Consider the following 114,213-nt stretch of genomic DNA (forward strand, 5'->3'; position numbering starts at 1 on the left):
GGCATGGTCCGCCAATGCCGGGTCCTGTGACAGTGCCCAGATGACATGACCGGTGAACTCGGGCGTTTCGACCATCTTTTCCAGATAGGCATATTTGGCCGGGTCCGACGCGATAAGTTGCAGCAGGCGCCCCGTGCGCAGCGCGCCCATCCAGATCGACAGGGCGGTGACGCCGGTGTCGCGCAGGTCAACGGCCATGTCGGCCGCCATCTTGTCCTGGCTGACCTTGTGCGCGCCATAGCCGGGGCCATAGACATAATGGGCGGCGCCCGACCCCGATGTGAAGACGATCAGCCCCTGGCCGCGATCGACCATCATCGGCGCGGCATGATAGCTGGCGACATAGGAACTGCGGATGCCGACAGTGATGATGTCGGCCAGCTTCAGCGGCTTTTCCCAGAAGCGGCCGGGCAGGGTGAGTTCGTCATGGATGGCGGCGACATTATTGACCAATATGTCGATATGCCCCTGTTCGGCGCGCACCCGGTCGAACAGCGCGCGGGTCTGCTCGTCATCGCCATGGTCGACACGCACGGCGATGCCCTGACCACCGGCGGCCGTCACGGCGGCGGCGGTTTCGTAGATGGTGCCGGGCAGGGGGGCGTCGCCGGCCTTTTCCGAGCGCCCGGTGACATAGACGATGCAGCCATGCTGGCCGAGCGCGGTGGCAATGCCCTGGCCTGCGCCTCGGCTGGCGCCGGTGACGACCGCGACCTTGGGTGTCTGGCTCATCCATTCTCTCCTTGAGGCATCGGGCTAACCCAGGCCACCCGCACCTGACCATGCAGGGGGCGGAGATGTCGCTTTGGCGTTAGGCCGGGTTCGGCGGATTGCCGACCAGTTCCAGTTCATGGCCGTCGGGATCATGGATCATCAATATGGCCGGCCCCTTGCCCGAGGCACGGATCGCGCCGACCGGATAGCCCGCCGCCTGCATGCGCGATGCGACACCCGGCAGGTCGGGCACGCGCAGCACGATCTTGGCGATGCCACTGTCGGCCGGCGGCGCCTTCTGCGCCTTGTCGTGCAGCAGGATCAGGGTCAGCCGGCCGGCCTTGCCATCGGCGCAGAGCATGACTTCGGTCACGGGCCCATGTTGCAGTGTGGTCGCGGGGACGAGGCCGAGCGCGACCTGATAGAAACGCAGTGCCTTGTCGAGATCGGCCACGGGCAGGCCGGGCGCCATCAACGTCGCGCCGACCGGCGGTGGCGTCTGGGCATGGAGCGGGGCCGCGCCAACGGGCAGCAGGGCGAGCAGAAGGGCGATGTCGCGCATGGATCAGGCAGTTTCGCTGGCGGTGCTAACCGGGGCGTCGTCCGTCTTCCGGCGCTGCTTGATCTTGTCGAAATCGGCCTCGAACTTCGGACGCATGGTGCCGCACAGCCGGTCCCAGATCGTCGTGTAGCCACCGAAATTGCCGGTGAAATAACGATGATGCTGATCGTGGAAGGTGGCGGAGATGAACCATTTGGTCGCCCAGTTGCGGTTCCACCAGCGCGGCAGCATCTCATAGCCGGAATGGACATAGAGGCCCATGATGATGTTGGTCGGGACGATCAGCGCGAGGGTCGCGTCATGGACGGTGAAGACGGTCAGGAACAGCGGCACGAAGCCGCCATTGATCAGCGATTCCAGCGGGCTGACCGACAGGGTGGTGAGCAGGTTGGGGGAGGTCGACTTGTGATGCAGCTTGTGGACCCAGCTATAGACCGGTTCCTTGTGCATCCAGCGGTGCAGCCAATAGAAATAAGTGTCGAACAGGAAGAAATAGAGCGCATATTCGAGCGCGATCATCCACCAGGCGGCGGGCGCCGGGTTGAAGCTGATCGCGCCGATGTCGACCAACTTGGTCTTGATCGTGCCGAGCAGCAGGCCGGTGATGGCGAGGTTGATGACGGCAAAGCCGGCCTCGTTCCTGAAAATCTTCCACTTGAACCCGCGCGGCTGGATCTTGCGTGCCTTGAAATAGCCGCTGACGATGCCTGCGCCGATCCCGGTCGCGACAAACAGGCCAAGCCATAGCGAGAGAAGATGCTCGCCCTTTCCCAGATATTCCAGCACGCCGGTCCTTCCCGTTGCAGACAGAAGGGCCTGCTATCACGGGATGGGCCGGGGATTTTGTCGGCGCTGACACATAGGCTGGAAATGCGGGCGGACGCTCAGTCGCGATTGGCGTTGATCCCGTCCAGCACGAAATCGGCGATCGCTGCGTCGATGCTGGCATCGTCCGCCAGGCCCGCCGGATAGAGCCAGTCGCGAAACAGCCGATTTGCGAGCACCGCGGCAAAGGCGGCGCGGACCATCAGGCGTGGATCGACGCGCGGCGTACCCTCGATCCGGGCCGACTGGACGGCGGCGCCCTGCTCGAAATAGGCGGCCAGGCTCTCGATCGGATTGCCGCTGTCCCCCGCCGGGCCGCCGGCCAGCATCATCGCCCGCAGCAGTGCCTCATGCTCGGTGACGAAGCGTTGCAGTTCGGCGATGTAGAGGCGTGCGGTATCCGCGCGGCTGGCATCGTCCTGCGGCACCGGATGATCGGCATTGAAGCGTTCGAGATGCTGGCTGAGCGGGCGGAACACCGCTTCCTGGAACAGGGCGGCCTTGGACGCGAAGCTGCGGAACAGTTGCGCTTCGGTCGTGTCGGCAGCGCGGGCAATGGCGGCGGTCGTCGCGCCGGCATAGCCATGGCGGCGAAATTCCTCCTGCGCCGCCTGGATCAGCCGGCTGGCGACCTCCGCCGAGGATCGGCGCGGCCGCCGGACCGGCTTGCTAATGGCCTGGTCTGGGCCGCCGTCGTTCATGTGCGCAGGCGCGCTTCGGACAGGTCAAGCTCACGGGTGAGCTTGCGCCCGACCTCGCTGCCGATCTTGCGGCTGCGCAGCAGGGTGAGGAGGGCGGCGCGTTCCGCCGCGACGCCGACCATGCGGAAATCGCGGAACAGGGCGCCCTGCGTGCGCAGGCTGTCGGCTTCGGCGGCCCCCAGGGCCTCGATCCGCTCGCGATACAGATCCATCACGCGGGCCCCAGCCTCGGCATAGCGTTCGGCATGGCCATGGGTTTCGGCCAGGTCATGCTGATGCCGCTCGATCGCCTGGATCGCTGCCTCGGCGGTGACGATGCGGGCGGCGTCCTCTTCCGCGGCCTTGTTGGCTTCGGCCGGCATGTCGAGATTTTTGAGCAGCAGCGGCAGCGCGACGCTGGCCAGGATCAGCGACAGGATGATGACCCCGGCGGCCAGGAAGATGGCAAGATCGCGCGCAGGGAAGGGCGTGCCGTCGTTGAGCGCGAGCGGCAGGGTGAGCACACCGGCAAGGGTGATGGCGCCGCGCACCCCGGCGAAGGAGGTCGCCGCCACCAGCCGCCAGTTGGGCCGGCGCGGGCCATCGACGCCGCGATACTGGTTGCGCAGGATGGTGAAGCGCAGCGACAACCACACCCACAGGAAACGCAGCGCAGCCAGACCGACGACGATCGCGACCGTGTAGAGTGCCAGCCAGCCGGGTTCTGTATGGCCGGTCAGTGCGACCGTACGCTTCGCTTCGGCGAGGATGCCGGGCAATTGTTCGCCCAGCAGCACGAAGATGATGCCGTTCAGGGTGAACTGGATCGTGTCCCATACCGAATTGCGGCGCATCCGGGTTTCGGCCATCGCCTCGCGCGAGATTTCGGCGAAGGTCATGGTTACGCCGGCGGCGACGGCGGCCAGGATGCCGGAGGCATGGACATGTTCGGCCAGGATATAGGAGCCGAAGGGGATCAGCAGGCTGACCAGGATCTGCGATCCGGTTTCCTCGCCCCAGCGGCGCGTGACCCAGGCCTTGGCGCGTGACACGACCAGCGTGACGCCGACGCCGATCGCGATGCCGGCAAAGGCGAGCCAGAGGAAATTGAGCGCGGCATCGCCGGCGGAGAAGCTGCCGGTCAGTGCTGCGGCAATGGCGAAGCGCAGGCAGACCAGGCCGGATGCGTCGTTGAGCAGCGATTCCCCTTCGAGGATGTGCATCATGCGCTTGGGAATGGGCACGCGCGCGGCGATGGCGGACACGGCGATCGGATCGGTCGGCGAGACCACGGCGGCGAGCGCGAAGGCGACGGCGAGCGGCATCGCCGGGATCATCCAGTTGATGAAGAAGCCCATGCCGATGACGGTGGTCAGCACCAGCCCCAGCGCCAGCTCGACCACGGTCGAGGCGTCCTTTAGCAGTTCATCCTTGGGAATGCGCCAGCCGTCGAGGAACAGCAGAGGCGGCAGGAACAAGAGCAGGAATATTTCGGGATCGAGCGCGACCCTGTGCGATGTCGACAGGCCGATGATCGCGCCAAGGGCGATCTGGACCAGAGGTGTCGGGATCGAAATCGGCATCATGCGCGACAGGGCGCCACTGACGACGACAGCCAGCAACAGGAATAATACGACCGAAATGACGTCCAAATCTTCGCTCCAACTTATGTGTCGGGCGACCCTAGGCGGACGGATTGCCGATGGGCAAGCGCCGGGGACGAATTTTCCTTCGATTTCAGCACCGCAACGCGGCTGTCATGCAGCGGACCTAGAGGGTTGCCATTATTTGCCGTTCGGGGACGATTCGATGAATGCAAGCGTGGCAATTGGCGGGGCACGTCGGCCCGAGATGGACAAGGGGCTGGGCATGGCCGGCTCGATCGGCTTTGGCGCCGCCATCATCGCCGCGCTGATCTATGTCGTCTACAGCGTCTATAGCGATGCGACGGCGGTGGGCGTGGCACCGACCGCCTATCTGCCCTTCCTGCTGCTGTTCCTGGCCCTGCTGATCGCGCTTGGCTTTGAATTCGTGAATGGCTTCCATGACACCGCCAATGCGGTGGCGACGGTGATCTACACCAATGCGATGCCTGCCAATGTCGCCGTCGTTTGGTCGGGCTTCTTCAATTTCCTGGGCGTGCTGCTGTCGACCGGCGCGGTCGCGTTCGGCATCGTGTCGCTGCTGCCGGTCGAACTGATCCTGCAGGTTGGGTCCAGCGCGGGTTTCGCCATGGTATTCGCGCTGCTGATCGCGGCGATCCTATGGAACCTTGCCACCTGGTGGCTGGGCATCCCGTCGTCCAGCTCGCACACGCTGATCGGATCGATCATCGGCGTCGGCGTCGCCAATGCGCTGTTGCATGGCAAGAGCGGCACGTCCGGCGTCGACTGGAGCAAGGCGACCGAAATCGGCCAGGCGCTGCTCTTCTCGCCGCTGATCGGCTTTGGCCTGGCGGCGCTGCTGTTCGTGGCGATGAAAGTCCTGGTCCGCAACAAGGCGCTCTATCGCGAGCCGCAGAACGGCATGCCGCCGCCATTGTGGATCCGTGCGCTGCTGATCTTCACCTGCACCGGCGTCAGCTTCGCCCATGGCTCCAATGACGGGCAGAAGGGTATGGGCCTCATCATGCTGATCCTGATCGGCACGGTGCCGACCGCCTATGCGCTCAACCGCGCGGTGCCGGCGCGCTACACGACCGAATTCCACGCCAATTCGATTGCCGCCACAGTGGCGCTTGGCCAGCGCGCGCCCGCCATGATGCAGCCGGCCGAGGCGCGGGCGCAGGTGACGCGCTATATCGCTGACAAGCGCTTTGCCGACACGACCGTGCCGGCGCTGTCGGTGCTGATCGCCGATGTCGATCGGCAGGTGATGAATTATGGATCGCTGGCGCAGGTGCCGGCCGCTGCCGTCTCCAACATCCGCAACGACATGTATCTGGCCTCCGAAGCGATCAAGCGGCTGGGCAAGGAGAAAGCGGCAGGGCTGTCCGAAGCGAAGATGACGGCGCTGACGACCTACAAGGCCTCGCTCGATGCCGGCACCCGCTTCATCCCGACCTGGGTGAAGATTGCCGTCGCCTTTGCGCTGGGCCTGGGCACCATGGTCGGCTGGCGGCGGATCGTGGTCACGGTGGGTGAGAAGATCGGCAAGACGCATCTCACCTATGCGCAGGGTGCCTCGGCCGAACTGGTGGCGATGGCGACGATCTTTGGCGCGGACCATATGGGCCTGCCTGTTTCGACCACCCATGTCCTGTCGTCGGGCGTGGCCGGCACGATGGCGGCCAATGGATCGGGTCTGCAGATGGCGACAGTACGCAACCTGCTGATGGCCTGGGTGCTGACATTGCCCTGTTCGATCCTGCTCGCAGGGCTGCTATATATGGTCTTCGCGCAGATCTTCTGATCGACAGGAGCGGCATATCGGCGACCGGAACGACCCGCTGATCCCCATGATATTACCGGTTCCGGGCATGGGGCCGGGGCTGATCTGGGGGCTGGACTTCGCGCCTGACGCGATCAGGCCGGTGGATCATTGCGATGGCGGGACGACGGGCGGCTTTCGCTGGCTGCACCTGAACCTGGCCGATCATGGCACGCGGCAATGGATCGAGGGGGCGGCGATGCTGCCCGAGGCGGTGCGCGAACTGATCCTGTCGCCCGATACGCATCAGCGGGCGCTGGTCGATGGCGACACGGTCGGGTGCGTCCTGCATGATTTTGAGCGGGATTTCGATGTGGCGGATACCGCGCGGGTGGGTGCGCTGCGCATGGCGTTGACGCCGACATTGATGCTGACCACCCGGCTGCATCCGCTGCGCTGCGCCGACATCGCGCGCCATCGGCTGGAGCGGACGAAGGGCGTGATCGGCGGTGCGCAGGCGCTGGACCTGCTGGTCGGCGCCATTGCCGAGAATATCGCCGATATCAGCCGTACCCTGTCGGCCGACATCCAGCGCGCCGAGGATGCCTTTCTGGAGGGGCATCATCCGCCCCAGCCCCGCGATCTGGTCGGCATTCGCCGCCGGCTGGCGCAACTGCATCGGTTGCTGTCGGGCGCGCGCGGCGTGTTCCAGCGGCTGGAACGGGACGAGGAACTGCCCGACGCGCTGCTGCCCACCGTCGAGAAGTTGACCCAGCGGTTGCAGGCGCTGGACGCCGACATATTGGAAGGACAGGCGCAATTGCGATTGCTGCGCGACGAACTGGACATACAGGCGGCGCAACGCACCAACCAGAATCTCTACATCCTGTCGATCATCACCGCACTGATGCTGCCGGCGACCCTGGTCACCGGACTGTTCGGCATGAACACCGGGGGCATGCCCTTTGCCGGTGCGTCGCACGGCACGCTGACCGCGACGCTGGTCGCGTCGGGGGCTGCTGGCGTCAGCTATTTTCTGCTGCGCTGGATGGGGTTCATGCGGCGCTGAACCGCGATCCATCGCGCCGACGATCTTGGGTTGGGGCCTCTCCTAAAACTGAATGATAGTGAATACTATCTATGTGCTGCCCGCCAGTGGCAGAGGAGAGGCGTGCCATCATGATCATCGAACCCGACATCCTGGCCTATCTGACTGACCTGGAGAGCGCGGTCGCCAATCTTGGCGACACCTGGCACCCCGACGATCCGGCCTATCGCGCGGATGTCTATCGCCAGACGATGACCAGCCTGTCCTACGCCTATTTCGCCTATTTCCATGCCACGCCGGAGCATCCCGATTGGGCACCCTTGTGGAACCCGGTCTATACGCTCCAGCCCAATCCGGACGATATCTACCTCCAATCGCCGATCCGCGGGGATCTGACCTACCGCATCGCCGGCAATCGGGGCAGCTGCAAGATATTGAGCTTCACCACCCAAAGGGCCTTGTCCGGCACGGTCGATGAAATGCCTCGCCCCAATGGCCATCATGAGGTGGACGACAGCGATCTGGGGCTGGAGCCGGGGGAGCATTTCGAACTGATCCTGAGCGCCCAGCGCCCAGCAGGCTATGCTGGCAAATGGGCGCCGATCGATCCCCAGGCGGGCGGGCTGATGGTGCGCTATCGCAGCTATGACTGGCTGAACGAGGTCGATCCGCAACTGACGATCGAATGTCTGGATCCGGTGCCGCCCAAGCCGCGCCTTTCGCCGGAGGAGATTGTCGCGCGCATCCGGGAAATGGCAAAATTCCCTGGTCGCAAGACGCGGCTTTATTATCCGATGCAGAATGGCGTGAAGGAGCGGGTTGGTTTCAACCGGTTCGAGCCGGTGCGGATGCCCGGCGCGCTCGCCAAGCAGGTCTACTGGCCGGCCTGCTTCCAGTTCGACGCCGATGAGGCGCTGATCATCGAGACCGACATCCCGGCCCATGCGCCCTACTGGAATATCCAGCTCAACGACCCCTATTTCAACGCGCTGGAATATGTCTATCGCCTGTCCAGCAGCAACGGCCATTATGCCAAGCTGAGCCGTGACGGCAAATATCGGGCCGTCATCGCGCTGGAAGACCCCGGCGTGCCCAACTGGCTCGATCCGGCCGGTTATCGCGAAGGCGGCATCTATGGCCGCTGGTATGATTGCGACAGCGCGCCGGTGCCGACCATCACGCGGGTGAAGCTGAACGCGTTGCGCACCCATTTGCCCGCCGACACGCCGATCGTCACGCCGCAGCAGCGCGCCGAGGAGTTGCGGTTGCGGGTGCGTGCCTGCCAGCGTCGGCGGCGCTGGTGAAAGGGAGGGGATTGCCAATGATATCGAACGGTTATGAACCGCCGCTACGCTTCGCCGCCGCGCTCGACCAGCTGCACGATCTGGTGACGGCCGAAACCGGCCATGATGATTTTGGCCCTGACGATTATCTGCCGGGGCTTCGCGTGCTGCTCCGGTCGATGGATTATGATCCGCGCTTTACTGCGGCGGGACGGCGCACCGCCTGGGGCCATGTGGTGGGCGTTCTGCGCGGCCGGGCAAGTGCGATCGCGGCGATGAAGGCGCATCCGGGCTTCGATGCCCGGCCGATCCTGCGCCCCGTCGTCATCACCGGAGTGCCGCGCACCGGGACCACGGCGCTGCATCGACTGATGGCGGTCGATCCGCGCTTCCAGGGGCTGCAAAGCTGGCTGCTCGATACGCCGCGTCCGCGTCCACCGGTCGAAAGCTGGCAGGACGATGCCGATTTCTGCCGTTCGGTCGCCTTGCTGGAGCGGCGCTATGTCGATGCGCCAGCCAAGCGGGCCGCGCATCATGTCGCGGCCGAGGAAGTGCATGAATGCTGCATGCTGCTGCGCCAGTCCTTTGTTTCCAACCTGTGGAGCTGCGGCTGGTCGGCGGCAAGCTATGACGCGTGGTGGTGCGCGCAGAGCGAGGCGGCGGGCTATGACCATTATCGCCGCTGTGTGAAGTTGATCGGCGCCAACGACCCGGACAAGCGCTGGCTGCTCAAAAATCCTGGCCATATCGAAAATCTAGACCTGCTCTTTGCCGTCTATCCCGATGCAAGGGTGATCCAGACCCATCGCGATCCGGCCAGGGCATTGCCTTCGCTCGTGTCGCTGCTGATGGCGGGGCATGGGGCGATGGAGGACGGGCGGGCGGCCGAGCGCGGCGCGCTGATGCTGGCACGCGAAACGGCCAAATGGTCCCATGCCGTGCGCAAGGCGGAAAAGGTGGCGAAACGCCATCCGGGCCAATTGCTCGATATCGTCCATGGCGATTTCCATGCGCAGCCCATGGCCGTGCTTGAGCGCATCTATGCCTTTATCGGCATGGAGATGCCCGATGCGACGCGCATGGCCATGGCACAACGGATCGCGGACAAGCCCGAGATGCAGCATGGCGTTCATCGCTATTCGATCGCTGACTATGGCATGAGTGCGCAAGAGGTGCGTTCGGCGTTTGGCGATTATGTGGCGCGCTTCGACCTGGCGGAGACAGGGCGGTGAAGGCGGCCATCTATCCGGGCGATGGCCAGCCGATCGTCATCGCCGACCTGCCCGATCCGCGACTGGCCATGGGGGAATTGCTGATCCGCGTCCACCGCTGCGGCATCTGTGGCACCGACCTGTCGATGACCAGGGGCGGCATGTGGGATTATGGCCGCGGCGTGCAGATCGGCCATGAATATGCCGGCGAAGTGGAGGAGGTCGGCGCGGGTGTCCATCGCTTTCGCGTTGGCGACCGGGTCTCGGTCATGCCCTCGATCGGCTGTGGCCAGTGCAGTCCCTGCCAGGAACATGGCAATCCGGTATTGTGCGGGGCAAAGCCGGGCGGCGCGATGCGGGGCTTTGCCGAATTTGCGGTGGTGCCGGCCGATGCGGCGGTGCGCCTGCCCGAAACCCTGTCCCTGGCCGATGGCGCGCTGATCGAGCCGCTGGCCGTCAGCCTGTATGGCGCGCGCTTTGCCGATATCCGTCCCGGCGACCCGGTGCTGGTACTCGGCGGTGGCACGGTCGCGCTCTACGCCATCTATTGGGCGCGGCGATTGGGAGCGGGGCGGATCGTGGTCCTGTCGCGATCCGACCGGCGGCGTGATCTGGCGATCGCCATGGGTGCCGATGCCTTCTTTTCTTTCGGCGACGAGGAAAAGGGGCAGGTGATCGAAGCGCTGGGCGGCGCGCCCCGGATCGTGTTTGAGGCTGTCGGGGTGGACGGGATGCTGGGGCGGGCAGTGAACCATGTCGCGCCATTCGGGCGGATCGTGTCGCTGGGCTTCTGCACGGCGCCGGATGCGATCATTCCGGCGCTGGCATCCTATAAATGCGCCAGCCTGCAATTTGCCGTCGGCTACCGCATGGCGGAATTCCTGCACATCGCCGACCAGATGGACAAGGGGCATGTCGACCCCAAGGCGATCATCAGCAATGCGATCGCGCTGGATCAGCTGCCGGCGATGATGGTGACGCTGCGCGGGACCAATGAAGAAACCAAGGTACATGTCCGTTGCGGCTAGACCTGGACGGCCACCGCCTTTCGCCCGTCGCCGCCGAACACGCGTAGATAGCGGTCGATCTCGGCCGGATCGCCGGTCGCCTTGGCGGGATTGTCCGACAGCTTCACCGCCGGGCGGCCATTGGCGTCCACCACCTTGCACACCAGTGAGATCGGATCGAGCCCGTCGGTTTCGAACGGGGCGCAGCCGCGAAAATCATTGGTGAGATTGGTGCCCCAGCCAAAGCTCATGCGCACGCGGCCATGGAAATGGCGATAGGTCGCTTCGATACTGTCGACATCCATGCCATCGGAAAAGATCAGCAGCTTGCTGCGCGGGTCACGCCCCTTTTCCTGCCACCAGCTTATGATCTGCTCACCCGCCTCGATCGGTGGCGCGCTGTCGGGGCGGAAACCGGTCCAGTCGGCCACCCAGTCCGGCGCGTCCTTCAGGAAGGCGGCGGTGCCGAACGCGTCGGGTAGGGCGATGCGCAGATTGCCGCCATAATGGGCCTGCCATTGTTCCAGCACGGTATAGGGTGCGCGGGCCAGTGCTGCATCGTCCGGCGCCAGTGCCGCCTGGACCATCGGCAATTCATGCGCATTGGTGCCGATCGCCTCCAGGTCGGCATCCATCGCCAGCAGCACGTTGGACGAGCCGATGAAGCGGTCGCCCAGACCTTCCTTCAGCGCCTCGACGCACCAGCGCTGCCACAGGAAGCCATGGCGACGGCGCGTGCCGAAGTCGGAGATGACGAGATCGGGCAAGGCGCTCAGGCGCTCGACCTTCTCCCACAGCTTGGCCTTGGCGCGGGCATAAAGCACGTCGAGCGCGAAGCGGCCACGCCCCTTCATCGCCGCGCGCGATCGCAATTCGTTGATGATGGCGAGGGCCGGAATCTCCCACATCATCGTCTCGATCCAGAGCCCGTGGAAGCGGAGCTCATATTGGCCGTCGACCTGGCGCAGCTCATATTCCGGCAGGCGAAAGTCCGCGAGCCAGGCAATGAAATCCGGGCTGAACATCTGGGTGCGGCCATAGAAGCTGTTGCCCGCCAGCCAGATCAGTTCCTTCTTGCCGAAGCGCAGCGACCGGGCATGGTCGAGCTGGGCGCGCAGTTCGCCTTCATCGATGATGTCGGCCAAGCGTACATGGTGGGTGCGGTTGATCAGCTTGAAGGTGGTCTGGACATCGGGATGCTGCTGCCGGATCATCTGCAGCATCAGCAGCTTGTAGAAGTCGGTGTCGAGCAGGCTGCGGACGATCGGGTCGAGCCGCCAATTATGGTTGTAGGTGCGGGTGGCGATATCGGTGAAGACCATGAAGAACCTGATGGACAGCAAAATTGACAGGGGCGTGCTGCACCGTTCCCCATGGAGATCATGATGGCAAGGCTGATGAGGTGATTATCGGCCGATGAAGTTCGGGGCGCGCTTGTCCCGCGCGGCGGCCAGTCCCTCGCGATGATCGGCGGTGGTGGCGAGCAAGGGCTGGACCATGAACTCGCGGTCGAGGAACTGGTCGAAGGAAAGCGTGGTCGCCTCGAATAATTGCTTGCTCATCGCCAGCGCGACGGGGGGCCCCTGTGCAAGGCGGGTGGCCAGGTCGATCGCCGCGTCTCGGACCGGTCGTTCCGCCTCGATCGAGAGGATGAGGCCGAACTGCAAGGCTTCGTCTGCGCCGAGCGTCCGGCCGCTATAGACGATTTCCTTCGCGCGCATCGGGCCGACCAGCCGGGTCAGTTGCCAGATGGCGCCGGCGTCGGGCGCATAGCCGATCCGGCCGAAGAGTTGGGCAAAGCGGGCGTTCGGGCTGGCGAGGATAAGGTCGCAAGCGAGTGCCAGGCTCCAGCCGGCGCCGACGCAGACGCCGTCGACCGCTGCGATGACGGGCTTGGGTATGGCGGCGATGGCGCGGATCATGCGGTGGAGCGCGCGCATCCGCTTGAGAAAAGCGGCACTGTCGGCGGCGCGCATTTCGCCGGTATCGGCGCCCGAGCAGAAATGGCCGCTAGCGCCGGTCAGGACGACCGCGCGAACCCCGTCATCCTGGGCCAGATTGTCGAACAGCGTGGCGATCTCGCCGCGCATCGCCATGGTGAAGGCATTGCGCCGGTCGGGGCGATCAAGCGTCACGATCGCCACTGCGCCGTCATGCTCCAGCCGAAGGGTCATGGCGTGGGCGTCCAGCCGAAGGACTGGCTGCTTTCCCGCTGCCATTTGTCGAACCAGGGGGTGAGCTGGCGGGCGCGGAAGTCCGGGGCGGCGGCGATATGCTGGCCGATGACCAGCGGGTCGGTGCGACCGTCCTGGGTGGCAGGCCATGGCGGCAGGCCGGGGCCGTTTGGATCGCCGCTGCGCACATAGTTCAGCATCCAGCCCGACATGGTCCTGGCGAGCGCCCGGCTTTCCGTATCGGCCGAGGGAGACTGGCCGAGCCAGAACAGGCGGTCGGCGCAATGGTCCGCGCCTGGCTTCGCGCTGCGCTGGTCGGGCGGCACGAAATCGAACTGATAGGCGCGTGTAGGCAGGCCGGCGCGGGCCGCCAGTTGGGTCATGCCGAGCGCCGCCGAGGTGAACAGGAAATCGGTCTGCACCTGGCGCAGCAATTCCGCCTCGTCGGACAGGCCGTAGCTGGCGGACACGGCCGACAGATCGATGCCGAAGCGGCGCGCCATTTCGGCCCGGCCAAAGCCCATCAGGCCAAAGACGCTGGCTTCGTTGCTGGTCGATCCGCTGATCAGCGGGACATGCGCGATCTGGCCTTTTGCGAACAGGGTGGAAAGGGGAGCAGGGAGCCAGCTGCCATCGACGGTTGCGCCAAAGTCCGGCGCGCCGCTGTCGCCGGCCAGCACCTGTGCGACGCTGAGCCTGCGCAGGGCAGCGAGCGATGGCGCGCCATCGCCGGTCACGCCGGTGCGCTGGGCAAAGGCCAGTCCCTGATCCTGCGCCTGGAGCAGGGGGCGGTTGGCGTTAAACAGGCCGCCGGCCGAATGGGCGCTGGCGCGCGCGAACAGGCTCCTGGCCATCGGCGTTGCCATCAGCGCATTGATGCTGGAGCCGCCCGCCGAACAGCCGATGATGGTCACATTGTCGGGATCGCCGCCGAAGCGGGCGATATTCTGCCGGACCCAGTGCAGCGCCGCGACCTGATCCATCAGCCAGAAATTGGCGGTTGCCTTGGGCGCTTCTCTTGTTAGCGCCGGGTGCGCGAAGAAGCCGAGCCGCCCGATGCGGTAATTGGGGGCGACAAGGACGACACCCTGCTTGACCAGCGGCGGCATGCCGTTGCGGAACGGCTCCCGACCCGAGCCGACGAAATAGGCGCCGCCATGGACGACGAACAGCACCGGCAATTGGCGGGCGCCAAGGTCAGGCGAGGCGACGTTGAGGGTCAGGCAATTTTCATCCTGGGGGAAGGCGGCGTCCTCTTTACGCCGCGGCTGGGGGCAATCGGCCGCAAAGCCTGTAGCGTCACGCTCGGTCTTCCAGGAGCGGACCGGTTGCGGTGCGCGCCAGCGATTGGCGCCGACCGGGGGCGCGGCATAGGGGATGCCGCCAAAGAAGCGGACATCGTCGCGGACCACGCCGCGGATCGGCCCGGACGTGGTGGACAATCGGGGTGGTGCCGAAGAAGGGGCGGCATTTCCAAGACTTGCCCATAAAGCGACGGCCGCGGCCGCGCAGGCGACAGGACGCTGCACCATCTCCATCATCCCCTCATCAATTTTGCTCTATGGTGCATAATAATGTTGGAGACGTTTATCGCTGTCAAGCGCGCAGGCGCGTTGACAGGGTCATGAATCTGCACCAAGGTGCAATATAAGGAGGCGCGAACAGGGGCGCACGGAGAAGGATGAGAACATGAAGGGAAGAGTGTCGACGGCCGTGGCGATCCTGGCCCTGGCAAGCGGGCTGGTCGCCTGCGGCGCGGACAGCGCAGCGCCGGGCGGGCCGACCGCCAACTGGTCCAGCTTTGGCGGCGACGACAAGGAGCAGCATTACAGCGCGCTCGACCAGATCAGCGCCGACAATGTCGGCAAGCTCGGCCTTGCCTGGTCCTACGACATCGATACCTATGACAGCTATACCCAGCCGCTGGCGATAGATGGCGTCCTCTATTTTGCGGTCGGCCTGTCGGTCGTCCATGCGCTCGACGCAAAGACCGGCAAGCTGCTTTGGCAATATGACCCCGATGTGGCGAGCCAGCCCGAGGCGAAATGGCGGATGCGCGCCGGCTGGGGTACGCGCGGCATCGCCTATAAAGACGGGCTGATCTATACCGCCACGCGCGAAGGCCGGCTGATCGCGGTCGACGCCAAGACCGGCAAGCCGCGCTGGTCGGTCCAGACGCTGGACGAGGCGGAAAATGGCTATATTACCGGCCCGCCATGGGTGGCCGGCGACAAGGTCGTGGTCGGCTTTGGCGGCGCGGATTACAGCCCCACCCGCGGCTATGTGACCGCCTATGATGCCAAGACCGGCAAGAAGGCGTGGCGCTGGTTCGTAGTGCCGGGCGATCCGGCCAAGGGCTTCGAGAACAAGGCGATGGAGGCGGCGGCCAAGACCTGGACCGGTGAATGGTGGAAGTTCGGCGGGGGCGGCACGGTGTGGCACGCCATGGCCTATGACGCCAAATATGACCGCATCTACCTCGGCACCGGCAACGGCTGGCCGTGGAATCAGAAGATCCGTTCGCCCGGTGGTGGCGACAATCTCTATCTCGCCTCGATCGTGGCGATCGACGTGAAGACCGGGGAATATGCCTGGCACTATCAGGTGAACCCGGAAAACAGCCACGATTTCAACGATGCGATGGATATCGAGCTGGCCGATATCGAGATTGGCGGCAAGATGCGGTCGGTGCTGATGCACGCGCCCAAGAACGGCTTCTTCTATGCGCTGGACCGCGAGACCGGGAAGTTCATCTCGGCCGGCGAGTTCGCCAAGCAGAATTGGGCCAAGCGGATCGATCCGGTCACCGGCCGGCCCGAGATCAATCCAGAGGCGCAATATCCGAATGGCAAGCCGTTCATGATGTACCCTTTCCCCAATGGCGCGCATGGCGTCCAGGCGATGGCGTTCAGTCCCAAGACGAACCTCAGCTATATTCCGGTGATGGAGGGCGGCCGCGTGTTCGTCGATCCGGCCAATGTGAAGGACTGGACTTACAAGCCGGGGATGATGGTCAATACCGGTCTGGGCGCGCCGCCGGCCAATCTGGTGCCGCCCGCTGCGGTGAGCAAGCTGGTCGCCTTCGACGTCGCCAACAACAAGGTCGCCTGGTCGGTGCCGCAACCTGGCGTGTTCAATGGCGGCATCATGGCCACGGGTGGCGGCCTGCTGTTCCAGGGCACCAATGACGGCAATTTCAACGCCTATTCCGCGACCGACGGGCGCAAGCTCTGGTCCTTCCCGGCGCAGAACGGCATATTGTCCGCGCCGATCAGCTATACGGTCGGCGGCAAGCAATATGTGTCGGTGATCACCGGTTTCCGCAGCAGCTTCCCCAACGTCCCCAACTGGGATTATCGCCAGCAGCAGCGCCGGGTTCTGACCTTTGCGATCGGCGGCACCAAGGCACTGCCCAAGTTCGAGCCGGTGGACGAGCCGATCCAGGATGATCCGGCCTTCACCGTCGACGCCGCCAAGGCCAAGGTCGGCGGCGGCATTTACAATAGCAGCTGCGTCATCTGTCATGGTGCGGGCATGATGGCGGGCGGCGCCGCGCCCGACCTGCGCAAGTCGGCGGTGCCGCTGGACGCGAAGACATTCAAGTCGGTGGTGCATGACGGGGCGCTGATGGCGCGCGGCATGGGCGCCTTCGAGCAGTTGAGCGACGCCGATCTGGAAGGGCTGCGCCATTATATCCGCCAGCGCGCGCGGGAAACCGCGCCCAAGGCAAACTGACCTCCCATGGCATCCGTCCCCTTGTGGCGGATGCTGCTTCGCCCCGCTTCCTTTCATTGGGAGGCGGGGCTCCTTGTCTGCGCCGAGCGGGGGCTTGCACAAAGTCCAGCCGTGCGGCATCAAATTTGCACGTTCATGCAATTGCGTTATGATCGTCGGTTACGTGCCCCCGCCGGGCGCGCCTCGGGGAGGATGAGCGAATTTGACGACGGACAAGGACATGGCTGACCTCAAGGAAAATGGCGATCGGCCGCAGACCTATTCCAGTCCGGCGATCATCGAACGCCGTCGCCGGATATTGGAGGAAACGCGCAAGGTGATCGCCGAACAGGGGATCGCGGCGCTGAGCATGAACGAGATCGGCCAGCGCGCGGGGGTCGCCAAGCGGACGCTCTACAACGCCTTCCAGACCCGCGAGCGCATGATCGCCACCGCGATCCAGGAATATTTCGACGAATATGTCAGCCGCATCGTCTATTCGAGCCCGCCCGGCACGATGCAGCATAATCTGGAGCGGATGATCTCGGTCGTCCAGCGCAACCGGAAGATCCGCAACTATATCAAGGCGATCATGGCGCTCTATTTCAGTTCGGATGTCGACCGCGACATCTGGACCGCGATGCACTTGCCGGCCATCCATCATAACAAGCAGTGGATCGAGGCGCTCGACGCCACGAAGCAGTTGCAACCCTGGGTGCAGGTCGACAAGCTGGTCGATGACCTGGTGCGCTTCGAATATGCGACCATCAACGATTGGGCGCAGGGCCGCATACCCGATGACGAGGTGATCGTCCGGCTGGTCAGCAGCTATCTGTCCTGCTTGCTCGGTTCGCTGAAGGGCGCGGCGCGCAAGGAAGTCGAAGCGCTGATCAAGGATATTGCCGAGCGCGGCATGGAGGCGCTGCCGATGTCGCCCAAGACCAAGACGAAAGCGGCTTGAATTTGCACCATGATGCAAATTTTCTTGCATCATGGTGCGCGCTTCGTCTAGGCATGCCCCAGGCCCGACATGGGCACCAGCATGGGAGAGTGAGATGAGCGCGCCGAGCGAAGACCCCGAACTGTTGTTCGAGTTGCGCGCGGATGGCGTGGCCGTCATCACCCTCAACCGGCCGCGCGCGAAGAACACCGTATCCTTCACCATGTGGGAGCAGTTTTCCGCCGCGCTCGACCGGCTGGAAAATGCGACGCCGGCGCGGATGCTGCTTTTGTGCGGGGCGGAGGGCTATTTCAGCAATGGCGGCGACGTGAAACTGCCGCCGGCGCGGGGCGAGGGGGCGTTGCGGCTAGCAGCGCGGCTGGAGATGGGGCAGCGGATCATCCGCCGGCTGCGCGCGCTGCCGATCCCGACCGTAGCGGCGGTGGAGGGCGGCGCCTATGGCGTGTCCTGGAGCCTGGCGATGGCCTGCGACATGATTTTCGCTGCTGACAATGCGCGGTTCGGTGCGCCATTCCTGGATTTCGGGCTGGTACCCGATGGCGGCGCGGCCTGGTTCCTGACCCGGCAACTGGGGCGGGCACGCGCGGCCGAGATCATCTTTTCGGGGCGGACATTGGAGGCGGCCGAGGCATTGAGCCTGGGGTTGGTCAGCCGGCTGGTGCCGCCGGGCGAGGCGGTCGCGCAAGCGCTGGCGCTAGGCGCGACGATCGGTGGTGGCAATGCCCATGCGGTCGAACTGACCAAGCGGCTGCTGGATCAGGCGGAAAGCGGCGACCTGTCGGCCAATCATGCGCTGGAACTGGTCTATTGCCATACCTGCCAGGCGGGGGAGGAAGTGCCCCGCGCCCGCGAGGCGTTCAAGGCACGCGCAGCGGCGAAGGCTGCCGCGAAGGGCGCAACTGGGGCGAAGGAATAAGTCATGCAGTTCGACATGCGCAGCCTGCCGATGGCGACCCGCTACAAGATCGTCAATTCGACCATCACCCCGCGCCCGATCGCCTGGATCACCACCAAATCCGAAGCGGGCGTGATCAATGCCGCGCCCTACAGCTTCTTCAACTGCGTCGGCACCGAGCCGCCGCTGGTGGCGCTGGGTCTGCTCAAGGAGCCGGTATCGCGCGGCCTGAAGAATACGGCGACCAACATCATCGCCACCGGCGAGTTCGTTGTGAACCTGGTGTGCGAGGATGATGCCGAGAAGATGAACCATTGCAGCGTCGATGCGCCGGCCGATGTCAGCGAGATCGACTATGCCGGGATCGAGACCGCGCCGTCGGTGCTGGTCGCGCCGCCGCTGATCGCCAGCAGCCCGGTCAGCTTCGAATGCCGCAAGGTCGCGGCGATGGACATCGGCACGATGCAGACGGTGATCATCGGCGAGATCGTCATGGCGCATATTCGCGACGAGTTCATCACCGATCGTGAGCGGGTCTATTTCGACACGCCGGCGATGAAATTGATCGGCCGCACCCATGGCAGCGGCTGGTATGTGCGCAACGGCGACAGTTTCCAGATGGACCGGCCGCGTTATGATCCGGCGCGGCTGACGGGCAAGGAATGAATTTGAACCTATAGTGCAATATTACTTGCGCTGCCGGGAAAAAGCGTGTCTGTTTCAAGGGAAAGGTCGGAGGCGCGATTCCGCGCACTACCGGCCAGATCCGAACAAGAGGCGGCGCAGACCGCCAAACAGGAGTGCGTGATGCCCGGCCCTCTGGACCATCTTGTCGTTATCGAGCTGTCGACCGAAATGCCGGTCGCGATTGCGGGCATGCTGCTCGCCGACCATGGCGCCGACGTGCTGAAGGTCGAGCCCAGGGGCGGCGCCTATTTCGCCCATGAGATGACCCGCAAGAGCTGGGACCGGTCCAAGCGCAGTGTCGAACTGGACGTGGCCGATGCGGACGACCGGGCAGCGCTGCGCGGACTGCTCGGCGGAGCGGACATCTTCATCCATGCACTGGAGGAGGGAGAAGCGAAGGCGCTTGGCCTGGACGGTGAGAGCCTGGCGCGCGACTATCCGGAGCTGATCGTGTCGGCGCTGACCGCCTATGGCGCGGACACGCCCTTTGCCGACCGGCCGCGCGGCGAGGGGCTGGCGGCGGCGCTGCTGGGCACGATGATCGACAAGTCCAGCCCGTTCCGCGAAGGGCCGGTCTATCTCGGGCATCCCGCGCTTCATTATGGTCAGGCGTTTCTGGGCGTGATCGGCGCGCTGACGGCGATCCGGGCGCGGCGGTCGAGCGGCAAGGGGCAGAAGGTGGAATCCTCGCTGCTCGACGCGATGTTGGCCCAGTCGCCGATGAACAATTGGTGGCAGGAAGAGGGCATTTCCTACATCAAGGCGGGGGATTCCGGCGCGGTCGATCGCTTCGGCCGGACCCGGCTGGTGACCGGCATGTTCGAATGCGGCGACGGCCTGTTCCTGCAGATACATACCGGCGGCCAGGGCGGCTTCAAGGCGGCGATGGACCAGCTCGGCTTTGGCGACCGGGTGTCGGTGGTCAAGGGCGCGGCGGAAATGTCGGTGCCATTGAGCGACGACGAATATCATATCGCCCGCGTCGAGATTTTCGATGCGTTCAAGGCGCGCCCGCGCGCCGAATGGATCGCGCTGTTCCAGGCAGCCGATGTGGCGGCGCTGCCGGTGCTGGAGCCGGCCGAAGTGCTGCTGGACGAGCAGGTGGAATTTGTCGGCCAGCGGATCGCGCTGCCGGACGCGGAATTCGGCACCATCTATCAGGCCGCACCGGCCGTGCGGTTCGATCGCACGCCCTGCGCCGCGCCGCGCCCGGCGCCGGCGATCGGCGCCGACAATGATGCACTGGCCGATCTGATCACGCGCAAGCGGGGCGAACTGGCGGCGGCGGGCAAGCCGCTCGACCGGCCGCTAGAAGGCATCAAGGTGGTGGACTTCTCTTCCTTCTTCGCGGTGGGCTTTGGCGGGCGGCTGCTGTCGGACCTGGGCGCCGACGTCATCAAGGTGGAGACGCCCGACGGCGACCAGATGCGGCCGCTGCCCGACTGTTTCGACGCGGCGCAGCGCGGCAAGCGCGATATCGTGCTGAACCTGAAGCAGCCCGAGGCGCTGGAGGCGGCGCTGAAGCTGGTGGCTGAGGCCGATGTCGTCACCCATAATCTGCGCCCCGGCAAGGCCGACAAGCTGGGAATCGGCTATGAGGCGCTGTCGAAGATCAATCCGCGCCTGCTCTATGTCTATCTGCCCGGCTATGGCTCCAAGGGGCCAAAGTCGCTGCTCAAGAGCTTTGCGCCTTTGGTGTCGGGCTGGACCGGCCTGCTCTACGAAGGCGGCGGCGCGGGCAATCCGCCGACCCGGTCGGTGTTCGGCAATGAGGATTATAATAACGGCTTCCTGGGCGCGGCGGGCATATTGATGGGACTGGAGCGGCGCGCGATCAGCGGCGTCGGCGACTATATGGAGATACCCCAGCTCCATTCGAGCCTGTGGACCACGTCCGAGCATTTCCTGGATGCCGACAAGCAGGTCGTCTACGGCTTCCGCCTCGACAAGGATCAGGCGGGCTATAATGCGCTCGACCGGCTCTATCGCACCAGCGACGGCTGGATCTGCATAGCCTGTCGGCAGGACGGGCGCTTCGCGGCGCTGGCGCAGGCGGTCGGTCAGGCCGGGCTGATCGACGATCCGCGCTTTGCTTCGCCAAAGGAACGGTCGCTGCATGACGCGGCGCTGCTGGCGGCGCTGGAGCCCTGGTTTGCCGACAGGACGAGAGCGGAGGCCTTCGCCCTGCTCGATGCGGCGGGTGTGCCGTGCGAAATACCGGCGGCGAAGAGCTGGGTGCGCGAGGCGCTGTGGCAGGACTGGGCGGTGACCAGCAACCGGGTAATCGAGAATTTCGATTCCATGTATGGCCATGTCCGCCAGTTCGGCAGCTTCATCCATCTGAGCGACACGCCGGGCCATGCGCGCAAGTCCGCGCCGCGGCTGGGCGAGCATACGCGGCAGATATTGGCCGAGATCGGCTATGCGCCGGACGCGATCGACGCGCTGATCGACAGCGGCAAGGCGATGCAGGCGGCGGACGTGACCGGCCGCATCCAGTCGCGCGTCTCGGCCGCCTGAACCAACAGCCAATAATCGGGAAGAGGAACCCAAAGGGTGCAGTTGAACCTTCGTTACGACATGAACCGGCCGGATTTCGGTGCGCCGCATCCCGTGCTTTACCGCACCGCGATCGAGCAGGCGCAATGGGCCGACAGACTGGGCTTCACCCAGGTGTTCCTGGCCGAGCATCATGGCGCGGAGGGCGGCTATTGCCCGTCCTCCATGGTGCAGGCGGCGTCTATTCTGGGGGCGACGGACAACATCGTCGCGCATCTTTCGGCGCTGGTCGTCACCATGCATGATCCGCTGCGGCTGGCCGAGGATCTGGCGGTGCTGGACAATATTGCGCCCGGCCGGGTGTGGCTGACCGCCGGCATGGGCTATCGCCCGCATGAGTTCGAGATGTTCGGCAAAGACATCACCAAGCGGCTGGCGATCATGAACGAGGCGATGGCCACGCTGAAGCAGGCCTGGACCGGCGAGCCGTTCGAGTTTCGCGAGCGCACCGTGCGGGTGACGCCGGCCCCGGCGACGCCGGGTGGTCCCAAAATCTACATGGGCGGGTCGACCGACAAGTCGGCGATCCGCGCGGCCAAGGGCGGCTATCAATATTTCCCCGGCCATCCCGACCTGTTCACCCTCTACAAGGAAGAGCGGGAAAAGGCCGGCTTCCCGCCGCCTGAGGAACTGCGCACGCCGGCGGCGAGCTTCCTCTATGTCTCCGACGATCCCGACCGCGACTGGCCGCTGGTGGCGCCGCATGTCGCCTATGCTACCAACGCCTATGCCGAATGGGCCAAGGAGCGCGGTACCGGCCAGACACGTTACCAGCCCGCCGAGACGATCGAGGGGCTGAAGGCGATGCCGAACATCAAGGTGCTGACGCCTGACGAATGTTTCGAATATCTCAAGGGGCTGGGCCGGGGCACCGCCGTCACCTTCCACGCGCTGCTGGGCGGGCTGGACCCCGAAGTGTCGTGGCGCAGCCTGCGCCTGTTCGAGAAGGAAGTGCTGCCGCGCCTGCGCGCCGAGCCGGGCCTGCTGGAAAATCCGGGAGAATGAGCATGGAAGAACGCAATCGTCGCGGCACGCTGGCTGCCATGCTGGCGCTGCCGATCGGCATGGCCGCCGCCGCCGAGGCATCGGCCGCGGCGCCCAGGGGAAAGGCAAGCGGCATGGACATGGCCCAGCGGCTGGACATCATCGAGTCCAAGCAGGCGATCACCGAACTCCTCTATGCCTATGCGCGGGCCAATGACCGGGCGGATGAGGCGCTGCTGCGATCGCTGTTCTGGCCGGAATCGACGCACAAGCATGGCAAGTTCGAGGGCAAGTCGTCCGATTTCGTCGGTTTCGCCTTCAAGATCGTGTCGACGCTGAAATATGCCTGCCACCACATCACCAATGTCTCGGTCGATGTGAAGGGAGACAAGGCTTTTTCCGAATGCTATTATTTCGCGCAGCATCGGCGCGACCGCAAGGAAGGCGGGGGCGAGGAGGATGTCTTCTTCCAGGGCCGCTATCTCGACGATCTGGAGCGACGCAATGGCGTGTGGAAGATCATCCGTCGCCGGGGCCTGTCCGACTATACCTCGCCGCCCGAACCGGCGCTGACGCCCTATGCCGACTGGCCGGCGGGACAGCATAGCGAGAAATATCCGAGCGACGATTATTACAAGATGCGCCAGCAGTTTCTGGGTAGCTGATCCGTGCGGGCGCTGATGTGCGAGGCGCATGGCGCGCCCGAGCAACTGGCGTTTCGTGATGTGCCCGTGCCCCAACCGGGGCCGGGCGAGATCAGGCTGGCGGTGCGGGCGGCGAGCGTCAATTTCCCCGACGCGCTGATGATCCAGAATCTCTACCAGACCAAGCCGCCCTTGCCCTTCATCCCCGGCGGCGAGGCGGCCGGGGTGGTAGACGCGATCGGCGAGGGCGTCAGCGGCTTTCGGATCGGCGACCGGGTGGCGGCGATCCCGTTCCAGGGCGCCTTTGCCGAGCAGGCGGTGGCGCCGGCCTTCCGCACCAGCATCATTCCCGACGCGATGGGCTTCGACGTCGCGGCCGGTTTCACCATGGTCTATGCGACGGCGCTGCACGGACTGCGCCAGCGCGGGCGGTTGCAGGCCGGCGAGACGCTGCTGGTGCTGGGCGCGGCGGGCGGCGTGGGACTGGCGGCGGTGGAGATCGGCAAGCGCATGGGCGCGCGGGTGATCGCGGCGGCCTCCAGCGCGGAGAAGCTGGATCTGGCGCGGGCGCATGGCGCGGACGAGACGGTCAATTATGCTGAGGTCGACATCAAGCAGGCGGTGAAGGCGCTGGCCGGGGAGCGCGGTGTCGATGTGATCTTCGATCCGGTCGGTGGCGATCTGGCCGAGCCGGCCTTTCGCACCATGGGCTGGGACGGGCGCTATCTGGTGGTCGGCTTTGCCGCCGGGACCATACCGGCGATCCCGTTGAACCTGCCGCTGGTGAAGACGGCGTCGATCGTCGGCGTGACATGGGGGATGCACAGCCGGCGCGAGCCGGACATCCATGCCGCTAATATGGCGCAGCTTTATGACTGGTATGAACGGGGCGGGCTGCGGCCGGCGATCGGCGCGCGGTTCGCCTTTGACGAGAGCCGGGCGGCGATCCGCTGGATCATGGATCGCAAGGCGCAGGGCAAGATGGTGATCGAGATGGCCTGATCGCGAGAGCGGAAGGACATGAGATCACCCCATGCCGTCATTGCGAGCGCAGCGAAGCAATCCACCGGCGCGAGATGGATTGCTTCGCTGCGCTCGCAATGACGAATCTCTTTTATCCCGTCGGCCAGTTGGCGAGCGGGGCGCCGGCGATGGCGGTGTGGGCCTGGACGATCATGCCCTTGCCGCGCGAGACCACATAGAGGGTGCGGCGATCCGGCCCGCCCCAGCAGAGATTGGTCGGCATGGCGATCTTTTCGCCGGCGGGATCGTGGAGGATGTCGACCTTGCGCCCCTGCGGCGTCAGCGCGACCAGCCGGTTGGAAAAGGGCAGGGTGATCCAGAGATTGTCGGCCATGTCGAAGGCGATGCCGTCGCAATAGCCGAGCGCCGCCTTTTCCTGCGGGGGCAGAGCCAGGATCGCCTTGACCGTCTGGTCGGGAATGACGGTGCCGAGTTGCGGGCCGAAATCCTGCGGGTCGGCAAGGGTGCCGTCGGCGTTGCGGCGCCAGCGGCGGATACGGCCTTCGGCGGTCAGCGAGGCATAGAGATGGCGCTCATCGCGGTCGAGGCAGAGGCCGTTGACCCCGCGCAGGTCGCGCGCGACGATCGCGGCGCTGCCGTCGGGCCGGACCATGTAGATGAACCCGGCCGGCGTGGTGGTGCCGATATTGGCGACCGGACCCCAACTGCTGTGCGTGCAATAGATGCTGCCGTCCCGCGCGGTGGCGGGACCGTTGGAGGCGACGAACTGGCGCCCCTCCAGTTCCGAAACGAGCGTTTCGACCGTGCCGGTTTCGAGGGTGATGCGCTGGAGCGGACCAGGCTGCTGCTTGAGCAGGCCCATATTGGCGACGATGACGCGGCCCTGCGTATCCACGGCGACGCCATTGGCGGCGAGGGGCGCGCCGACCTGCCGCAGCGGCTGGCCGGGCGTCAGCACGCCGATCGCGCCGCCGCTGTTGGACAGGAACAGGCGGCCGTCGGGGGCGCTGGCAACGCCCTCGGCATGGTCGAGCCCGTCGATGACCAGGCTGAAATCGGCCGGGGTCAGGGGCGCCGGGGCAGTGGATGCGCGCGGCGTGCCGGCGCGGGTGCAGCCGGCGAGCGCGAGCGCCGCGCCGCCAAGCATGGCCGTGCGCCGGTCCACCCGCATGTCAGCGAACCGGCGCAAAGCCGGCGATGCGGTGATCGCCCGCCTCGACCGGGCGGAAGCGCAGGCGCATGTCGCAGGCCGGTTCCACGCCGTCGTCATCGACCAATATGCCCGCGATCCGCACGCCCGGCGCATCGTCGGGTTCGAACAGGATGACAGTGTAGGGGACTTCAGCCTTGTGGTCGCCGGGCAGCAGGCTGCGGATCACGGTGGTGAAGCTATAGGCCTTGCCCTCCGGCGAGACCGGGCGCCATTCCAGCACGGCATCGGGCTTTCCGGGGACGACCTCGGGCGGATACCAGACCCATTCGCCGGTTTCCGCGTCGGCGGTGATGCGCAGTTCTCCGGCGTCGAGGCCGTCGTAGAAGCCCTGAAACAGCGGATCTTCCAGATGGACGGGATAGATGGGAATGCCCATGGTCAGTCCCTCGCAAGGATGGTGGTGGAATGATTATTGCCGCCCAGGCCCGCGACCGCGCAGAGGCGGGCGTCGGGCACCTGGCGGTCGCCCTCCTGCCCGCGCAGCTGGCGCACCGCCTCGATCAGCAGGTTGATGCCGGGGACATAGCCGCCCGACATATGGCCGCCGCTGGTATTGACCGGCATCCGGCCACCCGGCTTCGCATGGCCGGCGGCGTAGAAGCGCGCGCCTTCGCCGCGATCGCACAGGCCCAGCATCTCGGTCTGGACGATCGCCGAGATGGAGAAGCCGTCATAGACCTGAGCGAGGTCCAGATCCTTGGGGTCGACGCCGGCCATGGCATAGGCCTGCGCGGCGGAGTCCCAGCCGGGATAGTCGAAGGTGCAGGGTTTCTGCGTGAACAGCACGCCATGAGGGTAATTATTGTAGCCGATGCCGACGCCCTGCACCGATATTACCGGATGGGGCAGGTCGCGGGCGGCCTCCACCGCGCTCACCACATAGGCGCCGCCGCCATCGGTGGTGAGGCAGCAGTCGGCGACCCGCAGCGGGGTCGAGATCATCGGCGTCTGGCGATAGGCGTCGAGATCCATCGGATCGCGCTTCTGCGCGCTCGGCGTCAACGCAGCCCAGGCACGGTAGGTCATCGAGACGGAGGCCAGTTCCTCCTCGCTCATGCCGAATTCATGGGCGTAGCGATTGGCCATGGTGGCGAAATAGGTGGGCTGGCCGAAGAAGCCGGCGGGCATTTCTAGCCCGGCCTTCTGCGGCTCGCGCGCGTGGAAGCCATAGACGCCGCCCGGCTTGGTCGATCGGATGGCGTAGGGGACGAGGACATGGCGGGCGAGCCCGGCCTCGATCGCGAGCTGCGCCAGCCGCAGCGCGTCGCCGGTGGTGGCGGTGCCGCCCGCCGTGTCGGCAACGGCGGTGAAGCGCCGGGTCGCGGCGCCGATCGCATGGGCGACCTCTTCCGACGGATGGCCGACATATTTGTTGCTGACATGGCCATCGATATCGGCGGGGGTAAGGCCGGCGTCAGCGATCGCGGCTAGGCTGGCGCGGGTCATCATCTGCATCACCGTTTCCTCGCCCTTGCGCAGGAAAGCGGTTTCGCCAATGCCGGTGATGGCGATTTTATTGCCCTTCATCATGCGTCCTTGAACCCCTTGCCCTGTGCCACCAGTCGTTCGATCAGCGGGGAGGGGGTGAAGGCGGCGCCATGCGCAGCCTCCAAGGCCTTCAGCCGGTCGAGGACGGTGGGAAGCCCCTGGAGATCGGCCCAGAACATCGGGCCGCCGCGATATTTCGGCCAGCCATAGCCGGTGATCCAGACGATATCGACGTCGGACGCGCGCGAGGCGATGCCTTCGTCGAGGATGCGGGCGCCCTCATTCACCATGGCGAAGAGGATGCGATCCTGGATTTCCGCATCGCTGACGTCGCGGCGGGTAATGCCCTGTTTCGCGGCGAAATCCTCGATCACCTGCATCGCGACCGGCGAGGGGGTCTGCTTGCGGTTGTCGTCATAATCGTAGAAGCCGCCCTTGGTCTTCTGTCCGTGCCGGCCCATTTCGTTGAGGATCTCGCGGACATTGGCGGAGCTGGTCGTCTTGGGATTCCAGCCGACATCGAGCCCGACCAGGTCGCGCATCTGGAAATGGCCCATGGCAAAGCCGAAGTCGTACAGCACCTTGTCGACCGCCCAAGGCGTGGCCCCTTCGAGGATCAACTGGTCGGCTTGCGTATTGCGAGCGGCGAGGATGCGGTTGCCGACGAAACCATAGCCATTGCCGACCAGCACGCCGATCTTGCCGATCGTCTTGGCGAGCTTCATGGCGGTGGCGATGATTTCCGGCTTCGTGTCTTTGGTGCGGACCACCTCCAGCAGCTTCATGACATTGGCCGGCGAGAAGAAATGGAGGCCGACGACGGCCTCGGGCCGGCTGGTGGCGGCGGCGATATCGTCAATGTCGAGATAGGAGGTGTTGGTGGCGAGGATCGCGCCCGGCTTGGCAATCTTGTCCAGTTTGCCGAAAACCTCGCGCTTGACGTCGATCTGCTCGAACACCGCTTCGATGATCAGGTCGCAATCGGCCAGATCCTCCATCGCGATCGATCCGGTGAGCAGGCCCATGCGCGTGTCGACATCCTCGGGCTTCATCTTGCCCTTCTTGGCCGTCGTCTCATAATTGCCGCGGATGATGCGCAGGCCGCGGAACAGCGCGTCCTCGTTGGTTTCGACCAGGGTGACGGGGATGCCGGCATTGGCGAAGTTCATCGCGATGCCGCCGCCCATGGTGCCAGCGCCGATGACGCCGACCTTGGCGATCGGCAGGATCGGGGTGTCGGCGGGCAGGCTGTCGACCTTGGCGGCCTGACGCTCGGCGAAGAAGACGTGGCGCTGGGCGGCGGACTGGCTGTCGGCCTGTAGCTCGTTGAACAATTGCCGCTCGAAGGTCATGCCCTCGTCAAAAGGCAGGTCCAGGGACGCCTCGACGCAGCGGATGATCGCTTCGGGGGCGTTGAAGCCACGGAATTTGCGGGCATTGGCCTTGCGGAAATCGGCGAAGATTTCGGGCTTGCCGCGCGCCTCGTCCAGCTTTTCGGTGCGGTCGCGGACCTTGAGCAGCGGGCGGCCTTCATCGAGCACGCGCTGGGCAAAGGCGATGGCGTCGGCGCGCAACTGGCCTTCGGCGGCGAGTTCGTCGATCAGGCCCATATCCTTGGCGGCTTTTGCCGAGACCGGGCTGCCGGCGGTCATGAGGTCCAGCGCCTTTTCGACGCCGACAATGCGGGGCAGGCGCTGGGTGCCGCCAGCGCCGGGCAGCAGGCCCAGATTGACTTCGGGCAGGCCGCATTTGGCCGCGGGCACGGCGATGCGATAATGGGCGACGAGGGCGAGTTCCAGGCCCCCGCCCAGCGCCGTGCCGTGGATGGCGGCTATCACCGGCTTGGTGGCATTCTCCACCACCAGCTGCAGGTTGCGCAGCGTGGGTTCGACCGGCGGCTTGCCGAATTCGGTGATGTCGGCGCCGGCAAAGAAGGTGCGCCCTTCGCAGATCAGCACCATCGCGCCGACCGCCGGATCGCCGATGGCGGTCTCGACCGCGCTGGCGACGCCCTGGCGCACGGCGTTGGAGAGGGCGTTCACCGGCGGCGAATTGACCGTGATGACCGCGATGGAGCCTTCCACCGCATAGGTGACGACGTCATTGACCTTCATTCAAGCCTCTGTGCGTTTGGGCGCCCGGCTGGCCGGCAGACTGCGCGGCCAGCACCTGACGGGCGCGTTGGCGGAAATAATGCTGGAGCCCGGCGATCTCGTCGTCGGTCAGTTCCTGGAAGCGCGGCATGCCCCGTTCGCGCAATATGCCGTTGTGCAGCACATCCTTCATGCTGGCGGTGTCGAGCGGGACGCCCGACTGGAGCAGGTCCGGCGCGGCCCCGCCCGACACGGCGTTGGCGCCATGACAGATGGAGCAGCGCTGGCCAAAGACGGTGGCGCCGATGGCGGCCTTTGCCGGATCGACGGCGAAGGCGGGATCGTCGATCACCGGCATGTCGACGGGATCGACCTTGGGCAGCGCGGCCTTGCCATCGAGGGCGAAGGTCAGGACGCGCCATTGCTGGGTGCGGTAATTCCATTCGCGCGGCAGGCCGATGGCGGTTGGGAAGCGGGAGCCGGCAATGACCGTCACATATTGTTTGCCGCGGGCGCGATAGCTGATCGGCTGGGCCATCACCGCGGTCTGGGCGTCAAACGACCAGAGCGGCTTGCCGCTGGTGGCGGCGTAGGCGACGAACTTGCCGCCGGCATTGCCCTGGAACAGCAGATTGCCGGCGGTGGTCGCGGTGCCGCCGCCGCCGCGCAGACCGGGCATGGGAATGCGCCAGGCCTCGCGCTGCGTCACCGGGTTCCAGGCGAGCAGGAAGCTGGTGGCGGGGCGATCGGGGGTGACGCCGGGCGGCGGCGCGCCGGTGCCGACGCTGAGGCGCTGGCCATCGAGATGCTTCCAGCCCTTTAGTGGTTCGGCCGGGTCGATATAGACGCGGCCCTGATCCATCGTCGGGATATAGACGAGGCCGCTGCCCGGATTGAAGGACATCGCCTCGATATTATGGGCGCCGAAGGGCGAGGGATAGACGATCGCCGCCTTGCCGCCGGGATAGCGGGCGGCGGGGTTCTCGATCGGCCGGCCGCTCTTGACGTCGATGCCGCTGGCCCAGTTGACCGGCACGATGTTGCGGGCGGAGATCAGCTTTCCTGTGGCGCGGTCGATGACGTAGAAGAAGCCGTTCTTGGGCGCATGCATCAGCACGTCGCGCTCCTGCCCGTCGATCTTCAGCCGGGCGAGTTCCATGTCCATCGCCGAGTTGAAGTCCCAGGTCTCGCCCGGATTGGTCTGATAATGCCAGACATATTCGCCGGTGTCGGCGTCGAGCGCGACAATCGAGCAGAGGAAGAGATTGTCGCCGCCGCCCGGACTGCGGATCTTCTGGTTCCAGGGCGAGCCATTGCCGACGCCGATATAGATGCGGTTATATTTGGGGTCATAGGCCATGGCATTCCAGGCGGTGCCGCCGCCGCCATATTTCCACCATTCGCCGGTCCAGGTCTTGGCGGCCATCGCCATCGCCTTGTTCTCGAAGCCGAGCTTGGGGTCACCGGGCACGGTGTGGAAGCGCCAGAGCTGCTTGCCGGTCTTCTGGTCATAGGCGGTGACATAGCCACGGATCGGCGCGAAATCGGCGCCGCCATGGCCGATCAAGACCTTGCCGTTGAACACCCAGGGGGCGCCGCTGATATAGCGTTCGTCATCCTTGCCGATGGTCTGGGTCGACCAGAGCTTGTGCCCGGTGCGAGCATTGATGGCGATCAGCCGGCCGTCGATCGTGCCGACATAGACGGCGCCATTGTCATAGGCGATGCCGCGACTGCCCCAGGCGCCGCGCATCTTCTTGTCGGCGGCCTTCCAGCTTTGCGGATCATAGGTCCAGAGTTCATGGCCGGTGACGGCGTCGACCGCATGGACGACGCTGTAGCCCGAGGCATAATAGAGAATGCCGTCGACCGCGATCGGTGCGGTCAGGCTGGAGCCGCCGCCTTCGATATCCTGATACCAGGCGAGGCCGAGCCGGCCGACATTATGGTCGTTGATGTCTTTCAGCGGGCTGTAGTGATTTTCATCGATGCCGCCATAGCCGGGCCAGTCGGTGCCATCGCGCCGGGCCTGACCGGAGGGTGCGCAGGCAGCGAGCAAGGCGAGAAACGGCAAAGTGAGGGACGCAAGACGCATGTAGATCAGCCCCCGATCGTCCGGTCGGACGGCCAGAAGCGCTGGCGCAGCGCCTTCTTGTTGACCTTGCCCATGATGGTGCGGCCGATATCGTCGACCATCTCGTAGCCGCGCGGGCATTTATAGCCGGCGAGGCTGGCGCGGCAGAAGGCGTTGAGTTCGTCGGCGGTCGGTGGATCGGCCGGATCGCGCGGGATCACCAGCGCACGGGCTTCCTCCCCCATTTCCGCATTGGGGGCGGCGACCACGGCGATGTCAGCCACCTTGGGATGGCGCAGCAGCACATGTTCGGATTCCGCCGGATAGATGTTGACGCCGCCCGACACGATCATGTCGGACACGCGATCGGTGATGAAGAGATAGCCGGCATCATCGACATAGCCCATTTCGCCCAGGGTGAAGATGCCCGGCGCGATATGGGCGGCGGCGGTCTTTTCCGGGTCACCGCGATAGACGATGCCATGGCCGCTGGCGTCGCGGAAGTAGACCTGGCCGACTTCGTTGGCGCCCAGCACCGCGCCATCGTCTCCGTAGATAACGGTTTCGAACGGCGCCAAGGCGCGGCCGACCGATCCGGGGCGCTCCAGCCATTCGGGCGAGGTGATGAAGGTGGTGGAGCCGGCTTCGGTGCCGCCATAGGCCTCCACCAGCACCGGGCCGAACCAGTCGATCATCGCCTGCTTGACGGCGCGGGGGCAGGCCGCGCCAGTATGGGCGAGGCGCTGGATGCTGGAGACGTCATATTTTGCGCGCACCTCTTCCGGCAGGGCGAGCATGCGCTGGAAATGGGTGGGAACCATGACCGATCCGGCGACCCGATATTTCTCGATCAGCGCCAGCGCCTTTTCCGCGTCGAAATGCTCGACCGTGATGAGGCTCATGCCGCCGAACACGTTGCGGGCCATGCCGAGCGGGCCGGTGTGGTAGAGCGGGCCGACGGCGATGCCGGGCGATGGCGTAATGCGGGCGCGCACGGTTTCGGCGAGCGCCTGCACCGTGGCGACGCGCGGGAAATATTGGGGTGGGGTCTCGGTCGCCTTGGGCCGGCCGGTGGTGCCGGAGGTATAATGGAGATGGGGCAGCGGCGCGACATTCGGGTCCGGCTCGGCGGTCGAGGCGGCGGCAAGCCATTCTTCCCAATGAATGGCGCCTTCGCGATCGGGGCAGCGCCAGCCGATGACGGTGGCGACGCCGGCCTCGGCCGCGGCGGCGAGGCCGGCGTCCATGGTTTCGGGGCCGACCAGCAGGGCGACGGCGCCGCTGTCCTTGAGGATATAGGCAGCTTCGGATGGGGTGAGATGGAAGCTGACCGGGACGCTGGAAATGCCGGCCTCCAGACAGGCGACATAGGCGATCACGGTTTCGGCGCTGTTGGGCGCGAAGACGGCGACGCGGCGTTCGTGCAGGTCGAGGCCGTTCAAGGCGTTGGCAGCGCGGTTCAGCAAGTCATCCAGTTGCAGCCAGTCGAGCGAGACGCGCTCGTCCGTCAGCGCCATGTCGGTGCGACGGTCGGGCGCAACAGCCTGGAGGGTGAGAGACATGCAGCGTCCTTTCAGGCGGCCGGCGCGTGGACGGCACGCGCGGCGATGGTGGGGGCGAGGTAGCGCAGGGCCATGCGGAAGGAGAGCAGGGCGACGACCGAGCAGACGGTGACGACCACCGCCAGCGACTGGCCCAGCGCAGCTTCCGACCGGAAGACATATTGGCTGAGCGCGGCGACGATCGCCGGGCCGGCGCCCAGGCCCAATATGGTGAAGACGAACAGGAAGAAGGCCAGCATCCGCGCGCGGATCGTCGCCGGCGCGATCAGCCCCATGATCGAGGAGACATAGACCATGAAGGGCACGGTGATGAACTGCGCCACGCAGTAGCAGACCAGGAAGACATAGACGTTGGTGGCGAAGAACATATAGGCGATCACCGGCAGGAAGCCGAGGATCAGCCAACTGTAGAAGCGCAGATGCGCATCCGTCATGCCGCGCGTGAACAGGCGGTCGACGATCCAGCCGTTGATCACCAGCGACACTGCCGAAACGATGTTCATCAGGCTCAACGCCACGCCATATTGCACCGGCTTCCAGCCGAAATGCCGTTCGATATAGGCGGGCACCCAGTTGGTCATCGAATAGCCGCACATGGCAAGGCAGGAGGTGCCGACCAGCATCAGCGCCAGCAGCCGCCAGTTCTGGCGCACGAAGCCGGCGATCGCGCCCTTTTCCGCGACCGGGCGCGCGGCCCTGGTCGCGCCGCGGCGGCCGGGTTCGGGAAAGGTGAAGACCAGCAGGGCGATGAGCAGGCCGGGCACGCCGACCATCATCATCACCAGCTGCCAGGGCTGGGCTGGGCCATGGAAGGGAATATGGATGCCGCTACGCGCGGCGGCGAAGGCGATGGCGACGCCGCCCAGGGCAAATGCTGTCGCTGAGCCGACCTTGCCCGCCATCTGGAAGGTGGAGGTGGCGCGGGTCAGCAGGCGCGGCGGGAAGGCGTCGGCGATCAGCGAATAGGCGGCGGGCAGCAGCGCCGCTTCCCCCACGCCGACGAAGATGCGGCCGACCAGCAGCGCCTCATAGCTTTGCGCGAAGCCGCAGGCCGTGGTGGCGACGGCCCAGAGCGCGACCCCGCCGAATATGATCCAGCGGCGCGAATAACGGTCCGCAGCCCAGCCCAGCGGCAGGCCGAAAATGGCGTAGAAGATGGCGAAGGATGTCGAGGTGATCATGCTGACCTGCACATCGCTGAGCAGCAGATGCGCCTTGATTGGCGTGACCAGCATCGACACGATCAGCCGGTCCACCCAGGACAGGACATAGAGGCCGAACAGCACGGCCACCATCCACCAAGCTGTGCCCAGTTGCTGGGTATCGCGGCCGTCCGGGGCTTTCTCCTGGCTGGTCATTAGCATGATCCTTCCCTTCGCCCTCTTGCGTCTCTCAGCGTTGCGGCAGTGCGTTGAGTTCGGCGATCTTGAGCTTGCCGAGCTGGGCCATGTGGACCTCGTCCGGCCCGTCGGCGAGGCGCAGGTAGCGCGCGTTCATGAAGGCGGCGGCAGGCGGGAAGTCGCTGGCCATGCCGATGCCGCCGAACACCTGCATCGCCCGGTCGGCGACCGTCTGGGTCATGCGCGGGGCGACGATCTTGATCGCGGCGATCAGATCCTTGGCGACCTTGTTGCCATGACGGTCCATCGCGTCGGCGGCCTTGAGCGTCAGCAGCCGTGCCTGTTCGATCTCGCAGAAGGACAAGGCGATATCCTGGCGGATGCTGCCCTGGTCGGCGAGCTTGCGGCCGAAGGCGACCCGGCTGTCGACGCGGCGGGCCATATATTCGAGCGCGCGCTGGGCCTGGCCGATGAGGCGCATGCAGTGGTGGATGCGGCCCGGCCCCAGGCGGCCCTGGGCGATCTCGAACCCGCGTCCTTCGCCCAGGATCAGATTTTCCCTGGGCACGCGTACATCCTTGAAGACCATCTCGGCATGGCCGCCTGGCGAATGGACGGCGTTCATCACGTCGAGCGGGCGGACGATCTCTATCCCCGGCGTGTCGGCCGGGATCAGGATCTGCGAATGCTGCTGGTGGCGCGGCCGGTCCGCATTGGGGGTGCGGCCGAGCAGGATATAAACTTTGGTCAGCGGATCGAGCGCGCCCGAAATCCACCATTTACGGCCGTTGATGACATAGTCGTCGCCATCGGCGACGATCGTCGTCTCGACATTGGTGGCGTCGGACGAGGCGACGCCCGGCTCGGTCATGACATAGCAGGAGCGGATATCGCCGGCGAGCAGGGGCTTGAGCCATTTTTCCTGCTGCTCGGGCGTGCCGTAGCGGGCGAGCACCTCCATATTGCCGGTGTCGGGCGCGGAGCAGTTATAATATTCGGATGATCCGATCATCCGGCCCATCAGTTCGGCCAACGGCGCATATTCGAGGTTGGTGAGGCCCGGACTCCATGCCCCATATTCATGCGGCAGGAACAGGTTCCACAGGCCCGCTTCCTTCGCCTTGGCCTTGATCGTCTCGGTGCCCGGCCAGCGCTGCCACAGATGGGCGGGATCATGGTGGAAATGATCCCGTTCCTTCTCGATCGGATAGACATGGGCGTCCATGAAATCGGTGAGTTGCGCCCGCAGCGCCTGCACCTTGTCGGAATATTCGAAATCCATGCGATCGGTCCTTTTGGGAAATGGGGCGAAGGCGGGCAGGGGGATCAGGTCAGCGTGAGGCCGCCGTCCACGATCAGCGTCTGCCCGCAGATGTAGGTGGAGAGGGGGGAGGCGAGGAACAGCGCGACGCCGGCCATCTCCTCCACCGACCCGAAGCGGCCGAGCGGGATGCGCGACAGCGCGCGGTCGCGCCGCTCGTCATTGTCCATCGTCACCTTGGTCATCTTGGTATCGACCAGGCTGGGGGCGATGCCGTTGACGCGGATGCCCTCGCCCGCCCAGGCGATGGCGAGCGCGCGGACCAGATTGACCGCGCCGGCCTTGGACGCGGCATAGGCGGGGTTGCCGAAGGTCGCCTTGAACCCGCCGATCGAGCTGACGACGATGACGGCGCCCTTGGTGGCGGCGAGCGCATCCCTGAAGCGGTTGGAGATATGAAGGATGGAGTCGAGATTGACCGCCATCACCTTGTTCCAGCCGTCGACCTCGAACTCCTGGCGGCGATAGAGGACGGCGCCCTGCGAATGAATGAGGACGTCGAGCGCATCGAAGGGGGCGGGTGCGGCGGCGATCGCGGCGGGATCGCTGACATCGACCTGGGTATAGCCGATATTGTCGAGGTCCGATCCTTCCTCGCCGGCATAGTCGGCGGCGCTGGCGCGGGTACCCCAGACATGGACGCGGGCGCCGCGTTTCAGGAAGGCCTGGGCCATGCCATTGCCGATGCCGCTCGATCCGCCGACCACCAGCACCGTCTTTCCGGTGAAGTCCAGTTCATTGCCCAAGGGGGAACATCCTTCCTGCATGTCAGCGGATCAGCGCCTGGGCGCGGTCGAAAAGGTGGATGGCGCGGCTGTGCAGCCGGTCGCCGGTGTCGCGGGGTGCCTTGCCGGCGCAGGCGCGGGCATGGGTGCCCTCCAGCAGGATGCCGAGCTTGTAGCAGGCGAGGACATGATACCAGTCGATCGCCGACAGATCGCGCGCGGAGCCGGCGCCATAGCGCGCGACCAGTTCGGCGGGCGTCGGGAACCCGTCCCATGGCGTGACCGACACGGTGCTGGCGCCGCTGCCGTCGGGCCAGGTGGCCAGCACCCAGCCCAGGTCCAGCAGCGGATCACCGATCGTCGCCAGTTCCCAGTCGATGATCGCGGCAAGATCGCCGCTGTCGGGGCGGTACATGACATTGGCGAGATGATAGTCGCCATGCATGATGCCGGGCGTGAAATCGGCCGGGCGGTGCCGTTCCAGCCAGGCGGCGATGGCATCCACCGAGGGCAGCGCCTGCGGTCCGGTCCAGTCGGCAAATTCGCCATAGCCGGCAAGCTGGCTGCGCCAGCGATCGACCTGGCGACCGAGGAAATTGTCGGGCCGGCCGAAATCGGCGAGGCCCAGCGCCTGATGATCCAGCGCGCCCAATGCGGCGATGCCGTCGACCAGGGCCAGGCCCATGGCGTGGCGCATCGTGGGCGACCCGGCATGGGGCATGGGCAGCTGGCCGACCGGATTGAAGCCATCGACCGGCTCCATCAGGTAGAAAGCGACGCCCAGCACGCTTTCATCGCCGCAATCGGCGATCAGCGCGGGATGGGGCACATTGGTGCCGGCGATGGCGCGCAGCAGCCGCGCCTCGCGCCGCATCGTTTCATTGCTGTTGGGGCGGGGGTGCGCCGGCGGGCGACGGAAGATATAGTCGCGGCCGTCGCGGGTCAGGCGCAGCAGGATATTCTGCGTCCCCCCGGCAAGCGGCGTCACGTTGTCGATCGGACCGGAGCCAAGCCCCTGATCCGTCATCCACGCCGCCAGCGACTCGATGTCGACCGCTGATTCCACTTAGGCATCCCTCGCTTTTTTCGACTGTTAGCCGTCGATTAGGTCAATTGGATAATGCACTTGACGAACCATCATTGCAATGGGAAATTGCACTCATGGTCAGACTTCAACTCGCCAAGACCGAAGATGCCACCCGCGGATCCGCTGCCGAGCAGATCAAGCAGGTGGCGTTACGCCTGTTCGCCGAAAAGGGCGTCGATGGCGTGACCGTGCGCGAGATTGCGGCGGCGGCGGGGCAGAAGAATCACGGTGCCGTCAGTTACTATTTCGGATCGAAGGAGGCGCTGGTCCGGGCGCTGGTGATGGATGGGGCGATGGCGCTGGAGCGGGAGCGCAATGCGGCGCTCGACGGGCTGGAGGCGCAGGGCGGGCCGCGCTCGATCCGCGAAGTGGTGGAGATATTGGTCCGGCCGGTGCTGGCGCTGCCCGACAGCCATTATGTCCAGTTCATCGTCATCTTTGCCATGACCCATCGCGACATGATGCTGGATGCGATCGATCCGGCCTGGAACAATGCCTATGGCCGGTGCCTGGACCATTTGCGGGGGATGATGGCGGACCTGCCGGTGGCGCTGCAGAACCAGCGCTTCGTGTTCATGGGGGCTTACCTCAGCGCCGTGCTGTCGGCCCGGCAGCGCGCGCTGGCGGACGAGAGCCGGGCGCATCCGATGTGGGGCAGCGAGGCGAGCGTCGAGCATTTCCTGCAGACGCTGGTAGCGTTGCTGGAAGCGCCAGCGGACCTGCCGGCGGCGATGCTCAGGCAATTGGGACAACGCGGCGGCGCTATTCCGGATCGACCTGGCCCTGTCGGTTGAACCGGGGCGCAATCACAATCAGAACATAGAAGACGAAACAAGCGGAGCGGGATGATGGCAGTTACGGAAAGGATCGGCGAAGCAGAGCACGCGCGCACGGCAGAGCTGCTGGCGATGCCGCTGGCCGAACTGATGGCGCAGGCGGCGGCGCTGCGCGACGAAGGCCATGGCCGGGTGCAGAGCTGGTCGCGCAAGATCTTCATCCCGCTGACCCAGCTATGCCGTAATCTCTGCCATTATTGCACCTTCTCGCAGCCGCCACGGCCGGGCGAGAACGCCTATATGACGCGCGAGGAAGTGCTGGCGGTGGCGCGGGCGGGCAAGGCGGCGGGCTGCACCGAAGCGCTGTTCACGCTGGGCGACAAGCCGGAACTGCGCTTCGCCGCCGCGCGCGAGGAACTGGCGCGGCTGGGCCATGACAGCACCTTGTCCTATCTGGCGGAGATGGCGGCGCGGGTGCGCGACGAGACCGGGCTGCTGCCGCACATCAATGCCGGGGTCATGACCCGCGAGGAAATGGCCGGTCTGCGCCCGGTGTCGGTGTCGCAGGGGCTGATGCTGGAGTCGGTGTCCGACCGGCTCTGCCGCAAGGGTGGCGCCCATTATCGATCGCCCGACAAGGAACCGGCGGCGCGGCTGGAGACGATCCGGCTGGCGGGGGAACTCGCCATCCCCTTCACCACCGGCATCCTGATCGGCATCGGCGAGACGCGCGAGGAACGGATTGAGGCGCTGGAGGCGATCCGTGACTTGCAGGACGGCTATGGCCATATCCAGGAAGTGATCGTCCAGAATTTCCGGGCCAAGGAACGCACGGTGATGGCCAATGCGCCCGAGCCGGACATGGACGATCTGCTGTGGACGATCGCGGTGGCGCGGCTGATCCTGGGGCCGGAGATGAATATCCAGGCGCCGCCCAACCTGTCGGCGGCGGACTTCCCCCGGCTGATGGCGGCGGGGATCAATGATTGGGGCGGCGTGTCGCCGGTGACGCCCGACCATGTGAACCCGGAAGCGCCCTGGCCCGCGGTCGAGCGGCTGCGCGCCGCGACCGAGGGCGAAGGGCGGATGCTGGTCGCCCGGCTGCCGGTCTATCCCGCCTATGCGCAGGATAATGACCGCTGGCAGGATCAGGCGATGGTCCGCCATGTGCTGGCCCATGCCGATGCGATGGGCTTTGCGCGCGAGGATAGCTGGTCGCCGGGCATCGCGCTGGAGCCGCGCATCACGCGCCCGTCGGCGCTGCCGGTCGATCCCGCGATCGCGGCGATCGTCGACCGGGCGATGGGCGGGGCGCTGCTGGAAGAGGCCGAGATCGAGGCGCTGTTCACCGCGCGCGAGACCGACCTGGAGCATGTCTGCGCCAGCGCGGACGCGCTGCGGATGCAGGAGATGGGCGACACGATCAGCTATGTCGTCAACCGCAACATCAACTACACCAATATCTGCGCCTATAAATGCAGCTTCTGCGCCTTTTCCAAGGGCGACAAGGCGGAGGCGCTGCGCGGCAAGCCCTATGACCTGGACCTGGAGGAAGTGGTCCGCCGCACCCGCGAGGCATGGGAACGGGGCGGCACCGAAGTCTGCCTGCAGGGTGGCATCCACCCCCATTATACCGGCGACACCTATCTGAACCTGGCCCGCGCGGTGAAGGCGGCGGTGCCCGAAATGCACATCCACGCCTTTTCCCCGCTGGAAGTGTGGCAGGGGGCGGCGACGCTGGGCCTGCCGGTCGAGGACTTCCTGCGCCGGCTGAAGGCGGTGGGCCTCGACACGCTGCCCGGCACGGCGGCCGAGATACTGGATGACGAGGTGCGGGCGATCATCTGCCCGGACAAGCTGGACACGGCGCAATGGCTGGAGGTGATCGAGACCGCGCATCGCGTCGGCTTCACCACCACCGCGACGATCATGTTCGGCCATGTCGATACGCCGCGCCACTGGGCAAGGCACCTGATCCGCATCCGCGACCTGCAGCGGCGGACCGGTGGCTTCACCGAATTCGTGCCCTTGCCCTTCGTCCATATGGAGGCGCCGATGGGCGTGCGCGGCCAGTCGCGCCATGGCCCGACCTTCCGCGAGGTGCGGTTGATGCATGCGGTCGCGCGGCTGGCGCTGCACCCGCATATCCGGTCGATCCAGACCAGCTGGGTCAAGCTGGGGCCGGAAGGGGTGAAGGCCTGTCTGGAGGGCGGCGCCAATGACCTGGGTGGCACGCTGATGAACGAGAGCATCTCGCGTGCGGCGGGCACCCAGCACGGCCAGGAAATGCCGCCCGCGGCGATGGAGGCGCTGATCCGGTCGATCGACCGAACGCCCCGGCAGCGCAGCACCGCCTATGGCGGGGTGAGCGAGGATATCCATGCACGCGGAATGACCGCGGCGGAACTGACACCCATGGTCCTGACGCCCCCGCGCAAGCGGCGGCGCGAGGCCGATACGAACCAGGAGAGGTTTGAATATGCAGAATGAGGCTTTGGCGACGATCGCCGTGCTTGGCGGGACCGGCAAGGAAGGTGGCGGCCTGGCGCTGCGCTGGGCGCACAAGGGACACAAGGTCATCATCGGCAGCCGCACGGCGGAGCGGGCGCAGGAAGCGGCCGACGCGATGAACGCGACGCTGGGTGGCGGTTCGGTCGTCGGCGCGGCCAATCCCGATGCCGCAGCGCAGGCCGACATCATCGTGCTGGCCGTGCCCTATGCTGCGCAGCAATCGACGGTGAAGGATGTCGCCGATGCGCTGGCGGGCAAGATATTGATCGACGTGACCGTGCCGCTGGTGCCGCCCAAGGTCAGCCGGGTGCAGTTGCCCGATGGCGGATCGGCGGTCGAGGCGGTGCAGAAGATGCTGGGCGAGGGCGTCCGCGTCGTCTCCGCCTTCCAGAATATCAGCGCGCATCACCTGACCAAGCTGGACGAGGAGATCGAGTGCGACGTGCTGGTCTGCGCCGACGACAGCGAGGCGGCGGACCAGGTGGTCGCACTGGCGCAGGAAATCGGCCTGCGCGCCTGGAACGCCGGGCCTTTGTGCAATTCGGTTGTTGCAGAAGGACTTACGTCAGTCTTGATTGCGCTCAATCGGCGGTACAAGGTGCCCGGATCGGGTATTCGCATCACCGGAGTGTAAGCTGCATCCATGATAGTCGCACCGGCCGCCGTCACATTATCGGCCCTGAACGGGGTTCCCATGGTTGCGCCGGGCGACGATCTGTCGGCCATGCTGCTGTCGGCCTGCCATGCCAATGGCCTGTCGCTGCAGGATGGCGACATCGTCGTGCTGGCGCAGAAGATCATATCCAAGGCGGAGGGACGCGCCGTGCCGCTGGCCAGCGTGTCGCCCTCGGCCGAGGCGATCGATCTGGCAGCGCAATGCCACAAGGATCCCCGGCTGGTCGAACTGATCCTGTCGGAGAGCGAGAAGTTGATGCGGGTCCGGCCGGGCGTGCTGATCGTGCGCCATCGGCTGGGTCTGGTGCTGGCCAATGCCGGGATCGACCAGTCCAACATCGCGCAGGATGAGGATGGTGTCGCGCTGCTGCTGCCGCTCGATCCCGATGGCAGTGCTGCGGCGCTGCGGCAGGCGGTGCGTGAGGCGCAGGGCATCGACATCGCGGTGGTCATCATCGACAGCCTGGGCCGGGCCTGGCGCAAGGGCACCTGTGGCGTGGCGATCGGGGTCGCCGGCATGAGCGGTCTGCTCGACCTGCGCGGTGAGCCGGACCTGCATGGTCGGCCGTTGCAGACCAGCGAACTGGGCCTGGCCGACGAGGTGGCGGCCGCCGCCTCGCTGATCATGGGGCAGGCCGGCGAAGGCCGGCCGATCGTCGTGGCACGGGGCATTGCGCGGGGCCGCAACGAGGGCAGCGCGGCCGAACTGATCCGCGAACCGGCGATGGACCTGTTCCCGTGAGCGTGCTTGCCCTGGCCGGGGGCGTCGGCGGCGCCAAGCTGGCCAATGGCCTGGCCGGCGTCGTGCCGCTCGGCGCACTGAGCATTGCCGTCAACACCGGTGACGATTTCGTCCATATGGGGCTGCATATCTCGCCCGACATCGACAGCGTCACCTATGCGCTGGCGGGCATGAACGATAGCGTGCGGGGCTGGGGCGTGGCCGATGAAAGCTGGGCTTTCATGGACGCGACAAGGCGGCTGGGCGGCGAAAGCTGGTTCAACCTGGGCGATCGGGATCTGGCGACCCATGTGCTGCGTACCGCCTTGCTGCGCGAGGGCACGCTGTCTTCGGTCACGGCCGACATCGCCGCGCGACTGGGCATCGGGCCGGCGATCGTGCCGATGAGCGACGATCCGGTCCGGTCGATGATCGACACCGACCAGGGCGAAATGGCCTTCCAGGATTATTTCGTGCGCCATCAATGCGGGCCGCGCTTCCAATCGATCCGGTTCGACGGGGCCGCAGCGGCGCGGCCGAGCGCCGGGCTGCTGGCGGCGCTGGATGATCCCGCGCTGGAGGCGATCATCCTCTGCCCGTCCAACCCCATCCTGTCGATCGACCCGATCCTGGCGGTGCCGGGGGTGCGCGACAGGCTGGCGGCGCGGCGCGTGCCGTGCGTGGCGCTGTCGCCCTTCATCGCGGGACAGGCGGTCAAGGGGCCGGCGGCCAAGATCATGACCGAACTGGGTCTGCCGACGACCCCGGCGACGATCGCCCGCCATTATGACGGATTGATCGATGGACTGATGGTGGATGCTGCCGATGCGCAGGGCTGGTCCGACGATGGACTGGCGGTGCGCAGTGCCGACATCTTGATGCGCAATGCCGATCAGCAGCGGGCACTGGCCGCTCAGATGATCGATTTTGCGGCGGCGTTGCGGCGCGCGGCGCCATGACCCTGTCCATCCTGATCCCGGCCAAGAGCTTCGCGCAGGGCAAGAGCCGGCTGGCGGAGGTTCTGGGGCCACGGGATCGGGCGGCGCTGTGCCGGCAATTATTGGGGCATGTGCTGGCGGTCGCGCGCGATGCTGGGCTGGATGCAATCACCTATGTCGTCAGCGCCTGCCCGGAGGTGCGCGGTTTCGCGACCGAGCGGGGCGCGAGAGTTCTGGCTGAGCGGGAGCCGGGGCATGTGCCGGCGCTGATGGCGGCGATGCAGGCGTTGCCGGCCGATCAGCCGGTGCTGATCCTGAGCGCGGACCTGCCGATGCTGGCGGCTGCGGACCTGCGCGCGATGGTGCAGGAACCCGCCGATGTGGTGATTGCTACCGACCGAGAGGGGCAGGGAACGAATGCGCTGTTGCTGAAGCGGCCCGGCCTCATCCCGCTGCGCTTCGGGCCGAAGAGTTGTGCTGCCCATGTCGGGGAAGCGGGACGAGCCGGGCATCGCGTGTCGATCCTCCGGCGGCCCGGTCTCGCCGACGATGTCGACCTGCCCGAGCATCTCCAAATATTTTCCGTTGGTGCATAATTGCCTTGGTCCTGCCGAACGGGCGGGGTAAGACAATAAAACTGCATCTAGGTATATAATTGGAGGAGTCGGATGGCGGAGGCATATATTGCGGCCGTGGCGCGCAGCGCCGGTGGCAAGCGGGGCGGCAGGCTGGCGGGGGTGCATCCCGCGGATCTGGCCGGGCGCGTGCTGGCGGGACTGGTGGGCCGCAGCGGGATCGATCCGGCCGCGATCGAGGATGTCATCATGGGCTGCGCCTGTCCCGGCGGCGAGCAGGGCGCGAACATCGCCCGCAACGCCGTGCTGGCGAGCGGCCTGCCCGAATCCGTGCCCGGCACCCATGTCGACCGCCAGTGCGGATCGTCGCAACAGGCGCTGCATTTCGCCGCCGCGACGGTGATGGCCGGGGTGCAGGACGTGGTGATCGCCGCCGGTGTCGAGAGCATGACGCGCGTGCCGATGGGCCTGCCCTGGACGCTGGCGGCCAAACATGGGTTCGGTACCTATCGCAGTCCGGGAATCGAGGCGCGCTATCCCGACACGCCGTTCAGCCAGTTTGGCGGGGCCGAGATGATGGCCCGCAAATATGGCTTCGACCGTGCGGCGCTCGACGCCTATGCGCTGGAAAGCCATCATCGCGCGGCGGCGGCGACGCAGGCCGGCAAGTTCGATGCGGAGATCGTGCCGCTGGAGGTCGAGACCGCCGAGGGCGAAACGCTGATCCACAAGGTGGATGAGGGGATCCGCTTCGACGCCAGCCTGGAGAAGATTGCCAGCGTCAAGCTGTTGCAGGAGGGCGGGGTGATTTCCGCCGCCAATGCCAGTCAGATTTGCGACGGGGCTGCGGCGCTGCTGATCGTCAATGAACGGGGCCTCAAGACCCATGGCCTGACGCCGCTGGCGCGGGTGCATGAAATGACCGTGCTGGGGCATGATCCGGTCATCATGCTGGAGGCGCCGATCCCGGCGACCGAGCGGGCGCTGGCGCGGGCAGGCATGACGCTGGGCGATATCGATCTTTATGAAGTGAATGAGGCGTTCGCGCCGGTGCCGCTGGCCTGGGCCAAGGCGCTGGGCGCCGATCCGGCGCGGCTCAACGTGCATGGCGGAGCGATTTCGCTGGGCCATCCGCTGGGCGGATCGGGCGCCAAGCTGATGGCGACGCTGGTTAGCGCGCTGCATGATCGTGGCGCGCGCTATGGCCTCCAGACCATGTGCGAGGCCGGCGGCATGGCCAATGTGACGATCGTGGAACGGCTCTGAGGGGGAAAGGATCGGCCCTTCCCCGGTGGCGGGGAAGGGCCGATCCCTTAATTGGCTTCGTCGAGCAGGCGGCGGGCGATGACCTGGGCCTGGATTTCGCCGGCGCCCTCGAAAATGTTGAGAATGCGCGCGTCGGCCAGCAGGCGGCTGACCTGATATTCGGTGGCGAAGCCGTTGCCGCCATGGATCTGCAGCGCATTGTCGGCGGCCGCCCAGGCGACCCGCGCGCCGATCAGCTTGGCCATGCCGGCCTCCAGATCGCAGCGCTTGTCCTCATCCTTGCGCCGGGCGGCGAAATAGGTGAGCTGGCGCGCGCCCATGATCTCCGCCGCCATCATCGCCAGCTTGTTGGCGACGCGCGGAAAGTCGAAGATCGGTCGGCCGAACTGCTTGCGGTCGAGCGCATAGGAAAGGCCGATGTCGAGCGCCGCCTGGGCGACGCCGATGGCGCGGGCGGCGGTCTGGATACGGGCGCTTTCGAAGGTCGCCATCAACTGCTTGAAGCCCTGGCCCTCGCACCCGCCGAGCAGATTGGCCGCAGGCACGCGGAAATCGTCGAAGCCGATCTCATATTCCTTCATGCCGCGATAGCCGATCACCTCGATCTCGCCGCCGCTCATGCCGGGCGTGGGGAAGGGGGCGTCGACGGTGCCGCGTTGCTTGGGCGCGATCAGCATCGACAGGCCGCTATAGTTGCGGGTGTCGGGATCGGTGCGGACCAGCAGGGTCATCACGTCGGCGCGGGCCGCATGGGTGATCCAGGTCTTGTTGCCGCTGACCCGATATTCGCCGTCGGCGAGCGTCGCGCGGGTGCGCAGCGCGCCAAGGTCGGACCCGGTATCAGGCTCGGTAAAGACGGCGGTCGGCAGGATCGCGGCATTGGCGATCTGCGGGAGCCAATGGGCCTTCTGCTCGGCGGTGCCGCCGGTCAGGATCAGTTCTGCCGCGATTTCCGACCGGGTGGCGAGGCTGCCGACGCCGATCCAGCCGCGCGACAATTCTTCCGACACGACGCACATCGCGGTCTTGCCCATGCCAAGGCCGCCAAACTCTTCTGGAATGGTCATGCCGAACACGCCCATCTCGCCCAGTTCCTGGACCAGCGGCAGCGGGATCAGCTCGTCCTTGAGATGCCATTCATGGGCGAAGGGCGCGACCTTCTCGTTCGACAAAGCGAAAAACTGATCGCGCACCATGTCGAACATCTCGTCGAGGCCGCAATTTTCCAGGGTCGCCCGGCCGCGTGCATCGACCAGATGGCCGGCAATGGCGCTCTTCACCGCCTGGCCGCCGCCGCTGCGGATGAGGGTACGCAGGGCCGGTGCGTCGAGCGCGGACAGATCGTCGGTAAGGTCGGTGGGGCGGATCACCTCGCCCTGGTTCATCGGGATGCCGCCCAGCATCTGCGCGCCATATTCGGCGAAGAGCAATTGGGCGAGCAGTGCCTCGATCTCGCCAAAGCCGCCCTGGGCGTCGAGACTGGCCGCCCAACTGGCGACTTCGCGCAGCATTTCGGCATAGGTGGCGAACCAGCCAAAGCCGTGGACGACATGCTGCTCGACATCGGCAAGGACGCGATCGACCTTGCCGCTTTCGTTGCAGATCCGCGCCTTCACATGCGGCCGGGCGGCGGCGACGAAGGCGTGCGCGGCATCGGCTGCGCCCGACAGCAAGGCCGGCAGATCGGGCAGGACCAGGATATTCTTGTCCATCTCCATGGTCGCGCTCATCCTTCCCCCGCCTGCTTCTTGTTCGCCGATGCCATTGCCTTAGCATCCAGTCCGCCGACCAGATTGCCGGTCATCAGCTGATTATGGGCATGGGCGAGATGGTGCATGTGGAACACGCTATCCATCACCTGCCGCTTGCCGCGCGCATCCTCGACGAAGTTGAACGCCTGCTTGGTCAGCGCCAGGCCGAACCGTTCATGCTGGGCGATCTCGGCGGCGATCTTGGCCACTTCCTCGCGCAGCGTTTCGCGCGGGAAAATCTCGTTCACCATGCCGAAATTATAGGCGCGCTGGGCCGGCATGCGGCGGCCGAGCAGCAGCAGTTCGCGCGCGACGCGGGTCGGCAGTTCGAAGGCATGGGCGAAATATTCGACGCCCGGCTGGGCCATGCGCTGCACCGGATCCTGGAAGAAGGCGTCTTCCGATGCGATGATGAGGTCGCAGACCCAGGCCAGCATCAGCCCGCCGGCGATGCAGGCGCCCTGCACCATGGCGATCATCGGCTTGGGGATGTCGGCCCAGCGCCGGCACAGGCCCAGATAGCCGTCCTGTTCCAGCACATATTGGCGTTCGGCGCCGCCCTTGTTCAGATGGTCCCACCACATGCTGGTGCGCGTGCGCGGCATGTGGCTGTCCTTGTCCGGGGTGCCGATGTCATGGCCGGCAGAGAAATGCTTGCCCTCGCCACCGAGCACGATCACCTTGACCCCGTCATCCTCGACCGCGCGCTTGAAGGCGTCGTCGAGCTGGCCGAGCAGCCGGTAATTCTGGGCATTGCCATATTGGGGGCGGTTCAGCATCACCCAGGCGACGCCGTCCACCACATTGTAGGTCACGAATTCGGGCTGCGCTTCTTCGGACATCGTCCTTCTCCCTCAGCGCGGCGGCATGCGCAGGCCACCGTCGAGCCGCACATATTCGCCGTTCCAATAGTCATTCTCGATCATCGCCAGCGCCATCGCGGCAAACTCCTCGGGCTTGCCAAAACGCTTGGGGAAGGGAACGGTGGCCGACAGCGCATCGCGCACCTTGTCGCTGGCCCGTGCCATCAGCGGCGTGTCGAAAATGCCGGGCAGGATCGCATTGACGCGGATGCCTTCGCCCATCAGGTCGCGCGCCATCGGCAGGGTCAGGCTGACGATGCCGCCCTTCGACGCGGAATAGGCCGCCTGGCCGATCTGGCCGTCGACCGCCGCCGCGCTGGAGGTGTTGATGATGACGCCGCGCGCCTTGTCCTCCAGCGGGTCGAGGCTGAGCATGCCGGCGGCCGACTTGGCACAGCAGCGGAAGGTGCCGATCAGGTTGATCTGGATGATCCGTTCGAACTGGTCGGTCGGGAAGGCCTTGATCTCGCCGGTCTCGCGGTCGCGGCTGGCGGTCTTGATGACATTGCCGGTGCCGGCGCAATTGACCAGGATCCGCTCCTGGCCATGCGCGGCGCGTGCCTTGGCAAAGCCGGCATCGACCGAGGCCTCGTCGGTGACATCGACCTTGCAGAAGGTGCCGCCGATGTCCGCCGCGACCTTCGTCCCGGTTTCCTCGTTGAAGTCGAACAGCGCCACCTTGGCGCCCTGCGCTGCAATGGCGCGGGCCGTCGCCTCACCCAGACCCGATGCCCCGCCGGTGACGATGGCGGCTACCCCCTGGTCGATCTTCATGCCTGTGTCCTCTCCTTCACGGGGCGTTGGGCGATCGCGCCGTCGCTCGTCAGCGCGTCGAGCGCGCCGTCGTCGAGGCCGAGCCATTCCCCCAATATTTCGCGGCTATGTTCGCCCACGCGCGGCGGGCAGTGACGATAATCGGCCGGCGTCGCCGACAGCTTGCCGGGATAGGCGACGGTCGGGATCTCGACCCCATCCTCTTCGCGGCGGTAGCGATGGACGGTCTGGCGGGCGTCGATGAAGGGATCCTCGAACACATCCTGGATGCTGTTGACCGGGCCGGCGGGGACACCCGCGGCCACGAAGCGCGCCATCAGGTCGTCGCGGGCGAAGGGGCGGACGATGTCCTGCACCTTCGCCTCGATCGCGTCGCGGTTGATGAGGCGCTGGGCGCTGGTGGCGTAGAGCGGATCGGTGCCCAGTTCGCCATGGCCCATTTCCGTGCAGAAGGCGCGGAACTGGCGATCATTGCCGATCGCGATGATCATCATGCCGTCGGCGACCTCGAACGTCTTGTAGGGGACGACGGTGGGATGGCGATTGCCCAGGCGTCCGGGCACGATGCCGCCGACCAGCCAGTTCATCCCCTGATTGGCGAGCATCGCGATCTGGGTATCGAGCAGCGACACGTCGATCTGCTGTCCCTCGCCCGTGCGTTCGGCATGGCGCAGGGCGGCGAGGATCGAGACGGTCGCGAACATGCCGGTCGACAGGTCAGCCATGGCGACGCCAGCGCGCAGCGGGCCGCCGTCCTCTTCGCCGGTGATGCTCATGAAGCCGCCCATGCCCTGGGCAACGAAATCATAGCCGCCCCGGTCGGCATAGGGGCCGGTCTGGCCGAAGCCGGTGATCGAGCAATAGACGAGGCGCGGGTTGATCGCCTTCAGGCTGGCATAGTCGAGACCGTATTTGCTGAGGCCCCCAACCTTGAAATTTTCGACCAATATGTCGGCTTCCGCCGCCAGCCGACGGATCAGCTCGGCGCCCTGCGGCGTCGCCAGGTTGATCGCGGCGGAGCGCTTGTTGCGGTTGCAGGACAGATAATAGGCGCTGGTGCCGATTTCCGGCTGGCCATCGGCGCCGGTCAGGAAAGGCGGCCCCCAGGCGCGGGTGTCGTCGCCATGGCCGGGCAGTTCGATCTTGATGACGTCGGCACCGAAGTCGGCGAGTATCTGGGTCGACCATGGCCCCGCGAGCACGCGCGACAGGTCGAGAACCTTGATCCCTTCAAGCGCGCGGCCGCTCATCGGCTGCCCGCCTTGTCCGTCATGACCGCTGTCATCGCCATCCGCTCCTGTCCCCGTCTATCTGCTGCATCGGTTGATGATTCTGATAGCGGGTGCAGGAATGGAGGGCAAGAATTATTGCACTATGGGATACTTTTGGTGCTATTTCTTGGTGGCGCCGGCGAGATAGGCGAGCAGGTTGGCGCGATCGGCTGGGTTGGGCAGGCCGGCAAAGACCATGCGGCTGCCGGGGACGGCGGCGCTGGGCTTGGCAAGGAAGCCGTCGAGCGACTTGGCATCCCAGCGGATCTTGGCCTTCTGCATCGCCGGAGAATAAGTGAAGCCGGGGACGGTGCCCGACGTGCGCCCGAATACGTCCGAGAGCGAAGGGCCTAGCTTCTTCACGCCCGGATCGACCGAGTGGCAGACGGCGCAGCGGGCGAAGACCGCCTTGCCCTTGGTCGCATCGCCCGTCTGGGCCAGCGCCGGGCCGGTGGCCGCGACCGCCATAGCGAACATCATCACGCGCGAAACATGCTTCATCGACATCCTCAATCCTCTTCCCTTCTTCTCTGGTCAAAATCTATACCAGTGTGCATAAATAAGCCAATAGCCGTCTGAGTCTGAACGGCGGTTGAAGCGGGAAGGATGCGGAAATGGCCGAGGGCGGACCCATGGCGAACCATCGGTTCGGGCCGGGCGGGATAGCGCTGGCGTTGCTGGTGAACATCATGTTCGCGCTCAACGTGATCGCGATGAAGGTGGTTGTGGATGCGACCGCGCCGCTATTGTCGGTGGCGCTGCGGATGGGGACGGTCTTCCTGATCTGTGCGCCGGCGCTGCGTCCGCTGCCGGGCCGGACCGGCTGGCTGATGCTCTATGGCTTCCTCAATGGCGGGCTGTTCCTGCTGCTGCTGAACCTGGCTTTGTTCATGGCGACCAATGTCGGGGCGCTGGCGATCGCCGGGCAATTGAGCGTACCCTTCTCGCTGCTGCTCGGCGCGCTGCTGCTGGGCGAGCGGCTCAACCGGCGCAAGATTGTCGGCGTGCTGCTGGCCTTTGCCGGGGTCGTGGCGCTGGTGTTCGACCCGCATATCCTGGCGGAGGTGCCCGCCGTGTTGGTGATGGCCAGCGCGGCGATGGTGTGGGGCGGCGCGACCCTGGTGCAGCGCAAGCTGACCGGGGTGAGCGTGATGAACGGCCAGGCGTGGAACGGGCTGATGGGCGCGGCGGTGCTGGCGCCCTTTGCCCTGATTTTCGAGCGGCCCGCGATCGCGGGGCTGGCCCATCTCGGTTGGGTGCCGACCGGCTGGTTCGCCTTTTCCTGTCTGGGCGCGACGGTGCTGGGCCAGGGGACGCTCGCCTGGCTGCTGCAACGCTATCCGATCTCGACCATCATGCCGTTGATGCTGGCATCGCCGGTGATGTCGACAGTCTTTGCCTCGCTTTATTTCGGCACGCCGATCACCATCGGCATGATTGGGGGCGGCACCGTGGCGCTGCTGGGCGTGACGATCATTGCCTTCTCGCCCGACCGCAGGCCGGTCGACTGACCATCAAAAGAATGAGCCGGCGTCGCATGCCTCGACGCCGGCCCAGGGGGCTTCCGAAAGGCGGTGGTCAGACCGCCCGTTCGAAGATGGCGGCCAGGCCCTGACCGCCGCCAATGCACATGGTTTCCAGGCCATAGCGGCCGTCACGCCGCTGCAGCTCGCGCAGCAGATTGGCGAGGATGCGTCCGCCCGTCGCGCCGATCGGATGGCCGAGCGAAATGCCCGATCCATTGACGTTGAGCTTGTCGCGATCGTCCCAGTTCCAGCCCTTGAGGCAGGCCAGCACCTGCGGCGCGAAGGCTTCGTTGAGTTCGACCAGATCGATGTCGTTCCAGCCAAGGCCATTGCGGGCGAACAGCTTTTCGACCGCCGGCACCGGACCGATGCCCATGCGCGAGGGATCGCAGCCCGCCGCCGCCCAGCTGTGCAGCCAGGCCATGGGTTCAAGGCCCAGTTCATCGAGCTTGTCCTCCGCGACCACCAGACAGGCGGCGGCGGCATCATTCTGCTGGCTGGCATTGCCGGCGGTGACCACGCCATCCTTCTCGATCGGTTTCAACAGGGCGAGCGATTCCGGCGTGGCGTCGGCACGAATGCCCTCATCCATGGCGAAGATCAGCGGATCGCCCTTGCGCTGCGGCACCGCGACCGGGACCAGTTCGTCGTCGAACTTGCTGGCGGCCCAGGCGGCTGCGGCGCGCTGATGGCTCATCGCGGCATATTCGTCGCAGGCCTCGCGGCTGATGTCATAATCCCTGGCGAGATTGTTCGCCGTCTCGATCATGCCACTGATGATGCCATAGCGGGCGATCGGCTGCGACATGACGCGGCCGCGGGTCAGGCGGTCATGGAACTGGGTCGATCCGGAACGGGCACCCCAGCGATGGTCCATCGAATAATATTCGACATTGGACATGCTCTCGACCCCGCCGGCGACGACGATGTCGGCGGCGCCGGTCTGGATCCGCATGGCCGCATCGATCACCGCCTGAAGCCCCGATCCGCAGCGTCGGTCGAGTTGGACGCCGGGGATGCTCTCGGGCAGGCCGGCGGCCAGCGCCGACCAGCGGCCGATGCAGGGCGCCTCGCCATTGCCATAGCCCTGGGAGAAGACGACATCGTCGATCCGTTCGGGATCGATCCTGGTCCGCTCCATCAAGGCCTTGATGATGACCGCGCCCAGATCGCCGGCGCTGAAGGATTTGAGCGAACCGCCATATTTGCCGACGGCGGTGCGGATTGGGGCGACGATGGCGGCTCTGCGCATGCGATGTCCTTTGCGGAAATGGGGAGGATCAGGCGGCCGCTTCGGCCTGGCGGATCATCTGCTTGGCGATGATGGTCTGCTGGATCTGGCTGGTGCCCTCATAGATGCGCAGCAGCCGGACATCGCGATAGAAGCGCTCGACCTTATACTCGGCCATATAGCCGGCACCGCCATAGATCTGGACGGCGCGGTCGGCGATCCGGCCGACGGCTTCGGAGGCGTAATATTTGAGCGCGGCGCATTCCAGGCTGACCGGCTCGCCGGCGTCGAACTTGGCGGCGACCGACTGCATCAGTGCTTCGGTGGTCAGCATGTCGACCTTCATGTCGGCAAGCATCGCCTGGACCAGCTGGAAATCGGCGATGCGCTGGCCGAACTGCTTGCGTTCCATCGCATATTGCAGGGCCATGTCGATCAGCCGCTGGCACATGCCGAGCGCGACGGCGGCGATATGGATGCGGCCGCGATCCAGCACCTTCATCGCGGTCTTGAAACCGCGACCGGGCACGCCACCAATGATGTTGGCGGCCGGCACGACGACATCGTCCAGGATCACGTCGGTGGTGATCGACCCCTTCTGACCCATTTTCTTGTCGGGCTTGCCGAAGCTGATGCCGGGCGTGCCGGCGGGCAGGATGAAGGCGGAAATGCCGGCCGCGCCCTTCACGTCCGGTTCGGTCCGGGCCATCAGTGTGAAGACGCTGGCGCGGGGCGCGTTGGTGATGAAGCGCTTGGTGCCGGTGATGCGGTAGGTGTCGCCGTCGCGGATGGCGACGGTGCGCAGCGAACCGGCGTCGGACCCAGCCTCCGGCTCGGTCAGGCCAAAGCTGGCGATCGCCTCACCGGTGGCGAATTTGGGCAGCCATTCGCGCTTCTGTTCCTCGGTCCCATCCATGACGATCCCCTGGCTGCCGATACCGACGGTGGTGCCGATGACCGAGCGGAAAACGACCGACGCGCGGGTGATCTCGCGGATGATCGCCGCTTCCTCCGCCATGGTGCAGCCGATGCCGCCAAATTCCTCCGGCACGGACAGGCCGAACAGGCCCATGTCGCGCATCTGCTGGATGATGGTTTCGGGAACCGCATCCGCTTCCTCGACGGCGTCCTCGGCCGGGATCAGCTTTTCACTGACGAAGCGGCGGACGGTGGTGCGGAACAGGTCGAACGTCTCGGCGTCCATGAAAAATCTCCTCTCAATATCCGATGTCGGCGACCATGGCGTCGCTGCCGTCGCAGCGGATCGCGCGGCAGCGGCCGGCTTCATCCTCGCGCAGCAATACCGGCTGGCCGGCAAAGACCGGCGCGACCGCGCGGAAGGCGAAGCGGGTCGGGCTGCGGCCCCCGCCGCGGGCATGGCCGAACAATCTGGCGGCGGTGAAGGGGCCGTGGATCACCAGGCCGGGATAGCCCTCCTCGTCGGTCGCATAGGGCAGGTCATAATGGATGCGGTGGCTGTTGAAAGTGACGGCCGAGAAGCGGAACAGGTCGACGCTGTTTGGCGCCCAGTTCACATCATCGGGGGCGCCATCGAAGGCGGCGGGGACGATCGCGGGCGTCGGTGCGCCGGTGTCGCGATAGACGATGGTCTGCACCTCGCTCACCCGTTCGCGATCGGCCTGGACGATGCTGTGGCCGACCTTCACGAGGACAAGCTCGCCGCTGCGGCCACTCTTGTGGGCGATGTCGAGCACGGTCGAGGTGCGGGTCGCTTCCCAATCGAGCATCAGGGGCGCGTGAAACTGCATCTCGGCGGCAGCGAACATGCGGCGGGGCAGGCTGATCGGCGGCAGGAAACCGCCGCGTTTGGGATGGCCGTCCGGGCCGATCTGGTCAGCGGCGGCAACCGGCAGGAAAAAGGCCCAATGGGCCAGCGAGGGCTGGACCGCCTCGACATCGAGCGGCTCGCCGATGGCGGCGGCGAAGCGGCGCAGCGCTTCCCGGTCGAGCATCTCGGTCCGGCTTTCGGTCCTGCCGACCCATGTCTGCCAACGGGCGATATCGGATGGGGAAAGGGTCATGCGACCAGTCCTTCGTCATGGAGGCGGCCGATCGCGCCGCTGTCGAGGCCCAGCAGCTCGCTCAATATCTGGTCGCTATGTTCGCCAAGGCGCGGGGCCGCACCGACGGCGCCGCGCGCCTCACCGGCCAGCGTGCCCGCCGGGCCGGATGTGGGGTAGGTGAGGCCGCTGGGATGGGCGATCGTCTCGAACAGCGGATTGGCGGTGAACAGCCGTTCGTCCTGCGTCACGGCCTGATGCAGCGACTGATATTCGCCCCAGGTGACGCCGCCCGCGTCGAAGGCGGGCTTTAGCGCGTCGCTGCTGCGCGCGGCGAAGGCGGCTTCGAACAGCGGGAAGAGCCGGGCGCGATGGGTGAAGCGGGCGCCCTCATCCCTGGCGAAGTTGGCCCCCGTTTCGCCCTCGATCGCGGCGATCGCGTCGCCAAGGTCCAGCGTCTTGAGGAGGCCGGTCCATTGGCGCGGGGTGATGGCGACGACGATCAGCCTCTTGCCGTCGGCGGTCAGGAAATCCCGGCCGAAGGCGCCGAACAGGTCATTGCCCATGCGTGGCCGGTCGCCGGCTGACAGCACTTCGGCGACGGAGCCGAGATGCGACAGGGTTGAGGCCGCGAGGTCCGACAGGGGCACGCGGATTTCCGCGCCCTGGCCGGTCGCGCGCCGGCGCAGCAGGGCGGACGTCATGGCGAAGGCGGCATAGGCGCCGCCCAGCAGATCCCAGGCCGGCAGGACATGGTTGACCGGACGGTCATCGTCGGCCGGGCCGGTCATCATCGGCACGCCAGCGGCGGCGTTGATGGTGTAATCGACCGCCGGTGATCCATCGGCCCAGCCCATGACGCGGACGCTGATGATGTCGGCACGGCGTGCGGCCAGCGCCTCATGGCTGAGGAAGCCCTTCACCGGATAATTGGTGAGGAACAGGCCGGCATTGTCGCCCTGCGCGGTGGCGATGGCGACCGCCAGTTCGCGCCCTTCGGGGCGGCCAAGATCTATCGCGATCGATTTCTTGCCCTTGTTGAGCCCCTCCCAATAGAGGCTGGCCCCGGAGGTGGCGACCGGCCAGCGACGATAGTCAGGGCCGCCACCGATGGCGTCGAAGCGGATCACCTCCGCCCCCATCTGTGCCAGGTGCAGGCCGCAGGACGGGCCGGCGATGAAGGCGGCACCTTCGACCACGCGCAGGCCCTTGAGCATGTCGTACATGGAATTCCCCCTAGCCCAGCCTGACCATGGTGCGGCCGATATTGGCGCCCGAGAACAGGCCCCAGAAAGCGTCGAGCGCCTTGTCGATGCCATCATAGACGGTTTCGGCCGAGGCCATCTGGCCGGCCTGGCTCCAGAAGGTCATGCGTTCCAGCATCTCCGCCTCCAGATCCATATGGTCGAGCGCGATATAGCCCTGCATGCGGATGCGCTTGGTCATCAGCATGGTGAGGTTGCGCGGCACGGTCGGCGCGTCGGTGACATTATATTGCGAGATCATGCCGCAGATGGCGAAGCGCGCGAAATCATTGGCAAGCGACAGGGCGGCCTGAAGATGATCGCCGCCGACATTGTCGAAATAGACATCGATGCCGCTGGCGCCGATCGCCTTGACCTCGCGGGCGAGGGCCTTGGTCAGGTTCGGCTCCGCCTTGTAATCGATCGCGGCGTCGACCTTGAGCACATCGCGCAGGAAGGCGGTCTTGTCCGGGCCGCCGGCCGATCCGATCACCTTGCATCCCATGTTGCGGGCGATCTGGCAGGCGATCGATCCGACCGCGCCGGACGCGGCCGACACGAAGACGGTGTCGCCCGGCTGCAACTCCGCAATGCGGATGAGGCCGGCATAGGCGGTGAGGCCGGTCATGCCGGCGAAGCAGAGATAGGCCTGGGGCGGCAGTGCCTGGCGATCGCGATGCTGGAGCGCGGTGCCGGGGGCATTGAACGCTTCGCGCCAGCCAAGCCGGGAAAAGACCAGTTCGCCGGGCGTGAAGGCCGGATCGTTGGAGGCGATTACTTCGCCGATCGCCGGTCCCTCCATCGCCGCGTCGAGCGCGAAGGGGGGCACATAGCTTTTGGCGTCGCTCATCCGCCCGCGCATCGCCGGGTCGACTGCCATCCAGAGATTGCGCACTTGCACCTCGCCGGGGCCGGGCGGTGGCAGAGCCTGTTCGACGGTGGCGAAATCCTCCGCCACCGGGGCGCCGATCGGGCGGCGCTTCAGCTGTATTTCGCGCGATGGCATGATCATCGGCCCCTCAATAGCCATTGAGCCGCGCCCAGCGCTCGCGGTGCCAGGCGGTGCTGCCATGGCATTGCTCCGCGACGCGGGCGCGCTTCAGGTAAAGGCCGGCATCATGTTCATGGGTCATGCCGATGCCGCCATGCAACTGGACCATCTGCGAGGATATGCGGTGCAGCGTTTCGCCGGCGGTCGCCTTGGCGAGCGAGGCGAGGGCGGGGAGCGCAGGATCATCGGCATCGATCGCCGCCAGCGCGGTTTCGACCGCCGATCGCGTCAGCTGCAATTCGCCGAACAGTTCGGCGGCGCGATGCTGCAGCGCCTGGAAGGAGCCGATGATCGCGCCGAACTGGACGCGGGTCTTGAGATAATCGAGCGTGATGTCGAACGCCTGGGTCGCACTGCCCAGCATTTCGGCGGCGATGCCGATCGCGGCCCGATCGCGGATCGCGTCGATCAGGTCGGCGGCCTTGCCGATTTCGCCGAGAACATCGTTGACAGCGATGTTGACACTATCGAAGCGATATTGGGCGGGACGGCGGGCATCGATCTGGTCGAGCGCCAGCCGCTCCAGCCCGGCGCTGTCGGTCGGTACCAGGAACAGGGTCAGGCCATCGCGATCGCCCGGCGCGCCGCTGGTGCGCGCGGCAACGATGGCGAGGTCGGCGATCATGCCGTCCTGCACCGGGCGCTTGGTGCCGGACAGCTGCCAGTCATCGCCTGAGGCTGTGGCCGCCAGCGCGGTGCGCTCGGGAGCATGATGCGGCCCTTCGTCGAGCGCCAGCGTGCCGATCAGCGATCCGTCAGCGATGCCCGGCAGCCAGCGGGCCTGCTGCTCCTGCGTGCCGGCAAGGCGCAACGCGGAGGCGGCGACCAGCGCGGAGCTGACCAGCGGCGAGGCGGCCAGGGTGCGCCCCAGTTCCTCGATCACCAGGCCAAGGCTGAGATAGCCGAAATCGGCGCCGCCATGGTCTTCCGGCACGATGATGCCGCACCAGCCCATCTGCGCCATTTCGGCCCAGGCCTCGGCATCATAGCCGTCCGATCCGCTGAGACCGCCGCCGCCATGATCGTACAGGCCGCGCAGCGCGGTCGCGGGCAGGCGGTCGCGCACCCATTCCGACGCCATGTCCTTCAGCATCGTCTGTTCTTCGTTCAGCACCGCCACGGCGCGTCCTCCCGCATCCTGTCTTTTCTCTCGTCCTCGCCCATGCTCAGCCCGGCAGGCCCAGCGTGCGCTTGGCGGTGATATTGTTTTGCACCTCGTAGCTGCCGCCGTAGATGGAGAAGGCCTTGCTGTGCAGCCAGGCGCGCGTCGCCTCCTTCTCGGCCGCACTATAGGGATCTCCGGCCCAGCCCAGGCCATCGGCGCCCATGATCTCGACCAGCAGCTCGGCCCGTTCCTGGATGATGCCGGACCACAAATTCTTGAGTGCTGACACGCCATGGCTGGGGCCGCCATTCTTCGCTTCGGCTGCGAGCCGGCGAACGGTTGCCATATAGGCTTCATGCCGCATCGCATTGCGCACCAGCCGGGCGCGCAGGTCCGGGCTGTCGATCCGCCCGAGCGCGTCCGTGCCCAGATAGTCATGGGCCAGCGGGGCGAGGGGGGTGATGTCGGCCTTCACCTCCGACAGGCTGTTGCGTTCGAACTGCAGCAGCCGCTTGGCGATGGTCCAGCCTTGGTTGACCTCGCCCACCAGATTGCCCTTGGGCACCTTCACATCGTTGAAGAAGACTTCGCAGAAATGGGTCGATCCGCTGATGAGGACGATCGGCCGGGCCTCGATCCCTTCGGATTGCATGTCGACCAGCAGGAAGCTGATGCCGCCCTGCTTGCGCTCCGTATCGGTGCGGACGAGGACGAAACACCAGTCGGCCTGGTCGGCGCCCGATGTCCAGATCTTCTGCCCGCTGACCAGCCAATGGTCGCCCATGTCGATGCATTTGGTCTGGAGCGCGGCCAGGTCCGATCCCGCGCCGGGTTCGGAAAAGCCCTGGCACCAGCGCCGTTCATGGCTGGCGATAAAGGGCAGATGTTCCAGTTTCTGCGCTTCGTCGCCATATTCCAGCAAGGTCGGGCCAAGCATCATCGTGCCATAGCTGCGGATCGGGTTGAAACCGCCGATCGCGGCCAGTTCCTCGCCGATGATCTTGCCATGGGCTTCGGTGAGGCCGGCGCCGCCATAGCGCGGCGCCCAGGTCGGCACGCCCCAGCCCTTATCGGTCATCCGCTGGCGCCAGAGCTGATAGTCGGCATTGGCGGCGGCGGCATGGGCGTCGCCCTGGAAGAGCAGGCCGGGCACATTGGTCAGCGCCGGCGGAAAATTCGCCTTCAGCCAGGCGCGCGCCTCCTGCCGAAATTCTTCTCTATCGATGGGCTCCATTTCCGCCATCCACTCACATCCCTGTTCTGCTCGAAAGGCGAGCGCGCCGTCCGGGTGTCACCCGTCGGGCTGCTCGCGGCTTTCGGATGGCCGCTTGCGATCCATGTCCGATTCCTTAGGTCAATATTGCACAGGTGGCTAGTTATATTTTGCACTCAAGGATAATTTTCATCCGCAACGGAAATCGCGAATTTTGCGTAATGTGGCGGAAAAGCGTGGAAATGCGGTGGTGCCCGTGCGCCGCGCACGGGAAAATATCGTAACGACGATTGTCCGATTGACAGCCGGCGGCGTGCTCATAAACTATACCATAATGCAAAATTGATAAGGCCGGTCCGCCGTGGCGCGAGAACTGGCTACCGCTGCAGGAGAGCGCATTATGGAAACCATGGCCGCCCGTCCGATCCCGGCGCATGTGCCGCCCGACATGATCGGCAATTTCAGCCTGTTCAGTTCGCCGGGGCTGGAGCCGACGCCCAATGGCGATCCGCAGGCGGCGAGCGCGGTGGTGCATGACGGGCCGCGCATCTTCTATTCGCCGGTCAACACCCGCGACGGCAAGGGCACATGGGTCATCACCCGTGCGCAGGACCAGCGGCGGGTGCTGCAGGATCCAGAAACCTTCTCCAGCCATCGCAGCATCTTTGCCTCGGCGCTGGGCGAAAGCTGGCCGATGATCCCGCTGGAGCTGGACCCGCCCGAACATGGCAAGTTCCGCTCACTGCTCAACCCGCTGCTGTCGCCCAAGCGGGTGATGGCGCTGGAAACGGCGGTGCGCGAAAGGGCGAGCGTGCTGATCGACCGGATCGCGGCATCCGGCACCAGCTGCGACGTGATGACCGATTTTGCCTTCCCCTTCGCGGTCAATATCTTCCTGCGTTTCCTGGGCCTGTCGGACGATAGGCTGGACGAATTTGTCGGCTGGGCCAATGACCTGTTGCATGGCGACAATGTGAAGCGGCCGGCGGCGGCGCGCACCATCGTCGCCTTCATCGACGAGCTTTCGGCCGATCGGCGCCGGCAGCCGGTCGATGATTTCATGTCCTTCCTGGTGCAGTCGCGGATCGACGACCGGCCGCTGACCGACATGGAGATCAGGGGCACGGGCGTGCTGCTGTTCATCGCCGGGCTGGACACGGTGGCGGCCGCGATCGGCTTTGACCTCAACTATCTGGCGCGGCATCAGGCGGACCAGCAATGGCTGCGCGACGATCCCAAGCGGATCGTGCTGGCGGCGGAGGAATTGCTGCGCGCCTATCCGACGGTGCAGATGATCCGGGTCGCGACGAAGGACGTGGATTTCGAGGGCGCGCCGATCCGCAAGGGCGACTATGTGTCCTGCGCGACGATGATCGCCAATCGCGATCCGCTGGAATTTGCCGATCCTGCGCGCATCGACCTCGCCCGCGAGGATAATCGTCACACCGCCTTTGCCTATGGGCCGCATCGCTGCCTGGGGTCGCATCTGGCGCGGCGCGAGATCGTCGTGGGGCTGGAGGAATGGCTGAAACGCATCCCGACCTTCCGCATCAAATCCGGCACCGCGCCGGTCACCTATGGCGGCCATGTGTTCGGGATCGAAAACCTCATCCTCGACTGGTCGCAGGAGGATGCGGCATGAAGATCATCGTGCATCGCGAGAAATGCCAGGGCCATGCCCGTTGCTGGGCGATGGCGCCCGATATCTTCGAACTGGATGACGAGGGCTATATCATGCCCGGCGACATCGACGTGCCGGAAGAGCAGGAAAGGCTGGCCTGGATGGGCGCCAAATCCTGCCCCGAACGCGCGCTCGACATCCAGAAATGAGAGCCTCCCTGCTGGCCCTTGGTGGCCTTGTCGCGCTGGCATCCGGCCCGGCTATGGCGGCGGAACTGCGCCCCGACCAGATCGCCTTTCGCGATATCTATCGCGAACTGGTGGAGACCGACACCAGCGCGCCGACGGGCAGCTGCACCGTGGCGGCGGGCCGGATGCTCGATCGGCTGCGCAGGGCGGGCTTCGGGCCGGACCGCGCCGAGGTCTTCGTGCCGGAGGGGCATGAGAAGGATGGCGGCCTGATTGCCCGGATCGAGGGGAGCGATCCGCGCGCTGCGCCGATGCTGCTGGTCGATCATATCGATGTGGTGGCGGCCCGGCGCGAGGATTGGCCGCGCGATCCGTTCCGCCTGACCGAGGAGAAGGGCTATTTCATCGGGCGCGGGGTGATCGACGACAAGGCGCTGTCGGCCATCTGGATCGACAGTCTGATCCGGATGCAGGCGGCAGGATTTCGTCCCCGGCGCACGATCAAGGTGGCGCTGACCTGTGGCGAGGAAAGCAGCGATGCGGTGAACGGCGTCGACTGGCTGCTGCGCAACCGGCGCGATGCGGTGCAGGCGGGCTTTGCCCTGAACGAGGGCGGCTATGGCATCAGCGACAAGGATGGCCGGCCGATCGCCCTCTATCTGGCGGTGGGCGAGAAATATGCGCAGAGCTTCACGATCGAGGCGCGCAACAGCGGCGGCCATAGCAGCCGCCCGCGTTCCGACAATGCGATCTATGACCTGGCCGATGCGCTGGAGGCGGTGCGGCGGCTGTCATTCCCGATCCAGCTCAACCCGACCAATCGCGGCTATTTCACCCGCATGGGGCCGATCGTCGGCGGTGCGATGGGGCAGGCGATGGAGCGGCTGGGGCAGGGGCAGGACGATGCCGCAACGGTCGCGACGGTAACAGGCGACGTCACCTATAATGCGATGCTGCGCACCACCTGTGTCGCGACGCAGGTGGAGGCGGGCCATGCCGAAAATGCCCTGCCGCAGCGGGCGCAGGCGACGATCCAGTGCCGCCTGTTTCCCGGCGACAGGGTGGAGGATGTCGAGGCAAAGTTACGGTCGGCGCTGCCGTCCGGCATTGCCCTGACGCGCAAGGGCGACAAGGGGGCGCCGGCCGTGCCGCCGCCGCTCGATCCCCGGATCATGGGACCGGCCGAAAAACTGGCGCAGCGGCATTTCCCCGGCATTCCGGTGGTGCCCAACCTGCTGACCGCCGGCACCGATGGCCGCTATCTCAGCGCTGCGGGCATCCCGACCTATGGCGTGCCGGGCATCTTCCTCGATCCCGACGGCAATGGCGCGCATGGGGTGGACGAACGCATCCGGGTGAAGAGCGTCTATGATGGGCGCGACTATCTCTATGCGCTGATCCGCGCCTATGCCGAGGGGCGCTGACAAGCCCCTCGGTTGGCACCGCTCAGGTGCGGATCCACACGCCCTTGGTCTGAAGATAGGCGTCGATATGTTCGGCGCCGCCCTCCCGGCCGTAGCCGCTCATCTTGTAGCCGCCGAACGGGACCGACGGGTCCATGGCGAAATAATGGTTCACCCAGATGGAGCCGGCGCGGATGCGCTTGACCGCCGTCATGGCCTTGCCGATGTCGCGGGTCCACACCCCGCCGGCGAGGCCGAAGCGGGTCGCGTTGGCGCGGCCAATCACCTCGTCCAGGCTGTCGAAGGGCAGGATGCAGGAGACGGGGCCGAAAATTTCCTCGCGGGCGATCCGCATCTCGTCGGTCACGTCGGCGAAAATGGTCGGGGCGACCCAATGGCCCTTGTCGAGCGCGCCGCCGGTGACGCGATGGCCGCCGGTGACGAGGCGAGCGCCCTCCTGCGGGCCAAGGTCGAGATAGGAGGAGACGCGGGCGAACTGCTTGGCCGATACCAGCGGGCCGATCACGGTTTCGGGATCGAGGCTGGGACCGATCTTCAGATCGGCGGCGAAGGCGGCGATGCGCTGCACCATCTCCTCATAGACAGGCCGTTCGACGAACAGGCGGGTGCCGGCGGCGCAGACCTGGCCCGAATTGTTGAACACGCCCATGGCGGCCGCCGGGGTGGCGGCGTCGAGATCGGCATCGGCGAAGATGATGTTGGGCGACTTGCCGCCCAGTTCCATCGTCACCTTCTTCACCGATCCGGCCGAGGCGGCGATGATCCGCTGGCCGGTCTCGCACGAGCCGGTGAAGGCGATCTTGTCGACGTCGGGATGGGCGGAGAGGGCGGCGCCGGTCTCGCCTGCGCCGGTGACGACATTGACGACTCCGGGCGGCACCCCGGCCTCCAGGCAGAGTTCGGCGAAGCGCAGCGGGCTGAGCGAGGCATCCTCCGCCGGCTTCAGCACGATGGTGCAGCCGGTGGCGAGCACCGGGCCGATCTTCCAGGCGGCGCTGAACAGCGGTCCGTTCCAGGGGATGATCGCGCCGACGACGCCGACTGGTTCCTTCAACGTGTAGGATAGGAGATCGACCGGGAAGCTGTTGGACAGGGTCTCGCCATGGATGGCGGTAGCGGCGCCGGCGAAATGGCGCAACGATCGCTGCAACATGCCGCGCAGCCCCATGGCGGCGGTGATCGGCCGGCCCATCTCGATCACGTCGAGCAGGGCGAGATCCTGAAACTCGGCATCGACCAGGTCGGCGAGGCGCAGCAGCACCGCCTGGCGCTCGGCCGGCTTGAACCGGCTCCATGGCCCTTCAAAGGCGGCGCGCGCGGCGCGCACGGCACGGTCGACATCCTCGGCGCCGGCCAGCGCGAGTTCGGCGACCAGTTCGCCGGTGGAGGCGCTGAAGCTCTGGAATGTCTTGCCCGACAGCGCGTCGACATGCTGGCCGTCGATCAGCAACTGCTTGGGCTTGCCGTCGATAAAGGCGGGGCGGCGGGTTTCGATCATCTTTATGTCCTTTCGGAAACAGCCGGTCAGACCGGCTCGCCTTCATGGGCGCGGCGCATCGAGGCGCGGCCGAGGGCGAAGAGCAGAGCGGCGGGCAGCAGCACGCAGAAGACGCTGGTAATGAGCGACAAGCCCACCTTCATCTCGTCGCCCCACAGCTTGTCGGTGACGAGGCCGATGAAGGCCGGGCCGCCGGCCATCGCGATGAGGCCCGATGCCAGCACATAGAGGGCCGAGACGCCGCCGCGCAGATAGGCAGGGGTGACGACCTGGACGGTGGCCGGCCCCATGCTGGCGGTCGAGAGGATCAGCGCCATGAAGCACCAATAGCAGGCGACCGTGACCCAGGGGCTGGCGACCAGGAAGGCGGCGATGCCGAAGGGGGCGGCGGCCAGCACGGTCATCAGGCACCAGAAGAGATGCGCGTCCTTGCGCCCCCGGCGATAGAGGCGATCGACGGTCCAGCCATGGAGCGGGATCAGCGCCGCGGCAGCGATCTGGGCGATGCCGATCACCGGGCCGATCTGCGCTGGCTGCCAGCCATGGACGCGAGCGAGATAGACCGGGGTCCAGAGCTGGAAGCCGATGGTGGCGGCATAAGCGAGGCCGAAGCCGACAAAGGCGGCGGTGTAGAGCGGCTTGTGCCGGCGGATATAGGCCCATGCCTCGCCATAGCCCGCGCCCGCGCTCACGGCCTTGCGCCGGGGCGGTTCGCGGAACAGGAAGACGAGGAAGGCGAGCAGGATGCCGGGCGCGCCGGTCATGATGAACACCTGCTGCCAGGGCTGGAGCGTGCCGAAGAGTGGCCATGTGGCGGGGCCGGCCTTCATCGCCGCGCCGACGATCGGGCCGCCCAGCAGGAAGACGATGCCCGCGCCCATGACGCCGCCCATGATGAAGACCGACATGGCGAGCGAGACGCGGTGCGGGGGGAAGCTGTCGCCGACGACCGAATAGCTGCCGGTGCCAAAGCCCGACTCGCCCGCGCCCACCCCGGCCCGCGCCATGGCAAGGCCGATGAAGCTGCCGGCGAGACCGCAGGAGGCGGCGGCGATGCTCCAGACCGTGACCGACAGATAGAGGACGATGCGGCGGCTGAAGCGGTCGAGCGCCATGCCGAGCGGAATGGCGCACAGGCAGAAGAGGACGGCGAAGGCAGGCCCCTGGAGCAGGCTGATCTGGAGGTCGGAGAGACCCAGATCCTGTTTGATCGGGCCGACCATCAGCGCCATGATGTTCCGGTCGGTCAGCGACAGGATATAGAGCAGGAACAGGATCGCGACCGTCAGCCAACCCATGAAGGGACTGGGATAGTCGGCGGTGGCCGGGGAAGGGGACGGCGGCGGGGGGCTGTCGATCGGCGCTGAGGGTGACGGCGAAGCTGACAGGGACAAGGCAGGTTCGCTCATCGACGGAACGCCCTGATTATCACCGATTCTCTGTTGCGCAGGCTCGACACCGACCTTCTCCATGCTGATCGCCGTGCCTGGTCCGGGGAGCGGCACGATCTGTTGCCGGCATAACGCACATTTTTGCACCATAGGTCAATATATGATGCGCCGCTTTTCGCGGCTTTATCCCCTGTCCCTAATAAGAAGGCCGGATTTCCGTTGCGGCAAGGGGGCAAATTCTTTTCGATCAAACATTTACCACTGGTGCAAAATTAGTTGACATCCACCGCTGGAGCGATAGAAATAAAAATGCACACCGGGATAATAATGACAGGTGTGGGCCAACGAGCCGACACATTGCGTCCAGGGAGAGGAAAGACCAATGTCCAAGCACAAGATTTTTGCGTCGTCGCTGGCGATCGGCGCCAGCATCGTCGCGATGACGGGCAGCGCCCTGGCGCAGGATGCGGCGCCGCCCGCACCGGCACCGGAGCAGGCCGCCGAGCAGGGTAGTGCCGCACCGGTCAGCACATCCGACATCGTCGTTACCGGCTCGCGCATCGTGCGCGATGGCTATACCGCGCCGACGCCGGTGACGGTCGCCACGACCGAGGAATTGTCGCGCACGACGCCGTCGAGCATTCCGGACGCGCTCAACAAGCTGCCGCAATTCTCCAATTCGCTCAGCCCGTCCAAGTCGGCGTCGAATTTCTCGAACGCGCCGATCCATGGCAATGTGCTCAATCTGCGCGGCCTGGGCACGCCCAGCGCCAATCCCAAGGGGCCGCTGCGCACGCTGATCCTGTTCGACGGCATGCGCGTGTCGCCGACCGAATATATCGGCACGATCGACACCAATGTGCTGCCGCAGCTGCTGATGCAGCGGGTCGACGTGGTGACCGGCGGCGCCTCGGCCCAATGGGGCTCTGACGCGGTCGCGGGTGTCGTCAACTTCGTGCTCGACAAGAAATTCACCGGCATCAAGGGCGTTGCCCAGGCGGGCATTTCCGACGAAGGCGACAATGCCAACCAGCGCCTCGGCCTGGCGGTCGGCCAGGATTTTGCCGGCGGACGCGGGCATATTCTGCTGAGCGGCGAATATTCCAACAATGAAGGCATGCTGCGCAGCGATCGCGACTATGCGACCAAGGGCTATAGCTATGTCGGCAGCGTCGTGGGTTGCACCAAGCTGGCGAGCGAGCCGGCGTCGGTCTGTGCGCCCGGCGGCGCGCGCAACCCCTATACGATCGGGTCGAACATCCTGATTTCGGCGCTGGCGCCCAATGGCCGCATCACCGCCTCCAGCGTGGCGGGCAATCCCTATGTCGGGCAGGTCATCAACAATGACGGCACGACCCGGCCGTTCAACACCGGCACGGCGGTCGGCACCACCGGCTTCCAGTCGGGCGGCGACGGCTACCAGATCCCGACCACCGGCGCGGCGGTCATTCCGCTGACCACCTATCAGGCGTTCGGTCGTCTGAGCTATGACCTGACCGACGATATCAACGCCTTCGTCCAGGGCAGCTGGTCGCGCTCGGACCTGGAATATTCGACCCAGGTGAATGCGCTGGTCCCGGCGTCGCAGGGTGTCACCATCTACAAGGGCAATCCCTATCTGTCGTCCGCGCTGAATTCGGCGCTGACGTCCGCGACGGACAGCTACACGGTCGGCCAATATGATGCCGGCCAGCCGACAGCCATCGCCAAGGAACGAACCGATTACTGGATGGTCAATGCGGGCTTCACTGGCAAGCTGGGCGGGCTCGACTGGAGCGCCACCTATTCGCATGGCGACTCCAAGCACATCCTGGCCAATTCCGGCCTTTATGACAGCAAGAAGCTCTATGCGGCGGCCGACGCGGTGGTCGATCCGAGCACCGGCCAGATCACCTGCCGGGTGCTGCTCGATCCGACCTATGCCAGCCAATATGCGGGCTGCAAGCCGATCGACGTGCTGCATGGCGATCCGTCCAAGTCGACGCCCGAAGGCTATGCCTATGCGACCGGCACGTCGCGTTACCGGGCCAGCATCCGTCAGGACAGCTTTGCGGTGAACCTCAGTGGCAGCCTGTTCGACCTGCCGGCCGGGCCGGTCGACTTCGCGGTCGGCGCGGAATATCGCAAGCAGACGCTGAACCTCACCAGCAATGCCGATCCCTCGCTGCTCGACACGGCGGCCGAGCGCAGCGCCTATTTCGCCGGCCTGCGCGGGGTGCCCGCCACCACCAACTTCTACTGGCTGACCAATGTCGGCACGGCGCATGGCAGCCTGAACGTCAAGGAAGCCTATGCCGAACTGGCGGTCCCGATCCTGAAGGACAAGCCCTTCTTCCGGGAACTGAGCATCAACGGCGCGGGCCGCATCACCGACTATTCGACGTCGGGTACGGTCGAGACCTGGAAGGTTGGCGCAACCTGGAAGCCGGTCGATGACCTGCTGCTGCGTGCCACCCTGTCGCGCGACATCCGTGCGCCCAACCTGTTCGAACTCTATTCGGGGGCGCAGAGCGGCATCGGCATCGTCAACGATCTGCAGACGGCCGATGGCAGCTATGGCAGCGGCCTCAACCAGAATGTGAACACGGTCACCAGCGGCAACGCCAATCTGAAGCCGGAAAAGGCCAAGACGCTGACGATCGGGGGCGTGCTGACGCCATCCTTCTTCCCCGGCTTTTCGCTGTCGGTCGACTATTACAAGATCAAGGTCACGGGCCTGATCGACACGCTTTCGTCGCAGCAGATCATCACCAACTGCTATAATGCGGGCGGATCGGGCGTGGCCGAATGCGGCCTGATCGATCGGGCGACGCCGACCAGCCTGCCCTCGCTGGTGCATATCGTGCCGGCCAACATCGCCTTCCTGAAGACCGCCGGCATCGATTTCGACGCCAGCTATCGCACCGCGCTGGGCGACGGGGCGCTCAGCCTGCGCCTCTACATGAACTATCTCGACAAGTTCGATGCCCAGCAATATGGGGGCGCGCCGATCGCCCATTATGCGGGCGTCAGCGTGGTCGGCAGCAACCCGGCCGGCTTCCCGCGATGGCGCGGCAATTTCTCGATCGATTACAGCAACGGGCCGTTCGGCATCACCCTGTCCGAACAATATATTCACAAGATGCGGTTGGATATTCCCGGTGGGCCGGTGCCGATCGAGTTCGTCGATGATAAGGTGAAGGCGGTCTGGTATACCGACCTGGCCATGCGCTTCACCGTGCCCCAGGGGAATGGCAATTTCGAGCTGTTCGCCAACGTCAACAACCTGTTCGACAAGCAGCCGCCGATCATTCCGGGCACCGTGCCGGGGGTGAACCTGCCCACCAATATCGCGGTCTACGACTTTATCGACCGGGCCTTCACGGCGGGCGTCCGCTTCAAATTCTGATAAAAGCCGAAGAGCCATTCGGGGCAAGCCGCTGGAGGCCGGATCATCCGGTTTTCAGCGGCTTTTTTCGTGCCGATGGGGTGAGCAGCCAACTTTGAGAAGCCGGCGCGAAATAGCCGCAAAAGCGCCCAATGGCGGATCTGCGCTTGGCTATCAAATCTGGAGATGGGAAGGGGTGGTGGACGCACTTGGGCTCGAACCAAGGACCCGCTGATTAAGAGTCAGCTGCTCTACCAACTGAGCTATGCGTCCACACTGGCCTATAAGCGATCCGCTGGAGGATCGAACCTGCATCAGGCCGATGCAGGATTTGGTGGACGCACTTGGGCTCGAACCAAGGACCCGCTGATTAAGAGTCAGCTGCTCTACCAACTGAGCTATGCGTCCATCCCGTTGTCGGTCAGTCTTGGTGGCTGATCGCTTCGGTGTGGGCGGCCTGTTAGCAGGCACATTTGATTCTGCAAACAGTAAATTGCGTTATTGCACAATTTTTTCGCGAGAGGCCCGCTCAGGCCCAGTTGCCGATGCGCGTGGTGCGCTTGGTCGAGCGGTCGATCGACATGATGATGCCCACGCACAGCATGACGGTCAGCATCGATGAACCGCCATAGGACATGAAGGGCAGGGGGATGCCGACCACGGGGGCAAGGCCCATGACCATCATCAGGTTGATCGCCATGTAGAAGAAGATGGTGGTGGTGAGGCCCGCCGCGACCAGACGCGCGAACTTGTCGGGCGTGCGCAGCGACACGCGGATGCCCCAGCGGAACAGCAGCATGAAGGCGCCGATCAGGAACACGCCGCCGGCCATGCCCCATTCCTCCGCCATGGTGGCGAAGACGAAGTCGGTATGGCCTTCGGGCAGATATTGGAGATGGCTTTGCGTGCCCTGGAGGAAGCCCTTGCCCCAGATGCCGCCGGAGCCGATCGCGATCTTCGACTGGCTGATATGATAGCCCGCGCCCAGCGGATCGCTTTCCGGGTCCATGAAGATCAGGACGCGCTTTTTCTGATAGTCATGCAGGAAGCTGAAGGCGATCGGGATGATCGCGGCGACGGTGAGGCCGGAGCCGATGAACAGGCGCAGCGGCAGGCCGGCCAGAAACATGACGGTGATGCCGCCCGCCAGGATCATCGTCGCAGTGCCCAGATCCGGCTGTACCAGCACCAGCGCCCAGGGAACGCCGATCAGCACCAACGCGGGCCAGATGGCGTTCCAGCGGCGGATTTCCCCCACTGGCAGCATCGCATAGAAGCGGGCGACCGCCAGCACGATGATCGGTTTCATGAATTCCGACGGTTGCAGCTGCATGAAGCCCAGGTTGATCCAGCGCTGGCTGCCGCCGGCGACGCCGCCGATCAGTTCCACCAGCACCAGCGACACCAGCACCGCGCCATAGGCGGGGAAGGCAAAGCGGGCGAACAATTCCAGCGGGATCCGGCTCAGCACCAGCGCCATGACGGCGAAGATGACGAAGCGCACCCCCTGGTTGATTGCCCAGGGGGTGATGCTGCCACCCGCGGCGCTGTAGAGCACCAGCGTGCCGAACAGGGCGATGGCGGCAAGCAGGCCCAGCACGCGCCAGGGAAATTCGGTGACGGACTGGGGTATGATGCTCATTACGGGTTTCCGGGGCCGGGGGGCGCGGGCAGGTCGTCGCCATCATCGGGCTCAGCCGATGACGGGGCCGGTGGTGGCGGGCTGGCGGCTGGCGGGCTGGCGGTCGGCGCGGTCGCATTTGCGGCCTCGCTGCCATTGGCTGCGGCGGCCGGCGGCGGCGCCTGTCCCTTCTCGATCGCCTTGGCCAGGCGGAAGGCGGCCATCTGGCGGGCCTGGCGTTCGGCCGGGGTGCCGCCCCAGCCCTTTTCCAGCGTGACCAGCTTCTCCATCGCCTTCTGCGGATCGAACAGATAGGACATGGTGTCGCTCGCGATCATCGGCGCATCCTCATTGCGGATGGTGTGGCCGCCATGTTCGATGATGCAGGCGATCGCGTAGCGGGGGTTGTCGAACGGCGCGAAGCCCTGGAACAGGGCGTGGTCGCGCAGCTTGAAGGGCAGACCGGCATTACCGCGCACGCCGCCGGCGCGCTCCGCCATGGTGATGCGACGGACCTGTGCCGTGCCAGTCTTGCCGGCGATCAGCACATTGGGGATGCTCATGCGCGCCGCGCCGCCGGTGCCGCCGCCATTGACCACCGCGCTCATCGCGTCGCGGATCGTCACCAGATGCTCCTCGGGTACGCCGACCAGCGCCGGCTCGGGCCGGGCCGCGCCATGCAGGAAATTGGGCATCAACTGCCGTCCGGTCGCCAGCCGCGCTGCCATCACCGCCATCTGCAGCGGATTGATCAGCATATAGCCCTGGCCGATGGTCGCGTTGACGGTGTCGTACACCTGCCATTTCTGGTTGTATTTCTTGAGCTTCCACGCCGGGTCCGGGACCGTGCCATAGCTCTGGCTGGGGAAGGGCAGGTCGAAGCGCTGGCCCATGCCGACGCGCCGCGCCATGCTGGCGATGCGGTCCATGCCGATCCGCTGGGCCATCTGGTAGAAATAGATGTCGCAGCTCTGGGCGATCGCGCCGCGCATGTTGAGCGGGCCATGGCCGCGCTTCTTGTGGCAGTGAAACAATGTGTTGCCGACGCGGATCGCGCCGCCGCAACTCACCGTCTCGGCCGGCGATACGCCCGCCTCCAGCAGTGCCAGCGCCACCATCGGCTTGACCGTCGATCCGGGTGGATAGAGGCCCTGCAGCACCTTGTTGCGCAGCGGGACATGGTCGTCCTTCGACAGCATTTCCCATTCCAGATGGCTGATGCCGTCGGAAAAGCTGTTGGGGTCGAAGCTGGGCATGGATGCGCAGGCGAGCACGTCGCCATTATGGCAGTCGATCACCACCACCGCGCCGCTCTGGGTGGCGAGGCGCCGGCCGGCATATTCCTGCAGGCCCGCGTCGATCGTCAGCTTGATCGGATTGCCGGGCGTATCGGGCCGAGTGGTGAGTTCGCGCACGATCTTGCCGCGCGCGGTGACTTCCACCCGCTTGGCGCCGGGTTTGCCGGTCAGATGCTCGTCATAGGCGCGCTCCAGCCCGTCCTTGCCGACCTTGAAGCCCGGCGTGATGAGCAGCGGATCCTTGCGCTTCTTATAGTCTTCCGCGGTCGCCGCGCCGACATAGCCGAGCAGATGGCCGACCGTGGCGCCGGCGGGATAATGGCGCGAAAAGCCCTGGCTCGGCGCGACGCCGGGCAGGTCGGTCAGGCGGACGGAGACGGCGGCGAACTGGTCATAGGTCAGCTTGTCGGCGACCTGGACCGGACGGAAGCCGGCCGACTTGTCCAGTTCCTCCTTGATCCGCTCGACATCGTCGGGCTGGAGCGAGAGGAGTTGCGCCAGATGACCCACCGTCGCCTCGGCATCGACGATCCGCTGCGGGATCAGGTCGACGCGGAAATCGGTGCGGTTATTGGCCAGCGGCCGGCCGTTGCGATCGACGATCCAGCCGCGCCGGGGCGGGATCAGCGTCAGGTTGACGCGATTGCTTTCCGACAGGAGCTGATATTTCTCGTTCTCGGCAATGCTGATCCAGCCCATGCGGCCGACCAGCAATGCGCCGATCGCGCCCTGCAGCCCGCCGACCACCATGGCCCGGCGGCTGAAGGTGAAACTCTGGGTGGCTTCGGTGACGATCTTGCGCTTGGGCGTCGGGAATTTCATGCCATCACGCGCCAGCGGTCGATCCGGGCACATTGCCGGACGACGAAGGGAAAGAGCAATATCGTCCAGAGCATTTGGGGCGCGACCAGCAACAGTTTCACAGGACCTCCGCCGGTAATTCGCGCGAAGAAGACGCCGCCGGCCAGGCAGAAGATAATCGCCATGGTCGCGATTAACCAGTCCTGACGATAGCTGCGCCAGACGAGCCGATGCTCGATCGCGTCGATGCCGATCAGCATCACGGTCCACAGGAACATGGCGGAGCCGATCGGCTGGCCGCTCATCATGTCGTCGAACAGGCCGAGCGGCAGGCCGACCCAGGCGCGCCACAATTCCGGGCGCAGCAGCCGCCAGGCCAGCAGGACCAGCAGGCCGAAGGGCGGCATCGCCGGCGACTGGGCGATGACGGGCAGGATCGTCAGCATCGACCCCAGCATCACGGTCACCACCGGCGTTCCCGCCAGGCGCCAGCGCGACGGATGGCGGCCCAGGCGGGGAACCGGCGGCAGATTGCGATCGATCATGGCGTCGCGGCGTTCCCGGCGGCCAGGCCATTGGGGTCGCTGGTCGCGGCCACGCCCGGATCGGGGCGGGTCACGATCTGCTCGAAGGCGCGCTCGACCACGACGGCATCGACCTTGGTCGGGTTGGCGAGCGGCACGCCATAGGCGATCTCGCCCTGGACGCGGACGACCACCGCGACCGGGATATTGGGCTGGAAGATGCCGCCAATGCCCGACGTCACCAGCAGATCGCCCGGCTTGAACGGATTGCGACCGGCCGCCAGTGCGCGGATCTCCAGCGATCCGTCGCCGCCGCCGGTGGAAATGGCCGGGACATTGTCGTTGGCGCGGCGCACCGGCACGATATTGCTCGTGTCGGTCAGCAGCAGCACTTCGGCGGTGTTGGGCGTGGTGGTATGGACGCGGCCGATCAGCCCCTCGGCTGCGCGGACCGGCATGCCCGGACGCACGCCCTGCCAGCTGCCGGCGTTGAGCCGGGCGAAGCGACGCGCGCTGCTGGCGGACGAACTGATGAGGCGCGCCGACAGCAGCGCGCTGCTGTCGACATCGACCAGCTTCAACAGCTTCTTGAGCCGCGCATTTTCCTGCGCGATGCCCTTTGCCTCGATGATCCGGTTGCGATCGGCCTCGACCTGACGGCGCAGGCCGACATTCTGGGAACCGGCGCGCCAATAGGCGGCCAGAACCTCGTCGATCGAGCTGACGCCGCTCACCGTCCGCTTCATGCCGGTGGACAGGGGGCGGGTGATTTCCGCCGTCCCTGTCCGGATCGCGGCAAAGCCGGTCGGATCGAAGATGGCGACAACGATCAGCAGCAGCGCGATCGCTGCCCCGGCCATTGCCACCACATAGCTGGCGAAGAGGCTATATTGCGCCTTCCGGTTATGACCGGGGCGTCGGCTGGGTGGCCGCGCCATCGTCTATGTCCCCCGGATCAGGCAGTCTGCAACACGCCCCGGAAGATCGGATCCTCCATCGCGCGGCCGGTGCCGATCGCGACGCAGGTCAGCGGATCTTCCGCGATGGTGACCGGCAGGCCGGTCTCGTCGCGCAGTTCATCGTCCAGCCCCTTGAGCAGCGCGCCGCCGCCGGTCAGGACGATGCCCTGATCGACAATGTCGGCCGCCAGTTCGGGCGCGGTGTTTTCCAGGGCGATGCGCACGCCTTCGACGATCGTGCTGATCGGCTCGGCCAGTGCGTCGGCGATCTGGCCCTGGTTGATGCTGATTTCCTTCGGCACGCCGTTGACGAGGTCGCGACCCTTGATGTGGATCGTCTCGCCGACGCCGTCCTCGGGCGGCTGGGCAACGCCGAACTGCTTCTTGATGCGCTCGGCGGTGGCTTCGCCGATCAGCAGATTATGGTGGCGACGCACGAAGCTGACGATCGCCTCGTCCATCTTGTCGCCGCCGACGCGGACCGAGGTGGTGTAGGCCAGGCCGCGCAGCGACAGCACGGCGACTTCGGTGGTGCCACCGCCAATGTCGACGACCATCGAGCCGATCGGTTCGGTCACCGGCATGTCGGCGCCGATCGCGGCGGCCATCGGTTCCTCGATCAGGAACACCTGGCTGGCGCCGGCATTGCTGGCGGCGTCGCGGATGGCGCGGCGCTCGACGCTGGTCGAGCCCGATGGCACGCAGATCACGATCTCGGGCGCGCGCCAGGGGCTGTGCTTGCCGCCATGCACCTTGTTGATGAAATGCTTGATCATCTGCTCGGCCACGTCGATGTCGGCGATGACGCCGTCGCGCAGCGGGCGGATCGCCTCGATCGAATCCGGGGTCTTGCCCATCATCAGCTTGGCATCGTCGCCGACCGCCTTGACGCGCTTGACGCCGTTCAGCGTCTCGACCGCGACCACGGAAGGTTCATTGAGGACGATGCCGCGGCCACGGACATAGACCACGGTGTTGGCGGTACCCAGGTCGATGGCCATGTCCTGGGAGGAGAATTTGAAGAGGCGCGAGAAGATCGACATGCTTCATCCTGTTTCGCCCGGTTGCGCCGGGACGGCAGTGTTCGTGTCCGCGCTCCGTCCCGCCCAAATCTATGCTGGAATATTTTTGGGGTCGCGGCTCGCGGAAAGCGCTCGCTTGGGCTAGTCACTAATCAATGTCAATACGCCGTCTGCCCGAACATCTGGTCAATCGCATTGCCGCAGGCGAAGTGGTCGAAAGACCCGCCAGCGCGCTCAAGGAAATCGTCGAAAACGCGCTGGATGCCGGCGCGACGCGCATCGCCGTGCGCCTGTCGAGCGGCGGGCTCGACCGGATCGAGGTCAGCGATGACGGCTGTGGCATGGATTCGCAGGACATGGCCCTGGCGCTGGAGCGCCATGCCACATCCAAGATGCCTGACGACGCGATCGAGAATGTCGCGACGCTGGGTTTCCGGGGCGAGGCGCTGCCCTCGATCGCCTCGGTTGCGCGCCTGTCGATCGACAGCCGGCCGCGCGGCGCCGATGGCTGGAGCCGCACCGTCGACAATGGCGTGCTGGTGGCCGAAGGGCCGGCCGCACTGCCACCCGGCACCCGCGTCACCGTTGACCAGCTCTTCGCCAGGGTGCCCGCGCGGCGCAAATTCCTGCGCTCGGCCAAGTCGGAATATGCCGCCTGCCTCGACGTCATGCGTCGCCTGGCCATGGCCCATCCGTCGGTCGCCTTCTCGGTCGAGCATGATGGTCGCCGCGTGCTGGGCGTGCAGGCGGGCGAGGCGCGGGAGGAGCGGGTCGCCGCGCTCACCGACCGGCAGCTTGCCGACAATCATGTGATCGTCAGCCTGGAGCGGGATGGGGTGCAACTTTCCGGCGTCGCCTCGCTGCCGACCTACAATCGCGGCGTGGGCGATCATCAATATCTGTTCGTCAATGGCCGCCCGGTTCGTGATCGGCTGCTGATCGGCGCGCTGCGCGGCGCCTATGCCGACATGCTGGCGCGCGATCGCCACCCGGTGGTTGCCCTGTTCCTCGACGTCCCGCCGCTGGAGGTGGACGTCAATGTCCACCCCGCCAAGACGGAGGTGCGTTTCCGCGATCCGGCGCTGATTCGCGGTATGATCGTCTCGGGCCTGCGCCGCGCCCTTGACGCAGAGGGCTTTCGCGCGGTCCAGCATGCCGATCCCGCCGCGCTCAACGCCTGGCGGCCCGAACCGCTGTCGCCCACGCCGATCGGCGCCATGCCGATCTTCGAAGCCGCGGCCACGCCCTATGCGCCGCCCAGCTACAGCCAGTTCGCGCCATCCTCGCCCGCCGGCTATCAGGGGGTAGGGGATCGGCGGCCGAATTTCCTGACCCCGCCGCCCCAGGCGCGCGCGGAACCCGCCGCCGCGCCCGCACCCGAAGGGCACAGCTTCCCGCTGGGCGTCGCGCGCGGCCAGGTCGCGCGCACCTATATCGTCGCCGAGGCCGAGGATGGCCTGGTCATCGTCGACCAGCATGCGGCGCATGAGCGGCTGACCCTGGAACGGATGCGCCGCGCGATGGAGGGGCAGGGCGTGGCGTCGCAGGCGCTGCTGCTGCCCGAGGTGGTCGAACTGGACGAGCCGGCCTGTGACCGGCTGGAGGCGCGGGTCGCCGAACTTAAGGAGTTCGGCCTGGAGCTGGAGCGCTTCGGCCCCTCGGCCATGCTGGTGCGGGCAACCCCGGCGATGCTGGGACAGGGCGATGTGCAGGGGCTGGTCTCCGATCTGGCCGACGATCTTGCCGCCTATGACAGCGCGCTGTCGCTCAAGGAGCGGCTCGATCTGGTCGCCGCGACCATGGCCTGCCACGGCTCGGTCCGCGCAGGCCGTATCCTCAGCGTCGCGGAAATGAACGCCCTGCTGCGCGAAATGGAAGTGACCCCGCGCTCGGGCCAATGCAACCATGGCCGGCCCACCTGGGTGAAGCTCGGCCATGGCGATATCGAGAAATTGTTCGGGCGAAAGTGAGGGCCTGGCGTCAGTGCCAGGCTGTCCCCAGTAACGCCAGCCATCCACGCGCATCCGCCTGGTTCACAGGCCTGGGCGCGCCATAGCCGCGGCATTCCAGGCAGTCGGCGCGCACGCCCGCGCCGCTCACCAGTCCGCGCACATCGGTGACGGCCTGCAGCGCCCAGCGCTGCTGCAGCTTCGCCTCGCGGCCGATCATGTCGCGCGGCGCGCCGGCATCATCCTTCTCACGATCGGCGATCGACTGGACGAACTCGGCGAACTTGTCCGGCTGCTTCTCGATCCAGTAGGGCTTGGCCTTGGCCGGATCGATCTTGGCGCGCCGTGCGGCCTCGGCGATCGCGTCGTTGAGGTCGCCGAACCGGTCGACCAGACCGATCTGGCGGGCAGTGCCGCCATCCCAGACGCGGCCCTGGGCGATGGTGTCGATCTGTGCCGGCGTCTTGTGCCGGGCCTGCGCGACCAAGCCGACGAACCGGCGATAAATATCCTCGACGCCCATCTGCATGATCTGGTCGAATTGCGGGGTGGTGCCGCCGGCGATGTCGGGCTGGCCCGACAAAGGCGTGGTGCGCACGCCGTCGGTGGTGATGCCCATCTTGGCCAGCGTGCCCTCGAAGCTCGGAATGATGCCGAACACGCCGATCGACCCGGTGATGGTATCGGGTTCGGCAAAGACGATGTCGGCCGGGGTCGAGACCCAATAGCCGCCGCTTGCCGCGACATTGCCCATCGACACGACGATCGGCAGGCCGCCGGACTTGGCCTCCATGATGGCGCGACGGATCTTCTCCGACGCCTGCACCGATCCACCCGGCGAATCGACGCGCACGACCAGGGCCTTCAAGTCCTTCTCGTCCAGTGCCTTGAGCAGCAAGTCGGAAATCGTGTCGCCCGCCGCGGTGCCGGGGCCGGCCTCGCCATCGACAATGTCGCCGGCCACGGTCAGTACGCCGATCTGCCCGTCATTGGCGGGCTTCCTGGCCTTCACATAGGCGGCATAGTCGATCGCGGCATAATCGGTCTCATCCTTGTCTGACGGATCGCCTGCAACCTTGGCGACGCGCTCTTCAAAGGCGTCCTGATCGCCCAGATGGTCGACCAGCCCGGCGGCCAGTGCGGCTTTGGCCATGTCGCCGCCGGCAGCGCTGGCGGCGGTGGCGGGATCGGCGGCGTAGGCCGCGACCTTGGCCTTCGGGCGCGCCCTGGTCACGTCATCCTGCCAGTTCTGCCACAGCGCGCCAGCCAGTTCCTGATTGGCCTGCTTGGCGGCGGGCGACTGGTCGGCGCGGATATAGGGTTCGACGAAGCTCTTGTAGGTGCCAACGCGATAGACATGGGTGTTGACGCCCAGCTTGTCGATCAGCCCCTTATAATAGAGGCCGGAGCCGCCGCGCCCGGCGATGGCGACGCCGCCCATCGGGTCGACCCAGGCTTCGCTGGCATGGGCGGCGAGCTGATAGCTGTCGTCGCTATAGAGGGTGGCGAAGGCAAAGACCGGCTTCTTGGCGGCGCGCACCGCGTCCAGCGCCTTGCCGACGCGGGCGATCGCGACCTGGCCGCCGCCGGTGAAATCGTCGAGGTCGAGGACCACCGCCTTCACCTTGTCATCGGTGCGGGCGGCGTCGAGCGCGGTCAATATGTCGGACAGGCGATATTCCTTCGCCTGGTCGCCCGAGCCCGACAGGATGGCGGTGGCACTGACCTCCGCCGGCTGCTCGACGATCGAGCCATCCAGATCCAGCAACAGCGCGCCGCTGCCGATCGGCTTGGCCGGCTTGGGCGAGAAGGACAGGGCGGCATAGAGCAGCCCGAAGAAGAGCAGGAGGAACAGGAGCACCAGTCCGTCCTTGATCGCGACCAGGATGCGCCACGCGCCCTTCACAAATGCCAAATCGCCATTCCTTTTCCGTTGGTCGTCCCGAGCTATCGCATCGCCGGTTTGACTGCAATGTGGGCTTGTCCTGACCCGCGACAAGCTTGCGCCCATAATTTTGCCCGCTATGGCAGGCGCATCTTTCGCCCCTATCGTGCAGGAGACACGCCCGATGCCCACGCTCGTCCTCATCCGCCATGGTCAGTCGACCTGGAACCTGGAAAACCGCTTCACCGGCTGGTGGGATGTCGACGTGACGGAAAAGGGCGCGGAAGAGGCGCGCGCCGCCGGCCGGCTGATGAAGGAAAAGGGGCTGGATTTCGACCAGTGCTTCACCTCGCTCCAGACCCGCGCGATCAAGACGCTGAACCTGGCGCTGGAGGAAATGGGGCGACTGTGGCTGCCGGTCGAGAAGGACTGGCGCCTGAATGAACGCCATTATGGCGGCCTGACCGGCCTCAACAAGGCCGAGACCGCGGCCAAGCATGGCGATGCGCAGGTGAAGATTTGGCGCCGCAGCTTCGACGTTCCGCCGCCGGTACTGGAAGCCGGCAGCGAGTTCGACCTGTCGAAGGACCGCCGCTATGACGGCATCGCCATCCCGTCGACCGAAAGCCTGAAGGACACGATCGCCCGCGTGCTGCCCTATTGGGAATCGGTCATCGCGCCCGACCTGAAGGCTGGCAAGCGCGTCGTCATCTCCGCCCATGGCAATTCGCTGCGCGCGCTGGTTAAGCATCTGTCGAACATCCCCGACGACGAGATCACCGAGCTGGAAATCCCGACCGGTCAGCCGATCGTCTATGAACTGGCCGACGATCTGACCGCGACCGATCGCTATTATCTGTCGGAACGGTAAGGGCGCCGTTCGTCCTGAGCGAAGTCGAAGGACTGGCTGAGCTTGGCGAAGCCACTTCACTTCGTTCAGTGCCGGGCTTCGACTTCGCTCAGCCCGAACGGAATTTTAATGTCCATAACAATTGCCCCTTGGCGGCCCGGCCGCTAAGGGGCTTTGCTTTCCGGGCAGGCCGGTGGGCCGCCCCATCAGGGGAAGCAAATTATGAGCGGGGCAGTGGAAGTCGGCATCATCATGGGCTCGCGCTCCGACTGGGAGACGATGCGTCATGCCGCCGAGACGCTGGAAGCGCTGGGCGTCGCCCATGAGTGCAAGGTCGTGTCCGCCCATCGCACCCCGCAACGCCTCTATGATTATGCCACCAGCGCCGCTGGCCGCGGCCTCAAGGTCATCATCGCCGGTGCCGGTGGTGCCGCCCATCTGCCCGGCATGGCCGCGTCGATGACCCGCCTGCCGGTGCTGGGCGTGCCGGTGGAGTCCAAGGCATTGAAGGGCATGGATTCGCTGCTCTCCATCGTCCAGATGCCCGGCGGCATCCCGGTCGGCACGCTGGCCATCGGCAAGCCCGGCGCGATCAATGCCGGCCTGCTCGCCGCGTCGATCCTGGCGACGCATGACGATGCGCTGGCGCAGCGGCTGGACGCCTGGCGCGCGCGCCAGACCGACGCCGTCGCCGAAACCGTCGAGGACTGATCCCGATCATGACGACCATTGCCCCCGGCGCCACCATCGGCATCCTTGGCGGCGGCCAGCTTGGCCGGATGATCGCCATGGCCGCGGCCCAGCTTGGCTATCGCACCCATATATACGCGCCCGAGGAAAGCGGCCCCGCCGCCGATGTCTCGCCGAGTTGGACCCAGGGCGCCTATGAGGATGCCGCCGCGCTCGCCGCCTTTGCCGAGGGCGTGGACGTCGTCACCTATGAATTCGAGAATATCGATCCGTCGGCAGTCGAGGTGCTTGCGAGCCATGGGCTGGTCCGCCCCGGCGCCGGCGCGTTGCGCATCGCGCAGGATCGTCTGGCCGAAAAGCGTTTCGTCGCCGATCTGGGCGGCCTGACCGCGCCGTTCGCGCCGGTCGACAGCCTGGACGATCTGGAAACCGCGATCGAGACGATCGGCAGCCGCGCGATCCTCAAGACCAACCGCATGGGTTATGACGGCAAGGGCCAGGCCCGGATCAACGAGCCGGGCGACGCGGTCGGCGCCTGGAACGCGATTGGCCGCCAGCCCGCGATCCTCGAAGGCTTCGTGACCTTCGATCAGGAATATTCGGTGATCCTGGTGCGCGGCGCGGATGGCGCGGTGCGTTTCTGGGATTCGGCCGCCAACGTCCATGTCGATGGCATCCTCGCCACTTCGACCGTGCCGGCCGGCTCGCTGATCGAGGGGCAGTTGCCCGCCGCCCGCGCGCTCGCCAAGCAGGTCGCCGATGCGCTCGACTATGTCGGCGTGCTGACGCTGGAATTCTTTGCCAGCGCCGACGGCCCGGTGTTCAACGAAATGGCGCCGCGCGTCCATAATAGCGGTCATTGGACGACCGAGGGGGCGCTCACCAGCCAGTTCGAGAACCATGTCCGCGCGATCTGTGGCCTGCCGCTCGGCGACACGGGGCTGGCCGCCCGGCAGGTCGAGATGCGCAACCTGATCGGCGACGATGCGGCGGAATGGCCGGCGATCCTGTCCGACCCGGAAAATCATCTCCACCTCTATGGCAAGCATGAGGCGCGTCCGGGCCGCAAGATGGGGCATGTGACGCGGTTGTCGCTTTAATCTATTCACCTCGTCATCCCCGCGAAGGCGGGGATCCATCTCACGCGTTCGCCCCATCGGCTTGGTTCGGTGATGGATTCCCGCCTGCGCGGGAATGACGAAATTTTTTGGCGGAGGAAGCGCGATCATGAGCGAGCAGCCGGACATCGTCCTGATCCTGGCCCGCGCCGACAATGGGGTGATTGGCCGGGATGGCGACCTGCCCTGGCGGCTGCCGGCCGACCTCAGGCATTTCAAGGCGCTGACCGCCGGCCATCCGATGCTGATGGGGCGCAAGACGTTCGACAGCCTGCCCGGCCTGTTGCCCGGCCGTCGCCATATCGTGCTGACCCGCGATCTGGAATGGATGGGCGAGGGGGCGGAGGTTGCCCATGATGTCGATGCCGCGATCGCGCTGGCTGACGGGCCGGTGCTGATGGTGATCGGCGGCGCGGAAATCTATCGCCTGTTCCTCGATCGGGCCGACCGGATCGAGCTGACCGAGGTGCATGTTGACGCCGAAGGCGAGACCCATATCGGCTATCCCGATCCGGCGGACTGGCGCGAGACAGCCCGCGCAGATCATCCCGCGCTGGACGGGCGCCCGGCCTACAGCTTCGTGACGTTCGGCCGTCGCCCGTAAATCTTCCGTCATTGCGAGCGTAGCGAAGCAATCCACCGACGCACATGGATTGCTTCGCTACGCTCGCAATGACGACAGGGATGTGTGGACGTGATCGCCAATTGCCACGCCCTGTGTGTCACCCTATAGCCCCGGCCATGGAGCGGCTTACCAGCAATGCCCCGATCCCTGCGCATCTGCGCGGCGGCGTCATGGCGCTTGGCAATTTCGACGGCTTTCATGCCGGCCATCAGGCGGTGGTCGGCCGCGCGATCGCGCGTGCGCGGGCGGAGGGGCGGCCGGCGATCGTCGCCACTTTCGATCCGCATCCCATGCGCCTGTTCCAGCCCGATACGCCGCCCTTTCGCCTGACCACGCTGGACCAGCGCCAGGCGCTGTTCGCGGCTGCCGGCGCCGACGCGATGCTGGTGTTCGACTTCACCCGCGAACTCGCTGCGCTCAACCCGGCCGGCTATGTCCGCCTGCTGGTGGAGCAACTGGGCGTCGCCGCCGTCGTCACGGGCGAGGATTTTACCTTCGGCAAGGGCCGCAGCGGCACCATCGCCAGCTTCGCCGAACTGGGCCTGCCGGCCGAGGCGGTCGCGCCGGTCACGGACGCGGAGGGAGTGATCAGCTCCAGCCGCATCCGCGCCGCATTGCAGGCCGGTGATTGCGCCACCGCCACCCGCCTGCTGACGCGTCCCTTCACGATCCAGGGTATAGTCCAGCATGGCGACAAGCTGGGGCGCACCATCGGCTTCCCGACCGCCAATATCGATCTTGGCCCCTATCTGCGCCCGGCCTTCGGCATTTATGCCGTGCGCGGGCTGCTGGCCGATGGCCGGGTGCTGGACGGCGCCGCCAATCTGGGCATCCGCCCGACCTTCGATCCGCCCAAGCTGCTGCTGGAACCGCATTTCTTCGATTTCGCCGAAAGCCTCTACGATCAGAGCATCGAAGTGCAACTGATCCACTATCTCCGGCCGGAGGCGAAATATGACGGCCTCGACCCGCTGATCGCGCAGATCGCACGCGACTGCGACGACGCACGGCAAATCCTTGCGGGAACGCCTTACCTCGCGTAGGGCGACGCTTCCACTTTTCCCGTTCGTGTCGAGCGAAGTCGAGACACGCGGCCGAGCGGAGCCGAGGCCCGGTTAGAGCCCTCGCTTCCCTCGGGCCGGCCCTTCGACTTCGCTCAGGGCGAACGGATTCATAAACTTGCACGGACATTCGATGACCGACCAGCCCGATTACAAAAGCACCGTCTTCCTTCCCGTCACCGACTTCCCGATGAAGGCCGGCCTCGCGCAGAAGGAACCGGCGATTGCCGCGCGCTGGGCGGCGATGGACCTTTACGGCAAGCTGCGTGAGAAGCGCGCCGGGCGCGAACGCTTCATCCTGCATGATGGCCCGCCCTACGCCAATGGCGACATCCATATGGGCCATGCGATGAACAAGGTGCTCAAGGACATCATCGTCCGCAGCCAGTCGCTGCTGGGCAAGGATGCGCCCTATGTCCCCGGCTGGGACTGTCACGGCCTTCCGATCGAATGGAAGATCGAGGAGGAATATCGCAAGAAGAAGATGAACAAGGACGAGGTGCCCGCGTCCGAGTTCCGCGCCCAGTGCCGCGCCTATGCCGACAAATGGGTGGATGTGCAGAAGGAGCAGTTCAAGCGTCTGGGCGTGATGGGCGACTGGGCCGATCCCTATCTGACCATGAAGTTCGATGCCGAGGCGACGATCGTCGGCGAACTGCTGAAGTTCGCGGAAAGCGGCCAGCTTTATCGCGGCGCCAAGCCCGTCATGTGGTCCCCGGTCGAAAAGACCGCGCTGGCCGAGGCGGAAGTGGAATATGAGGATGTGAAGTCGACCCAGATCGACGTGGCGTTCGAGATCGTCGAAGCGCCGAACGCGCCCGAACTGGTCGGCGCCTATGCGGTGATCTGGACCACCACGCCCTGGACGATCCCGGTGAACCAGGCTTTGGCCTATGGGCCGGAGATCGACTACGTTGCTATGCGCGCGGGCGGACGTGTCATTCTGACTGCTGCAGAGCTTTGGAATGATTTCGCTGGTCGAGCAGGCTCCACTCCATGGCTCTCGGAAGGGACTGGTTGGACTGTCGTCTGGGCTGGCAAAGGCTCGGACCTCGCCGGCGCCGTTGCTCGTCACCCGATGCACGCGCTCGGCGGCTTCTTCGCGAAGCCGCGCCCGTTCCTCGCGGGCGATTTCGTCACGACCGATGCGGGCACCGGCCTCGTCCACATGGCGCCCGACCATGGCGAGGACGACTTTGCGCTGTGCAAGGCGAACGGCCTGAACCCCGTCTTCGCGGTTGAGGGTGATGGGAAGTATCGCGCCGACTGGCTGTGGCTGGGCGGGCAGGGGTCGGTCATCAACCCCAAGTTCGTCGGCAAGGATGGCCCGATCTGCACCGATCTGCGCGAAGCGGGCGCGCTGCTCGCCGCATCGGACGATTTCAAGCACAGCTATCCGCATAGCTGGCGCTCCAAGGCGAAGATCATCTTCCGCTGCACCCCGCAATGGTTCATCCCGATGGACAAGCCGCAGGAAGGCGTGGTGGCCGATGTCGATGGCGGCGTGATGCCGACCCCGATCGTCACCGGCAACGGCCCGACCCTGCGCGAGATCGCGCTCGACGCGATCGAGCATACGCGCTGGGTGCCTGAGCGTTCGACCAACCGCATCCGTTCGATGGTGGAAGGGCGCCCCGACTGGGTGATCAGCCGCCAGCGCGCCTGGGGTGTGCCGATCGCGCTCTATGTTCATCGCAAGACTGGCGATTATCTCGTTGATAAAGCAGTCAATGCCCGCATCATCGAGGCGTTCAGGGGCGCCGGTGCGGATGCCTGGTTCGGCGCCGATCATCAGGCGCTGCTCGGCCCCGATTATGACCTCAATGACTATGAGGTCGTGAACGACATTCTCGACGTCTGGTTCGACAGCGGCTCGACCCACAGTTTCGTGGTCGAGGGCCGTTATGGCGAGGGCACGCGCGCCGATCTCTATATCGAAGGGTCGGACCAGCATCGTGGCTGGTTCCAGTCCTCGCTGCTGGAAAGCTGCGGCACCCGCGGTCAGGCACCCTACAAGGCAGTGCTGACCCATGGCTTCGCGCTCGACGGCTCGGGCAAGAAAATGTCCAAGAGCCTTGGCAATGTCGTCGATCCGCTCAAGATCATGGCCGAAAGCGGCGCCGATATCCTGCGCGTCTGGGTCGCCAGCACCGACTATTTCGATGACGTCCGCATCGGCAAGGAAGTGCTGGCCGGTTCGTCCGACGCCTATCGCAAGCTGCGCAACACCTTCCGCTACATGCTCGGCGCCCTGTCCGACTATGATGAGAGCGAGGCGGTGTCCTACGCCGAGATGCCGGAGCTGGAGCGCTACATGCTCCATCGCCTGGCCCAGCTCGACGCGGAACTGCGCGCGGTGGTCGACAAGGCGGCGAAGAGCGAGAATTGGCTGGAATTCAGCCGCTACACCCGCGCGATCTTCGATTTCGCGAACAGCGACCTCAGCGCCTTCTTCTTCGACATCCGCAAGGACTGCCTCTATTGCGATGCGAAGTCGGACCCCAAGCGCCGCGCCTATCGCACCTTGCTCGACACTTTGTTCCATGCGCTGGTCCGCTATGTCGCGCCGATCATCCCCTTCACCGCTGAGGAAGTATGGCAGAGCCGCTTCCCAAGTGACGAGGATAGCGTCCATTTCCTGGAATGGCCGGAGGTCGACCATCGCTGGATCAACCAGCATCTGAACGACAAGTGGGCGGAGCTGCGCGACCAGCGCGAGCAGGTGAACGAGGCGATCGAACCCTTCCGCCGCGAGAAGGTGATCCGCTCCAGCCTGGAGGCCGACGTCACCATGGGCGAAATGCTGCCCAGCGACGGTGTGAACTTCGCCGAAATCGCCATCGTCGCCCGGATCGAGATGGGCGTGGGCGACGGCATCATCGTCAAGCCCAGCGAGTGGCACAAGTGCGGCCGCTGCTGGCGCCTGCTGCCCGAGGTCGAGGAAGATGGCACGCTGTGCCACCGCTGTGACGAGGTGTTGAAGGCATGAGTGCCATCAACCATCGCCCGCTGGGGCTGACGGTCGCGATCGTCACCCTCGCGCTCGACCAGCTGGTCAAATATACCGTCACCTATCCGCTCGCGCTGCAGAGCCGGGCGGATGCGGGGATCGAGATACTGCCCTTCTTCCGCCTGCGCTGGCTGGAAAATCGCGGCGTCTCGATGGGCTTCTTCCATGCCGACAATGATACGATGCGCTGGATGCTGGTCGGCATGACCATGTTGATCGCCGGCTTCGTGGGCGTGTGGATGTGGCGCGAAAAGGCGCGGTCGGACGTCGCGGCGCTCGGCCTGGTGCTGGGCGGCGCAATCGGCAATATCGTTGACCGGATGCGGCTGGGCTATGTCGTCGACTATGCCGACCTGCATTTCGGCGAATGGCGCCCCTTCCTGATTTTCAACCTGGCCGACGCGGCCATCACGTTCGGCGTGCTGATCCTGCTTGCGCGGGCGCTGCTGCTGCGCGAGAAGGGCGCAAAGACGGAGACCCTGAAGTAATGCGTAAACTGATCCTCGCCGCCGGCCTTGTTGCAACCCTGTCGGCGTGCGGCGGCGGTGGTAACGGCCTGCTCAATCGTGGCCGTCCCGACGAGTTCGCTGTGACGCGCCAGGCGCCGCTGGTCGTGCCGCCCGATTTCGCGCTGGTCCCGCCCGCGCCGGGCACCCCGGCTGCCGCCACGGTCGATTCGAGCCGCGCCGCGCAGGAAGCGCTGTTCGGCGGTCCGGCCCCGCGCAGCGCAGCGGAAAGCGCGGCGCTGAACTCGGCCGGCCGTGGCACGGCCGCCGCCGGCATCCGCTCGCAGGCGGGTGATCCCGGCACCGAAGTGGTCGACAAGGGCGCCACCACCCGCGACATCATCGCTGCGCCGGAAGGCGACGGCCAGGACGCCCGCGCCGCCACCGGCACGCAGACGACCCCGCCGCAGCAATAATCTAGGAGGAAGGGGGCGCCTGATCGTCCTCTTCCGCAAAGGCCTTGAGCCGGGCGAGCGTGCCATCCCATTGCGCGCCGACCCGGCCGAGCCAGTCCTGCGCCGCCGCAACCGCCTCCCGGCGCAGCGCGAAATGCACTTCCCGCCCTTGCTTGCGTCTGCGCACCAGTCCGGCGCCGTGCAGCACATCCAGATGCTTGGCCACCGCCTGACGGCTGATCGGCAGGCCTTCGCCCAGTTGCACGATCGACCGGCCATTGCCGTCGCCCAACCGCGCGATGAGCCCCAGGCGCGTGGGATCGCCCAGTGCGGCGAAAATCTCAGCCGGTGACATGGTCGCGGATATTCTTCACCTGTTCCGCCCAGCCGCCATCATTGTCGCGCATGACATTGGTCCGGCGTGGTTCGGGCACCGCATCGAACCCGCTTTCGGTGACGGTCAGGCGCGTGCCGCCGTCGATCGGTTCCAGGACGAACTCCACCAGCGTCCATTCGGGGACCGGCACGCCGCTCTCCATCAGCGCCTTGTCGCCGCCGGTCGCAGGCCATTCATAGGCAAAACGGGTCATCGGCTCGATCGCCACGACCCGCGCTTCCCAGCGATAATCCTCATAGCCCGGATAGGTCATATGCCCGGTCGAGGGCTGGCCGATGGCAAAGGGCTGGTCCAGCGCGACGCGAAACCAGGTGCCGAATTGCGCATGGTCGGTCAGGGCGTCCCATACCCGTTCTACCGGCGCGGCGATGTCGATCGTCTTGATGATGCTGTCGGTCATGATAGGCAACCTCCTGATTGCCTATATGCGCCTCATGGCAGGGATGTGCAACTATATGGTTGCTTTACAATGGCCCTCCGGCGTAGCGGATCGCGGCCCGTCCGGTTGCCCGCACCGGCAGATACAGGCCCTGGCCATGGGCACTGATCTCGCCGATTTCGGCATCGTCTAACCGCGCGCTGATACGGAAATGCGGGGTTTTGCGTTCGCCGATGGCCCGCCGGATCTTGCCCTTCAACTCCTCCAGATCATGGGTGAAATTCTGGCTGAGGGCGTCGGCGATGACGCTGGAAAAGGCAGGGCTTCCCGCCAGCGCGATCAGGATGTCGCCGCCGATCCCGTCGCTGCTGCCGGTCACCTGCAGATCCTCGAAATGGACCAATGCCGAATTGGGCTGGTTGACCGGGCGGGCGGTCAGCCAGACGGTGCCATGGGTATCGCCCAGCTTGCCGCTTGCCGGACGCGCCGCGAGCGTGACGCCCACCGCAATGCGGTTGCCTGTCGTGCCATAGGCGGTCAGCGTGTCGAAGCGTGCGATGATGGGGCCCAGCTTGGGCAGCTCAAACGGGCGCGCGGCGCGCTTGTGCAGGGCGCGCAGGATCACCGGCTCCAGCTGCGCATAATCGGCCCGCACCGGCAGGAAGAAATGCAGCGCCTCGTCGATCGGCGCACGCGCGGGCGGTGGCAGTCCGGTTGGCTGCGGATCGACCGGCCGATCGCCGACCACGGTTTCGGTCAGCGCCTCTATCCCCAGCCGGAAGCGCAGTTGGGCGCCGCTGTTGCTATAGCCGTCGAACAGGAAGCGTTGCGGCGTGATGCGCATCCATACCGGCGGATCATGGTCGTTGAGCGAAAGGCTGGTAAAGGCCGCGCGCCACAGCCGTTCGATCTTGCTGCGCAGGTCGAGCTTGGCCAGTTCGCGCGGCAATTGTCGTTCGAGGTCGCGCAGAATCGGCGCGATCTTGCGGTCGACCTTGTCGGCGAAGGTGATGCGCTGGCCGAGGAAATCGATGCCGGGCGTCTGGGTCCAGTCATAGCTGAGCTTCAGCGTGCCGTGAGGGCGCCACTGGTCATCGATGCCGAGCTGAATCCGGCCATGGGCCATGGCGTCGCCGGTGGCGGTTTCGCCTTTCAGCAGGCCTGCAATGTCACGCGCGCTCACCTGGGCATGGATCGGAATGTCAGCGATCAGGTCGCGCCCATTGCCGCGCAGGCGGATCGGCCCGCGCGTGACTTCGCCGATGATATGGCAGTCGATCGGCGGCGTCACCTTGATCTGTTTGCCGAACAATTTGACCCGCTTGGGCTGGACGCAGCGCGTGCCTGGCCGGTCGATCCGCCAAAGCTGTCGCGGCATGGCGCGTTCGATCGCCTGGGCAATCAGGGCGCGGTCGATTTCCACCGGAACGCTGATGATCGAAGATGCGCTGGTCGCCGGCACCGGATCATTGGCGCGCGGCGGCGGCTCCACCGCCGGTTTCTGCGAACAGGCGGCGAGCAGCGGCAGGAGCAGCAGCCAGCGATGATGTCGACCCGGCAATGCTCTGCCCAACCGCCTTCTCCCGGACATGGTCCAGCGGAAGGCAGGCTAGGGCAGTTGGAAGAGGAGGTCCAGCGCGGACCTTCAGGCCCGCGCTTCCTCCACGCCGGCGCTGTTGTGGCGCAGCGCCGTCAGCACCGTGTCGACGATCGCATCGGCATCCAGCCGCGCGTCGGCATATTGCTGTTCGGGCTTGTCCTGATCCTGGAAGATGTCGGGCAGGCGCATGGTGCGGATCTTGAGGCCGTTGTCGGTCAGGCCAAGGTCGCTCGCCAGTGTGAGGACATGGGCGCCAAGGCCGCCGATCGCCCCTTCCTCGATCGTCACCGCCACCTCATGGGTGGTCAGCATCCGGCGGATCAACGCCTCGTCCAGCGGCTTGGCGAAGCGCAGGTCGACGACGGATGCCGACAGGCCCTTGGCCTCCAGCGTGTCGGCGGCCTTCATCGCTTCTTCCAGCCGGGTGCCGAGCGACAGGATCGCGACCTGGCGCCCTTCGCGCACGACGCGGCCCTTGCCGATCTCCAGCGCTTCGGGAATTTCCGGCATGGCGACGCCGGTGCCGTTGCCGCGCGGGTAGCGGACCGCGATCGGCCCGCTGTCATGCACGGCGCAGGTATGGACCATGTGCGTCAGTTCCGCTTCGTCGGCCGCGGCCATCACGACGAAATTGGGCAGGCTGGCGAGATAGGTGACGTCGAAGCTGCCGGCATGGGTGGAGCCGTCCGCGCCGACCAGGCCTGCGCGATCGATGGCGAAGCGCACGGGCAGATTCTGGATCGCGACATCATGCACCACCTGGTCATAGGCGCGCTGCAGGAAGGTGGAGTAAATGGCGCAGAAGGGGCGCATGCCCTCTGCCGCGAGGCCGGCGGCGAAGGTGACGGCATGCTGTTCGGCGATGCCGACGTCGAAGATGCGGTCGGGGAAGGCCAGCTCGAACTTGTCGAGGCCCGTCCCCGACGGCATGGCGGCGGTGATCGCGCAGACGCGCGGATCGCGCTCGGCCTCGGCGATCAGCGCCTGGGCGAAGACATTGGTGTAGCTGGGCGGACCCGGAGGGGCCTTGGCCTGGGTGCCGGTGATGACGTCGAACTTCTGCACGCCATGATATTTGTCGGCGGCCGCTTCGGCCGGGCCATAGCCCTTGCCCTTCTGGGTCACGACATGGATCAGGCACGGCCCTTCGGCCGCATCGCGGACATTTTCCAGCACCGGGATTAGATGTTCGAGATTATGGCCGTCGATCGGGCCGACATAATAGAAGCCCAGTTCCTCGAACAGGGTGCCGCCGGTCGCCATGCCGCGCGCGAATTCGTCGGTCTTCTTGGCCGCCTTGTGCAGCGGGCGGGGCAGCTTGCGCGCCAGCTTCTTGGCCATGTCGCGCAGGCCCAGAAATTCGCGGCTCGACACCAGCCGGGCGAGATAGGCGGACAGGCCGCCGACCGGCGGCGCGATCGACATGTCATTGTCGTTGAGGATGACGACCAGCCGGTTGCCCGCCTCGCGCGCATTGTTCATCGCCTCATAGGCCATGCCGGCCGACATGGCGCCGTCGCCGATCACGGCGATGCCCTTGCCCGGCTTGTCCTGCATCTTGTTGGCGACGGCAAAGCCGAGCGCCGCGCTGATCGAGGTAGAGCTGTGCGCCGCGCCGAACGGGTCATATTCGGATTCGGCGCGCTTGGTGAAGCCACTGAGGCCGCCGCCCTGGCGCAGCGTGCGGATGCGATCGCGCCGGCCGGTCAATATCTTGTGCGGATAGCATTGATGGCCCACGTCCCAGACCAGCTTGTCGTTGGGCGTGTCGAACACATAATGGATGGCGGTGGTCAGTTCCACGACACCCAGGCCCGACCCCAGATGGCCGCCGGTCACGCCGACGGCGGCGATGGTTTCGGCGCGCAGCTCATCGGCCAGCTGGCGGAGCTGGTCGGGCTGCAGCTTGCGCAGGTCGGCGGGGATATTGACGGTGTCGAGCAACGGCGTGGACGGATTGGACATGGGGAACTGCCTACTCGCTTTCCTGCGCCAAGTCGAACCCTGACGTCATGTAGGGGGGCGCCAAATCTTCAATCAGGGAAACGGCGCGGGTGAAACGGCTGTCCCAATCCCCGCCGACCGAAGCCCAGTTAACGCCGCTGTCGATCAGCACGTTCCGGCTGATATCGGCAAATCGCGCCCGCACCGGATCGTCGCCATAGATACGCGTGCCATCGTCGATCCAGGCGACATCGGGTTCCAGCAGCAGATAGAGGTCGGCCTTCGGGTAAGCGAGCAGCGCGTCGGGCGCATGGCCGATCATCATCTCGGCCCAGGCCGCCGTCATCAGCGCGTCGGTGTCGGCAAACAGGCGACGGTTCGCCAGCCGCCGGCCGGCGGCAATCGTCGCGGACTGGGCGGCACCGATCAGCAGCAGGTCGGCCTCGTCCATATCGACACTGTGAACTTCGGCCTGGGCACGGCCATATTCGGGCACCCAGATCGTGTCGAAATGCCGGGCGAGGCGTTCGGCCAGCACCGACTTGCCGGTGCTTTCGACGCCATGCAGCACGATCGTCCGGGTGAAATGCGCGCGGACCGGTGGCGCGATCCAGCGCCACTGGCCCCAGGGTTCGGCACGCACGGCGCTGGCGGACAGGCCGCCCAGTCCGTCCTGGTCCGCGCCCAATATGCGGGCACCCAGCGGCACGAAGCGGCCGCCGACCTCCTGCGCGAGCCGCAGCCCATAGGCTTCGCCGGCGAATAGCAGGTCGATCGGCTCGGGATGGGCCTGCGCCACGATGGCGCGCCAGATCGGCCAGAAGTCGGCGGAGTCTTCAGGCGCCTGCGGCACGACGGCGTCATGGCCGATGACCCGGCATCCCGGCGCCAGTTCGCGCATCCATTGCAGCCGCAGTGGACCAGGGATCGGATCGCCCGGCAACCAGCAGACCAGGATGGTGAGTTCGTCCACGATCGCCCGCGCACTGTCGATCAGCATCTGATGGCCGGCATGGGGCGGCATGAACTTGCCGAGCAGGAAGCCGCGGGTCATGCCGGCGCCTGGTGCATCGTGCGGCGCCAGGCGATCAGGCCCCATAGCGCGATGAAGAAGAAGATGGCGTAGAGGATCGACGTCGCGATCAGGCCGCGGCTCCAGAACAGGCCGGTGGCAAGGGCGTCGACCGCCACCCACAGCACCCAGCTTTCGACCTTGCGCTGTGACTGCAATATCTGCGCGGCGACGCTCATGCCGGCGATCATGGCGTCGGCAAAGGGCGCGGCGGCATCGGTGAAGCGGGCCATGCCCATGCCCCAGGCCAGGCTGGCGAGCGCCGTGCCCGCGATCCAGGCGAGGCGGGCCGGAACGCTAAGGCGCGCCACCGCTATGCCGCCGTCGGCGACCTTCTCGCTATGCACCCAGTTCCACCAGCCATAGGCGTTGATCACCAGGAAGAAGATTTGCAGCAGCGCGTCGCTGTAGAGCTTCGCCTCGAAGAAGACGAAGAAATAGAGCGCGACCATGGCGATGCCGAACGGATAGTTCCACAGCGAACGGCGCGCCACCAGCACGACATTGATCAGGCCGAGCGCCGCTGCGACCCATTCGATGATGGTCATGAACCGCCCGTCAGTGGCAGGCGCTGCAGGTGCCACGCACCTCGATCACCGGACGCACCGGCGCGAAGCCGGCCTTTTCCGCCACCGACCGCAGCGATCCGGTGATGGGATCATTGTCGATATGCGTCACCTGGCCGCAGTTGTCGCAGACCAGGAAGATACAGTCATGATGGCAACCGGGATGGGCGTTGGCGATATAGGCGTTCGCGCTTTCCACCCGCATCGCGATATTGTTCGCCACGAACAGGTCGAGGATGCGGTAGACGCTGTTGGGCGCGACCCGCTTGCCGCGCGCCTTGGACACGGTGTCGGCGATATCATAGGCCGATGCCGGTTTTTCTTCGGCCGCCAGCGCGTCGAAGATGGCGGCACGCATCGGCGTCCACTGCTCATCCTTCGCCTCCAGCGTGGCTTGCGCCGCGTCGGCCAGCTTCTTGCCGGTGGGTTCCTGATGATGATGGTGCGAATGATCTGCCATGGCGATTATCTAGGCGTGTCCACCTGCGGCGGCAAGTGGCTGGCTCAGCCGCGCTGCCAATAGGCAAAAGCCGCCCAAAGCCAGCCGCCGATCATCATCGCGCCGCCGATCGGTGTCACCGCGCCCAGCCAGCGCGGGCAGCCCAGCGCCATGGCATAGAGGCTGACGGCAAAGAACGCCGCGCCGATCAGCAGCAACAGGGCGCCGCCGCGCGTGATGCCCATGATCGTCAGGACGGCGACGGCATGGATCAGCTGATAGAGGCCCCCGGTGCGCAGCCACTCCGCCGCCTGCGGGCTGGCGGCGCCATGGGCGCCAAAGGCACCGGCAGCAATGGCAAGCGCTGCCGACAGGGCGGCCAGAATGGCGATCATGCTTCTTCTCCATCTCCGCGCGCGCGCAGGCGCATGCCCCGGCCGGGGCGGTACATCAGATCCTTGGCCGCCAGCAGATTGCCATGCTCGATCTGCAGGGCAAGGCGCTGGCCGTCATTCTCGCGATACTGGCGTTCGACTTCCTCGACCTCTTCCGGCGGCACGCCCAGCGTCTGCATCGCTTGGACGCCCATGCAGATGGCCGACTCGAACACTTCCCGCACCACGCCGGCCAGTTCGATATCCTGCATCGCCAGGATCTGGCGACGATCGAACACGCGCGCCATCAGCGCGGCCTGGGGGAAGGCTTCGGCAATGGGCTGCAGCACACGGCCATCCAGCGAAGGATCGTCGATGCAGAAGGCGATCAGCCGGGCTTCGTCGGCACCGGCGCGGCGGAGCAGGTCGATCCGCGTGCCGTCGCCATAATAGACCTTCATGTCGAAGCGGCTCGACACCTCGATCTGGGCAGGCTTCTTGTCGATCAGCACCACGCCGAAGCCATGGCCCATAAGCATCTGGGCCACGGTCTGGCCGAACCGGCCATAGCCCACGATGATGGCGCTGCCGCGCGGCGCATCCTCCGGCCCCGGCAGGTCGTCGCGATCCTTGGGCTGGGCAAATTCGAAGCGGCGAGCAAACAGCATCAGGAAGGGCGTGGTCGCCATGGAGAAGGTGACGATCGCGCTGAACAGGCTCGCCGCCTGCGGCGCGATCAGATAGGCATTTTGCGCCTGGGCGAAGAGGACGAAGCCGAATTCACCGCCTTGGGAGAGTAGCAGGCCGGCGCTCAATGCCTGTTGCCAGGCCATGCCGAACAGCCGGGCGAGCAGGGCGATGATCGCGGTCTTGGCGGCCACCAGCATCGCCGCCATGCCGATGACGAACAGGGGATTGGCGGCGACGGCGCGCAGGTCCAGCACCATGCCGACGGCGAGGAAGAAGAGGCCGAGCAGGATGGAGCGGAACGGCTCCACGTCGGACTCGATCTCGTGGCGATAGGGCGAGTCGGCCAGCATCACGCCGGCGACGAAGGCGCCAAGCGCGGTCGAGAGGTGCAGGCTGTGCATCACCGATGCGGCCGCCAGCACGGTGAACAGGCCGACCGCGACGAACAGTTCGCGCTCGCCCTGCCGGCCGACCAGGTTGAGCAACGGTCGCAGGATGAAGCGGCCGGCCAGCACCAGCCCGGCGATCGCGGCGACGGTATAGCCGGCCAGCACCCATCCGGGCGGGCCGCCAGCATCTGCCGGATTGCGGGACAGGGCGGCGACGATGGTGATCAGCGGGACGATCGAGAGATCCTGGAACAGCAGGATCGAGAAGACCTTCTCACCAAAGGGCGAGTTGATGCGGCCGCTGCTCTTGAGGCTGGGCAGCACCTGCGCGGTTGAGGAGAGGGCGAGCGGCAGGCCAAGCGCGATCGCGGCGCCCCAGGTGAAGCCGGTCGAGTAGAAGATGATGGCGATGAGGGCGAGGCCGCACAGCACGACCTGCGCCAGGCCAAGCGCGAAGATGTCGCGCTTCAGTCGCCACAGGCGCGCGGGATGGAGTTCGAGCCCGACGAGAAAGAGCAGCAGGACGATGCCGATTTCGGCAATGGCCAGCTTCGATTCCGCGCCGCCGACGAGACCCAGCCCTTGCGGGCCGACCAGCGCGCCGGCGACGAGATAGCCCAGCACCGCGCCCAGGCCGAAGCGGCGGAACAGCAGGACGAAGGCCACGGCGACGCCGAGCAGGATCACGCCTTCGGACAGGAGGACGTCGGTGGCCGACATGGCGGTTTCGGTGACCGGCATCAGGCGTCCGCCATCCGCGCGGCTTCGGCGATCGCTTCGAAACCGAGCCGGATCGAGGGATGGCGCGCGGGATAGCCGCGGGCCGGCGCCAGCACCGCAAGGCCGGGCCAGAAATCGAGATCCTCGCTCTCGCCCGACAGATAGGCGGCCAGCTTGTCGCGTGCCTCTGCCAGTTCGTCCGCAGTGAGGCCGATCGCCTGCGCCGCCATCAGCGCGGCGGAGGCCTGGCCCAGGGCGCAGGCCTTCACGTCCAGGCCCATTTCGGCGAGCCTGCCGTCGGCCATGCGGACATCGGCGGTGATGCGCGAGCCGCAGGTCGGTGACCGCTTCTCCACGCTGGCCTGCGGATCGGCCAGCCGCTGGTGGTGCGGGATGCTCGCCGCGAGGCGAAGAATGTCGTTATTGTAGAGGGATGCGCTCATTATCCCTCCATGTAGGACAGTTATGCCTGCGGGAGAAGGCGGCAAAATGGCCTAGGGTCAATCGACATTCAGCCCTGACGGCCTGCAAATGGCGGCCTTCCGCACTTCCGGTGCTCACGTACTTTAAGTACGCTGCGCTCCGGATTACGGAAAACCACCATTTTCGTCACGTCATCATCTGAATGTCGATCGCCCCTAGGGGCCGCGATAGCGCAGCGCGTCGACCAAGATGCTGAACGCAGCGGCCGGCTGGCGGCGGCTGGGATAATAGAGATGATAGCCGGCAAAGGGCGGGCACCAGTCCTCCAGCACCGGGATCAGCCGGCCTTCGTCGATATCCGCGCGCACCTGATCCTCCATCACGAAGGCGAGGCCGAAGCCGGCGAGGGCGGCGCGGCGGATCATCTCGATGCTGTTGAACGCCAGTTGCCCCTCCACCCGCACCCGGATTTCATGGCCGTCCTTTTCCAGTTCCCAGGCGTAAAGGCCGCCGGCGCTGCGCAGGCGCAGATTGATGCAGTCATGAGCGGCCAGATCCTGCGGCGTGCGTGGCACCGGGCGGCTGGCGAAATAGGCGGGCGCGCCGACGACGATCATGCGCAGGTCCGGGCCGATCCGGACGGCCACCATATCCTTGGCGATCGCTTCGCCCAGCCGCACGCCGGCATCGAACCGCTCCTTGACGATGTCGACGAAACCGGAATCGATGCTCAATTCGACATGGATGTCGGGATAGCGCGGCAGCAGCCGTTGCAATGCTGGCCAGACGACCGTGTTGCTGGCATGTTCGGCGGCGGTGATGCGGATGGTGCCGGCCGGTCGTTCGCGCAGGTCACCGAGCGAAGCCAGTTCGGTCGCGATGCTGTCGAGTGCCGGGCGTAGCGTGGCGGACAGGCGATCGCCGGCCTCGGTCAGGGAGACGCTGCGGGTGGTGCGGGTGAGCAGGCGGACGCCCAGGCGCGTTTCCAGCCGCCTTATGGTATGGCTGAGCGCGGACTGCGACGTGCCGAGCAGCGCGGCCGCTCGGGTGAAATTGCCGGTGTCGGCGACCATCAGGAAGGCGTTGAGGTCGACCAGCTCTTCGCGCCGCATTCATGAACTCCGGATATAAAGTCTTGCCGCTTTTATGATCTAATCCCCCGCTTGGCGACAGCCTATCTTCCGTTCGGACATCAAATCGGAGTGACCGCTATGGAAAAGCGACTTTTGGGCAAGAGCGGGCTGGAGGTTTCGGCCATTGGCCTGGGCTGCATGGGCCTCAATTTCGGCTATGGCACAGCCGTCAGCCAGGATGAAGGGATCAAGCTGATCCGCGCAGCTGTCGACTTCGGTGTCACCTTCTTCGACACCGCGGAGGTCTATGGCCCCTATACCAACGAGGAAATGGTCGGCGCCGCGCTGGCGCCGGTGCGCGACCAGGTGGTGATCGCCACCAAATTCGGCTTCGACATCGGCGCCGGTCTTGGCGCGCTCAACAGCCGGCCGGACAATATCCGCGCGGTGGCGGACGCCTCGCTCAAGCGGCTGGGTGTCGAGGTGATCGATCTTTTCTACCAGCATCGCGTCGATCCGGCCGTGCCGATCGAGGATGTGGCGGGAGCCGTCAAGGACCTGATCGCCGAGGGCAAGGTCAGGCGTTTCGGCCTGTCCGAGCCGTCGGCTGCGACGGTCCGCCGCGCCCATGCGGTGCAGCCGGTCGCCGCACTCCAGAATGAATATTCGCTCTGGACCCGTGGCCCGGAAACCAACGGCATCCTTGAAACCTGCGAGGAACTGGGCATCGGCTTCGTGCCCTACAGCCCGCTCGGCAAGGGCTTCCTGACCGGCGCGATCGGCAAGGATACTGCGCTGGCCGAGGGCGATTTCCGCAACAGCCTGCCGCGCTTCGCCGCCGAGGCGCGGGAGAAGAATCTGGCGCTGGTCGATCTCCTCAAGGGCATTGCGGCCGAGAAGGGGGCGACCCCTGCACAGATCGCGATCGCCTGGCTGCTGGCGCAGAAGCCCTGGATCGTGCCGATCCCCGGCACCACCAAGCTGCACCGGCTGGAGGAAAATCTGGGCGCGGCCAAGGTCGAACTGAGTGATGCCGACCTCACCCGGATCCGCGCAGCGGCCGACGCCATCCCGGTCGAGGGCGAGCGCTACCCGCCGCATCTGCTCGAAATCGTCGGGCGCTAATTACGGATGGGCCGGGGCTAATATCCCGGCCCATTGCACGTTGGTCCCTGTCCGCCTATCGCCGCCGCGAACGGCCGGAACGAAAGGACAGCGCGGCGATGCACATATTGGTCGATGCCGACGCCTGCCCGGTGAAGGAGGAAATCTACAAGGTTGCCTTCCGCCATGGCGTGCCGGTCACCATCGTCAGCAACAGCCCGATCCGCATTCCGGCGCATGAGTTGATCGACCGCGTGGTGGTGAGCGACGGGTTCGACGCCGCCGATGACTGGATCGCCGAACGCGCCGGTGCCGATACGCTCTGCATCACCGCCGACATCCTGCTCGCCGACCGTTGCCTCAAGGCCGGGGCCGGGGTGATCGCGCCCAATGGCAAGCCTTTCACCAGCGCCTCGATCGGTAGCGCGATTGCTGTGCGGGCGATCATGGCGGACCTGCGCGCCGGCGCCGTGGGCGATCCGGTCGGCGGGCCGCCGCCTTTCTCCAAGGCCGATCGATCCCGCTTCCTGTCCGCGCTGGACGAGGCGATCGTGCGGATGAAGCGGGGGCGGTGATGGGCGATTATGACGCGATAATCCTGGGCGCCGGCGCGGCCGGCATGATGTGCGCGGCGACCGCCGGCCAGCGCGGCCGCCGGGTGCTGCTGGCCGACCATGCCGATGCGCCGGGCAAGAAGATCCTGATTTCGGGTGGCGGCCGCTGCAATTTCACCAACATCTATACCGCTGCCGATCGCTATCTGTCGGCCAATCCCCATTTCGCCAAATCGGCGCTGGGCCGCTACACGCCGCAGGATTTCCTTACCCTGATCGGCCGCTATGGCATCGCCTGGCATGAAAAGACGCTGGGGCAACTCTTCTGCGACGGATCGGCGAAGCAGGTCGTGGCCATGCTGGCAGAGGAGTGCGCGGCCGGCGGCGTGACCATGGCGCTGGGCCAGCCGGTGACGGATATCAGCCATGGCGATGGCCTGTTTCGCGTCAAGCTGGGCGATCGCATCCTGTCGGCGCCGTCTTTGGTGCTGGCGACCGGTGGCCCGTCCATCCCGAAATTGGGTGCTACGGGCTTCGCCTATGAGGTCGCGCGCCAGTTCGATCTCAAGGTGGTGCAGCCCCGGCCGGCGCTGGTGCCCTTCACCTTGGGGCCGGATGACGCGCTGTTCCAGTCGCTGTCGGGCGTCTCGGCGGAGGTGGAGGTGCGCTGGAACAAGACCCGGTTCCGCGAGGCGGCGCTCTTCACCCATCGGGGCCTCTCCGGCCCGGCGATGCTGCAGATTTCCTCCTATTGGGAACATCGCACGCCGATCCACGTCAATTTCCTGCCCGATCTCGGCGTGGACTGGTTGCTGGCCGAAAAGCGCAATCGTCCGCGCACCGGCTTGCGGCGCGTGCTGGTCGAGCGCTTCCCCGAGCGCATGGCCGATGCCCTGCTCGAACGGATCGGCACGCAGGGTGACCTTGGCAATCTGCCCGACAAGACCCTGCGCCAGATTGGCGAGCGGCTGGCGGGCTGGTCCTTCATCCCGTCCGGCACCGAAGGCTATGCCAAGGCGGAGGTCACGGTCGGCGGAATCGCCACCGCTGGCCTGTCGTCGCGGACGATGGAAGCCGCCAAGGTGCCGGGCCTCTACGCCATTGGCGAGGCGGTCGATGTCACTGGCTGGCTCGGCGGCTATAATTTCCAATGGGCCTGGGCCAGCGGCTGGGCGGCCGGGCAGGCGCTCTAGGCGCGCCCTACGGTCTGGGCCTGCGCTGCTGCGATGCTGGCCTGAAGATGCTGGCGGCGGAAGGGCTTGGAAAGGCGCGGAATATCCGGGGCGATCAGGTCGACGCCTTCATAGCCCGATATGATGAGCAGCGCGATCTCGGGATGGTCGACGCGCAACCGCAGCGCCAGTTCGGCGCCGGTCATGCCGGGCATGATATGGTCGGTGACGACGATGTCAGGCCGGAAATCGGCGGCGATCATGCTAAGCCCCAGTTCGGCATTGTCGATGTCGACCACGTCATAGCCAAGGTCGGTCAGCATTTCCCGCGTGCCATGGCGGACCAGGGCATTGTCGTCGATCAGCAGCACCTTGCCTTGCGTTGCTGCGATCTCGCCGCCATCGCCATCCGCCACAACGGCCACCGGCTTCTGCTTCTCGATCGGCAACCAGAGCTGGATTTCCGTGCCCTGGCCCACTTCGCTGACGATTTCCAGCGCACCGCCCAACTGGCCGGCCAGACCATGGGCCATTGACAGGCCAAGGCCGGTGCCATGGCCGACCGGCTTGGTCGTGAAGAAGGGCTCGGTCGCGGACGCCTTGACCGCCGGGGTCATGCCGATGCCGGTGTCGGTGATGCGCAGGCAGACAAATTGGCCGGGTATCAGTGGCACGGGGAGGCGGCTCTTGCATCGTTCGGCGGAAATGATGACCTGCCCGCCGTTCGGCATGGCGTCGCGCGCGTTGACCACCAGGTTGAGAATGGCCAGTTCCAGTTGATGTCGATCCGCGCGCACCGGGGGCACATCCGGCGCGGCATCGACATGGAGAATGATCTGCGGGCCGACCGTGCTGACCAGCAGGGTCTGCATATTCTCCAGCGTCTCGGAAAGATTGACCGATGTCGGTTGCAAGGGTTGGCGACGGCCGAAGGCCAGCAGCCGTTTGACCAGCGTCTGCGCGGTTTCCGCCGCCTGCATCGCGATATTAGCGGTGCGGGCGATCGCTTCGGGGGATCGGCCGCCGGCGATGATCTGGTCCAGTCCGCCGATGATCGGTGTCAGCAGATTGTTGAAGTCGTGCGCGACATGCCCGGTCAACTGGCCCAGCACGTCCATCTTCTGGATCTGTCGCAGCTTGTCCTGCGCGCTTTCCAGTTCGCTCGTGCGCTCGCGCACGCGCTGGTCCAGATGATCGTTCAGAGACTCGAGGGCGCCGAAGAGCCGGCCATTTTCGAGTGCAGTGGATGCGGCCCGCGCTAGCGCTTCGAGCAGCGAAATCTCGTTGTCGGTCGGCATCGCCGGCTCGGACCAATAGGCGCCCACGGCGGCGATCGGGTCGACCCGACCGATCGGCACCATGATCATGCTGCGGACGAAGGTCTGGCTATAGGCGTCCACCGGCACCCGAACATCGTCGAATATATCGGCGATCACCGCGGTTTCCTGGTTCAGCATCGCCCAGCCGGACACACAGGTTTCCGCCGGGAAGCGTTGCCCGGCCCATAAAGGTGCCTTGGCGTCCTCGGCGATATAATGGCATTTGTCGCCGTCGCGCAGCACGACCGCGATCCCGTCTGCGCCCACTGCGCGGCGGGCGAAGGCGCGCAGGACGCTGACAACTGCATCCAGGGACCGCGCGCCGGCCAGAGCCTCCATGGCCTCGGCGGCTATGGTCCAGCGGGCCGCCAGCGCCTTCTGCGTCGAATGGTCTTCCCGGCCAAATGCTCCATTCATCGTGTGACCTCTGAAGTGGAAGGGAATCGCACTATATCATCGATCGGACGGGCAGGGGAAATGGAGATTTGTCAGTAGGTTAAGACTAGGTGTGATTACATAATATACGCAATTTTACGGCCTGTTCGCGCGGGTGCGGAGCCATGAAATGCGGGGTATCGGAATCGCCGTCATGGCTGCGGCGGTTCATTTTCCTGGGGCTGGGTCGGCGCGATCCGCGGTGGGGGCACGCCCTGTGGCGGCAGCGGCAAGGGCTGGTCGGACGGAATGCGAAGCTGGTTGCCATCGATGGTGACGGTCATTCCGCCCTGATCCATGCCGACGCCGACATTGCCGATGCCGGTTTCGACGCTGACATTGGCGATGGCGTTGACCAGGTCGGGATCCTGCTCTTCCTCGGGCACCTTCTCGACCGGCTCGTTGATGGCGCCGGCCATGAAATTGCGCCAAATACGTGCTGGTACGCCGCCGCCGGCCGCGCCGCCGGGCAGCGGGGCATTGTCGTCATTGCCGATCCACACCGCCGTCACCAGGCCGCCGGCATAGCCGACGAAAATCGCGTCGCGACTATCCTGGGTCGTGCCGGTCTTGCCGAAGGTGCTGGTGCGCAGCGCCGCGGCGCTACCGGTGCCGCGATTGGCGGCGGACGACAGGAGGTCGCGGATCATTTCGAGCTGATCGTCGCTGAAATGGCGCTGGCGCTTCATGAGGCGGTCGAACCAGCCCTGTTCCTCGGGGGGCAGGCCATGGGCGAGCACCGGATAGGCGCCGGCTGCCACCGACGCATAGGCCTCGGCCAGCTCCACCAGCGGGATTTCCGACGTGCCGAGCGCGAGGCTGAGATCCTCGGTCAGCGGCGCGGTAACGCCCAGATCGCGGGCAACCTTGATGACATTGTCGACGCCGACCTTCTGGGTCAGGCGCACGGCTGCCACATTGCTCGACGCGGCAAAGGCCTGGCGCAACGTGATGCGGCCGCGATATTTGCCGCCATGATTGGCCGGGCGATAGGTGCCGGTGGTGATCGGCGTATCCTCGATCATGTCGTCGGGCGTCATGCCGGCGCGGAACGCGGCGAGATAGACGAACAGCTTGAAGGTGGAGCCGGGCTGGCGCTTCGCCTGCACGGCGCGGTTGAAGCTGCTCTTCTCGTAATTCTTGCCGCCGATCATGGCGACGACGCTGCCGTCGGGCTTCATCGCCACCAGCGCCACCTGTGCCCCGCCCAGCGGCGCGCGCCGGATCGCGGCTTCGGCGAGGCGCTGGATGCGCCAGTCGAGCGTCGTCTTCACCTCCTGCGCGCCATAGACGGCGCCGGCGCGGTCGCGCGCCTCCGGCAGCACCCAATCGGCAAAATAGGTGCCGCTGGTGGCATCCGGCGACTCGCGCACATCAAGGCGGGCCGGGGCGAGCTGATCGCGCTGGGCCTTGCTGATATAGCCGGCCTCGACCATCGCCTGCGTCACCAGCGCGGCGCGGGCGCGCGCGCCCTTCAGATTGCTGGTCGGCGCGAGGCGCGAGGGCGCCTTCAGCAGGCCGGCCAGCATCGCGGCCTGGGATATGGTCAGCCGTTCGGGCTGGCGATCGAAATAATGGAGCGAGGCGGCGCGCAGGCCATAGACATTGTCGCCGAAATAGACGTTCGAGAGATAGCGCTCGAGGATCTGGTCCTTGGTCAGCCAGGCCTCCAGCCAGAAGGCGATCAGCGCTTCGCGCGCCTTGCGGCCCATGGTCCGGTCGCTCGACAGGAATACGCCCTTGGCCAGCTGCTGGGTGATGGTGCTGCCGCCCTGCGACGATCCATCGGACCAGACATTGTGCCACATGGCGCGGGCGATGCCGCGCGGATCGACACCCCAATGGTCATAGAATCGACGATCCTCGATCGCCATGAAGGCCTGGGGCACATGGGCGGGCAGCTTGGCCACCTCCACCGGCTTGTCGATGATGGCGCCGCGCCGCGCGACTAGATGGCCATCGGCCGACATCAGGCTGATGCTGGGCGGGGCAATGGGCTGGAGCGAACGCGACATCGGCGCCGTCACCGCCAGCCAGGCGATGATCAGCATCAACAGGGCGAGCCCTGCCGCCACGATCCAGCCGAAAATCTGCAGCCGCCGCTTCCACGGGGTGGGCGGGGCAAAGGCGCTAGGCGGCCCGGCGCCGAACGGGCGCGCTTCGTCAGCGGCCGGGGCAGGCGTGCCGGTAGGGGTGGGGTTGGGCAATTCGGTCATCGGCACGGCCATGCTGTATTATGTTGTTGATACGGTCAAGTCTGTCCCGCGACGGGACATCCCGGATTTTACGAAATTTGCCATGGAACTAATGGTAAATATCGCGTTAACCAATCCTTATGAGAAACCGAGTCCTCGTCCTCACCAACGAAGCCGCCCGGCACCCCTTTCGGCAGCGGCTGCCCCGTCACATCTTCCAGCTGACGGACGATGCGTCGTCGCAGGCGCGTCGCCGCCGCGATGTGGCCGTCTCCGACGATAATGACTGGAAGCTGTTCGTGCTGAGCTTCTCGGCCTTCTTCACGGCGTTCTACAGCTTCATCTTCTAAAGCTCGCTGCTGCAGGCCGGGCCGTCACAGGCCTTGTGCAGCCGCCAGGCCAGCCAGGCGCAGGGCAGGCACATCGCCGCCACCAGCAGCAGCTGATAGACCACCTCCAGGCCGGCCAGGGTCAGGCCGATCGCGATCAGCGATCCGACCACCATGGCGCCGGAATTGACGATATTGTTGGCCGCCACGGTGCGCGCCGCTTCGCACTTCTCGACAGTGGTCGTGAGGAAGGCGTAGAGCGGCACCACGAACATGCCGCCAAAGGTCGCCACGCCGAGCAGGCAGAGCGACAGCGGGATCGCCATGGGATGGGCGAGGAAGCCGGCGAGCGGCAGCATCTGGCCGCCGGGCGCGGGCGTCCACAGGTCGCACACGACATGGAAGGCGATGATGCAGCAGCCCATGCCGATCACTGACGCGGGCGCATATTTGGCCGAGACATGGCCGGCGAGCAGCCGGTTGATCGCGATCGATCCGATCGCGATGCCGATCGAGAAGATCGCCAGGAACAGGCTGGCAACCGACTTGTCGGCGGTCAGGACATTCTTCACCAGCGGCGGGAACTGGATGAACAGCACCGATCCCACGGCCCAGAAGAAGCTGATCGACATGATCGCCAGATAGAGGCGCGGAATATGCATCGTGCCCCGCACCAGCGCGACCGAGGATCGGATGACGTGGAAGTCGATCGGCTGCTTGGAGAGCAGCGATGGGGCAGGGGGCACGGCCCGGCTGGCAAAATAGCCAATGAAGGCGGTCACCACCACGCCGATGGCCGCGGCCTCGATCGGGATGATGCCGGCGAGGATGGTGCCGGCCAGGATCGCGATATAGGTGCCGGCTTCCACCAGCCCGGTGCCGCCCAGAACCTCGTCATCATGCAGATGTTGGGGCAGGATCGCATATTTGATCGGGCCGAAGAAGGTGGAGTGGATGCCCATCGCGAACAGCGCGGCGAGCAGCAGTGGGATCGCCAGGATATGGACGGCAATGCCGCTCCAGATCAGCGCCAGGCCGGTCGCGCCGACCGTCATGATGACGATTTCGGCTGCCTTCACCCAGCGGATGATGACGGCCTTGTCGCGCTGGTCGGCCAATTGGCCCGACAGGGCGGACAGTAGGAAGAAGGGGATGATGAAGATTCCGGTGGCCAGCGCACTGAACCAGGTTTCGGACCGCTCGTCATTATAGACCTGATACACCACGAACAGCACCATGGCGTTCTTGAACAGGTTATCGTTGAAGGCGCCGAGAAGCTGGGTGATGAAAAGCGGCAGAAAACGGCGCTTTTTGAGGAGCCTGAGTGAGGCTTGCATGAGTGCGTTTGGCTTTTCGCTGTGGACGACCGGGGGGCGGTCTAGCCGCTGCAGGCGGGCCTGTCCAATTTCCTGTTCACTTCTTGCGGCCTTCGCTTGTGCCCGATGCGGGACTGTGGCAGGTCGCCCTGATGCTGACGCTGCCCAATTTGCTGACGCTTTCGCGCATCATCACCGTGCCCTTGCTGGTGGCCCTGTTGTGGCCCGGCGAGATGGGCGCGCGCTGGACCACGGGCTATGGCCTTGCCTTCGGTCTCTACTGCCTGATGGGCATCACCGACTATTTCGACGGCTACCTCGCCCGTGCGCAGGGCACGGTGTCGAAGCTCGGCGTGTTCCTTGATCCGATCGCGGACAAGATCATGGTCGGCGCGGTCATCCTGATGCTCGCCGCAACGCGCGACATCGCCGGCATCCATATCGCGGCCGCGATGATCATCCTGCTGCGCGAGATCGCCGTGTCGGGGCTGCGGGAATTTCTGGCCGGCCTTCAGGTGTCGGTCCCGGTGTCGCGCCTCGCCAAGTGGAAAACCACGTTCCAGTTGATCGCGCTGGGCGCCTTGATCCTGGCTGGTGCCGTGCCGCAATTTCCCTTCGTGCAGAGCGTGGGCATCCTGACCCTGTGGGCCGCCGCGATCCTGACGCTGATTACCGGCTGGGATTATCTGCGCGTCGGCATCAAGCATATGGACTGACCGGCATGGCGGCTGTGACCCTCGTCTATTTTGCCTGGGTGCGCGAAGCCATTGGCCGCGATGAGGAGCGGGTCGAACTGGCCTCGCCGGATGAGACCATAGCGGAACTGGTGGCGCGACTGGCGGCACAGGGTGGTGGCTATGCCGAGGCGCTGGCCGATCCCGATCGCTTGCGCGCGGCGCTGGACCAGCAATTTGTCGGTTTCGATCAGGCAATCGGCACGGCGCGGGAACTGGCGCTGTTCCCGCCGGTCACGGGTGGATGAAGCGGGTCGCCATCCAGGCGGATGATTTCGATGTTTCGGCCGAACTTGCCGCGCTCGAAGCGCTGGGCGGCGGCGGGGTGGCCAGTTTCACCGGTATCGTCCGCGGCGAAGAGGGGCTGGTGGCGCTGGAACTGGAACATTATCCGGCGATGACGCAGCGCCAGGCCGAACGGATCGCGGATGAGGCGATGGCGCGCTGGCCGCTGCTGGGGCTGTCGATCATCCATCGCCATGGTCGGTTGCTGCCGGGCGAGCGGATCGTGTTCGTCGGCACGGCATCACGGCATCGCGCGGCGGCGCTGGAAAGCTGCGCCTTCCTGATCGACTGGCTGAAATCGCGCGCGCCTTTCTGGAAGAAGGCGCATTATGCCGATGGCGCAGGCGCCTGGGTCGCGCCTCGCGCCGAGGATGAGGCCAAGGCGCAGGGCTGGGATCGCTGATCGATCAGGCGGCGTTGGCGCGGATCGCGGGATGGTCCGCTGCGTCGCGCAATATCTCGGCGAGCAGATGGAATTCCTTTTCGCGTGGGCTGTTCTTGCGCCAGACCAGGGCAATATCGCGCCAGGCATGATCGGACTGCAGCGGGCGCGCGGTGATATTGGTATGTTCCAATATGCCGCCGGCCAGCGCCATTTCCGGCAACATGGTGACGCCCAGGCCATTGTCGACCATCTGGATCAGCGTGTGGAGCGAGGTGCCCATCATCGTCGCGCTGGCGCGCAGGTCGGGGCGATTGCAGGCCGCCAGCGCATGGTCCTTCAGGCAATGCCCGTCTTCCAGCAGCAGCAGCTTGTTCTCGTCGATCATGTCCGGCTTGATCCAGTCCGGCGGATTGGTCGGATCGTCGCGCGGGAAGGCGACATAGAGCGGATCCTGGAACAATATCTCGCTGTCCAGTTCGCCGGTCGGATAGGGCAGCGCCATCAGCACGCAGTCGACATTGCCATGGCGCAGCGAATCGATCGCCGCCTGGGTCGTTTCCTCGCGTAGATAGAGTTTCAATTCCGGCCGGTCGGCCCGCAGGCGGGGCAGCAGACGGGGTAGCAGGAAGGGCGCGATCGTCGGGATGACGCTCATCCGCAATTCGCCGGTCAGCGGCTTGCCCGATGCCTCGGCGATGGCGGCCAACTCCTCCGCCTCGCGCAGGACGCGGTGCGCCTTTTCGACGATGCGATCGCCCAGCGCCGTGAAGCGCACGACGCGCCGGGTCCGCTCGACCAGCGTGACGCCGATCAGGGACTCCAGTTCGCGGATGCCGGCCGACAGGGTGGACTGGGTCACATAGCAGCTGTCGGCCGCCTTGCCGAAATGGCCATGTTCCTTCAGCGCAACCAGATATTGCAGCTGTTTGAGCGTGGGCATGTAGTTCGACATTTATCGGATTCCTGAATTAGAAATCCGAATATAAGCGAATTATCCGATATAACCAAGATATTTGGCGATGCCGAAGGCGGAGGTCAGGGTCAGGATGATGCCCACGGCCACGAACAGCACCTTTGGCGCGACATGGCGGGCCAGCATGGCGCCAAAGGGGGCTGCCACCACGCCGCCGATCAACAAGCCGATCGTGTAGGTGGTGAAGCTTTCCCAGCCCAGATGGAATAGGAAGGTCAGGCTGATCGACAGGGTCAGAATGAATTCGACGCTGTTGACCGTGCCGATGGTGTGGCGCGGGCTCGATCCCTGGATCAGCAGGTTGGAGGTCACGACCGGACCCCAGCCGCCGCCGCCCGACGCATCCATGAAGCCGCCGACCAGGCCCAGCGGCGCGACCCATTTCGGGCTCTTGCTGTGCGGGGGGAAATGGAAGCCGCGCCAGATCAGGTAGATGCCGATCGCTGCCAGATAGAATTGGACGAAGGGCTTGATGATCGCGCCGTCGATATTGGAGAGCAGGTAGGCGCCGGCCACGCCGCCGATCACGCCGGGAATGACGAGCCGGGCGAACAGGCCCCAGTCGACATTGCGGTGCAGGATATGGCTGATCGCGGACACGCCGGTGGTGAAGGTTTCGGCGGCATGGACGCTGGCGGACGCGCGGCTGGGCGGCACGCCCATGGCCAGCAACAGGGTGCTGGAAATCACGCCATAGGCCATGCCGAGGGCGCCATCGATAATCTGCGCGCCGAAGCCGATCAGGATGAAGGGCAGTATTTCGCCAAAATGGGCGATAAATGTGTCGATCATCCAAACACCTTCGTTCTAATTGTCTACCTCAATGATTGGTATATCTTGAGGCGCCAAGCAAGTTTCTGTTTTGGGCCGGGAAGGCGAATTAGGGCGCGCTCTGGAAAAATTGCCGCTTAATCTCTATGTTGCTGGCAACAGGGTAAAAGGGGCGCGCCAGCAGGGCGGGTCCGTTCAGGGACGTTTCGATGCTGCGTAATCTCATCGCCTATCTGGATTCGGTCAAGTCGCGCGACCCTGCGCCGCGATCGCGGGCGGAAATCCTGCTCTATCCCGGTATCTGGTCGCTGGCCTTCCATCGCGTGGCGCATCGTCTCTATCGGGCGCGGCTCTATTTCCTGGCGCGGGCAGTCAATCATCTGTCGCGCTTCCTGACCGGCAATGACATTCATCCCGGCGCGAAGATCGGCAAGCGCTTCTTCATCGATCATGGCTTCACCGTGATCGGCGAGACGGCGGAGATTGGCGACGACGTCACTCTCTATCAGAATGTGACGCTGGGCGGGACCGATCCCGCCAACGGGATCGCCGGCAAGCGCCATCCGACGCTGGAAAATGGCGTGATCGTGGGGTCGGGCGCGCAGGTGCTGGGCCCGGTCCGTGTCGGCGCCCGTGCCCGTGTCGGCGCCAATGCGGTGGTGACCAAGGATGTTGCGGAGGCCGCGACCATGGTCGGCATCCCCGCGCGCGCGATGCTGGTCGATGTCACCGCTTATCAGCGCGACTTCCTGCCCTATGGCACGCCCTGCTCCGATTGTTTCGATCCCGAAAAGCAGAAGCTGGAATTGCTGCAGTGCGAAGTGGAGCAGTTGCAGAAGCGGCTGGCTGAGTTGCTGGCGCAGAAGCAGGTGCCCGAACTGCCTGCCTATGACGTCGCCCTGTTCAAGGAGCGTGGCCGGGCCTGATGTCCAATGTGACGCCGTTCCCAGCACCCAACGGCCAGCAACAGGGGCAGGTCGGGTTCGATCGCCTGGAATTGCAGAGGATCATGGATCTCTATGGCCGCATGGTCGCCGCCGGACATTGGCGCGACTATGCCATGGACCTGGGGCGCGAGGCGGCGATTTTCTCCGCTTTTCGGCGCTCTGCCGAGCGTCCTGAATATCGGATCGAGAAGCGGCCGGCGTTGCGTAACCGTCAGGGCATGTGGGCGCTGGTGGGTGAAGCGGGTCATGTGCTCAAGCGCGGGCAGGAGTTGCAGGGCATATTGGCGCCTGTCGAACGCAAATTGATGCGCATCGTCGAAGATTGATCCGCCGAACCGGTTAATTGCGCCCGCGCGCTCCGGCAGTTCGGCGCATTTTCCATTCGCCCCACGTCCACATGTGCCCGCGTAGCGCCAAGTCGCGTTGCAACAGCGTCATGACCCGACTTATGCTGCATCGCGTCAACAGGTGGCTGGTTCCACTGACGCGGCAACTGTCCGAACAGGCCGGGGGCTTCGATCTTTGTCAGGGCGAGAGGTGCGCGCATCCGGATTTTCCGGAGTGCTCTGTCGCGTCCTGTCCGGATCGGGGCGATCGGTTGCGGGCATATTGTCGATTAGCTTGCACATTGGACAAGGAGAATTGTCATGCGGATCGTGATGACCGGATCTGGTTATGTTGGTCTGGTATCGGGCGCCTGCCTCGCGGATTTCGGACACGAAATCATCTGCGTCGACAAGGATGAGCGCAAGATCGCCAAGTTGCGCGAAGGCGGCGTGCCGATCTATGAGCCGGGCCTCGCCGATCTCATCGCGCGCAACGTCAAGGCGGGCCGGTTGAGCTTCACGACCGATCTGGCAAGCTCGGTTGCGGAGGCCGACGTCGTCTTCATTGCGGTCGGTACACCGGCGCGTCGGGGCGATGGCCATGCCGACCTCAGCTATGTCTATGATGCCGCGCGCGAGATCGCCGGGGCGCTCAAGGGCTTTACCGTTGTGGTTACGAAGTCGACCGTGCCGGTCGGCACCGGCGACGAAGTCGAACGGATCATTCGCGAAACCAATCCCGACGCCCAGTTTGCGGTCGCCTCCAATCCCGAATTCCTGCGCGAGGGTGCCGCGATCGAGGATTTCAAGCGGCCGGATCGCATCGTCGTCGGCATCGAGGACGAGCGTGCACGCCCGGTGATGGAGGAGGTCTATCGCCCGCTCTATCTCAACCAGGCGCCACTGCTGTTTACCGGTCGTCGCACCAGCGAACTGATCAAATATGCCGCCAACGCCTTCCTGGCGATGAAGATCACCTATATCAACGAGATGGCCGAATTGTGCGAACGGGTCGGCGCGGATGTGCAGCAGGTGGCGCGCGGTATTGGTCTTGATAACCGGATCGGTTCGAAATTTCTTCATGCCGGCCCTGGTTATGGTGGCTCCTGCTTCCCCAAGGACACGCTGGCGCTGGTCAAGACGGCGGAAGACTCCGGGGCGCCCATTCGCCTGATCGAAACCACCGTCGCGATCAACGAAAGCCGCAAGCGCGCCATGGCGCGTAAGGTAATCGGCGTGTGCAACGGATCGGTGCGGGGCAAGACGATCGCGGTGCTGGGCCTGACCTTCAAGCCCAATACCGACGATATGCGTGATGCGCCGTCGCTGTCGATCATCCAGGCCCTGCAGGATGGTGGCGCGCAGATCCGCGCCTTCGACCCCGAAGGGATCGAGGCGGCCCAGCCGCTGCTGCAGAATGTCGATTTCTTCCACGATCCCTATGCAGCGGCGCAGGGTGCATCGGCCGTCGTGCTGGTCACCGAATGGGATGCGCTGCGCGCGCTCGACCTGTCGCGCCTGCGCGGCGTGATGGCTGGCAATGGTTTGGTCGACCTGCGCAACATCTATCGGCCCGAAGTCGCTGAAGCGGCTGGATTTATCTATGACAGCGTTGGCCGGGGCATGGCGCCGGAGCCCGAAATGCTGGTTGAAGCTGCCGAGTAAAAGTTCCTCGCCTCGTCGCAAAAATGGCTGATTTGCGACGAGGCGAGCTTGTCTGGAAGCATTTGTTAACCCTCGTGGCGGACCCTTTAGGGACACCAAAACGGGGGTTGCATTATGCGCAGCAAATCGGCCGGCTCCATGATCGGAGCCGGAGCAATCATTACGTCTGTCTTCGCGGCAGGCGCCGCCACGATCCTGTCGGGCGGAACCAGCACGACCAGCAGCTCATCGACCAGCACGGCCGATAGCGGCACGGTCACCATCTCCAGTAGCAGTGCGAGCAGTGCGACGACCAGCACGGCGACGACCAGCAGCACCAGCAACAGCTTTGCCGACTTCGACTTCGCCAATGGCACGGTATTGCCGGGCAAGGCGACGCTCTGGATCGGCAACGCCACCTACAAGCCGGGCAGCAGCACCGCCTATGTCCCGGTCTATCTCGATCGGGCGACGCCCAACACGGTGATCGCGCGGATCACTACGGTGAACGGCACCGGCACGCTGAAGGCCACGTCCGGCACCAATTACAAGACGGTCGACACCGTCGTCATCTTCCGGCCGGGCGATCCGCTGGAACAGACGGTGGAAGTGCCGGTTATCAGTGCCACAGAAGGCCAGCAGTTCAGCGTGAAGCTGCGTGAGGCGCCCTGGGGCGCACTGCAGGGGCAGTCGACCGCAACCGTCACGGCCAAGGCCTATGTCGCCGCGACCGAGAAGGCGACCGGCACCTTCCGCGAAGCGCGGACCTTCGCGGCCTCGGGCACGCTGCAGTTCGAATTGCTCAAGGACACGCACAAACGGTCGGTCGATGGCGGCTGGGACCGCTGGGCCACGACCCTGTCGCATGGCCGGGCGCAGACCGGCAATGGCGAGACCGGCCTTTATGTCGACACCACCACTTATCCGGGGATCGAAGGGCCGGTCTACTGGAGCAACAAGGGCCTGGTGCTGCACAGCCAGGTGCTCAAGACGCCGATCAGCTATCAGGGCGTAACCTATAATTATGGCGCGTCGATCCTGGATGGCCGCAATTTCCTCGCCTCGCAGATCGGCTATGGCCAATATGAGTGGGAAGCGAAGATGCCCAACCGGCGCGGTTCCTGGCCCGCTTTCTGGCTGATCTCGACCAGTGGCTGGCCGCCGGAAATCGATGTCTATGAAGGCTTTGGCTATCAGAGCTATTGGGATTTCGATCGCCATGTCGGCCAGACGATCCATGTCGGCGCCAACAGCACCCGCTATGACCAGCGCGGCATCGTCATCCAGACCGAACAGGCCTATGGCCTGTCGGGCTATTCGCAGGATTTCCACAAGTTCGCGGTCGATATCCAGCGTGACTACATCACCTGGTTCGTCGACGGCAAGGAAACCTACCAGTCGGTCAACCCGTTCAAGGGTTTCCGCTTCTATCCGCTGATGAATGTCGCGGTGAAGACGACGGGCGCCTATGACGATGGCAGTGGCGATATGACCATCCGCAGCTTCAAGGTCTATTCGGCGCCATAATAGGCCCGGCTGCCCCGGCCCGTCAGGGCATAGAGGCGGCCCCAGCATTTGATCCACTGCCCGGCGATGTCGACCCGCCGCGCGCCGGGCAGCAACAGGGCGAGGAGGCCGGCGGTGCGCATCGCGAACACCGCCAGCGTCCGGCCGAACAGGGTGAGGGTGCCGAGGATTCCGGGCCGATGCTTCCGGCGGGTCAGCGTCTCGGTAAAGCCGATCCGCCACATGCGGGACAGTATCCAGCCGAGCCGGACCCGTTCGGGCGGCACCCATTCGCTGACGCGCGCATCTGCGGCCCAGCCGAAACCGATGCCGGCATCGCGCAGGCGCGTTAGATAATCCAGATCCTCGCCGCCGCTGCGGTTGAAACGCGGATCGAACCAGGGGGCGGGCAGTGCCTGCAGCGCCGCGCGGCTGAGCAGTAGATTGTTGCTGGCCCACAGCATGTCGGTGGCGCCCGAAGGCCGTTCCTCGGCACGGAACACCAGCGCCTCGCGAGCCCAGCGCGGCGGCGGCCGCAGGAAATGGGCGTCGACCGGGCCGCCAATCACTTCGGCGCCGCACATCTCGCGACAGGCCAGCAGCGCGTCGAGCCAGCCGGGCTGCGGCCATTCATCATCATCGATCATCGCCAGATAGTGCATCGCCGGATCGGATAGGGCCGTCGCGACGATCGCGTTGCGGACCGAGCAAAGGCCGGGCTCAGGCACATGCAGGATGCGGATGGGCAGCGGATAATCGGGGTCATCCTGCATCTCGTGCGCGACCATCGCGCCTTCCTGCCCGACGGGGTCGTTGTCGGCGACCAGCAACTGGACATCGTCATGCGGCACGAGGGCGGCCAGGCTTTCGAGCAGGTGGCGCAACTGCCCCGGCCGGCGAAAGGTCGGGATCGCGATCCAGATGGTCGGGGCGGGGGGCATCAGGCGGCAACCTTGACCGGGGCCGGGCGGGCGCGTCCGCCGCGTTGCAGCCATTTGATGATCTTGTGGCCCGGCAGCTCGATCAGGCGATAGCTGGCCCAGCAGAGCAGCCAGGTGGCGATCAGCATGGCGGCGATGAAGACCCAGTCATGGCCGACAAAGCCATGCCGATGGGCGATGCCCATGACACGGGCCATGATGTCGCGCACCAGCGGATGCCACAGATAGATGGAATAACTGATCAGGCCCAGATGATAGCTGACCGGGTTGGCCATCACCGCGCGGGCGGCGGCGCCATCATAATAGCAGGTGAGGACCAGCGCGGGCATCAGGCACACGACCAGCACGTCGGCGGCTCGGGGCAGCATCAGGGCGACAGCGATGATGACACATATGGCGGCAAATCGGCCGGGGCCATCGAGCAGGCTGCGGGTCAGCGCCATGTCGCGGATGCGATAGGTCAGGACGCCCAGCGCAAAGCCGGCAAGGCAGCGCAGCAGCGTCAGCACTGTGTCATAATCGTTGACATCCAGGGGGCCACTGGCGCCTCGGCCGGAACTGGCGACCAGCACCAAGATGCCGACGCACAGCGCGAGTTGCGCCCAGGCCCAGCGGGAAAAGGCCATGATCGCGATCAGCGGGTAGAGGAGATAGGCGGCGACCTCCGTGCTGACCGACCAGCTGTTGCCGGC

At 65.7% G+C, this 114,213-nt stretch carries 101 protein-coding genes and 2 tRNA genes (2 of these 103 running past the window's edge); 45 read left to right on the forward strand and 58 right to left on the reverse strand.

The window, feature by feature from the left end; genetic code table 11:
- The 5 genes from AC0KVN_RS06800 to AC0KVN_RS06820 all read right to left on the reverse strand — a co-directional run.
- A protein-coding gene (locus AC0KVN_RS06800) for an SDR family NAD(P)-dependent oxidoreductase (RefSeq protein WP_435566463.1) crosses the window boundary here: on the reverse strand, positions 1–732 show its 5' portion. The gene continues 132 nt to the left of window position 1, outside the view; 732 of the gene's 864 nt are visible here — the first part of the coding sequence; its start codon is at positions 730–732; the stop codon falls past the left edge of the window.
- A gap of 79 nt (positions 733–811) precedes the next feature.
- Positions 812–1,276 carry a VOC family protein gene (locus tag AC0KVN_RS06805; protein ID WP_435566464.1) on the reverse strand — a complete coding sequence of 155 codons (465 nt, stop codon included), beginning with the start codon at positions 1,274–1,276 and terminating at the stop codon, positions 812–814.
- Between the two features lie 3 nt (positions 1,277–1,279).
- A complete protein-coding gene (locus tag AC0KVN_RS06810; protein ID WP_435566465.1) occupies positions 1,280–2,062 on the reverse strand; it encodes a sterol desaturase family protein in 783 nt (260 codons plus the stop codon).
- A 98-nt stretch (positions 2,063–2,160) separates the two neighbouring features.
- Positions 2,161–2,802 carry a TetR/AcrR family transcriptional regulator gene (locus AC0KVN_RS06815; protein ID WP_435566466.1) on the reverse strand — a complete coding sequence of 214 codons (642 nt, stop codon included), beginning with the start codon at positions 2,800–2,802 and terminating at the stop codon, positions 2,161–2,163.
- Complete coding sequence (locus tag AC0KVN_RS06820) at positions 2,799–4,433, reverse strand: Na+/H+ antiporter (RefSeq protein ID WP_435566467.1); 1,635 nt, start codon at positions 4,431–4,433, stop codon at positions 2,799–2,801. Before AC0KVN_RS06820 ends, AC0KVN_RS06815 begins: the two co-directional genes overlap by 4 nt.
- A 199-nt stretch (positions 4,434–4,632) precedes the next feature.
- On the opposite strand from AC0KVN_RS06820, the gene AC0KVN_RS06825 reads away from it, so the two are divergent.
- The 5 genes from AC0KVN_RS06825 (at position 4,633) to AC0KVN_RS06845 (ending at position 10,720) form a co-directional block, all read left to right on the forward strand.
- Positions 4,633–6,192 carry an inorganic phosphate transporter gene (locus tag AC0KVN_RS06825; RefSeq protein WP_435566626.1) on the forward strand — a complete coding sequence of 520 codons (1,560 nt, stop codon included), beginning with the start codon at positions 4,633–4,635 and terminating at the stop codon, positions 6,190–6,192.
- A 46-nt stretch (positions 6,193–6,238) separates the two neighbouring features.
- Positions 6,239–7,219, forward strand: a complete 981-nt coding sequence (locus AC0KVN_RS06830; protein WP_483656031.1) for a transporter — start codon at positions 6,239–6,241, stop codon at positions 7,217–7,219.
- Between the two features lie 110 nt (positions 7,220–7,329).
- Complete coding sequence (locus AC0KVN_RS06835) at positions 7,330–8,502, forward strand: hypothetical protein (RefSeq protein ID WP_069338640.1); 1,173 nt, start codon at positions 7,330–7,332, stop codon at positions 8,500–8,502.
- 17 nt (positions 8,503–8,519) lie between these two features.
- Positions 8,520–9,713, forward strand: coding sequence for a sulfotransferase family protein (locus AC0KVN_RS06840; protein WP_435566470.1), 1,194 nt, complete (start codon positions 8,520–8,522; stop codon positions 9,711–9,713).
- Positions 9,710–10,720, forward strand: a complete 1,011-nt coding sequence (locus tag AC0KVN_RS06845; RefSeq protein ID WP_435566471.1) for an alcohol dehydrogenase catalytic domain-containing protein — start codon at positions 9,710–9,712, stop codon at positions 10,718–10,720. Before AC0KVN_RS06840 ends, AC0KVN_RS06845 begins: the two co-directional genes overlap by 4 nt.
- Here AC0KVN_RS06845 and pncB read toward each other — a convergent pair.
- The 3 genes from pncB to AC0KVN_RS06860 form a co-directional block, all read right to left on the reverse strand.
- Complete coding sequence (gene pncB, locus AC0KVN_RS06850; RefSeq protein ID WP_435566472.1) at positions 10,717–12,021, reverse strand: nicotinate phosphoribosyltransferase; 1,305 nt, start codon at positions 12,019–12,021, stop codon at positions 10,717–10,719. The two genes, AC0KVN_RS06845 and pncB, sit on opposite strands and share 4 nt — an antisense overlap.
- Before the next feature lie 84 nt (positions 12,022–12,105).
- Complete coding sequence (locus tag AC0KVN_RS06855) at positions 12,106–12,873, reverse strand: enoyl-CoA hydratase/isomerase family protein (RefSeq protein ID WP_435566473.1); 768 nt, start codon at positions 12,871–12,873, stop codon at positions 12,106–12,108.
- Positions 12,870–14,315 carry a carboxylesterase/lipase family protein gene (locus AC0KVN_RS06860; RefSeq protein ID WP_483656032.1) on the reverse strand — a complete coding sequence of 482 codons (1,446 nt, stop codon included), beginning with the start codon at positions 14,313–14,315 and terminating at the stop codon, positions 12,870–12,872. The genes AC0KVN_RS06855 and AC0KVN_RS06860 overlap by 4 nt, the downstream gene beginning before the upstream one ends.
- Before the next feature lie 247 nt (positions 14,316–14,562).
- Between AC0KVN_RS06860 and AC0KVN_RS06865 the strand changes: the two genes are divergently transcribed.
- From AC0KVN_RS06865 to AC0KVN_RS06900, 8 genes are all read left to right on the forward strand, one after another.
- Positions 14,563–16,608 (forward strand): PQQ-dependent dehydrogenase, methanol/ethanol family, encoded by a 2,046-nt coding sequence (locus AC0KVN_RS06865; protein WP_435566475.1) that lies wholly within the window; start codon positions 14,563–14,565, stop codon positions 16,606–16,608.
- 202 nt (positions 16,609–16,810) lie between these two features.
- The gene (locus AC0KVN_RS06870) at positions 16,811–17,548 is read left to right on the forward strand and encodes a TetR/AcrR family transcriptional regulator (protein ID WP_435566476.1); all 738 of its coding nucleotides are present in this window, start codon (positions 16,811–16,813) and stop codon (positions 17,546–17,548) included.
- Between the two features lie 94 nt (positions 17,549–17,642).
- Positions 17,643–18,464: an enoyl-CoA hydratase/isomerase family protein gene (locus tag AC0KVN_RS06875; RefSeq protein WP_125996949.1), complete on the forward strand. Its 822-nt coding sequence runs from the start codon at positions 17,643–17,645 to the stop codon at positions 18,462–18,464.
- Positions 18,465–18,467: 3 nt separating this feature from the next.
- Complete coding sequence (locus tag AC0KVN_RS06880; protein WP_435566477.1) at positions 18,468–19,109, forward strand: flavin reductase family protein; 642 nt, start codon at positions 18,468–18,470, stop codon at positions 19,107–19,109.
- 141 nt (positions 19,110–19,250) lie between these two features.
- The gene (locus tag AC0KVN_RS06885) at positions 19,251–21,650 is read left to right on the forward strand and encodes a CaiB/BaiF CoA-transferase family protein (protein WP_435566478.1); all 2,400 of its coding nucleotides are present in this window, start codon (positions 19,251–19,253) and stop codon (positions 21,648–21,650) included.
- A 36-nt stretch (positions 21,651–21,686) separates the two neighbouring features.
- A complete protein-coding gene (locus tag AC0KVN_RS06890) occupies positions 21,687–22,694 on the forward strand; it encodes an LLM class flavin-dependent oxidoreductase (RefSeq protein WP_435566479.1) in 1,008 nt (335 codons plus the stop codon).
- 2 nt (positions 22,695–22,696) lie between these two features.
- Positions 22,697–23,338, forward strand: coding sequence for a nuclear transport factor 2 family protein (locus AC0KVN_RS06895; RefSeq protein WP_435566480.1), 642 nt, complete (start codon positions 22,697–22,699; stop codon positions 23,336–23,338).
- 3 nt (positions 23,339–23,341) lie between these two features.
- Entirely contained in the window at positions 23,342–24,319 is a 978-nt protein-coding gene (locus AC0KVN_RS06900) for an NADPH:quinone oxidoreductase family protein (protein WP_435566481.1), read from the forward strand.
- Between the two features lie 112 nt (positions 24,320–24,431).
- On the opposite strand, the gene AC0KVN_RS06905 is transcribed toward AC0KVN_RS06900, so the two are convergent.
- From AC0KVN_RS06905 to AC0KVN_RS06950, 10 genes are read right to left on the reverse strand one after another with little or no spacing between them, the layout of a single operon-like run.
- The gene (locus tag AC0KVN_RS06905) at positions 24,432–25,490 is read right to left on the reverse strand and encodes an SMP-30/gluconolactonase/LRE family protein (protein WP_483656033.1); all 1,059 of its coding nucleotides are present in this window, start codon (positions 25,488–25,490) and stop codon (positions 24,432–24,434) included.
- Complete coding sequence (locus AC0KVN_RS06910) at positions 25,474–25,890, reverse strand: Zn-ribbon domain-containing OB-fold protein (protein WP_007707411.1); 417 nt, start codon at positions 25,888–25,890, stop codon at positions 25,474–25,476. Before AC0KVN_RS06910 ends, AC0KVN_RS06905 begins: the two co-directional genes overlap by 17 nt.
- A gap of 2 nt (positions 25,891–25,892) precedes the next feature.
- Positions 25,893–27,044: a thiolase family protein gene (locus tag AC0KVN_RS06915; protein ID WP_374550701.1), complete on the reverse strand. Its 1,152-nt coding sequence runs from the start codon at positions 27,042–27,044 to the stop codon at positions 25,893–25,895.
- Positions 27,041–29,116, reverse strand: coding sequence for a 3-hydroxyacyl-CoA dehydrogenase NAD-binding domain-containing protein (locus AC0KVN_RS06920; RefSeq protein WP_435566482.1), 2,076 nt, complete (start codon positions 29,114–29,116; stop codon positions 27,041–27,043). The genes AC0KVN_RS06915 and AC0KVN_RS06920 overlap by 4 nt, the downstream gene beginning before the upstream one ends.
- Positions 29,103–31,190: a PQQ-dependent dehydrogenase, methanol/ethanol family gene (locus tag AC0KVN_RS06925; protein WP_435566483.1), complete on the reverse strand. Its 2,088-nt coding sequence runs from the start codon at positions 31,188–31,190 to the stop codon at positions 29,103–29,105. Before AC0KVN_RS06925 ends, AC0KVN_RS06920 begins: the two co-directional genes overlap by 14 nt.
- A gap of 5 nt (positions 31,191–31,195) precedes the next feature.
- Positions 31,196–32,731: an AMP-binding protein gene (locus AC0KVN_RS06930; protein WP_435566484.1), complete on the reverse strand. Its 1,536-nt coding sequence runs from the start codon at positions 32,729–32,731 to the stop codon at positions 31,196–31,198.
- A gap of 11 nt (positions 32,732–32,742) precedes the next feature.
- On the reverse strand, positions 32,743–34,089 hold the full coding sequence (locus tag AC0KVN_RS06935; RefSeq protein WP_435566485.1) for an MFS transporter: 1,347 nt from the start codon (positions 34,087–34,089) through the stop codon (positions 32,743–32,745).
- Positions 34,090–34,123: 34 nt separating this feature from the next.
- Entirely contained in the window at positions 34,124–35,353 is a 1,230-nt protein-coding gene (locus AC0KVN_RS06940) for an acyl-CoA dehydrogenase family protein (protein WP_435566486.1), read from the reverse strand.
- A gap of 44 nt (positions 35,354–35,397) precedes the next feature.
- Complete coding sequence (locus tag AC0KVN_RS06945; protein WP_435566487.1) at positions 35,398–36,138, reverse strand: SDR family NAD(P)-dependent oxidoreductase; 741 nt, start codon at positions 36,136–36,138, stop codon at positions 35,398–35,400.
- A gap of 22 nt (positions 36,139–36,160) precedes the next feature.
- Positions 36,161–37,183 carry a phosphotransferase family protein gene (locus AC0KVN_RS06950; RefSeq protein ID WP_435566488.1) on the reverse strand — a complete coding sequence of 341 codons (1,023 nt, stop codon included), beginning with the start codon at positions 37,181–37,183 and terminating at the stop codon, positions 36,161–36,163.
- Between the two features lie 95 nt (positions 37,184–37,278).
- Between AC0KVN_RS06950 and AC0KVN_RS06955 the strand changes: the two genes are divergently transcribed.
- The 7 genes from AC0KVN_RS06955 to AC0KVN_RS06985 all read left to right on the forward strand — a co-directional run bounded on the left by AC0KVN_RS06955 (position 37,279) and on the right by AC0KVN_RS06985 (position 44,666).
- Entirely contained in the window at positions 37,279–37,998 is a 720-nt protein-coding gene (locus tag AC0KVN_RS06955) for a TetR/AcrR family transcriptional regulator (RefSeq protein WP_017499280.1), read from the forward strand.
- Between the two features lie 51 nt (positions 37,999–38,049).
- Positions 38,050–40,470: a 5-amino-6-(D-ribitylamino)uracil--L-tyrosine 4-hydroxyphenyl transferase CofH gene (gene cofH / locus AC0KVN_RS06960; RefSeq protein WP_435566489.1), complete on the forward strand. Its 2,421-nt coding sequence runs from the start codon at positions 38,050–38,052 to the stop codon at positions 40,468–40,470.
- On the forward strand, positions 40,460–41,125 hold the full coding sequence (npdG, locus tag AC0KVN_RS06965; protein WP_004212317.1) for an NADPH-dependent F420 reductase: 666 nt from the start codon (positions 40,460–40,462) through the stop codon (positions 41,123–41,125). The genes cofH and npdG overlap by 11 nt, the downstream gene beginning before the upstream one ends.
- A gap of 9 nt (positions 41,126–41,134) precedes the next feature.
- A complete protein-coding gene (gene cofE / locus AC0KVN_RS06970; protein WP_026108774.1) occupies positions 41,135–41,908 on the forward strand; it encodes a coenzyme F420-0:L-glutamate ligase in 774 nt (257 codons plus the stop codon).
- Positions 41,905–42,846, forward strand: a complete 942-nt coding sequence (gene cofD, locus AC0KVN_RS06975) for a 2-phospho-L-lactate transferase (RefSeq protein ID WP_435566490.1) — start codon at positions 41,905–41,907, stop codon at positions 42,844–42,846. The genes cofE and cofD overlap by 4 nt, the downstream gene beginning before the upstream one ends.
- The gene (gene cofC, locus AC0KVN_RS06980) at positions 42,843–43,421 is read left to right on the forward strand and encodes a 2-phospho-L-lactate guanylyltransferase (RefSeq protein WP_435566491.1); all 579 of its coding nucleotides are present in this window, start codon (positions 42,843–42,845) and stop codon (positions 43,419–43,421) included. Before cofD ends, cofC begins: the two co-directional genes overlap by 4 nt.
- 72 nt (positions 43,422–43,493) lie before the next feature.
- The gene (locus AC0KVN_RS06985) at positions 43,494–44,666 is read left to right on the forward strand and encodes an acetyl-CoA C-acetyltransferase (protein ID WP_435566492.1); all 1,173 of its coding nucleotides are present in this window, start codon (positions 43,494–43,496) and stop codon (positions 44,664–44,666) included.
- Between the two features lie 47 nt (positions 44,667–44,713).
- Here AC0KVN_RS06985 and AC0KVN_RS06990 read toward each other — a convergent pair whose 3' ends face one another.
- The 5 genes from AC0KVN_RS06990 to AC0KVN_RS07010 all read right to left on the reverse strand — a co-directional run bounded on the left by AC0KVN_RS06990 (position 44,714) and on the right by AC0KVN_RS07010 (position 49,832).
- Positions 44,714–46,396, reverse strand: coding sequence for an acyl-CoA dehydrogenase family protein (locus AC0KVN_RS06990; protein WP_435566493.1), 1,683 nt, complete (start codon positions 46,394–46,396; stop codon positions 44,714–44,716).
- Complete coding sequence (locus AC0KVN_RS06995; RefSeq protein ID WP_007707227.1) at positions 46,393–47,259, reverse strand: enoyl-CoA hydratase; 867 nt, start codon at positions 47,257–47,259, stop codon at positions 46,393–46,395. Before AC0KVN_RS06995 ends, AC0KVN_RS06990 begins: the two co-directional genes overlap by 4 nt.
- Before the next feature lie 12 nt (positions 47,260–47,271).
- On the reverse strand, positions 47,272–48,054 hold the full coding sequence (locus AC0KVN_RS07000; protein WP_004212325.1) for an SDR family NAD(P)-dependent oxidoreductase: 783 nt from the start codon (positions 48,052–48,054) through the stop codon (positions 47,272–47,274).
- Positions 48,051–49,304, reverse strand: a complete 1,254-nt coding sequence (locus tag AC0KVN_RS07005; protein ID WP_435566494.1) for a CaiB/BaiF CoA transferase family protein — start codon at positions 49,302–49,304, stop codon at positions 48,051–48,053. The genes AC0KVN_RS07000 and AC0KVN_RS07005 overlap by 4 nt, the downstream gene beginning before the upstream one ends.
- Before the next feature lie 141 nt (positions 49,305–49,445).
- Positions 49,446–49,832 (reverse strand): c-type cytochrome, encoded by a 387-nt coding sequence (locus tag AC0KVN_RS07010; protein ID WP_435566495.1) that lies wholly within the window; start codon positions 49,830–49,832, stop codon positions 49,446–49,448.
- Between the two features lie 125 nt (positions 49,833–49,957).
- On the opposite strand from AC0KVN_RS07010, the gene AC0KVN_RS07015 reads away from it, so the two are divergent.
- Positions 49,958–50,836, forward strand: a complete 879-nt coding sequence (locus AC0KVN_RS07015) for a DMT family transporter (RefSeq protein WP_483656034.1) — start codon at positions 49,958–49,960, stop codon at positions 50,834–50,836.
- Between the two features lie 67 nt (positions 50,837–50,903).
- Here the strand turns inward: AC0KVN_RS07015 and AC0KVN_RS07020 are convergent, their stop codons facing one another.
- From AC0KVN_RS07020 to AC0KVN_RS07050, 7 genes are read right to left on the reverse strand one after another with little or no spacing between them, the layout of a single operon-like run.
- Positions 50,904–52,103, reverse strand: a complete 1,200-nt coding sequence (locus AC0KVN_RS07020) for an acetyl-CoA C-acetyltransferase (protein ID WP_435566497.1) — start codon at positions 52,101–52,103, stop codon at positions 50,904–50,906.
- Positions 52,104–52,131: 28 nt separating this feature from the next.
- Positions 52,132–53,286 carry an acyl-CoA dehydrogenase family protein gene (locus AC0KVN_RS07025; RefSeq protein WP_169860590.1) on the reverse strand — a complete coding sequence of 385 codons (1,155 nt, stop codon included), beginning with the start codon at positions 53,284–53,286 and terminating at the stop codon, positions 52,132–52,134.
- 13 nt (positions 53,287–53,299) lie between these two features.
- Positions 53,300–54,124 carry an HTD2 family dehydratase gene (locus AC0KVN_RS07030; RefSeq protein WP_279728561.1) on the reverse strand — a complete coding sequence of 275 codons (825 nt, stop codon included), beginning with the start codon at positions 54,122–54,124 and terminating at the stop codon, positions 53,300–53,302.
- The gene (locus AC0KVN_RS07035; protein WP_435566498.1) at positions 54,121–55,329 is read right to left on the reverse strand and encodes a CoA transferase; all 1,209 of its coding nucleotides are present in this window, start codon (positions 55,327–55,329) and stop codon (positions 54,121–54,123) included. The genes AC0KVN_RS07030 and AC0KVN_RS07035 overlap by 4 nt, the downstream gene beginning before the upstream one ends.
- 10 nt (positions 55,330–55,339) lie before the next feature.
- A complete protein-coding gene (locus AC0KVN_RS07040; RefSeq protein WP_435566499.1) occupies positions 55,340–56,359 on the reverse strand; it encodes an NADP-dependent oxidoreductase in 1,020 nt (339 codons plus the stop codon).
- Positions 56,360–56,366: 7 nt separating this feature from the next.
- On the reverse strand, positions 56,367–57,518 hold the full coding sequence (locus tag AC0KVN_RS07045; protein WP_435566500.1) for an acyl-CoA dehydrogenase family protein: 1,152 nt from the start codon (positions 57,516–57,518) through the stop codon (positions 56,367–56,369).
- A gap of 46 nt (positions 57,519–57,564) precedes the next feature.
- A complete protein-coding gene (locus AC0KVN_RS07050; protein ID WP_017499264.1) occupies positions 57,565–58,746 on the reverse strand; it encodes an acyl-CoA dehydrogenase family protein in 1,182 nt (393 codons plus the stop codon).
- A gap of 370 nt (positions 58,747–59,116) precedes the next feature.
- On the opposite strand from AC0KVN_RS07050, the gene AC0KVN_RS07055 reads away from it, so the two are divergent.
- From AC0KVN_RS07055 to AC0KVN_RS07065, 3 genes are read left to right on the forward strand one after another with little or no spacing between them, the layout of a single operon-like run.
- On the forward strand, positions 59,117–60,358 hold the full coding sequence (locus AC0KVN_RS07055; RefSeq protein ID WP_048936597.1) for a cytochrome P450: 1,242 nt from the start codon (positions 59,117–59,119) through the stop codon (positions 60,356–60,358).
- Positions 60,355–60,546, forward strand: coding sequence for a ferredoxin (locus tag AC0KVN_RS07060; protein ID WP_004212347.1), 192 nt, complete (start codon positions 60,355–60,357; stop codon positions 60,544–60,546). The genes AC0KVN_RS07055 and AC0KVN_RS07060 overlap by 4 nt, the downstream gene beginning before the upstream one ends.
- Entirely contained in the window at positions 60,543–61,949 is a 1,407-nt protein-coding gene (locus AC0KVN_RS07065; RefSeq protein WP_435566502.1) for a M20/M25/M40 family metallo-hydrolase, read from the forward strand. Before AC0KVN_RS07060 ends, AC0KVN_RS07065 begins: the two co-directional genes overlap by 4 nt.
- Positions 61,950–61,971: 22 nt before the next feature.
- On the opposite strand, the gene AC0KVN_RS07070 is transcribed toward AC0KVN_RS07065, so the two are convergent.
- Both AC0KVN_RS07070 and AC0KVN_RS07075 read right to left on the reverse strand, forming a co-directional pair.
- Positions 61,972–63,447: an aldehyde dehydrogenase family protein gene (locus AC0KVN_RS07070; protein ID WP_435566503.1), complete on the reverse strand. Its 1,476-nt coding sequence runs from the start codon at positions 63,445–63,447 to the stop codon at positions 61,972–61,974.
- A gap of 26 nt (positions 63,448–63,473) precedes the next feature.
- The gene (locus AC0KVN_RS07075) at positions 63,474–64,856 is read right to left on the reverse strand and encodes an MFS transporter (RefSeq protein WP_483656035.1); all 1,383 of its coding nucleotides are present in this window, start codon (positions 64,854–64,856) and stop codon (positions 63,474–63,476) included.
- A gap of 364 nt (positions 64,857–65,220) precedes the next feature.
- On the opposite strand from AC0KVN_RS07075, the gene AC0KVN_RS07080 reads away from it, so the two are divergent.
- On the forward strand, positions 65,221–68,226 hold the full coding sequence (locus AC0KVN_RS07080; protein ID WP_483656036.1) for a TonB-dependent receptor domain-containing protein: 3,006 nt from the start codon (positions 65,221–65,223) through the stop codon (positions 68,224–68,226).
- Positions 68,227–68,402: 176 nt separating this feature from the next.
- On the opposite strand, the gene AC0KVN_RS07085 is transcribed toward AC0KVN_RS07080, so the two are convergent.
- The 7 genes from AC0KVN_RS07085 to AC0KVN_RS07115 form a co-directional block, all read right to left on the reverse strand.
- A tRNA-Lys gene (locus tag AC0KVN_RS07085) sits at positions 68,403–68,478 on the reverse strand.
- 59 nt (positions 68,479–68,537) lie between these two features.
- Positions 68,538–68,613, reverse strand: a tRNA-Lys gene (locus AC0KVN_RS07090).
- A gap of 121 nt (positions 68,614–68,734) precedes the next feature.
- Positions 68,735–69,847 (reverse strand): rod shape-determining protein RodA, encoded by a 1,113-nt coding sequence (rodA, locus tag AC0KVN_RS07095; protein WP_017499258.1) that lies wholly within the window; start codon positions 69,845–69,847, stop codon positions 68,735–68,737.
- On the reverse strand, positions 69,847–71,946 hold the full coding sequence (gene mrdA / locus AC0KVN_RS07100; RefSeq protein ID WP_435566505.1) for a penicillin-binding protein 2: 2,100 nt from the start codon (positions 71,944–71,946) through the stop codon (positions 69,847–69,849). The genes rodA and mrdA overlap by 1 nt, the downstream gene beginning before the upstream one ends.
- Entirely contained in the window at positions 71,943–72,470 is a 528-nt protein-coding gene (gene mreD, locus AC0KVN_RS07105; RefSeq protein WP_017499256.1) for a rod shape-determining protein MreD, read from the reverse strand. Before mreD ends, mrdA begins: the two co-directional genes overlap by 4 nt.
- Entirely contained in the window at positions 72,467–73,387 is a 921-nt protein-coding gene (gene mreC / locus AC0KVN_RS07110; RefSeq protein WP_004212358.1) for a rod shape-determining protein MreC, read from the reverse strand. The genes mreD and mreC overlap by 4 nt, the downstream gene beginning before the upstream one ends.
- A 17-nt stretch (positions 73,388–73,404) precedes the next feature.
- Positions 73,405–74,451: a rod shape-determining protein gene (locus AC0KVN_RS07115; protein ID WP_004212359.1), complete on the reverse strand. Its 1,047-nt coding sequence runs from the start codon at positions 74,449–74,451 to the stop codon at positions 73,405–73,407.
- Positions 74,452–74,585: 134 nt separating this feature from the next.
- On the opposite strand from AC0KVN_RS07115, the gene mutL reads away from it, so the two are divergent.
- Positions 74,586–76,400 carry a DNA mismatch repair endonuclease MutL gene (gene mutL, locus AC0KVN_RS07120; RefSeq protein ID WP_435566506.1) on the forward strand — a complete coding sequence of 605 codons (1,815 nt, stop codon included), beginning with the start codon at positions 74,586–74,588 and terminating at the stop codon, positions 76,398–76,400.
- 10 nt (positions 76,401–76,410) lie between these two features.
- On the opposite strand, the gene sppA is transcribed toward mutL, so the two are convergent.
- Positions 76,411–78,294 carry a signal peptide peptidase SppA gene (gene sppA, locus AC0KVN_RS07125; RefSeq protein WP_435566507.1) on the reverse strand — a complete coding sequence of 628 codons (1,884 nt, stop codon included), beginning with the start codon at positions 78,292–78,294 and terminating at the stop codon, positions 76,411–76,413.
- A gap of 154 nt (positions 78,295–78,448) precedes the next feature.
- Between sppA and gpmA the strand changes: the two genes are divergently transcribed.
- The 8 genes from gpmA (at position 78,449) to AC0KVN_RS07165 (ending at position 86,540) form a co-directional block, all read left to right on the forward strand.
- Complete coding sequence (gpmA, locus tag AC0KVN_RS07130) at positions 78,449–79,135, forward strand: 2,3-diphosphoglycerate-dependent phosphoglycerate mutase (RefSeq protein ID WP_435566508.1); 687 nt, start codon at positions 78,449–78,451, stop codon at positions 79,133–79,135.
- 201 nt (positions 79,136–79,336) lie between these two features.
- The gene (gene purE / locus AC0KVN_RS07135) at positions 79,337–79,825 is read left to right on the forward strand and encodes a 5-(carboxyamino)imidazole ribonucleotide mutase (RefSeq protein WP_010339039.1); all 489 of its coding nucleotides are present in this window, start codon (positions 79,337–79,339) and stop codon (positions 79,823–79,825) included.
- An 8-nt stretch (positions 79,826–79,833) separates the two neighbouring features.
- The gene (locus AC0KVN_RS07140) at positions 79,834–80,904 is read left to right on the forward strand and encodes a 5-(carboxyamino)imidazole ribonucleotide synthase (protein WP_435566509.1); all 1,071 of its coding nucleotides are present in this window, start codon (positions 79,834–79,836) and stop codon (positions 80,902–80,904) included.
- Positions 80,905–81,031: 127 nt separating this feature from the next.
- Positions 81,032–81,526, forward strand: coding sequence for a dihydrofolate reductase (locus tag AC0KVN_RS07145; RefSeq protein WP_435566510.1), 495 nt, complete (start codon positions 81,032–81,034; stop codon positions 81,524–81,526).
- Positions 81,527–81,663: 137 nt separating this feature from the next.
- A complete protein-coding gene (locus tag AC0KVN_RS07150) occupies positions 81,664–82,590 on the forward strand; it encodes a bifunctional riboflavin kinase/FAD synthetase (protein WP_435566511.1) in 927 nt (308 codons plus the stop codon).
- A 151-nt stretch (positions 82,591–82,741) separates the two neighbouring features.
- Positions 82,742–85,597 (forward strand): isoleucine--tRNA ligase, encoded by a 2,856-nt coding sequence (gene ileS, locus AC0KVN_RS07155; protein ID WP_435566512.1) that lies wholly within the window; start codon positions 82,742–82,744, stop codon positions 85,595–85,597.
- Positions 85,594–86,106, forward strand: a complete 513-nt coding sequence (gene lspA, locus AC0KVN_RS07160; protein ID WP_004212370.1) for a signal peptidase II — start codon at positions 85,594–85,596, stop codon at positions 86,104–86,106. Before ileS ends, lspA begins: the two co-directional genes overlap by 4 nt.
- A complete protein-coding gene (locus AC0KVN_RS07165; RefSeq protein ID WP_284110677.1) occupies positions 86,106–86,540 on the forward strand; it encodes a DUF3035 domain-containing protein in 435 nt (144 codons plus the stop codon). Before lspA ends, AC0KVN_RS07165 begins: the two co-directional genes overlap by 1 nt.
- Position 86,541: 1 nt before the next feature.
- On the opposite strand, the gene AC0KVN_RS07170 is transcribed toward AC0KVN_RS07165, so the two are convergent.
- The 11 genes from AC0KVN_RS07170 to AC0KVN_RS07220 all read right to left on the reverse strand — a co-directional run bounded on the left by AC0KVN_RS07170 (position 86,542) and on the right by AC0KVN_RS07220 (position 96,624).
- Positions 86,542–86,874 (reverse strand): ArsR/SmtB family transcription factor, encoded by a 333-nt coding sequence (locus AC0KVN_RS07170; protein ID WP_435566513.1) that lies wholly within the window; start codon positions 86,872–86,874, stop codon positions 86,542–86,544.
- On the reverse strand, positions 86,861–87,316 hold the full coding sequence (locus tag AC0KVN_RS07175; protein ID WP_161733912.1) for an SRPBCC family protein: 456 nt from the start codon (positions 87,314–87,316) through the stop codon (positions 86,861–86,863). Before AC0KVN_RS07175 ends, AC0KVN_RS07170 begins: the two co-directional genes overlap by 14 nt.
- 64 nt (positions 87,317–87,380) lie before the next feature.
- Positions 87,381–88,868, reverse strand: coding sequence for a DUF4403 family protein (locus tag AC0KVN_RS07180; protein WP_483656037.1), 1,488 nt, complete (start codon positions 88,866–88,868; stop codon positions 87,381–87,383).
- A 72-nt stretch (positions 88,869–88,940) separates the two neighbouring features.
- The gene (gene dxs / locus AC0KVN_RS07185; protein ID WP_435566515.1) at positions 88,941–90,860 is read right to left on the reverse strand and encodes a 1-deoxy-D-xylulose-5-phosphate synthase; all 1,920 of its coding nucleotides are present in this window, start codon (positions 90,858–90,860) and stop codon (positions 88,941–88,943) included.
- A gap of 10 nt (positions 90,861–90,870) precedes the next feature.
- Positions 90,871–91,893 (reverse strand): AAA family ATPase, encoded by a 1,023-nt coding sequence (locus AC0KVN_RS07190; protein WP_435566516.1) that lies wholly within the window; start codon positions 91,891–91,893, stop codon positions 90,871–90,873.
- Positions 91,890–92,459, reverse strand: a complete 570-nt coding sequence (pnuC, locus tag AC0KVN_RS07195) for a nicotinamide riboside transporter PnuC (protein ID WP_435566517.1) — start codon at positions 92,457–92,459, stop codon at positions 91,890–91,892. The genes AC0KVN_RS07190 and pnuC overlap by 4 nt, the downstream gene beginning before the upstream one ends.
- A gap of 10 nt (positions 92,460–92,469) precedes the next feature.
- Positions 92,470–92,937: a Fur family transcriptional regulator gene (locus AC0KVN_RS07200; RefSeq protein WP_004212378.1), complete on the reverse strand. Its 468-nt coding sequence runs from the start codon at positions 92,935–92,937 to the stop codon at positions 92,470–92,472.
- 44 nt (positions 92,938–92,981) lie between these two features.
- On the reverse strand, positions 92,982–93,311 hold the full coding sequence (locus AC0KVN_RS07205) for a DUF423 domain-containing protein (RefSeq protein WP_435566518.1): 330 nt from the start codon (positions 93,309–93,311) through the stop codon (positions 92,982–92,984).
- Positions 93,308–95,110 carry a cation:proton antiporter domain-containing protein gene (locus tag AC0KVN_RS07210; protein ID WP_214864231.1) on the reverse strand — a complete coding sequence of 601 codons (1,803 nt, stop codon included), beginning with the start codon at positions 95,108–95,110 and terminating at the stop codon, positions 93,308–93,310. Before AC0KVN_RS07210 ends, AC0KVN_RS07205 begins: the two co-directional genes overlap by 4 nt.
- On the reverse strand, positions 95,110–95,532 hold the full coding sequence (locus AC0KVN_RS07215) for an iron-sulfur cluster assembly scaffold protein (RefSeq protein WP_017499237.1): 423 nt from the start codon (positions 95,530–95,532) through the stop codon (positions 95,110–95,112). The genes AC0KVN_RS07210 and AC0KVN_RS07215 overlap by 1 nt, the downstream gene beginning before the upstream one ends.
- A gap of 195 nt (positions 95,533–95,727) precedes the next feature.
- Entirely contained in the window at positions 95,728–96,624 is an 897-nt protein-coding gene (locus AC0KVN_RS07220; RefSeq protein WP_004212385.1) for a LysR family transcriptional regulator, read from the reverse strand.
- 99 nt (positions 96,625–96,723) lie between these two features.
- Here AC0KVN_RS07220 and AC0KVN_RS07225 point away from each other — a divergent pair, with 99 nt between their 5' ends.
- From AC0KVN_RS07225 to AC0KVN_RS07235, 3 genes are all read left to right on the forward strand, one after another.
- Positions 96,724–97,710: an aldo/keto reductase gene (locus AC0KVN_RS07225; RefSeq protein WP_435566519.1), complete on the forward strand. Its 987-nt coding sequence runs from the start codon at positions 96,724–96,726 to the stop codon at positions 97,708–97,710.
- Positions 97,711–97,808: 98 nt separating this feature from the next.
- Positions 97,809–98,264: a YaiI/YqxD family protein gene (locus tag AC0KVN_RS07230; RefSeq protein WP_010339058.1), complete on the forward strand. Its 456-nt coding sequence runs from the start codon at positions 97,809–97,811 to the stop codon at positions 98,262–98,264.
- Positions 98,264–99,436, forward strand: coding sequence for a BaiN/RdsA family NAD(P)/FAD-dependent oxidoreductase (locus tag AC0KVN_RS07235; RefSeq protein ID WP_435566520.1), 1,173 nt, complete (start codon positions 98,264–98,266; stop codon positions 99,434–99,436). The genes AC0KVN_RS07230 and AC0KVN_RS07235 overlap by 1 nt, the downstream gene beginning before the upstream one ends.
- Here the strand turns inward: AC0KVN_RS07235 and AC0KVN_RS07240 are convergent.
- Positions 99,433–101,151: an ATP-binding protein gene (locus tag AC0KVN_RS07240; protein ID WP_435566521.1), complete on the reverse strand. Its 1,719-nt coding sequence runs from the start codon at positions 101,149–101,151 to the stop codon at positions 99,433–99,435. The genes AC0KVN_RS07235 and AC0KVN_RS07240 overlap by 4 nt on opposite strands.
- Before the next feature lie 170 nt (positions 101,152–101,321).
- Positions 101,322–103,397, reverse strand: coding sequence for a transglycosylase domain-containing protein (locus tag AC0KVN_RS07245; protein ID WP_435566522.1), 2,076 nt, complete (start codon positions 103,395–103,397; stop codon positions 101,322–101,324).
- A gap of 107 nt (positions 103,398–103,504) precedes the next feature.
- On the opposite strand from AC0KVN_RS07245, the gene AC0KVN_RS07250 reads away from it, so the two are divergent.
- Positions 103,505–103,714, forward strand: coding sequence for a hypothetical protein (locus AC0KVN_RS07250; protein ID WP_004212393.1), 210 nt, complete (start codon positions 103,505–103,507; stop codon positions 103,712–103,714).
- On the opposite strand, the gene AC0KVN_RS07255 is transcribed toward AC0KVN_RS07250, so the two are convergent.
- On the reverse strand, positions 103,711–105,030 hold the full coding sequence (locus AC0KVN_RS07255; RefSeq protein WP_435566523.1) for an MFS transporter: 1,320 nt from the start codon (positions 105,028–105,030) through the stop codon (positions 103,711–103,713). The genes AC0KVN_RS07250 and AC0KVN_RS07255 overlap by 4 nt on opposite strands.
- A gap of 131 nt (positions 105,031–105,161) precedes the next feature.
- On the opposite strand from AC0KVN_RS07255, the gene pgsA reads away from it, so the two are divergent.
- From pgsA to AC0KVN_RS07270, 3 genes are read left to right on the forward strand one after another with little or no spacing between them, the layout of a single operon-like run.
- Complete coding sequence (gene pgsA / locus AC0KVN_RS07260) at positions 105,162–105,725, forward strand: CDP-diacylglycerol--glycerol-3-phosphate 3-phosphatidyltransferase (RefSeq protein ID WP_435566628.1); 564 nt, start codon at positions 105,162–105,164, stop codon at positions 105,723–105,725.
- Between the two features lie 5 nt (positions 105,726–105,730).
- Positions 105,731–105,991 (forward strand): molybdopterin converting factor subunit 1, encoded by a 261-nt coding sequence (gene moaD / locus AC0KVN_RS07265; protein WP_037521486.1) that lies wholly within the window; start codon positions 105,731–105,733, stop codon positions 105,989–105,991.
- Entirely contained in the window at positions 105,988–106,431 is a 444-nt protein-coding gene (locus AC0KVN_RS07270) for a molybdenum cofactor biosynthesis protein MoaE (protein WP_435566524.1), read from the forward strand. Before moaD ends, AC0KVN_RS07270 begins: the two co-directional genes overlap by 4 nt.
- 4 nt (positions 106,432–106,435) lie before the next feature.
- Here AC0KVN_RS07270 and AC0KVN_RS07275 read toward each other — a convergent pair whose 3' ends face one another.
- Both AC0KVN_RS07275 and AC0KVN_RS07280 read right to left on the reverse strand, forming a co-directional pair.
- Entirely contained in the window at positions 106,436–107,365 is a 930-nt protein-coding gene (locus tag AC0KVN_RS07275; protein ID WP_004212401.1) for a hydrogen peroxide-inducible genes activator, read from the reverse strand.
- A gap of 39 nt (positions 107,366–107,404) precedes the next feature.
- Entirely contained in the window at positions 107,405–108,178 is a 774-nt protein-coding gene (locus AC0KVN_RS07280; protein ID WP_004212403.1) for a sulfite exporter TauE/SafE family protein, read from the reverse strand.
- A 188-nt stretch (positions 108,179–108,366) separates the two neighbouring features.
- Between AC0KVN_RS07280 and epsC the strand changes: the two genes are divergently transcribed.
- The 4 genes from epsC to AC0KVN_RS07300 all read left to right on the forward strand — a co-directional run bounded on the left by epsC (position 108,367) and on the right by AC0KVN_RS07300 (position 112,601).
- Positions 108,367–109,083: a serine O-acetyltransferase EpsC gene (gene epsC / locus AC0KVN_RS07285; RefSeq protein WP_435566525.1), complete on the forward strand. Its 717-nt coding sequence runs from the start codon at positions 108,367–108,369 to the stop codon at positions 109,081–109,083.
- A complete protein-coding gene (locus tag AC0KVN_RS07290) occupies positions 109,083–109,430 on the forward strand; it encodes a DUF2794 domain-containing protein (RefSeq protein ID WP_004212406.1) in 348 nt (115 codons plus the stop codon). Before epsC ends, AC0KVN_RS07290 begins: the two co-directional genes overlap by 1 nt.
- Positions 109,431–109,751: 321 nt before the next feature.
- Entirely contained in the window at positions 109,752–111,095 is a 1,344-nt protein-coding gene (locus AC0KVN_RS07295) for a UDP-glucose dehydrogenase family protein (protein ID WP_435566526.1), read from the forward strand.
- Positions 111,096–111,455: 360 nt separating this feature from the next.
- Complete coding sequence (locus tag AC0KVN_RS07300) at positions 111,456–112,601, forward strand: family 16 glycosylhydrolase (protein WP_097382943.1); 1,146 nt, start codon at positions 111,456–111,458, stop codon at positions 112,599–112,601.
- Here AC0KVN_RS07300 and AC0KVN_RS07305 read toward each other — a convergent pair.
- Entirely contained in the window at positions 112,586–113,521 is a 936-nt protein-coding gene (locus AC0KVN_RS07305; RefSeq protein WP_435566527.1) for a glycosyltransferase family 2 protein, read from the reverse strand. The genes AC0KVN_RS07300 and AC0KVN_RS07305 overlap by 16 nt on opposite strands.
- Positions 113,521–114,213, reverse strand: partial view of an acyltransferase family protein gene (locus AC0KVN_RS07310; RefSeq protein WP_435566528.1) — the 3' portion only. 393 nt of this gene lie beyond the right edge of the window; 693 of the gene's 1,086 nt are visible here — the last part of the coding sequence; its start codon lies beyond the right edge, outside the window — the gene reads right to left on this strand; it ends in the stop codon at positions 113,521–113,523. Before AC0KVN_RS07310 ends, AC0KVN_RS07305 begins: the two co-directional genes overlap by 1 nt.

It is taken from the genome of Sphingobium sp. SG1 (assembly GCF_057063145.1).

What these genes read in the sequence shown, in the direction of transcription:
- AC0KVN_RS07145 (WP_435566510.1), top strand. Translation starts at nt 81,032, where the DNA reads ATGAGCGAGCAGCCGGACATCGTCCTGATCCTGGCCCGCGCCGACAAT.
- AC0KVN_RS07215 (WP_017499237.1), bottom strand. Translation starts at nt 95,532, where the DNA reads ATGAGCGCATCCCTCTACAATAACGACATTCTTCGCCTCGCGGCGAGC.
- cofH (WP_435566489.1), top strand. Translation starts at nt 38,050, where the DNA reads ATGATGGCAGTTACGGAAAGGATCGGCGAAGCAGAGCACGCGCGCACG.
- AC0KVN_RS07240 (WP_435566521.1), bottom strand. Translation starts at nt 101,151, where the DNA reads ATGAATGGAGCATTTGGCCGGGAAGACCATTCGACGCAGAAGGCGCTG.
- AC0KVN_RS06925 (WP_435566483.1), bottom strand. Translation starts at nt 31,190, where the DNA reads ATGCGTCTTGCGTCCCTCACTTTGCCGTTTCTCGCCTTGCTCGCTGCC.
- AC0KVN_RS07275 (WP_004212401.1), bottom strand. Translation starts at nt 107,365, where the DNA reads ATGTCGAACTACATGCCCACGCTCAAACAGCTGCAATATCTGGTTGCG.
- AC0KVN_RS07245 (WP_435566522.1), bottom strand. Translation starts at nt 103,397, where the DNA reads ATGGCCGTGCCGATGACCGAATTGCCCAACCCCACCCCTACCGGCACG.
- rodA (WP_017499258.1), bottom strand. Translation starts at nt 69,847, where the DNA reads ATGAGCATCATACCCCAGTCCGTCACCGAATTTCCCTGGCGCGTGCTG.
- AC0KVN_RS06825 (WP_435566626.1), top strand. Translation starts at nt 4,633, where the DNA reads ATGGACAAGGGGCTGGGCATGGCCGGCTCGATCGGCTTTGGCGCCGCC.
- AC0KVN_RS07305 (WP_435566527.1), bottom strand. Translation starts at nt 113,521, where the DNA reads ATGCCCCCCGCCCCGACCATCTGGATCGCGATCCCGACCTTTCGCCGG.
- AC0KVN_RS07140 (WP_435566509.1), top strand. Translation starts at nt 79,834, where the DNA reads ATGACGACCATTGCCCCCGGCGCCACCATCGGCATCCTTGGCGGCGGC.
- npdG (WP_004212317.1), top strand. Translation starts at nt 40,460, where the DNA reads ATGCAGAATGAGGCTTTGGCGACGATCGCCGTGCTTGGCGGGACCGGC.
- AC0KVN_RS06995 (WP_007707227.1), bottom strand. Translation starts at nt 47,259, where the DNA reads ATGTCCGAAGAAGCGCAGCCCGAATTCGTGACCTACAATGTGGTGGAC.
- AC0KVN_RS07035 (WP_435566498.1), bottom strand. Translation starts at nt 55,329, where the DNA reads ATGTACGACATGCTCAAGGGCCTGCGCGTGGTCGAAGGTGCCGCCTTC.
- AC0KVN_RS07055 (WP_048936597.1), top strand. Translation starts at nt 59,117, where the DNA reads ATGGAAACCATGGCCGCCCGTCCGATCCCGGCGCATGTGCCGCCCGAC.
- AC0KVN_RS06930 (WP_435566484.1), bottom strand. Translation starts at nt 32,731, where the DNA reads ATGTCTCTCACCCTCCAGGCTGTTGCGCCCGACCGTCGCACCGACATG.
- AC0KVN_RS06910 (WP_007707411.1), bottom strand. Translation starts at nt 25,890, where the DNA reads ATGGGCATTCCCATCTATCCCGTCCATCTGGAAGATCCGCTGTTTCAG.
- purE (WP_010339039.1), top strand. Translation starts at nt 79,337, where the DNA reads ATGAGCGGGGCAGTGGAAGTCGGCATCATCATGGGCTCGCGCTCCGAC.
- AC0KVN_RS07075 (WP_483656035.1), bottom strand. Translation starts at nt 64,856, where the DNA reads ATGAGCGAACCTGCCTTGTCCCTGTCAGCTTCGCCGTCACCCTCAGCG.
- dxs (WP_435566515.1), bottom strand. Translation starts at nt 90,860, where the DNA reads ATGTCCAATCCGTCCACGCCGTTGCTCGACACCGTCAATATCCCCGCC.
- AC0KVN_RS06935 (WP_435566485.1), bottom strand. Translation starts at nt 34,089, where the DNA reads ATGACCAGCCAGGAGAAAGCCCCGGACGGCCGCGATACCCAGCAACTG.
- lspA (WP_004212370.1), top strand. Translation starts at nt 85,594, where the DNA reads ATGAGTGCCATCAACCATCGCCCGCTGGGGCTGACGGTCGCGATCGTC.
- mreC (WP_004212358.1), bottom strand. Translation starts at nt 73,387, where the DNA reads ATGGCGCGGCCACCCAGCCGACGCCCCGGTCATAACCGGAAGGCGCAA.
- AC0KVN_RS07270 (WP_435566524.1), top strand. Translation starts at nt 105,988, where the DNA reads ATGAAGCGGGTCGCCATCCAGGCGGATGATTTCGATGTTTCGGCCGAA.
- AC0KVN_RS06985 (WP_435566492.1), top strand. Translation starts at nt 43,494, where the DNA reads ATGGCGGAGGCATATATTGCGGCCGTGGCGCGCAGCGCCGGTGGCAAG.
- AC0KVN_RS06840 (WP_435566470.1), top strand. Translation starts at nt 8,520, where the DNA reads ATGATATCGAACGGTTATGAACCGCCGCTACGCTTCGCCGCCGCGCTC.
- AC0KVN_RS07010 (WP_435566495.1), bottom strand. Translation starts at nt 49,832, where the DNA reads ATGTCGATGAAGCATGTTTCGCGCGTGATGATGTTCGCTATGGCGGTC.
- pnuC (WP_435566517.1), bottom strand. Translation starts at nt 92,459, where the DNA reads ATGACCATCATCGAATGGGTCGCAGCGGCGCTCGGCCTGATCAATGTC.
- AC0KVN_RS07235 (WP_435566520.1), top strand. Translation starts at nt 98,264, where the DNA reads ATGGGCGATTATGACGCGATAATCCTGGGCGCCGGCGCGGCCGGCATG.
- AC0KVN_RS07000 (WP_004212325.1), bottom strand. Translation starts at nt 48,054, where the DNA reads ATGAAGATCGACCAGGGGGTAGCCGCCATCGTCACCGGCGGGGCATCG.
- AC0KVN_RS06940 (WP_435566486.1), bottom strand. Translation starts at nt 35,353, where the DNA reads ATGGATTTCGAATATTCCGACAAGGTGCAGGCGCTGCGGGCGCAACTC.
- AC0KVN_RS06880 (WP_435566477.1), top strand. Translation starts at nt 18,468, where the DNA reads ATGCAGTTCGACATGCGCAGCCTGCCGATGGCGACCCGCTACAAGATC.
- AC0KVN_RS07250 (WP_004212393.1), top strand. Translation starts at nt 103,505, where the DNA reads ATGAGAAACCGAGTCCTCGTCCTCACCAACGAAGCCGCCCGGCACCCC.
- AC0KVN_RS07295 (WP_435566526.1), top strand. Translation starts at nt 109,752, where the DNA reads ATGCGGATCGTGATGACCGGATCTGGTTATGTTGGTCTGGTATCGGGC.
- AC0KVN_RS07190 (WP_435566516.1), bottom strand. Translation starts at nt 91,893, where the DNA reads ATGACCCGCGGCTTCCTGCTCGGCAAGTTCATGCCGCCCCATGCCGGC.
- gpmA (WP_435566508.1), top strand. Translation starts at nt 78,449, where the DNA reads ATGCCCACGCTCGTCCTCATCCGCCATGGTCAGTCGACCTGGAACCTG.
- AC0KVN_RS06920 (WP_435566482.1), bottom strand. Translation starts at nt 29,116, where the DNA reads ATGAAGGTCAATGACGTCGTCACCTATGCGGTGGAAGGCTCCATCGCG.
- AC0KVN_RS07050 (WP_017499264.1), bottom strand. Translation starts at nt 58,746, where the DNA reads ATGGCGGAAATGGAGCCCATCGATAGAGAAGAATTTCGGCAGGAGGCG.
- AC0KVN_RS07225 (WP_435566519.1), top strand. Translation starts at nt 96,724, where the DNA reads ATGGAAAAGCGACTTTTGGGCAAGAGCGGGCTGGAGGTTTCGGCCATT.
- AC0KVN_RS07065 (WP_435566502.1), top strand. Translation starts at nt 60,543, where the DNA reads ATGAGAGCCTCCCTGCTGGCCCTTGGTGGCCTTGTCGCGCTGGCATCC.
- AC0KVN_RS06885 (WP_435566478.1), top strand. Translation starts at nt 19,251, where the DNA reads ATGCCCGGCCCTCTGGACCATCTTGTCGTTATCGAGCTGTCGACCGAA.
- AC0KVN_RS07030 (WP_279728561.1), bottom strand. Translation starts at nt 54,124, where the DNA reads ATGACCCTTTCCCCATCCGATATCGCCCGTTGGCAGACATGGGTCGGC.
- AC0KVN_RS07200 (WP_004212378.1), bottom strand. Translation starts at nt 92,937, where the DNA reads ATGGCAGATCATTCGCACCATCATCATCAGGAACCCACCGGCAAGAAG.
- pgsA (WP_435566628.1), top strand. Translation starts at nt 105,162, where the DNA reads ATGCTGACGCTGCCCAATTTGCTGACGCTTTCGCGCATCATCACCGTG.
- AC0KVN_RS07210 (WP_214864231.1), bottom strand. Translation starts at nt 95,110, where the DNA reads ATGCCGGTCACCGAAACCGCCATGTCGGCCACCGACGTCCTCCTGTCC.
- AC0KVN_RS06830 (WP_483656031.1), top strand. Translation starts at nt 6,239, where the DNA reads ATGATATTACCGGTTCCGGGCATGGGGCCGGGGCTGATCTGGGGGCTG.
- AC0KVN_RS06955 (WP_017499280.1), top strand. Translation starts at nt 37,279, where the DNA reads ATGGTCAGACTTCAACTCGCCAAGACCGAAGATGCCACCCGCGGATCC.
- AC0KVN_RS06990 (WP_435566493.1), bottom strand. Translation starts at nt 46,396, where the DNA reads ATGAGCGCGACCATGGAGATGGACAAGAATATCCTGGTCCTGCCCGAT.
- AC0KVN_RS07080 (WP_483656036.1), top strand. Translation starts at nt 65,221, where the DNA reads ATGTCCAAGCACAAGATTTTTGCGTCGTCGCTGGCGATCGGCGCCAGC.
- AC0KVN_RS07170 (WP_435566513.1), bottom strand. Translation starts at nt 86,874, where the DNA reads ATGTCACCGGCTGAGATTTTCGCCGCACTGGGCGATCCCACGCGCCTG.
- AC0KVN_RS07115 (WP_004212359.1), bottom strand. Translation starts at nt 74,451, where the DNA reads ATGTCGATCTTCTCGCGCCTCTTCAAATTCTCCTCCCAGGACATGGCC.
- mreD (WP_017499256.1), bottom strand. Translation starts at nt 72,470, where the DNA reads ATGATCGATCGCAATCTGCCGCCGGTTCCCCGCCTGGGCCGCCATCCG.
- AC0KVN_RS07020 (WP_435566497.1), bottom strand. Translation starts at nt 52,103, where the DNA reads ATGCGCAGAGCCGCCATCGTCGCCCCAATCCGCACCGCCGTCGGCAAA.
- mutL (WP_435566506.1), top strand. Translation starts at nt 74,586, where the DNA reads ATGTCAATACGCCGTCTGCCCGAACATCTGGTCAATCGCATTGCCGCA.
- AC0KVN_RS07040 (WP_435566499.1), bottom strand. Translation starts at nt 56,359, where the DNA reads ATGATCATGCCATCGCGCGAAATACAGCTGAAGCGCCGCCCGATCGGC.
- pncB (WP_435566472.1), bottom strand. Translation starts at nt 12,021, where the DNA reads ATGGTCTTCACCGATATCGCCACCCGCACCTACAACCATAATTGGCGG.
- AC0KVN_RS07015 (WP_483656034.1), top strand. Translation starts at nt 49,958, where the DNA reads ATGGCGAACCATCGGTTCGGGCCGGGCGGGATAGCGCTGGCGTTGCTG.
- AC0KVN_RS06915 (WP_374550701.1), bottom strand. Translation starts at nt 27,044, where the DNA reads ATGATGAAGGGCAATAAAATCGCCATCACCGGCATTGGCGAAACCGCT.
- AC0KVN_RS07025 (WP_169860590.1), bottom strand. Translation starts at nt 53,286, where the DNA reads ATGGACGCCGAGACGTTCGACCTGTTCCGCACCACCGTCCGCCGCTTC.
- AC0KVN_RS06815 (WP_435566466.1), bottom strand. Translation starts at nt 2,802, where the DNA reads ATGAACGACGGCGGCCCAGACCAGGCCATTAGCAAGCCGGTCCGGCGG.
- moaD (WP_037521486.1), top strand. Translation starts at nt 105,731, where the DNA reads ATGGCGGCTGTGACCCTCGTCTATTTTGCCTGGGTGCGCGAAGCCATT.
- AC0KVN_RS07290 (WP_004212406.1), top strand. Translation starts at nt 109,083, where the DNA reads ATGTCCAATGTGACGCCGTTCCCAGCACCCAACGGCCAGCAACAGGGG.
- AC0KVN_RS07165 (WP_284110677.1), top strand. Translation starts at nt 86,106, where the DNA reads ATGCGTAAACTGATCCTCGCCGCCGGCCTTGTTGCAACCCTGTCGGCG.
- AC0KVN_RS06865 (WP_435566475.1), top strand. Translation starts at nt 14,563, where the DNA reads ATGAAGGGAAGAGTGTCGACGGCCGTGGCGATCCTGGCCCTGGCAAGC.
- epsC (WP_435566525.1), top strand. Translation starts at nt 108,367, where the DNA reads ATGCTGCGTAATCTCATCGCCTATCTGGATTCGGTCAAGTCGCGCGAC.
- cofE (WP_026108774.1), top strand. Translation starts at nt 41,135, where the DNA reads ATGATAGTCGCACCGGCCGCCGTCACATTATCGGCCCTGAACGGGGTT.
- AC0KVN_RS06805 (WP_435566464.1), bottom strand. Translation starts at nt 1,276, where the DNA reads ATGCGCGACATCGCCCTTCTGCTCGCCCTGCTGCCCGTTGGCGCGGCC.
- AC0KVN_RS07220 (WP_004212385.1), bottom strand. Translation starts at nt 96,624, where the DNA reads ATGCGGCGCGAAGAGCTGGTCGACCTCAACGCCTTCCTGATGGTCGCC.
- AC0KVN_RS07230 (WP_010339058.1), top strand. Translation starts at nt 97,809, where the DNA reads ATGCACATATTGGTCGATGCCGACGCCTGCCCGGTGAAGGAGGAAATC.
- AC0KVN_RS07060 (WP_004212347.1), top strand. Translation starts at nt 60,355, where the DNA reads ATGAAGATCATCGTGCATCGCGAGAAATGCCAGGGCCATGCCCGTTGC.
- AC0KVN_RS07175 (WP_161733912.1), bottom strand. Translation starts at nt 87,316, where the DNA reads ATGACCGACAGCATCATCAAGACGATCGACATCGCCGCGCCGGTAGAA.
- AC0KVN_RS06875 (WP_125996949.1), top strand. Translation starts at nt 17,643, where the DNA reads ATGAGCGCGCCGAGCGAAGACCCCGAACTGTTGTTCGAGTTGCGCGCG.
- AC0KVN_RS07150 (WP_435566511.1), top strand. Translation starts at nt 81,664, where the DNA reads ATGGAGCGGCTTACCAGCAATGCCCCGATCCCTGCGCATCTGCGCGGC.
- ileS (WP_435566512.1), top strand. Translation starts at nt 82,742, where the DNA reads ATGACCGACCAGCCCGATTACAAAAGCACCGTCTTCCTTCCCGTCACC.
- AC0KVN_RS06895 (WP_435566480.1), top strand. Translation starts at nt 22,697, where the DNA reads ATGGAAGAACGCAATCGTCGCGGCACGCTGGCTGCCATGCTGGCGCTG.
- AC0KVN_RS07070 (WP_435566503.1), bottom strand. Translation starts at nt 63,447, where the DNA reads ATGATCGAAACCCGCCGCCCCGCCTTTATCGACGGCAAGCCCAAGCAG.
- AC0KVN_RS07205 (WP_435566518.1), bottom strand. Translation starts at nt 93,311, where the DNA reads ATGATCGCCATTCTGGCCGCCCTGTCGGCAGCGCTTGCCATTGCTGCC.
- cofC (WP_435566491.1), top strand. Translation starts at nt 42,843, where the DNA reads ATGACCCTGTCCATCCTGATCCCGGCCAAGAGCTTCGCGCAGGGCAAG.
- mrdA (WP_435566505.1), bottom strand. Translation starts at nt 71,946, where the DNA reads ATGAAATTCCCGACGCCCAAGCGCAAGATCGTCACCGAAGCCACCCAG.
- AC0KVN_RS06835 (WP_069338640.1), top strand. Translation starts at nt 7,330, where the DNA reads ATGATCATCGAACCCGACATCCTGGCCTATCTGACTGACCTGGAGAGC.
- AC0KVN_RS07255 (WP_435566523.1), bottom strand. Translation starts at nt 105,030, where the DNA reads ATGCAAGCCTCACTCAGGCTCCTCAAAAAGCGCCGTTTTCTGCCGCTT.
- AC0KVN_RS07280 (WP_004212403.1), bottom strand. Translation starts at nt 108,178, where the DNA reads ATGATCGACACATTTATCGCCCATTTTGGCGAAATACTGCCCTTCATC.
- AC0KVN_RS06855 (WP_435566473.1), bottom strand. Translation starts at nt 12,873, where the DNA reads ATGACCCTTCGGCTGGAGCATGACGGCGCAGTGGCGATCGTGACGCTT.
- AC0KVN_RS07005 (WP_435566494.1), bottom strand. Translation starts at nt 49,304, where the DNA reads ATGAGCGGCCGCGCGCTTGAAGGGATCAAGGTTCTCGACCTGTCGCGC.